General features: G+C 39.8%; 103 protein-coding genes, 2 tRNA genes and 1 pseudogene (2 of these 106 running past the window's edge). 35 read left to right on the top strand and 71 right to left on the bottom strand.

Going from position 1 to position 115,343, the window contains the following annotated elements; all coding sequences use genetic code 11:
- On the bottom strand, positions 1-208 hold the 5' portion of the coding sequence (locus BLU33_RS10445) for a winged helix-turn-helix transcriptional regulator (RefSeq protein WP_091380414.1). The gene continues 146 nt to the left of window position 1, outside the view; only the first 208 of its 354 coding nucleotides appear in the window; the start codon lies at positions 206-208; its stop codon lies beyond the left edge, outside the window.
- A gap of 101 nt (positions 209-309) precedes the next feature.
- Here BLU33_RS10445 and BLU33_RS10440 point away from each other — a divergent pair, with 101 nt between their 5' ends.
- From BLU33_RS10440 to BLU33_RS10430, 3 genes are read left to right on the top strand one after another with little or no spacing between them, the layout of a single operon-like run.
- Positions 310-699 (top strand): carboxymuconolactone decarboxylase family protein, encoded by a 390-nt coding sequence (locus BLU33_RS10440; RefSeq protein WP_091372085.1) that lies wholly within the window; start codon positions 310-312, stop codon positions 697-699.
- Positions 700-712: 13 nt separating this feature from the next.
- Positions 713-1,309, top strand: coding sequence for a short chain dehydrogenase (locus tag BLU33_RS10435; RefSeq protein WP_091372082.1), 597 nt, complete (start codon positions 713-715; stop codon positions 1,307-1,309).
- Between the two features lie 17 nt (positions 1,310-1,326).
- Complete coding sequence (locus tag BLU33_RS10430; protein WP_197684591.1) at positions 1,327-1,743, top strand: nuclear transport factor 2 family protein; 417 nt, start codon at positions 1,327-1,329, stop codon at positions 1,741-1,743.
- Positions 1,744-1,831: 88 nt separating this feature from the next.
- Here BLU33_RS10430 and BLU33_RS10425 read toward each other — a convergent pair whose 3' ends face one another.
- Genes BLU33_RS10425 through BLU33_RS10415 form a run of 3 tightly spaced genes read right to left on the bottom strand, consistent with a single transcriptional unit; the run spans position 1,832 to position 3,977 of the window.
- A complete protein-coding gene (locus tag BLU33_RS10425) occupies positions 1,832-3,070 on the bottom strand; it encodes an RNA polymerase sigma factor (RefSeq protein WP_091372079.1) in 1,239 nt (412 codons plus the stop codon).
- A 52-nt stretch (positions 3,071-3,122) separates the two neighbouring features.
- Entirely contained in the window at positions 3,123-3,461 is a 339-nt protein-coding gene (locus BLU33_RS10420) for a YciI family protein (RefSeq protein ID WP_091380407.1), read from the bottom strand.
- A 60-nt stretch (positions 3,462-3,521) separates the two neighbouring features.
- The gene (locus BLU33_RS10415; RefSeq protein ID WP_091372076.1) at positions 3,522-3,977 is read right to left on the bottom strand and encodes a carboxymuconolactone decarboxylase family protein; all 456 of its coding nucleotides are present in this window, start codon (positions 3,975-3,977) and stop codon (positions 3,522-3,524) included.
- Between the two features lie 411 nt (positions 3,978-4,388).
- Here BLU33_RS10415 and BLU33_RS10410 point away from each other — a divergent pair, with 411 nt between their 5' ends.
- Positions 4,389-5,393: a proline iminopeptidase-family hydrolase gene (locus BLU33_RS10410; RefSeq protein WP_091372073.1), complete on the top strand. Its 1,005-nt coding sequence runs from the start codon at positions 4,389-4,391 to the stop codon at positions 5,391-5,393.
- A 301-nt stretch (positions 5,394-5,694) separates the two neighbouring features.
- Here the strand turns inward: BLU33_RS10410 and BLU33_RS10405 are convergent, their stop codons facing one another.
- The 4 genes from BLU33_RS10405 to BLU33_RS10390 all read right to left on the bottom strand — a co-directional run bounded on the left by BLU33_RS10405 (position 5,695) and on the right by BLU33_RS10390 (position 11,888).
- A complete protein-coding gene (locus BLU33_RS10405) occupies positions 5,695-6,771 on the bottom strand; it encodes an SO2930 family diheme c-type cytochrome (protein ID WP_157682112.1) in 1,077 nt (358 codons plus the stop codon).
- 44 nt (positions 6,772-6,815) lie between these two features.
- The gene (locus BLU33_RS10400) at positions 6,816-8,102 is read right to left on the bottom strand and encodes a parallel beta-helix domain-containing protein (RefSeq protein WP_091372067.1); all 1,287 of its coding nucleotides are present in this window, start codon (positions 8,100-8,102) and stop codon (positions 6,816-6,818) included.
- Between the two features lie 29 nt (positions 8,103-8,131).
- On the bottom strand, positions 8,132-10,885 hold the full coding sequence (locus tag BLU33_RS10395; RefSeq protein ID WP_091372063.1) for a TonB-dependent receptor: 2,754 nt from the start codon (positions 10,883-10,885) through the stop codon (positions 8,132-8,134).
- Positions 10,886-10,982: 97 nt separating this feature from the next.
- Entirely contained in the window at positions 10,983-11,888 is a 906-nt protein-coding gene (locus tag BLU33_RS10390) for a LytR/AlgR family response regulator transcription factor (protein ID WP_091372061.1), read from the bottom strand.
- A 108-nt stretch (positions 11,889-11,996) separates the two neighbouring features.
- On the opposite strand from BLU33_RS10390, the gene BLU33_RS10385 reads away from it, so the two are divergent.
- Positions 11,997-13,397, top strand: coding sequence for an aldehyde dehydrogenase family protein (locus BLU33_RS10385; RefSeq protein ID WP_091372057.1), 1,401 nt, complete (start codon positions 11,997-11,999; stop codon positions 13,395-13,397).
- A gap of 221 nt (positions 13,398-13,618) precedes the next feature.
- On the opposite strand, the gene BLU33_RS10380 is transcribed toward BLU33_RS10385, so the two are convergent.
- The 6 genes from BLU33_RS10380 to BLU33_RS10355 form a co-directional block, all read right to left on the bottom strand.
- Complete coding sequence (locus BLU33_RS10380) at positions 13,619-16,570, bottom strand: glycoside hydrolase domain-containing protein (protein WP_197684590.1); 2,952 nt, start codon at positions 16,568-16,570, stop codon at positions 13,619-13,621.
- Positions 16,571-16,703: 133 nt separating this feature from the next.
- Positions 16,704-19,028 carry a glycosyl hydrolase family 95 catalytic domain-containing protein gene (locus BLU33_RS10375; RefSeq protein ID WP_091372052.1) on the bottom strand — a complete coding sequence of 775 codons (2,325 nt, stop codon included), beginning with the start codon at positions 19,026-19,028 and terminating at the stop codon, positions 16,704-16,706.
- A gap of 46 nt (positions 19,029-19,074) precedes the next feature.
- The gene (locus tag BLU33_RS10370; RefSeq protein ID WP_157682111.1) at positions 19,075-20,988 is read right to left on the bottom strand and encodes a right-handed parallel beta-helix repeat-containing protein; all 1,914 of its coding nucleotides are present in this window, start codon (positions 20,986-20,988) and stop codon (positions 19,075-19,077) included.
- A gap of 152 nt (positions 20,989-21,140) precedes the next feature.
- Positions 21,141-22,019: a DUF5018-related domain-containing protein gene (locus BLU33_RS10365; protein WP_091372046.1), complete on the bottom strand. Its 879-nt coding sequence runs from the start codon at positions 22,017-22,019 to the stop codon at positions 21,141-21,143.
- A gap of 83 nt (positions 22,020-22,102) precedes the next feature.
- Entirely contained in the window at positions 22,103-24,004 is a 1,902-nt protein-coding gene (locus BLU33_RS10360) for a RagB/SusD family nutrient uptake outer membrane protein (RefSeq protein WP_091372043.1), read from the bottom strand.
- A 31-nt stretch (positions 24,005-24,035) separates the two neighbouring features.
- A complete protein-coding gene (locus tag BLU33_RS10355; protein WP_157682110.1) occupies positions 24,036-27,350 on the bottom strand; it encodes a TonB-dependent receptor in 3,315 nt (1,104 codons plus the stop codon).
- A 110-nt stretch (positions 27,351-27,460) separates the two neighbouring features.
- Here BLU33_RS10355 and BLU33_RS25580 point away from each other — a divergent pair, with 110 nt between their 5' ends.
- Positions 27,461-27,592, top strand: coding sequence for a hypothetical protein (locus BLU33_RS25580; RefSeq protein ID WP_262493833.1), 132 nt, complete (start codon positions 27,461-27,463; stop codon positions 27,590-27,592).
- Positions 27,593-27,633: 41 nt separating this feature from the next.
- Here BLU33_RS25580 and BLU33_RS10350 read toward each other — a convergent pair whose 3' ends face one another.
- The 4 genes from BLU33_RS10350 to BLU33_RS10335 all read right to left on the bottom strand — a co-directional run bounded on the left by BLU33_RS10350 (position 27,634) and on the right by BLU33_RS10335 (position 31,881).
- Positions 27,634-28,809 carry a FecR family protein gene (locus tag BLU33_RS10350; RefSeq protein WP_091372037.1) on the bottom strand — a complete coding sequence of 392 codons (1,176 nt, stop codon included), beginning with the start codon at positions 28,807-28,809 and terminating at the stop codon, positions 27,634-27,636.
- Between the two features lie 149 nt (positions 28,810-28,958).
- A complete protein-coding gene (locus BLU33_RS10345) occupies positions 28,959-29,549 on the bottom strand; it encodes an RNA polymerase sigma factor (protein WP_157682109.1) in 591 nt (196 codons plus the stop codon).
- A 437-nt stretch (positions 29,550-29,986) separates the two neighbouring features.
- Positions 29,987-30,217, bottom strand: a complete 231-nt coding sequence (locus BLU33_RS10340) for an RNA polymerase sigma factor (RefSeq protein WP_091372031.1) — start codon at positions 30,215-30,217, stop codon at positions 29,987-29,989.
- Between the two features lie 638 nt (positions 30,218-30,855).
- Positions 30,856-31,881: an LLM class flavin-dependent oxidoreductase gene (locus BLU33_RS10335; protein ID WP_091372028.1), complete on the bottom strand. Its 1,026-nt coding sequence runs from the start codon at positions 31,879-31,881 to the stop codon at positions 30,856-30,858.
- Between the two features lie 520 nt (positions 31,882-32,401).
- On the opposite strand from BLU33_RS10335, the gene BLU33_RS10325 reads away from it, so the two are divergent.
- Complete coding sequence (locus BLU33_RS10325; RefSeq protein ID WP_091372022.1) at positions 32,402-33,187, top strand: glycoside hydrolase family 16 protein; 786 nt, start codon at positions 32,402-32,404, stop codon at positions 33,185-33,187.
- 67 nt (positions 33,188-33,254) lie between these two features.
- Positions 33,255-35,744 (top strand): SUMF1/EgtB/PvdO family nonheme iron enzyme, encoded by a 2,490-nt coding sequence (locus tag BLU33_RS10320; RefSeq protein WP_091372019.1) that lies wholly within the window; start codon positions 33,255-33,257, stop codon positions 35,742-35,744.
- A gap of 817 nt (positions 35,745-36,561) precedes the next feature.
- On the opposite strand, the gene BLU33_RS10315 is transcribed toward BLU33_RS10320, so the two are convergent.
- The 9 genes from BLU33_RS10315 to BLU33_RS10275 all read right to left on the bottom strand — a co-directional run bounded on the left by BLU33_RS10315 (position 36,562) and on the right by BLU33_RS10275 (position 47,481).
- On the bottom strand, positions 36,562-37,914 hold the full coding sequence (locus tag BLU33_RS10315) for a sigma-54-dependent transcriptional regulator (RefSeq protein ID WP_091372016.1): 1,353 nt from the start codon (positions 37,912-37,914) through the stop codon (positions 36,562-36,564).
- A gap of 9 nt (positions 37,915-37,923) precedes the next feature.
- Positions 37,924-39,621, bottom strand: a complete 1,698-nt coding sequence (locus BLU33_RS10310) for an ATP-binding protein (protein WP_091372013.1) — start codon at positions 39,619-39,621, stop codon at positions 37,924-37,926.
- A gap of 5 nt (positions 39,622-39,626) precedes the next feature.
- Positions 39,627-40,760, bottom strand: coding sequence for a sensor protein KdpD (locus BLU33_RS10305; protein WP_091372010.1), 1,134 nt, complete (start codon positions 40,758-40,760; stop codon positions 39,627-39,629).
- A 155-nt stretch (positions 40,761-40,915) separates the two neighbouring features.
- On the bottom strand, positions 40,916-41,974 hold the full coding sequence (locus BLU33_RS10300) for a porin (RefSeq protein WP_091372007.1): 1,059 nt from the start codon (positions 41,972-41,974) through the stop codon (positions 40,916-40,918).
- 89 nt (positions 41,975-42,063) lie between these two features.
- The gene (locus tag BLU33_RS10295) at positions 42,064-42,630 is read right to left on the bottom strand and encodes a K(+)-transporting ATPase subunit C (protein WP_091372005.1); all 567 of its coding nucleotides are present in this window, start codon (positions 42,628-42,630) and stop codon (positions 42,064-42,066) included.
- 40 nt (positions 42,631-42,670) lie between these two features.
- On the bottom strand, positions 42,671-44,698 hold the full coding sequence (gene kdpB / locus BLU33_RS10290) for a potassium-transporting ATPase subunit KdpB (RefSeq protein WP_091372001.1): 2,028 nt from the start codon (positions 44,696-44,698) through the stop codon (positions 42,671-42,673).
- A 2-nt stretch (positions 44,699-44,700) separates the two neighbouring features.
- Positions 44,701-46,416, bottom strand: coding sequence for a potassium-transporting ATPase subunit KdpA (gene kdpA / locus BLU33_RS10285; RefSeq protein WP_091371998.1), 1,716 nt, complete (start codon positions 46,414-46,416; stop codon positions 44,701-44,703).
- Positions 46,417-46,428: 12 nt separating this feature from the next.
- Entirely contained in the window at positions 46,429-46,506 is a 78-nt protein-coding gene (kdpF, locus tag BLU33_RS25685; protein ID WP_076377293.1) for a K(+)-transporting ATPase subunit F, read from the bottom strand.
- Positions 46,507-47,232: 726 nt separating this feature from the next.
- Positions 47,233-47,481 carry a helix-turn-helix domain-containing protein gene (locus BLU33_RS10275; protein ID WP_197684589.1) on the bottom strand — a complete coding sequence of 83 codons (249 nt, stop codon included), beginning with the start codon at positions 47,479-47,481 and terminating at the stop codon, positions 47,233-47,235.
- 104 nt (positions 47,482-47,585) lie between these two features.
- Between BLU33_RS10275 and BLU33_RS10270 the strand changes: the two genes are divergently transcribed.
- From BLU33_RS10270 to BLU33_RS25075, 4 genes are all read left to right on the top strand, one after another.
- Complete coding sequence (locus BLU33_RS10270) at positions 47,586-47,939, top strand: YciI family protein (RefSeq protein ID WP_091371995.1); 354 nt, start codon at positions 47,586-47,588, stop codon at positions 47,937-47,939.
- A gap of 47 nt (positions 47,940-47,986) precedes the next feature.
- The gene (locus BLU33_RS10265; protein ID WP_091371990.1) at positions 47,987-49,216 is read left to right on the top strand and encodes an RNA polymerase sigma factor; all 1,230 of its coding nucleotides are present in this window, start codon (positions 47,987-47,989) and stop codon (positions 49,214-49,216) included.
- 371 nt (positions 49,217-49,587) lie between these two features.
- Positions 49,588-51,243, top strand: a complete 1,656-nt coding sequence (locus BLU33_RS10260) for an FAD-binding dehydrogenase (protein ID WP_091380404.1) — start codon at positions 49,588-49,590, stop codon at positions 51,241-51,243.
- A gap of 257 nt (positions 51,244-51,500) precedes the next feature.
- Positions 51,501-51,653, top strand: coding sequence for a hypothetical protein (locus BLU33_RS25075; protein WP_157682108.1), 153 nt, complete (start codon positions 51,501-51,503; stop codon positions 51,651-51,653).
- A 623-nt stretch (positions 51,654-52,276) separates the two neighbouring features.
- On the opposite strand, the gene BLU33_RS10250 is transcribed toward BLU33_RS25075, so the two are convergent.
- Together BLU33_RS10250 and BLU33_RS10245 are read right to left on the bottom strand one after the other, a co-directional pair.
- A complete protein-coding gene (locus BLU33_RS10250) occupies positions 52,277-53,527 on the bottom strand; it encodes an aminotransferase class V-fold PLP-dependent enzyme (protein WP_091371985.1) in 1,251 nt (416 codons plus the stop codon).
- Positions 53,524-53,919 (bottom strand): Rid family detoxifying hydrolase, encoded by a 396-nt coding sequence (locus BLU33_RS10245; protein WP_091371982.1) that lies wholly within the window; start codon positions 53,917-53,919, stop codon positions 53,524-53,526. Before BLU33_RS10245 ends, BLU33_RS10250 begins: the two co-directional genes overlap by 4 nt.
- A gap of 114 nt (positions 53,920-54,033) precedes the next feature.
- Here BLU33_RS10245 and BLU33_RS10240 point away from each other — a divergent pair, with 114 nt between their 5' ends.
- Positions 54,034-54,495 carry an Lrp/AsnC family transcriptional regulator gene (locus BLU33_RS10240; protein WP_091371980.1) on the top strand — a complete coding sequence of 154 codons (462 nt, stop codon included), beginning with the start codon at positions 54,034-54,036 and terminating at the stop codon, positions 54,493-54,495.
- A 423-nt stretch (positions 54,496-54,918) separates the two neighbouring features.
- Here BLU33_RS10240 and BLU33_RS10235 read toward each other — a convergent pair.
- The 7 genes from BLU33_RS10235 to hscB all read right to left on the bottom strand — a co-directional run bounded on the left by BLU33_RS10235 (position 54,919) and on the right by hscB (position 60,092).
- Positions 54,919-55,000, bottom strand: a tRNA-Leu gene (locus BLU33_RS10235).
- A 133-nt stretch (positions 55,001-55,133) separates the two neighbouring features.
- On the bottom strand, positions 55,134-55,913 hold the full coding sequence (locus BLU33_RS10230) for a helical backbone metal receptor (RefSeq protein ID WP_091371978.1): 780 nt from the start codon (positions 55,911-55,913) through the stop codon (positions 55,134-55,136).
- A gap of 2 nt (positions 55,914-55,915) precedes the next feature.
- Positions 55,916-57,319: an undecaprenyl-phosphate glucose phosphotransferase gene (locus tag BLU33_RS10225; protein ID WP_091371975.1), complete on the bottom strand. Its 1,404-nt coding sequence runs from the start codon at positions 57,317-57,319 to the stop codon at positions 55,916-55,918.
- A 252-nt stretch (positions 57,320-57,571) separates the two neighbouring features.
- Positions 57,572-58,504: a KpsF/GutQ family sugar-phosphate isomerase gene (locus tag BLU33_RS10220; protein WP_091380400.1), complete on the bottom strand. Its 933-nt coding sequence runs from the start codon at positions 58,502-58,504 to the stop codon at positions 57,572-57,574.
- 52 nt (positions 58,505-58,556) lie between these two features.
- Positions 58,557-59,333, bottom strand: a complete 777-nt coding sequence (gene kdsA, locus BLU33_RS10215) for a 3-deoxy-8-phosphooctulonate synthase (protein WP_091371972.1) — start codon at positions 59,331-59,333, stop codon at positions 58,557-58,559.
- Between the two features lie 122 nt (positions 59,334-59,455).
- Positions 59,456-59,539, bottom strand: a tRNA-Leu gene (locus tag BLU33_RS10210).
- Between the two features lie 28 nt (positions 59,540-59,567).
- Positions 59,568-60,092, bottom strand: coding sequence for a Fe-S protein assembly co-chaperone HscB (gene hscB, locus BLU33_RS10205; protein ID WP_091371969.1), 525 nt, complete (start codon positions 60,090-60,092; stop codon positions 59,568-59,570).
- Between the two features lie 80 nt (positions 60,093-60,172).
- Between hscB and BLU33_RS10200 the strand changes: the two genes are divergently transcribed.
- Entirely contained in the window at positions 60,173-61,033 is an 861-nt protein-coding gene (locus BLU33_RS10200; RefSeq protein ID WP_172829239.1) for a helix-turn-helix domain-containing protein, read from the top strand.
- Between the two features lie 84 nt (positions 61,034-61,117).
- Entirely contained in the window at positions 61,118-61,660 is a 543-nt protein-coding gene (locus BLU33_RS10195) for a YbhB/YbcL family Raf kinase inhibitor-like protein (protein ID WP_091371962.1), read from the top strand.
- A gap of 93 nt (positions 61,661-61,753) precedes the next feature.
- On the opposite strand, the gene BLU33_RS10190 is transcribed toward BLU33_RS10195, so the two are convergent.
- Positions 61,754-62,170, bottom strand: coding sequence for a DUF983 domain-containing protein (locus BLU33_RS10190; protein WP_232009429.1), 417 nt, complete (start codon positions 62,168-62,170; stop codon positions 61,754-61,756).
- Entirely contained in the window at positions 62,167-63,051 is an 885-nt protein-coding gene (locus BLU33_RS10185) for a helix-turn-helix domain-containing protein (protein ID WP_232009428.1), read from the bottom strand. The genes BLU33_RS10190 and BLU33_RS10185 overlap by 4 nt, the downstream gene beginning before the upstream one ends.
- Positions 63,052-63,168: 117 nt before the next feature.
- Here BLU33_RS10185 and BLU33_RS10180 point away from each other — a divergent pair, with 117 nt between their 5' ends.
- Positions 63,169-63,690, top strand: coding sequence for a Crp/Fnr family transcriptional regulator (locus tag BLU33_RS10180; RefSeq protein WP_091371959.1), 522 nt, complete (start codon positions 63,169-63,171; stop codon positions 63,688-63,690).
- A gap of 68 nt (positions 63,691-63,758) precedes the next feature.
- Positions 63,759-64,148 carry a hypothetical protein gene (locus tag BLU33_RS10175; RefSeq protein WP_091371957.1) on the top strand — a complete coding sequence of 130 codons (390 nt, stop codon included), beginning with the start codon at positions 63,759-63,761 and terminating at the stop codon, positions 64,146-64,148.
- Here BLU33_RS10175 and BLU33_RS10170 read toward each other — a convergent pair.
- On the bottom strand, positions 64,145-64,642 hold the full coding sequence (locus tag BLU33_RS10170) for a cupin domain-containing protein (protein ID WP_091371954.1): 498 nt from the start codon (positions 64,640-64,642) through the stop codon (positions 64,145-64,147). The genes BLU33_RS10175 and BLU33_RS10170 overlap by 4 nt on opposite strands.
- 199 nt (positions 64,643-64,841) lie before the next feature.
- Between BLU33_RS10170 and BLU33_RS10165 the strand changes: the two genes are divergently transcribed.
- Positions 64,842-65,315, top strand: coding sequence for a VOC family protein (locus BLU33_RS10165; protein ID WP_091371951.1), 474 nt, complete (start codon positions 64,842-64,844; stop codon positions 65,313-65,315).
- Between the two features lie 13 nt (positions 65,316-65,328).
- Here the strand turns inward: BLU33_RS10165 and BLU33_RS10160 are convergent, their stop codons facing one another.
- The 9 genes from BLU33_RS10160 to BLU33_RS10120 form a co-directional block, all read right to left on the bottom strand.
- Positions 65,329-65,739: a DUF1801 domain-containing protein gene (locus BLU33_RS10160; RefSeq protein ID WP_091371950.1), complete on the bottom strand. Its 411-nt coding sequence runs from the start codon at positions 65,737-65,739 to the stop codon at positions 65,329-65,331.
- A gap of 36 nt (positions 65,740-65,775) precedes the next feature.
- Complete coding sequence (locus BLU33_RS10155) at positions 65,776-67,548, bottom strand: glycoside hydrolase family 9 protein (RefSeq protein WP_091371947.1); 1,773 nt, start codon at positions 67,546-67,548, stop codon at positions 65,776-65,778.
- A gap of 71 nt (positions 67,549-67,619) precedes the next feature.
- Positions 67,620-67,808, bottom strand: a complete 189-nt coding sequence (locus BLU33_RS10150) for a hypothetical protein (protein ID WP_091371944.1) — start codon at positions 67,806-67,808, stop codon at positions 67,620-67,622.
- Positions 67,809-67,815: 7 nt separating this feature from the next.
- Positions 67,816-69,039: a carboxypeptidase-like regulatory domain-containing protein gene (locus tag BLU33_RS10145; RefSeq protein WP_091371941.1), complete on the bottom strand. Its 1,224-nt coding sequence runs from the start codon at positions 69,037-69,039 to the stop codon at positions 67,816-67,818.
- A gap of 77 nt (positions 69,040-69,116) precedes the next feature.
- Positions 69,117-70,280 (bottom strand): putative sensor domain DACNV-containing protein, encoded by a 1,164-nt coding sequence (locus tag BLU33_RS10140; protein ID WP_091371938.1) that lies wholly within the window; start codon positions 70,278-70,280, stop codon positions 69,117-69,119.
- A gap of 191 nt (positions 70,281-70,471) precedes the next feature.
- Complete coding sequence (locus BLU33_RS10135) at positions 70,472-73,759, bottom strand: efflux RND transporter permease subunit (RefSeq protein WP_091371935.1); 3,288 nt, start codon at positions 73,757-73,759, stop codon at positions 70,472-70,474.
- Entirely contained in the window at positions 73,756-77,016 is a 3,261-nt protein-coding gene (locus tag BLU33_RS10130; protein WP_091371932.1) for an efflux RND transporter permease subunit, read from the bottom strand. Before BLU33_RS10130 ends, BLU33_RS10135 begins: the two co-directional genes overlap by 4 nt.
- A 38-nt stretch (positions 77,017-77,054) precedes the next feature.
- The gene (locus BLU33_RS10125; protein ID WP_091371928.1) at positions 77,055-78,236 is read right to left on the bottom strand and encodes an efflux RND transporter periplasmic adaptor subunit; all 1,182 of its coding nucleotides are present in this window, start codon (positions 78,234-78,236) and stop codon (positions 77,055-77,057) included.
- A 19-nt stretch (positions 78,237-78,255) separates the two neighbouring features.
- Positions 78,256-79,710: a TolC family protein gene (locus tag BLU33_RS10120; protein WP_091371925.1), complete on the bottom strand. Its 1,455-nt coding sequence runs from the start codon at positions 79,708-79,710 to the stop codon at positions 78,256-78,258.
- Between the two features lie 272 nt (positions 79,711-79,982).
- Between BLU33_RS10120 and BLU33_RS10115 the strand changes: the two genes are divergently transcribed.
- The 3 genes from BLU33_RS10115 (at position 79,983) to BLU33_RS10105 (ending at position 82,825) form a co-directional block, all read left to right on the top strand.
- Positions 79,983-80,630: a Pr6Pr family membrane protein gene (locus BLU33_RS10115; protein WP_091371921.1), complete on the top strand. Its 648-nt coding sequence runs from the start codon at positions 79,983-79,985 to the stop codon at positions 80,628-80,630.
- A gap of 189 nt (positions 80,631-80,819) precedes the next feature.
- Positions 80,820-81,716, top strand: coding sequence for a LysR family transcriptional regulator (locus BLU33_RS10110; RefSeq protein ID WP_091371918.1), 897 nt, complete (start codon positions 80,820-80,822; stop codon positions 81,714-81,716).
- A 134-nt stretch (positions 81,717-81,850) separates the two neighbouring features.
- Positions 81,851-82,825 (top strand): YeiH family protein, encoded by a 975-nt coding sequence (locus tag BLU33_RS10105; protein ID WP_091371915.1) that lies wholly within the window; start codon positions 81,851-81,853, stop codon positions 82,823-82,825.
- Positions 82,826-82,905: 80 nt separating this feature from the next.
- Here BLU33_RS10105 and BLU33_RS10100 read toward each other — a convergent pair whose 3' ends face one another.
- The 4 genes from BLU33_RS10100 to BLU33_RS10085 all read right to left on the bottom strand — a co-directional run bounded on the left by BLU33_RS10100 (position 82,906) and on the right by BLU33_RS10085 (position 87,062).
- On the bottom strand, positions 82,906-84,003 hold the full coding sequence (locus BLU33_RS10100) for a YXWGXW repeat-containing protein (protein WP_091371912.1): 1,098 nt from the start codon (positions 84,001-84,003) through the stop codon (positions 82,906-82,908).
- Between the two features lie 163 nt (positions 84,004-84,166).
- On the bottom strand, positions 84,167-84,676 hold the full coding sequence (locus tag BLU33_RS10095; RefSeq protein ID WP_091371909.1) for a molybdopterin-dependent oxidoreductase: 510 nt from the start codon (positions 84,674-84,676) through the stop codon (positions 84,167-84,169).
- A 53-nt stretch (positions 84,677-84,729) separates the two neighbouring features.
- A complete protein-coding gene (locus BLU33_RS10090; RefSeq protein WP_091371905.1) occupies positions 84,730-85,512 on the bottom strand; it encodes a carboxypeptidase-like regulatory domain-containing protein in 783 nt (260 codons plus the stop codon).
- A gap of 119 nt (positions 85,513-85,631) precedes the next feature.
- Positions 85,632-87,062: a DUF3943 domain-containing protein gene (locus BLU33_RS10085; RefSeq protein WP_091371902.1), complete on the bottom strand. Its 1,431-nt coding sequence runs from the start codon at positions 87,060-87,062 to the stop codon at positions 85,632-85,634.
- 278 nt (positions 87,063-87,340) lie between these two features.
- Here BLU33_RS10085 and BLU33_RS10080 point away from each other — a divergent pair, with 278 nt between their 5' ends.
- Positions 87,341-89,794, top strand: a complete 2,454-nt coding sequence (locus tag BLU33_RS10080) for a DUF5686 and carboxypeptidase regulatory-like domain-containing protein (protein WP_091371899.1) — start codon at positions 87,341-87,343, stop codon at positions 89,792-89,794.
- A gap of 168 nt (positions 89,795-89,962) precedes the next feature.
- On the opposite strand, the gene BLU33_RS10075 is transcribed toward BLU33_RS10080, so the two are convergent.
- The 4 genes from BLU33_RS10075 to BLU33_RS10060 all read right to left on the bottom strand — a co-directional run bounded on the left by BLU33_RS10075 (position 89,963) and on the right by BLU33_RS10060 (position 93,013).
- Positions 89,963-90,286 (bottom strand): hypothetical protein, encoded by a 324-nt coding sequence (locus BLU33_RS10075; RefSeq protein ID WP_091371895.1) that lies wholly within the window; start codon positions 90,284-90,286, stop codon positions 89,963-89,965.
- A gap of 68 nt (positions 90,287-90,354) precedes the next feature.
- Positions 90,355-91,587, bottom strand: a complete 1,233-nt coding sequence (locus tag BLU33_RS10070; protein WP_091371891.1) for an RNA polymerase sigma factor — start codon at positions 91,585-91,587, stop codon at positions 90,355-90,357.
- Positions 91,588-91,606: 19 nt separating this feature from the next.
- On the bottom strand, positions 91,607-91,972 hold the full coding sequence (locus BLU33_RS10065) for a YciI family protein (protein WP_091371888.1): 366 nt from the start codon (positions 91,970-91,972) through the stop codon (positions 91,607-91,609).
- A gap of 81 nt (positions 91,973-92,053) precedes the next feature.
- The gene (locus tag BLU33_RS10060) at positions 92,054-93,013 is read right to left on the bottom strand and encodes a GlxA family transcriptional regulator (RefSeq protein WP_091371885.1); all 960 of its coding nucleotides are present in this window, start codon (positions 93,011-93,013) and stop codon (positions 92,054-92,056) included.
- A gap of 125 nt (positions 93,014-93,138) precedes the next feature.
- On the opposite strand from BLU33_RS10060, the gene BLU33_RS10055 reads away from it, so the two are divergent.
- Genes BLU33_RS10055 through BLU33_RS10040 form a run of 4 tightly spaced genes read left to right on the top strand, consistent with a single transcriptional unit; the run spans position 93,139 to position 94,620 of the window.
- Positions 93,139-93,507 carry a VOC family protein gene (locus tag BLU33_RS10055; protein WP_091371882.1) on the top strand — a complete coding sequence of 123 codons (369 nt, stop codon included), beginning with the start codon at positions 93,139-93,141 and terminating at the stop codon, positions 93,505-93,507.
- An 8-nt stretch (positions 93,508-93,515) separates the two neighbouring features.
- The gene (locus tag BLU33_RS10050) at positions 93,516-94,028 is read left to right on the top strand and encodes a DinB family protein (protein WP_157682107.1); all 513 of its coding nucleotides are present in this window, start codon (positions 93,516-93,518) and stop codon (positions 94,026-94,028) included.
- A 13-nt stretch (positions 94,029-94,041) separates the two neighbouring features.
- The gene (locus BLU33_RS10045; protein WP_091371876.1) at positions 94,042-94,395 is read left to right on the top strand and encodes a VOC family protein; all 354 of its coding nucleotides are present in this window, start codon (positions 94,042-94,044) and stop codon (positions 94,393-94,395) included.
- 15 nt (positions 94,396-94,410) lie between these two features.
- Positions 94,411-94,620, top strand: coding sequence for a hypothetical protein (locus BLU33_RS10040; RefSeq protein ID WP_091371874.1), 210 nt, complete (start codon positions 94,411-94,413; stop codon positions 94,618-94,620).
- An 86-nt stretch (positions 94,621-94,706) separates the two neighbouring features.
- Here the strand turns inward: BLU33_RS10040 and BLU33_RS10035 are convergent, their stop codons facing one another.
- The 4 genes from BLU33_RS10035 to BLU33_RS10020 are packed head-to-tail and all read right to left on the bottom strand — an operon-like array spanning position 94,707 to position 98,096.
- Positions 94,707-95,636 carry a DUF5777 family beta-barrel protein gene (locus tag BLU33_RS10035; RefSeq protein ID WP_091371871.1) on the bottom strand — a complete coding sequence of 310 codons (930 nt, stop codon included), beginning with the start codon at positions 95,634-95,636 and terminating at the stop codon, positions 94,707-94,709.
- Between the two features lie 21 nt (positions 95,637-95,657).
- On the bottom strand, positions 95,658-96,203 hold the full coding sequence (locus BLU33_RS10030) for a YceI family protein (RefSeq protein WP_091371867.1): 546 nt from the start codon (positions 96,201-96,203) through the stop codon (positions 95,658-95,660).
- 4 nt (positions 96,204-96,207) lie between these two features.
- Positions 96,208-97,449, bottom strand: a complete 1,242-nt coding sequence (locus tag BLU33_RS10025; protein WP_157682106.1) for a hypothetical protein — start codon at positions 97,447-97,449, stop codon at positions 96,208-96,210.
- A 2-nt stretch (positions 97,450-97,451) separates the two neighbouring features.
- The gene (locus BLU33_RS10020) at positions 97,452-98,096 is read right to left on the bottom strand and encodes an RNA polymerase sigma factor (protein ID WP_091371862.1); all 645 of its coding nucleotides are present in this window, start codon (positions 98,094-98,096) and stop codon (positions 97,452-97,454) included.
- Positions 98,097-98,326: 230 nt separating this feature from the next.
- On the opposite strand from BLU33_RS10020, the gene BLU33_RS10015 reads away from it, so the two are divergent.
- Positions 98,327-99,136, top strand: coding sequence for a glycosyltransferase family 2 protein (locus tag BLU33_RS10015; RefSeq protein ID WP_091371859.1), 810 nt, complete (start codon positions 98,327-98,329; stop codon positions 99,134-99,136).
- On the opposite strand, the gene BLU33_RS10010 is transcribed toward BLU33_RS10015, so the two are convergent.
- The gene (locus BLU33_RS10010; RefSeq protein WP_091371856.1) at positions 99,137-99,493 is read right to left on the bottom strand and encodes an Hpt domain-containing protein; all 357 of its coding nucleotides are present in this window, start codon (positions 99,491-99,493) and stop codon (positions 99,137-99,139) included.
- Positions 99,494-99,725: 232 nt separating this feature from the next.
- On the opposite strand from BLU33_RS10010, the pseudogene BLU33_RS10005 reads away from it, so the two are divergent.
- Together BLU33_RS10005 and BLU33_RS10000 are read left to right on the top strand one after the other, a co-directional pair.
- Positions 99,726-100,109, top strand: a pseudogene (locus tag BLU33_RS10005) (response regulator transcription factor); the annotation flags it as partial.
- An 18-nt stretch (positions 100,110-100,127) separates the two neighbouring features.
- Entirely contained in the window at positions 100,128-101,336 is a 1,209-nt protein-coding gene (locus tag BLU33_RS10000) for a sugar transferase (RefSeq protein ID WP_091371849.1), read from the top strand.
- Here BLU33_RS10000 and BLU33_RS09995 read toward each other — a convergent pair.
- The 3 genes from BLU33_RS09995 to BLU33_RS09985 are packed head-to-tail and all read right to left on the bottom strand — an operon-like array spanning position 101,333 to position 104,057.
- Complete coding sequence (locus BLU33_RS09995) at positions 101,333-101,947, bottom strand: acyltransferase (RefSeq protein WP_091371846.1); 615 nt, start codon at positions 101,945-101,947, stop codon at positions 101,333-101,335. The genes BLU33_RS10000 and BLU33_RS09995 overlap by 4 nt on opposite strands.
- A 23-nt stretch (positions 101,948-101,970) precedes the next feature.
- Positions 101,971-103,140, bottom strand: coding sequence for a glycosyltransferase family 2 protein (locus tag BLU33_RS09990; protein ID WP_091371842.1), 1,170 nt, complete (start codon positions 103,138-103,140; stop codon positions 101,971-101,973).
- Positions 103,141-103,142: 2 nt separating this feature from the next.
- Positions 103,143-104,057, bottom strand: a complete 915-nt coding sequence (locus BLU33_RS09985; RefSeq protein ID WP_091371837.1) for a glycosyltransferase family 2 protein — start codon at positions 104,055-104,057, stop codon at positions 103,143-103,145.
- A 42-nt stretch (positions 104,058-104,099) separates the two neighbouring features.
- Between BLU33_RS09985 and BLU33_RS09980 the strand changes: the two genes are divergently transcribed.
- The 4 genes from BLU33_RS09980 to BLU33_RS09965 are packed head-to-tail and all read left to right on the top strand — an operon-like array spanning position 104,100 to position 106,652.
- Complete coding sequence (locus BLU33_RS09980; protein ID WP_091371834.1) at positions 104,100-104,642, top strand: hypothetical protein; 543 nt, start codon at positions 104,100-104,102, stop codon at positions 104,640-104,642.
- A gap of 16 nt (positions 104,643-104,658) precedes the next feature.
- Entirely contained in the window at positions 104,659-105,786 is a 1,128-nt protein-coding gene (locus BLU33_RS09975; RefSeq protein ID WP_172829238.1) for a fused response regulator/phosphatase, read from the top strand.
- Between the two features lies 1 nt (position 105,787).
- On the top strand, positions 105,788-106,123 hold the full coding sequence (locus BLU33_RS09970) for an STAS domain-containing protein (RefSeq protein WP_091371828.1): 336 nt from the start codon (positions 105,788-105,790) through the stop codon (positions 106,121-106,123).
- Positions 106,124-106,136: 13 nt separating this feature from the next.
- Complete coding sequence (locus tag BLU33_RS09965; RefSeq protein ID WP_091371825.1) at positions 106,137-106,652, top strand: hypothetical protein; 516 nt, start codon at positions 106,137-106,139, stop codon at positions 106,650-106,652.
- 3 nt (positions 106,653-106,655) lie between these two features.
- Here BLU33_RS09965 and BLU33_RS09960 read toward each other — a convergent pair whose 3' ends face one another.
- On the bottom strand, positions 106,656-108,014 hold the full coding sequence (locus BLU33_RS09960) for an oligosaccharide flippase family protein (protein ID WP_091371823.1): 1,359 nt from the start codon (positions 108,012-108,014) through the stop codon (positions 106,656-106,658).
- 82 nt (positions 108,015-108,096) lie between these two features.
- On the opposite strand from BLU33_RS09960, the gene BLU33_RS09955 reads away from it, so the two are divergent.
- The gene (locus tag BLU33_RS09955; protein WP_091371820.1) at positions 108,097-108,897 is read left to right on the top strand and encodes a glycosyltransferase family 2 protein; all 801 of its coding nucleotides are present in this window, start codon (positions 108,097-108,099) and stop codon (positions 108,895-108,897) included.
- 8 nt (positions 108,898-108,905) lie between these two features.
- Positions 108,906-109,688 carry a glycosyltransferase family 2 protein gene (locus tag BLU33_RS09950; protein WP_091371817.1) on the top strand — a complete coding sequence of 261 codons (783 nt, stop codon included), beginning with the start codon at positions 108,906-108,908 and terminating at the stop codon, positions 109,686-109,688.
- On the opposite strand, the gene BLU33_RS09945 is transcribed toward BLU33_RS09950, so the two are convergent.
- From BLU33_RS09945 to BLU33_RS09925, 6 genes are all read right to left on the bottom strand, one after another.
- Entirely contained in the window at positions 109,685-110,902 is a 1,218-nt protein-coding gene (locus tag BLU33_RS09945) for a glycosyltransferase (RefSeq protein ID WP_091371814.1), read from the bottom strand. The genes BLU33_RS09950 and BLU33_RS09945 overlap by 4 nt on opposite strands.
- Entirely contained in the window at positions 110,892-112,112 is a 1,221-nt protein-coding gene (locus BLU33_RS09940) for a glycosyltransferase (RefSeq protein ID WP_091371811.1), read from the bottom strand. Before BLU33_RS09940 ends, BLU33_RS09945 begins: the two co-directional genes overlap by 11 nt.
- Before the next feature lie 12 nt (positions 112,113-112,124).
- Positions 112,125-113,657, bottom strand: a complete 1,533-nt coding sequence (locus BLU33_RS09935) for an O-antigen ligase family protein (RefSeq protein WP_091371810.1) — start codon at positions 113,655-113,657, stop codon at positions 112,125-112,127.
- Positions 113,657-113,803 (bottom strand): hypothetical protein, encoded by a 147-nt coding sequence (locus BLU33_RS25310; RefSeq protein ID WP_172829237.1) that lies wholly within the window; start codon positions 113,801-113,803, stop codon positions 113,657-113,659. Before BLU33_RS25310 ends, BLU33_RS09935 begins: the two co-directional genes overlap by 1 nt.
- Positions 113,793-114,917 (bottom strand): glycosyltransferase, encoded by a 1,125-nt coding sequence (locus BLU33_RS09930; RefSeq protein ID WP_232009427.1) that lies wholly within the window; start codon positions 114,915-114,917, stop codon positions 113,793-113,795. Before BLU33_RS09930 ends, BLU33_RS25310 begins: the two co-directional genes overlap by 11 nt.
- A 105-nt stretch (positions 114,918-115,022) precedes the next feature.
- On the bottom strand, positions 115,023-115,343 hold the 3' portion of the coding sequence (locus tag BLU33_RS09925; protein ID WP_091371805.1) for a GumC family protein. The gene runs 1,854 nt beyond the window's last position; the window shows 321 of its 2,175 coding nt (coding positions 1,855-2,175); its start codon lies off the right edge, out of view — the gene reads right to left on this strand; it ends in the stop codon at positions 115,023-115,025.

Genomic DNA, 115,343 nt, shown 5'->3' with positions numbered 1-115,343 from the left:
CATCTGCCTCCAATTCCTTTAGCTGCCGGTTCATTACTTTTAAAGCAATACCGGGGATTGATCTATGCAGTTCCCCAAATCTTTTAACATCCTGTATCAGCAGCCAAATAATAATAGGTTTCCATTTACCACCGATCACATCAATAGTGGCTGCAATGGGGCAATCATTAGCTTTAATATATTTACCTTTATTTTCTAAATTTAACATGCTGATTTTCAATAATTATAACTTTTTTGTCGCTACCTGACACAAAGGTAACTACTTGACAAAAGTAAAATATAGACCTAGTTTTGACAAAAAAATAGCTTATGAAAAACACTAAACCCGAAACTTACCAAAAAGGCCTTGCACTATTAAATAAATTACATGGCGGCCAGGCAGGTGAACAAATAGTTGAAAACTTGAAGGATATATGTCCTGATTTTGTTGACATGACCATTGAATGGGCAATGCAGGGAATAATGGCAAGGCCAGGACTTGACTTATTAACGCGTGAATATTTGCTTATTGCGTCATGTACAACACTGGGTCATCCTGTGCCACAATTAAAAGCACATATTGATGCTGCTTTAAGGTTAGGTGGCAGCAAGGAGCAGATAGTTGAAGTAATATTACAAATGACCTTTTATGCGGGCGGCGCGGCAGTAAGCAATGCATTGAGCCATGCCAAAGAGGTATTTAATAACCACGTACAATAAAATATTATAGAAAATGAAGATCATTATAGTAGGTGCAACAGGTACGTTAGGCAAACACGTAACAAATGCTTTAGCAAAAGAACATGAAGTTATAAAAGCAGGCTCAAAAAGTGGGGATATCACGTTAGATATTACTTCACCAGCTTCAATTGAAAGTTTCTTTAAACAAACAGGCGTTTTTGATGCGTTGATCAGTATAACAGGAAAAGGCCACTTTGGGCCATTGGCTACAATGACGGATGCCGATTTCAGAATTGGAATAGACAGCAAATTAATGGGGCAAATTAATTTAGTATTGATAGGCCAGCATTACATTAATCCCAAAGGTTCATTTACGTTAACTTCAGGCATATTAAGTGAGGATCCGATTGTGCTGGGAGCTAATTTGAGTGCCGTTAATGGCGCTATAGAAGCATTTGTTAGAGCAGCAGCTATTGAGTTAAACAATAACGTGCGGATCAACGCGATAAGTCCGGGTGTGGTTGAGGATTCACCGGGCTTCTTCCCCTATTTCCAGGGACATATACCTGTAACTATGGAAAGAGTAACTCAGGCTTATATAAAAAGCGCTTTGGGGGCTTTGACTGGGCAGGTTATTAAAGTATTTTGATTGTTAGCAAATAAAACATGAACGGGAAAAGCAAGCGACTAGAGCAGTCCATTGAAGAAGAACAAATACGTGAAGTCCTGAATGCGCACTGGCACGCATCGGCAGTTGGCGATATAAATGCGGAACATGATATTTATGATGATGATGCCATCTGTGATTATCCACAGTCTGGGGAGCGCATCCTGGGGCGAAGCAATTTGCAGGCCTTGAGGAGCCATCATCCAGGCAAGCCGTCAGGCTTCAATGTTAAGCGAATTATCGGAAAGGGTGATCTCTGGATCACGGAATACACCATCAATTACCAGGGAAAACCGGTATACACAGTGAGCATTATGGAGTTTCGCAATGATAAGGTTGTACACGAGACACAGTATTTCGCAGATCCCTTCGAAGCTCCGGCCTGGCGAAGTCAATGGGTTCAGCAGACCACGTGATGGCCATTTGGACAAGATTGATGAAGGTCTGCTACCAGGCTAGGGATTGCTTCTTGTGGAGCAATTCTTTTCTAATTTTGGATAGATCTTATTGACCAAGCTGATCTATTTTTTCCTGTATTCCCTGTTTTTCGGTTTGTGTTTTAGCTAAGGCTTTGGCTTTTTCATAATTGATTTTGGCCTTTGCGTCATTAATAGTTTTATATAGTTCGCCCAGTAGCAGGTAATAAAAATGGTTATGCTCCAGATTCAATTTCTCCGCTTCAATTAAAGCTGCATACCGGCCATTGGCTTTGTACAAAGCATAAGTGCGGTTCAGTGCTACTGTGGGCGAATAATTAATCAGTAAAAGCCGGTTGTATAGCTGCAAAATATTTTCCCACTTTTCATGTGTATCCTCTTTCCGACTATGCCAATAGGCAATCTGTGCCTCCAGGTGGTATGATGTGATCTCGTTTCCCCGGGCAGAAAGGTTTAAGAAATGGATACCCTGATTGATTAAAGCCTGATCCCATAGCATCACATCTTGTTGCTCGTAAAGTATTGAAGCTTCCTGGCCTGTTTGCCGGGCATTAAATCGCGAAGAATGGAAACACATGAGGGCTATCAGGGCATTGGTTTTGGGCAGATCGGTTTTGGCATACTCAGTCAGCATTAATCCTAACCGCAGGGCCTCAATACACAAATCCTTACGCAGGATCTCATTTTGAGTTTTGGAATAATAGCCTTCGCTGAAAAGCAAGTAAATGATGTGCAGCACATTATCCAGTCGCCGCTGAATCTCATTTTCAGGCGGAAATTCTAATTGTATCTTTTCATTACGCAGTTTTTCTTTGGCGCGGAATAAGCGTTTGTTGATGGTTTCCTTATTAGATAAAAATGCCTCGGCAATTTCATCAATTCCAAAACCACAAAGGATGCGCAGGGCCAGACCAATCTGAGCCTCGCTGGCAATAGCCGGTGTGCAAACGGAAAAAAGCATCTGCAATTGGCTATCCTTAATGTTTTGGTGCGAGAAATTCAATTCGGCCATCTCTTCGTACTCCTGTTGCTGCAGGCTTAGCTGGGGTATTACCTTTTCGGCGTAAATTTTATTGCGCCTAAAATACTGCAGCGTTTTTTGTTTGGCCACTGTATACAGCCAGGCTGCGGGGTTAAGCGGAATGCCTTTATGTTCCCAGGTTTCGGTAGCCAATAAAAAAGTTTCGGTTACAACATCCTCCGCAATTTCAATGTATTGTAAGCCATATAGTTTACTAATTACGGCTACCATTTTAGTAAACTCCTGCTTAAATAAATGTTTTAATGCTACCTCGTGCTGATCCATTTTTGGTATTTACCCCCCGGCCGGTATTTGACCAGGGGATTATAAAGAGATTTTATGCAAATGCTGATCTGATTTCCACACTCCCGCCTTCATCAATGGCAGGACAGCCGTGAGCCAGGGTAATAGCTTCATCCATGCTATCAGCTTTAATTACTATAAAGCCTCCCAATATTTCCCTGATCTCTACAAAAGGGCCATCAGTAACTACACCACCGGTTTTTAATACACTACCTTCCGGTGTTAGGTGAAGACCGTTACTGGCTATTTTTCCCTGGGCAGCAATGCCACCAATCCAATCCATCCATTTTTTTTGGATTTCTTCTTGTTTTTCCGGATTTTGATTTAAAGCCGGCTGGCGGAATAAAAAAACGAATTCATTTACCTGATTCATGATCATATTTTTTAATTGATGTGTGAATTTAAATTAATCCCCGTTAAATCAAACCCGATACTAGGATTTAAATTGACCGGGTTGATAACTGCCTGCCGGAGTTTGGAAAGCAATGTTAATACGGTTATAACTGTTAATGGTTATAATAGCCATTGTTAGATCTATCAGCTCCTGTTCTGTAAACTCGGCAGCCGCAGTAGCATATACCTCGTCAGATACATGAGTTTTGGTAACACCTTCAGCAAAAGCCAGGGCAGCGCGCTCCCGGTTGGTATACACGGTACCTTCGCGCCAGGCATCCAGCATGTACAAGCGTTGCTCGGTTTCGCCTGCGGCGCGCAAATCTTTTGAGTGCATATCAAGGCAATAAGCGCAGCCATTAATTTGAGATACGCGGAAGTAAAGCAGATGCAATAATTTTTGTTCAACCGGCGACTTAGCCAGGTAAGCGCCTAAACCATACATAGCCTTCATTGCGTCTGCACCTTTTGCGAAAAAATTGATTCTTGATTCCATTTTCTGTTGATGTTTAATGTTATTTTTTATTTATACCTCAATAATGATTGAGATAGGACGAATTGGACATCGCACAAAAATATTTTTCATAAAGGATATCTAATGGAATTGGTATCTAATCTGATACAAACTATATCAGATTGTCTGAGATGCCGGATGAACAATAAAAACATCCTTTAGCTTGGCTAGTATATATTTATCCTAAGTGATGAAGTGACGCAAAAGTAAAAAACAATACACATACACTTAGAAGCAGTTTCGTGCACCACATGGCATCTTTATACCAATATCACTCTAAAATAGCACGTTTTAAGAAACTGGAGATATAAAAATACCGGAATCAACTTTCTGCAGAAAATATTCAGGGACTGTAACCTGCCTGACGTTTTATTGGTCATAATAAAAATTTACATGATGAAAGCCAAAATCTTAGTTTACATTTTGTTATTCAGCCTTTTTTCGACACCTCTAACTGGCAAATGCCAGCAAAAGGATAGCACTTATTATAAAAAAGAAAATGCACCGGGTGTTAAGAAAATTTTGATTGACGGTAAGTTTTGGGTGTGGACGCAAAAAATCGGTGACGGTAAAATTAACGTCTTATTGCTGCATGGCGGACCGGCTATCACGCACGAGAATTTTGAAATATTTGCAAAATACCTGCCCAAACATGGTATAACCATTTACTATTATGACCAGTTTGGATCCTACTTTTCGCAGGATCCAACAAAAGAACAATTGAATGATACTTCTATCTGGAAAGTTTCCCGCTATGTCAACGAAGTTGAACAGGTTCGAAAAGGATTGGGGCTTGATAGGTTTTTTATATACGGTCATTCGTATGGCGCATTGTTGGCGCTGGCTTATACTTATAGATACCAGGATAATGTTGAAGGAATGATATTTTCAGACATGAACCCATCTCAAAGGGATTTTGGTGAGCGATATACACTGGCAAGTAAACAAACCGATGATTTATTAGATGAATTGAAGCAATATCATGGTATAATTCAAAATAAGGTTAAAGGCATAAACTACGACACCAACCGCTATCAAAAGGCATTTGACAGCACATTTGAAAGAAATTTTGTAGTAAGATTAGATACGCTGCCGGACTATCTCATGAGGACAAAAGCGCATAAGAATTATGAAACAGCCCGAAAAATTGGGCCTTCAACCTTTTCGTTAGATTATATGGCAATGGTTCCACAGGTAAAAGTTCCGGTATTGCTTATTACAGGGCAATACGATTTTATTATAAGCAGCGAACAGGTAAAGGCTTTAAGTGTAAAATTTCCCAACGCACAATGGTATGTAGTACCAGATGCCGCACACATGTGTTTCTCTGATAACCCTGAAATGTATTTCCCAGGGATAATAAAATTTATAAAAAAAAATAACAGAAGCATTAAATAGTTAACCAATAAATATCGGCTGCTAATTGAAAAGAATTGTCGAATCAATTATATTCTTGTGCACCATGGGACTATACTTGAACACCTTGAAGATATTTTACCTATAATCAAGGCAATAAAAGAGCCAGCATTTAACCCCGAAAATATAATGCTTTGAGTATACAATAGGACTTACCTGAATAATTTTAGTTTATATCAGTTCCAGCAGGATCTCTCGAAGAGCCCCCCGCGGGAAAATCCGCAGCTTTATATAGATAAGAAAGATTAAGCTACGCCTTCAATAAAACACTGATAAATTAAGGTTATTTGCCTAACTTATTTATCCATTCCCTGATTAATTTTACGCCTTCCTTATGGATAACGGTACGAGCAAGTTCTGGCATTACAGTTCCCGGCTCTACACTGTTCATTCTGTAAACCAATATAGAATGTGCTGCATCACCCGGCACAATATCATAGTTAAGTCCGCCGGCCCCTCCCCCAGCCGAAACCGGCGACTTTTTTATCCCCAGGTGATTAGGATCTGTTTGCTGATATTCAAGAAAAAGCCCTGTATTATAAGCATCCCCTCCTTTAGTATGACAATGTGCACAGTTTACATCCAGATAAGCCCTTGCGCGCTGTTCCAGACTAAAATGCTTACTATCCGCCCAATTAGGCAATTGTTTTACCTTGCTAATCTCGGGCAGCCCACATAATATTCCTTTTTTTGCCCACTGCAGCAATTGGTTCACATTTTGCCCGGCAACGGTAAGATTTAAATTCCGGACTTTGGGGCCAATCGGCGTTAGCACATCATTATTAGCATGGCACCTTTTGCAGTCATTTGTATTTGGTACCTGGTAAAGGGTAGCTATTTTATTGTTGTCATTATCCAGTAGCGTGATCGGAATTTTTGCACCTATAATGTATTTAACGGCATCCGTTTGTTCCTTATTCCAAAGATAGTCCATCACCTTCCAGGTTTTATCTTTTGGGTTTTTTACCAATAACCGGGTCTCAATCATTACCTTTTTATGTTCAACATTTATGTAGGCGAAATTTTTAATGATGATGGTTGAATCAGGAAAATCGGGGACACCTTCAGAAATGTATTTCATAGCTGTCCCTTTAGGTAAAACAATAAACCGGTTTTTAACGGCATAGTCAGTAAATAGCGGCGTATTTAATTCATAAGGCAAAACACCCTCATTAGGGTCGAGTGCATTAAGTTTATTCTTAAAAAACCCGTACTCAGAAAGCTTGTCTTTAAATTGGAAATCTTCTTTTCCGGTTACCTGTGAATTTTTAGGTAATTTATTTTTACAACTCAGTTCACTTATTATCCACAATAAAGCAGTAAAAAGGAGTAAACTACCAACGAGATAAGTCTTACGCATTTGATACGGTATAATTAAAATGATTATTTCTAAATTAAAAATGATTACTTGCAGGTATATGCTGCCATGTTTGTATTTGGCTGCCATTTTTTCGGGTTCATAATATTAAAAAAGTCAGCATTCACAAATACATTATCCCCTGTTTGCTTTATACATATTGAATCAGGATTTGCAGTTGTATTCTTTGTTAATACGTTGCTTGAAATACCATCATACATAATAAATGGGATGCGCTTATTTTTTCTTGAGGGATCGATCACATTTAATTGCTTTTCCACTGCTATCAACAACTTTCCTATATGATGTTCATAAGCCGGCTCAGGAAAAACAGGACCCATTTTTATTTCATTATCATGAATGCTTATATTTTTTGAAATAGGAAAATAATTGGCATTTATTTTTTCTGCCGCTTTGGTATCAACAGCAAACCCCGAGGCAATGGTTATAGCTGATGAGTTGTTGTTTACGATGCTGTTGTTATAGATCTCGATGTTGGAAGCCGCCAGAATAATGACTCCTGTACCCGGAGAGGCATTACCTACGCCCCATGAAGTGCCGAAGCTCCCGGATTTCGCAAAATTCCTGCAGTTATTGTCATGAATATTATTATTATGAGCCTTTACATGTCCACCTCTTTTTGAGAGACCAGGCAAGTCAAAAACGAGAAACCCTGCGGTATTATCATGAAACTCATTACCATAAACTTGTGCGTTCGATGTGTTTTCAATTTCGCAGCCAGCCACATTTTTAGTAGCCTTACATGTCCGCACAATTGCGCTATCTGTTTGCCCCACATAAATACCTGCATCTGAAGATCCCTCTGCATAGCAGTTTTCTATTAAAACTTTTTTGCACATCACGGGATAAATGGCATATCCGCCACTGGTAGAATCGGCTTTACTCCACACGGCATGAAGGTTGGAAATGGTTACATCCCGGCTCCTGGCAATCTTAAGCAGATCGCCTTTTGAATCCCGGATGGTCATGCCATCAATTACAAAATGCTTTACATCGGTTACCCGTATTCCTTCTCCCCCCTCGCTTTGCTGTTTAAAATCAAGAATAGTTTTATCATATCCATCGCCTTGTATTTGAATATGGTTCACTTGAGCGATACTTAAATTATCGAATTTATAGACCCCCTGTTTTAGTAAAATACGAGTACTATCTTTTATCGATAAAAATGCTTCAATAATTTTACTCTCGTCGCCGGGCTTAAAACTCAGCGTTGTTTTATATTCGTCTTTATTATCAGATTGATTTTTGCAAGAGAATTGTAAAGTAGTTACAATTAGCATTATAAGAAAAATAGGTGAAAATAGATGTTTCATAAATTATCAGTGTTTATTAGGTTAAATTTTTATAGAATATTATAAGCGTAAGTAATGTAATACACCGCTCCGATATTGGGATTGGCTATCCCTGTTGAGTAGTACTTATTGGTAAGGTTAGTACTGCCCAATCTTATGGCTGAATGAGTTTTGATCAATTTATAACTTACCTGGGCGTCAATTACAGCAGAACTCGGAACGTTGCCAGCAGCTAAACCACCAGACACTACATAGAAATATCCGGGTTTGTAACGTAAATCAGTGCTAAACGACCATACTTGCTTTTTGCCGAAGCCACTGTTGCCAAACTCCATATTGACATGATAATGCGGCGTATTGAAATTATTGATCTGGGTGCTGTTTTTGTTATTTATAAAATCTGAATAGTAATTAATCTTGGCAAGGAAATTATGAGACAGATCAATGTTTACACTAGCCGCATAACCGTAAGTGTTTACCATTTGTGAGCCGTTAAAGGCAATATTATACTGAACATAGGTACTTTGATCCTTGAATGCTGTAACATCATTTGTACCTGGTGTATTGGCAACATTTGCATAACCTATAAAATTCTTCCACGTAGAATAGTATCCCAGCACATCCACTTCAAATGTTTTTGCTATAAGGGCAGCATATCCCAGCTCGAAGGCATTTACTGATTGTGGTTTAATGTCGGTATATTCAAACTTCTGTAGTACTGATGCATTGCCAGATTGCTGATATGCCTGTACACTTTCAAGGGTATAGGGAGCATATTTATTAAAATGATAAATACCATTTAGCAAGTAAGAAGAACCGCCTGAGGAATAACTATTATAGCCATTAAGTGTATTTTGCAAAGCCTGTATATTTGAGGGAAAACTATAGGCATTCTGATAAGAAAACCTGATAAAATTATCGCTGAATACCTCATAAACTGCAGAGGCCCTGGATGTAATTTTAGGAGAAGCAAACAGCGTGTTTTTATCTTCCCTGAATGATGTAGTGAGGCTTAATTTATCATGTGCCACTTTCTTCGACATTTGAATATAAGCACTGTATTCTTTTACATTAATGGGCCCGCTTGTATCCGGAAAGAGTGTGTTTTTACTGTTTAAGCTGTATAAGCGCCAGTTAACACCGGCTATTACATCCATAAATTTAACGATATCTGAAAAATTGTACTGAGCTTCCGCATTATACAGTTTGCTTCGATCTAAAAACAAGGTACCCCCTTCAGAAATAGGTTTATTGCTAATGGTGTTTTTTAATTGATTAAACAAGGCACTTCCTAACGCTGGCCTACCCTGATCTGCAGCTGCCCTTGCTGAAAGATTGGCAGCATTAAAATTTTCTCCGCCAGCCAGCGCTGTAAGCAAGGCGGAAGTGTAATCCGGATACCAGCCAGTGCCGTTATTGGCATCGTAACTTGGTTTCCAGGCTTCATTAATTAACTGAGCCGTAGGCCCCGCAATAAGGGTTTGGCCAGAGTTCTCCTGGGTGGTATACGCCCGTATAAACCATTTTTTACTCTTTAGTTCTGCCCGATATTGCCCAACTTTAAAGTCTTTGATCTGGTACCTGGTATCATTGGTATAAACTACGCTGCCTGTACCATAAGTGCCTGATACAATTGCCTCCAGTTCCGGGGTGATTTTATACCTGAATTCAGCATTTACTTTCAATAAACTGGCGGTATTATCCAGATAACCATATTCGGGATAGCCGGTTCGTGCTACATAGTATGGTTTTGCCAGCAAAGGGTTTATTATAGGCGCCAATGCGGGATTAGCTGCTAAGGCCCCCTGCAGAAAAGGAGTAATATCAACAGATGTTGCGCCACCATAATAATTTGCTCCGTTATAATTTGGATCGGTATATTTTGTCCCCGGGCCATTTTTATTGGTAGAATCAGTAGCCACCCAATCATTTGCCCGCGTATATTGGGCGTTAATTTTGAAAGCCATCTTTTCATTTATTTTCTTGGCATATCGAAGAGTCCAGTCGTAATACGGCGATGGGCCTACCGGGTCATCACTTGAGGAATTTCTGACATGGTTTACACCTTGCGTTATCAGCACACTTAAGCCCTGATATTTGAAAGGATCTTTCCCTGTTGTAACCATAGTGCCGCTTAGCCCCCTTGAGCCATATAATGCAGATGATGCGCCGGCAAGAACTTCTATATTATCTACATCCAACTGCGTTAAACTAATAGCTGATCCAAGGGGAAAGTTGAGCCCGGGGGCCTGATTATCCATCCCATCTGTTATTTGAGTAAAATTCGTATTCCCGCTGGTATTAAATCCCCGGGTAGTTATGCTTGTAAACCCAATACTTGATACGGTTACGTCTACTCCTTTTAACCCCTGAATCATATCCATATAGTTTAACTGGGGTGAATTTTTGATCTCGGCACTGCTGAGTTGTTCAATGGTAACAGGAGATGATAATTTCTTTTGTACTCTACGGCTTGCAGATACCACTACCTCTTGCCCCAGCATAGTGGCAGGATCGATGGTGATAGCTATTGGAGAAGAAAAACTTTGTACCAGTACTTCTTTAGCTTCAAAACCAATAGAAGAAACAACCAGCGTTATGGGCAATTTCTTGTTTGTGGTTAGTTGAAATCTGCCGCGGTCATCCGAAAAAGTCCCTTCAGTAGAGTTTTTTATCTGGATGGATACAGCAGATACCGGTTCTTGAGTAGCATTATTTTTAATGGTTCCATTCATAACTTGTGCCTGTAAATTGCCAATGAGGAAAAGACAACAAAAAAGCCAGCCCAATACTATTTTTTTCATGCTCAAATAATTTAGGTATACATTTGGTTAGAATGCAATGATAAATCACATGAACTTCAATACAATATGTTCGGGCCGGTTTTGGGATGAAATCCCGCTATAATGGGGTGAAGGGGGAAATAATATCCGTATTTACCAGGTACTGCTCAAATTGATTTTGATGTGAAGCTGATACGGGAATCTGCAAGTCCGGTAAAAGGTCGAATTGAAGTATATAACCCTTAGTTGTTTTGCGGGATGAGGAAACATTTTCTATGTTTATGGTGTATGACCGATGCACCCTGATCAAACATGAACAACTACATTTCGATTCAATTCTTTTTAACGTAGTGCGTATGAGTTCTTTTTTTACTTTGCCTCCAAGTAAGTAATGCACATCTACATAATTATCTTCCGATTTGAAGAAAAGGATATTCTTAAGCTGGAGGCTCAGTATGACCTTCCCATTTTCATCTTCAATTGATAAATACGCTGAAAGCGGCTTTGTCATATTCATTTTAGAAAGATTTCGGGCCAATTGAGATTTCTGCCTGGCAAACAGGATCAACAAGGAAACGACGTAGGGAACAATAGCGATAAGTAAAGTGTATTTAAAGGTAAGCAGATAATAATTTACAGATATTACAGGATGCTTATTCAGCAACCAGTCAATAGCTAACATCACTATTGATAAAAGCATAACCTCGCCAATTGCCCAAAAAAAATACTGCATATAACTAAACCGGTTCATATGCAGCCATTTCCGAAGTCCGAATTGAGTAAACAGAAGCGTTAAAGCTCCGCAAAAGGAAAAGGCACTGATTATATTAAATAATGAAACCCTGCTTAAGTCGTACCAACTATTTATATTAAAAGGGATGAAAACATCCATGAAAAGCAAACTAAAACCCGAAGTTATTATGACAAATAGAATTTTATCATGACGGGTAGTCAGTAAAGAGAAACGATGAGTTAATACATTTTTTAAAATGGAGTTAACTGTAAAAAATCTGATCGTTGCCATAACAAACGCTTAAAACACAGAGGATGAATTTATGTATTTTTTCACACATTTAAACATACCTGCAATATTAATATTATTTTGAGCAACCAATTTAAACACCTAAATGAAATGATGCAGACAATCGTGCAGGTTTTTGATGCCCAGCAAAAAAACAAATACAAACTCAGGTTGAGTTCAGCTAAAGATCGTATCAAAAAATTAAATAAGCTAAAATCTACTATAAAAGAACTTGAGGAAGATATTTACGCTGCACTACAAGCTGATCTAAGAAAAAGCAGGTTTGAATCAGCATTAACAGAACTCATCTTTACGTATGGTGAAATAGATTTTGCTATAAAAAATTTGAATAGTTGGATGAAACCCCGTCGTGCAGGTAAGAGTATCGTCAATCTTTTAGCCAGGAACAGAATTTACTATGAGCCAAAGGGTGTTTGCCTGATCATTTCACCATGGAATTATCCTTTTCAGCTAACAATGAGCCCCCTGGTTTCGGCTATTGCTGCTGGTAACTGCGCCATTTTAAAACCTTCTGAATATAGCATTGCAACAGGCGCTGTTATTGCCAAAATAGTGGAAAAAGCTTTCGATAAAAATGAAATAGCTTGTTTTGAAGGCGATGAATCTGTATCCAAAGCTCTCCTAAAACTTCCGTTTAACCATATCTTTTTTACCGGAAGTACTGCCGTAGGCAAAGTGGTTATGGAAGCCGCCGCTCAGCACCTCAGTTCGGTTACGCTGGAACTGGGGGGGAAGTCACCCGTCATTATTGACGAAACTGCGAATATTAAAAAAGCAGCAGAAAAGATTGCGTGGGGTAAGCTCATGAATGCGGGGCAAACCTGTATCGCTCCCGATTATATATTCATTCATCAATCTAAACTAGAAGAATTTATAACGCTTTATAAATCTGCAGCAATAAGTATGTTCTTTGACGAACATAAAAGAATTAATTATTCAGCTTACGCTAAGATAATCAATCAGCGGCATTATGACAGACTAATGGGTTTAATTGCTGATGCCCTGCAAAAAGGAGCAGATATGCCCTGGGGCGGAGCATCAGTTTTGTCGGATCAAACGATTCATCCAACAGTATTGACTAACCTGGCACACGACTGTAAAATTATGCAGGAAGAGATATTTGGCCCTATATTACCTGTTATTCCCTATAATGATCTGGAAGCTACGATAGCGGCTATCAACGGAAAAAGCAAACCGCTGGCCATGTACATTTTTAGCGAAAGCAAATCCAATGTAAAGCGCCTGCTGAAAAGCACCAGCTCGGGTGGTGCCTGCATAAATGATGTACTCATTCATATTTCTAATCCTAATCTGCCTTTTGGCGGAGTAAATGAAAGTGGAGTAGGTAGTTGTCACGGTTTTTTCGGATTCAAAGCATTTTCGCATGAAAGAGCCGTCCTGTTTCAGTCGCCCATAAACATGTCCAACATGGTATATCCTCCTTATGATAATAAAGGATGGGTGTTAAAAATGCTGAAGAAATTGATGTAGGGGGTGCTAAGGAATGGATATTCCAGGGCAATTGACCCCCTCGTTCCGGAATAACAAGCCGTTAATTCCATAACACTTTGATCATATCAATTTATTGATTATTAATTCCGATTTTCCAAACGACCTACACAACTCAGTGCTCCAAAGCGCACGTAACAACGTGGTCAAACCTCCTGGAATGTCCACTAAGTCTTCAAAACTGCCCGAAACAGGGTATTTTATTATTTTTTCTCCTGGATATAAAACAGCCACCCTTTCTTAGGTTCTATCGGAATTGGATCGCCTGGATTGAAAGTAGCATAATGCTGAAAATTCTTGATCTCGGGAGCTACCAGGATCGCTTTCTCAGGATCAACGCCCAGCGATTTCCAATCAAATTGGAATAAAAAATTAGTTGGGCCATCAGCCCAGCTTGCAACAGAGATTAGGGATCTCCCCTCTTTTTTATAGATAGTAACAAGAACCTTTGGATTACTTGTCTTAACCGGGCAATCCTTTTCCCAGTATCCAATCATTTTGGCGGAACTAATGCCAAATTCGTCCCATATTTTCCAGACATCACGTGGGTCGCAGGTAACACCTTCTGTGCTCCAGGGAAGACGAGCCGTCATGCCATATACCATTCCCCTCCAGGGATTACCGCCGCCCTGCAGCATATCACCCATTAAGCCAAAAGGAATACCGGAAGTTTCTACCATCCAGTTATCAGGCGGCATTGTGTCATATTGAAAACTCTCGCCAAACCACAATTTGTTGATATAGGGGAAATATTCCGTGTACTGATTAGCCGGGCCTTTGGAGAACCCTGTATTTGAATGCAGATCAATTAAACATCCCGGCTTTACCTCATCCATTACTTTTCGCATCCGTTTCAGCATATCCCGGTCAAATGAAACATCATCAAGGTATAAGCCATCTATATCAACATTCTTTACCAGCCAGCGCAAGCCTTCAATATAGTAATTGTTCCATCTCGATTGTCCGCTCATAAGTACAGCCGCATCACATGATTCATAACCATTAATGGGGTTAAACCACTGAACATCATAATTGTCGACATAATGCTCCCGAAGCCAGGGATAGCCGCCGCCTGATCCAGGACTTAAAACTTCTGTTCCCAAACTGCGTAACGCCCATATTTCGGGCACCTGGTTGGTTAATTCGCGAATGGTATAGTAAATTTTCACTTTAAAGCCCTTTTTACGCCATTTGTCGACAAAGTTTTTCATGCTATCAACGGCCACAAACGGATAATTGATATAAGGATTGATCGGGTTGCCCTGGTGTACATTGATTATCTTTATACCGGAAGATAAATCGTCAGGTGCAGGAGCCGGTTTATTTCCATTATGATAATAACGGTTGGTAAACTGATCCTCGGTATTCAACTTTTTTACAGGAGTGATCAGTAGTCTGAACTGAAAATTAATTTCATCTCCGGCATTCAATTTTCTTTCCCCAGAATAGGTAGTGGTAAGCACCTCATTGGTGGATGACTGAATGGTGAAGCCGCCTTTATTATCATTATACCAACTGGGTGGCGGGGCAGGATGATACAAATTAAGCATAGGGCCCGAATAAGTAGCTCCCCTTAGTTCGCAATGCAAGCCAGCTTCAACCGAACCTATCCAATACGAATCCTGGGGGCCTTTCCACTTCCAGTTATATAATGAAGGACAATACGTCCCCGGTAGGCCCATACCCATAAAATATTGCGCCGTTTGTTTTGCTATCGGTATTTCAAGGCGTATATCTTTGATCTGTACACCTGTTTGGGCTTTTACCTTTATATCGTAATCCATTGTGCCGTCAAATTCCATTGCTCCATTACTTGTTAATGAAATGCTATTATTTGCCGCTTCTGCCACCCATGAAACTTTTCCCCCGGTTTGCTTTGTATACCTAAAGGATGAAGGCTTAAACACTTCAACACCTTTATCCGTTTCAACCAAAAATTGAATAGCTGCACTCAGCACGGATTTTTTATTAGCTTCGATGGCCTGTGGCAAACCCTTCTCATTAAGCTTTACCTCCCGCATCAAACAACTAATGGATCTGTCTTTTACCTGCAATGGTGTATATGGAGCAACAACTTTATCATCGATGCCTAATGTTGAGTTTAACCACCGCAACCTTGAGTGACGCCAAGGTTCGCTGTCCCCTCGGTCCTCTGAAATTCTATCTTCAATATAAAGCGTAACTTTTACTGTTTGAGGCAGATCGTTTTTTGGAGAAATGGTAACGGTGAACGAATAAGGGCCGGGTTGTTGGTCTTTACTAATATCTACGCCAAACCATAAAGCCTGTACTTTCCCCTTTTGTACATCTACCTTTTTAGTGAACGGCTTCCCTTCGTAGTCAATTCCGCCAGTGTTAAAGCAGGTAATTTTATTGCTACCTTTATACGAAACAGTTACATCTTCCAAATCTTTCTTAGCCGCATACACCCCCACCTGGAATGCATAATATTCATTGCGCATAGCTTGCCCTTTAAATGCTTTGGTATGTTTATTCTCTATCCACCTATATGGCAGATCTGTTGTCATTCGTATAGGATATTTCCTATCTTCCGGAAAAAGGAGGTAATTTTCCGTTGTTTGGATATTTAGTTCTTTTATCTCTGCCGCAGTAGCGCAAACCTCCATTGGGTAAAAACTATCAAAAGCAGTACGCGATTCAATTTTAATCACCGTGGCTTTCGCTAAATTATGCTGCACACCCGCAGATGCAGAAAGTGCATGTTTCTTCACCCAGTCATTATCCGGACCATTTTCCACTTTCAGGTAATCCCCATCCCACCAGCCACTATTTTTTTTGCCTTTATAAGGCATGTAATACACATAGTATTTACCTGCACCATTATTGGGTTGAAACACAAAATCGCCCTGCTCTCTATTGATATCTATTCTGAAAATATTATCAACCAATTTGCCGTTTTCATCTGTAATAATGATAGCTTTTTTATCTGCATCGTTATCCCTTCTGCGCCATTCAATCTTTACTTCAACAGCATCAGTATTTTTATCTACCTGGATTATTGCCCGGTGATTTCCTAAACTGTCAGCCCATGCTTGTACCGGGACGCCATATGGGATCTCCTGCGCAAATAATGAACAGCTTTTTACAACAAGCATTACTGTAAAGAAGCTTATAAACCATCTTCTGAAAATCATACTATTTATTTAATGAGGTGAAAATTATATTATTATTTTATTCTCGCACAAAACTTGCAAGTGCATATGCGCTAAAACGGGGGATTATACTTGCAAGCTTTAACACTTTATTTAACCAATCAAGTAGCACTGATTAAAATGTGGCTTCTACCTTTTGCCCCTTAGCCAAATTAACTTCATAAACATTGCTATCCTTCTGAACGTTGGGAAGACTCCATCTTGGCTTTTGCCTATCAAAATCATCTTTAATCTTTACAATTCCTGCTTTGCTTGCTACGATGCTGAACCAGGTAGTTTTGTTGTTTTTCCGGATAGCCGAAACCTTGTACCCGCCCTCTGCTCTTAAATTATTAAACGAAGCGTTTGCCCACTTTTTAGGTATTGAAGGAAAAATACGAATAATGCCGGTGTTGATCTTCCCGGGTGTAGGACTCCAGCTTTGTAGCAGCATTTCCTGTACTGCCTGCGAGGCTAAAAAATTTCCCTCAAGTGTGAATGGGCGATAAGTAAAGTCTGAATAGCCACTTCTGGTTTGATCACCGTTGGCATGAAACCCATTGCGCAATAGGAAGGCTTTTACAAAAACATCTAAATTTTTTACAGCAGCTTCGGAATTGCCCACCCTTGCCTGTAAACAACTCATCCAGGCAAAAGTGTAACCACACCATTGACTGGTACCCAGACTATCCCATTTTTTAAGGCTTGCGTTAATGATTTGTCCATCTTTTTCTCCCCCCTCTGCTGTAACCAGATTGAATGGGTACAACCCTATGATATTGGACAAATGACGGTGGCTATATGGCAGTTCTGTAACGGCGTCAACCAACAGTGTACCATCAGCCTTTGTATGAAAATCACCTAATGCGGAGGCTGCATCCGACCATTTTTTTGCTTCGGCAAACTTGTTGCTTGCTGTCGCCATTGCTTTCAAAGAAAGAAATAACATTTTTAAGCACATCAAATCAAAATTACTATTGGGTTTTAGCCAGGCTTGGGGGCTATCATCAAAAATTTCTGGTGAAGATGAAAGTGGTAATCTCAAAATGCCCTTTTCATCTGGCTTTAACAGTCCCAACATACACTCGCCTACTCCGGAACACCAGGGATAAGCTTTTTCTTTCAGGAATTTTTTATCTGCTGTATATAACCAATGCAGATAAAAAAGGTGGGCACTCCAGGCGCTCATCGTAGGCGACATGCTATATTGCCCCCATCCGCCCAGAGGTTGGCCCGAATAAGACATTACACCCGGGCATGCCAATCCGCCTGTTCCATAAAAATCTCTTGCAAAATCCTGAAAAACTTTCCGCCTGTCCCATAAAAAATTAAGATACGAAGCGCCTTCGTCAAATCTTCCTGCTTCCTGGTAAGCCATGTAGGTCATTTGCGTGTTAAGGTCGTTGTGATAATCACCTTTCCAGGGAGGTAAGGTTCCATTATCAGCAGTCCACACCCCTTGCAACGGCATGGGAGGGGTATCAGAACGGGATGCCGCACCGTAAAAATATTGCACCAGGTCATATTCTTTTTGTGTGACCGTATCGGGAATGCTAACACTTGATTGCTCCCAGAATTTCTTCCACCATTGTACATGTGTTTTCTGTATATTATCATACCCCTTTTGTAAGGCAGTGGCACATCGTTTACTTGCTAACGATAAAAAATCACTTGCATCATTGGTTGATGTGATGGTTATTGCCAATAGCGTTTCATTATTTATTTGTTTTGATTGAAGGTATACACAGTATTTCAGTCCATTTGCAGCTTGCTGAATATACCATTGTGCTGTTCCTGACTTTCCTTTTTCAGCTTCCGGGTAACCCAGGTTATTTATTGACCCGCCACTGCTTGGGCTATTTTCGCCCAAATGTTTACGGCGATACACATCCATAGTGCTTAACAGGTTAATTGAGTCGGGAAGAGTTCCCTTTATGGATACCAAAATAATTGGTTGGGTAGCGCTATACATTACTTTAATTGCCGCATCTGAATTAAAACTGGAAATACCTTCGGCGGTAGCCAGGTTTAATTCAAACTTTTTAACAATTTCAGAAACAGGTAGTTTAATTTCTATCCGGCCTGCGGGTAATTTAGTCGGTGTAACTCCGTCGTAAGGGCTGTTCCACCATTCATTCACCACCTCATATTTCTTTTGTGCGATTAAATCAGCACCTTTCTGATAGGTATGTTCTTTCCACCATTCTGCGGGTCCGTTAGTTCGGTCATCCCACAAGTCGCCCCTGTCCAACGACAAACGGATAGTGTTGTTTTCGCCCCACAAAAGGCCACCCATTAAACCATTACCTAATGGAATTGCTTCATCCCAGGTATTTATGGGCGCCTGTAATACGAGGTTGTAACAAGGTTTCGGCAATTCAGGCATTTCGCTTTTTTGAGCAAAAACCCAAAATGTATTAATCAGGAAAAGGGGAAGAAGTAAATATTTTGTTTTACGCATCACATGGGATCTTTTTAAATTGTTTATCGAACTGATAGCACATATCTCATTTCTTTTTACCAGTTCCAATCATTTTTACATTAGTAATATCAGTTGAAAGGTCCTTTTTGTCCATACGCTCGAGTTGTGCTGATGCATCATTAAATCCTTCAACCGAATTATCGCTGATTTCTACTTTCTTACAAGCCTGCAGATTAAACTGAGGGCGCTTCACCCCTTGTTTCATAAAATCTGTACGGATAATTTTATTGTTTTTAAAGATGAGGCCTTCGGTATTGTGGGCGGTTAAAATGGGATAATCATACACCTTAAAAACATTGTTTTCGATGCGAATATTACGGTGTACTATATTTACAAAGCCATGAGTCTCTGGTGCAATGGCAATTGCATAGTTATCCGGAGCTGAGTTATAACCACAATCTTCAAAAATGTTGTTCCGTATGGTTACATCTTTTACTGCTCCTGATTCATACCAGCTTGAAGCGTCATTGGCTATGAGTATGGCATTCATACCTACTTTAATAAACTCATTATTTTCTATCAAAACTTTTTCCCTGGTTGTAACAAGAATACCACGGGTAAGAATTCTTTCGAACCGGCAGTTTCGTATGGTAACCGAGGGTGTCCATGTAAGATTTTCCAGGCAATCATTAACAACCAGGTCGGGGGGCACTGGGCTTGCAAATTCAACCTCTATCTCCTTTTCGGAAATGAGTTTTGCAGAAGTTAATACCCCCTGAGCAAAAATTTGGAGTTTTAACGAATGCACAAATGCAATAGTGTCTCCGGCAAAAAAAGCCTCAAAACCGTACGTTTGAGGATGCATAAACCGGATTATAAGCTTCGTTGGTGAAATAATTTTTGTAACTTCGAGATGCGTACCATGCACATTGATCGGGTCGTCGTGTGTGCCTTTGAACCGGCAATTTTCAATCGTTATCTGACCTTTGCAGCCCGAAAAATGCATACAATCGGCAAAAGAAGAAATCATTCGCCCACTTTCAGGTCGCGGCATAACAAAAACACTGTCGTAATGCAGGTTTTCCGAAAATTGATTAACAATACCCAGCCCGTGCATATAATGCATGGAAACATTTTTAAGCGTAATGTTTTTCGAAAGATCAATAAAACCGCCAACCTGGTCGCGAATGGGATCGCGAATGGTGAGCACTTGGCCGGGTTGAAAACTATATTTTTTAAATTCACCTGTAAATCGAACCTGGTTGGGAGATATTGAAACAGCAGTTGCTTTTTCAAAGGGTGCCCATGAGCTATAAAATTCTGTCCCTTTGTCGGGGTTTACCAATATTGCATGAAAATTTTTCAGACCCCAACCTTCGCCATACCATTTCAACTGACCATTAACAATTGTATATTTCGAATCGGGGTGAATATCGCTAACAATAACACTGTCTGAAACCATCCGAAAAGTCATTTCAGACATGGTCGGCCGTTCAAAATCCATTTTAATATTCTGCAAACATATGTTTTCGCAATGCACCAACGCAAACGTGGTCATTTTGCCATGAAATACAAATATTGATCCATTACCTTCAATGGTCAGATTTTTCATTTGTTCGAAAAAAAGTCCGATGGTTTCCAGCTTTAAAGGGCATTCTGCTGCTGAGGAAGTGTTCGAAATGAAATAATTTCGTTTTTCTGCCTTGTCCGGCCAAAAATCATAACGACCTTTAGGGAATATCAGTGTAGCCGATGCGTTGCCTTTACAGGCCCCGATCGCCATTTTTATCGCAGGCACCGCGTCTTCAAAACTTCCTGGTTTTGCGCCGTAGTCAGTTACATTAATTAAATTATTGTGTGATGGCGTATCTCTACTTCTTGTAGCCAAATCAGTAAAAAATATTCGCTGTTTGCCTTGTTTAAGATTTACTTCACCTGCGTATCCAAAAACAGAAGAAGTGAGTACCGATATATAAAAAATAATAATTAACCTTTTCACGTATATAATATTGACAATTGATATAAATTGGAGCCAATTGATAAAAAATTGATAGTTGCTGCTTAAAAGAATCATTTGACGATTCTTTTAAGCAGCAACTATCAATGGAATCATTTGCCAGTTAAATAACAAATGAATAATGAACTTGCAATTTAATTCATTGTTATAGCTTCTTCCGTTACACGCCAGCCTGTGCTACCCAGATAGCCATAGCGGACATGAAAAGTTTTAGTAGCAGGATCATATGTATTGTTGCATGCTGCGGAACCAGCCCATTGTGGTGTGTAACCAGGATTAGTTGTAGGCAAACCTGAAGTAAACATGGTATAAGGAGCTCCTCCCGCGCCTGGCGCCGCCGTAATGGTTACATTATTTGTAGCCGGATCAATAGTAAATACGGCTTGGTAACCACTGGATCCCAGATCTCCTAAATCAACGATTACACTGTTAGGCCCCGATGTTAAAACAGACTTAACTAAATTAGTAATAGCCCTTGGATCAGAAGGATGATAGAAATAACCATTTGATGTATAGGGTCCTTCGTATTTATTAATGGCTGGTAATGGCGCCACAGTTACTGTCCATGTTCTTTTTTTACCATTCGCCGCAGTAACTACATAGGTTAATGGTTTAGAGATATCACCAACGTAGCCCGGCTTTGGCGTATTACCAGCCGCCGCCATAGAAGCTGCAGTAGAGATATCAAAAGACATAATAAGATGACTCAGGTTAACATTCGCTCTTACAGCAGCAGTAAAAGTACCATTAGCTGCCGGTACTGCCAATGAAATATTAACAGTATTATTTACAGTATCTATAACTTGAGCAACTATCAGATTTTGAATAGCAACAACTGAGTCGCCGCCTGCAACATTTGGACTACTATTATAACGATATTGTACATATACATTTGTAATTGCATTTCCACCAAACAAAGGATATTTGGGCAGCCCTTCTTTAAGGCAAGATGAAAATAGCGTTGAGATAAATAATATCCCAAGTATCAGTTTCAAATTTATTTTATTTTTCATTACATTTTTTTTAAGATGATGATGATGAATCCAATAATTACTAATTCTATTACTGGATCCATCGAAAATTATTTATATAAATATTACCATCCTGGGTTTTGAGGCCCGAATTTTGGGTTCTGAATTAAATAGGTTTGGGCTATAGGCATTAGATACCGCCTTTGGTTATTGAAAACACGAACATTGTTAGATGAAAAGAATGGCCCTTGCACCACAGAAAAAGCTAGTCGGTTTTTACTGATATCCATAACCCTCGGAACCTCTGTTAATTCAGGAATGGTACCGCCTGGTGCATTTCCATGATTGGCAGCACCGCCATATCTACCCCATCGCAATAAGCTCCAGTAGTAATCATTTTCTAAAACCAGGTCAACTCTTCTTTCACGTTTGTAATCTGTCCATGCGTCTGTTAATGTTGCAGCAGTTGAGGCCGGTAGTTGGCCATGAACAGTACGGGTTTGGTTCAGCGCCGCTACCGCGTCAGGCACATCACCCTTAAGCAAATAAGCTTCGGCTAAATTCAGGTAAACCCTACCCAAACGAGTAATAACATAATGATAATCAGTAGGTACACCAACATATATCCTTGGGCTTACATTATTATAAACTCCTTTTCTCCAATACATGTTACTTAAACTCACATAATAAGCAAACCCGTTGATCTTTAACCACCGTGTCGCGTTACCCTGAATGCCTGTTGTTAAAATCTCGCCATAAAACCTTGAAGAAGAATCGCTCAGGATAGAAGCGTTAAAGCGTACATCCCTGTTTTGATTAGTAAGCGTCCAAACCGTTTCGGTGCTTCCTGGTTTTATCATACCATGTTGCACAGAGGTCTCTCCGGTGGCTTGAGGGATCAAACTTGTTGGTATTACAGCGTTTTCATTAACAGCAGCCTTGTACTGTGATGTTTGGTTCCAGGGCAATGCTATGGCTGGGTTATTTTTATCTATAGACAGGTAATCATCTGCCATATTTTGAGGGGGCCCATGTTGTACCCATGCTTCAAAAACGTTGAACGCTGCGGTAAACAACGGGGTTCCCCCGCCACGAAGAAGCGTACCATTATTCACATTGGCAACCATCAATTGCATTGGCGTACCATCACAGGTAGTATTAAGGGCTGTTTGGTAAATACCAAATATAATTTCATTTGATGTAGGGTTTATATCATTAAACATAGAACCGTAATTAGATTCTAAGGCATATCCACCCTGACTAATAACCAATTGGGCATTTGTTATAGCTTCCGTAAGCAAAGGGTCCGTAGCACCTATTGTTGGTGCGGCAGGATAATTTTCATAAGCCATTGCTTGTAAACATACTTCTGAAAGTATTGCAGCGGCAGTATATTTATTGGCCCGGCCAGCTACTTTTGTTGTTGGCAAACCCGCTACCGCATCTTCCAGATCTTTAATAATGTATTGATATGTTTCAGTAGGATTAGCGGTACTTGGCAATAAAAAATTGTCGGTTGGTGTTAGTACTTTGTCTATCCATACAATCCTACCTATACTTTTAACTACATTATAATATGACATGGCACGCAGGAATTTCCCTTCAGCAATAAGTTGTACTTTATCAGAAGCGGATATACCGGCAGACGCCCCTACCTGTGTGATGATTTGATTACAACGGCGAACTTCAGCCCAGTTATTAAATCCAAAATCAGAGAACTGGTTTGTAGTTTCGGTAAAAACCTGGGAGCTTGCTCCGTATATACCATCAAAACCTAATGTATTATTAGTACGGGAATCAGTTGCCGGGCCTTCGTCATTATCATTCGCCGCACCTCCTCCGGCATAATCATTCATTATTGAATTATACGTAGAGTAAATGAAAGTTTCGGCATTGGCCGTGTTGGCCCAAACCACATCTTCACTAACTATATTATAAGGCTGCGTCTCCAAAACCTTCTTACATGAACCGGTTACTAACACAGTTGCAATTAGTACCGTTGCAGTTAATATTATATTCTTTTTCACTTTATTTAAATTTTAGTAATTCATAAAATAATTAAAAACTTGCTTTTACACCTAAAGCAATGGTACGTTGAATAGGGTAACCATAATTATTAGAATCAGACTCAGGGTCAATAAAATATTTTAGACTATTTGAACTGGTTAAAAGGTTGGTGCCCGAAACAAAAACTCTCAACTCTTTGAAAGCCGTGTTTTTCACTAAACTTCTTTTTAGGTCATAACCTAACTGCAAGTATTTCAACCGAACGTACCTGGATTTTAATATCCAAAAATCGGAAGTAGCGACATTATTACCACCGTTTACTCCTGAATTGGAAACGGCCCTTGGGTATAGCGCATTTGGATTAGCTGGCGTCCAATAATTTTCTTGAAACCCGTAGATCAATATACCTTGTGTTCCACTACCTTGTACTGCATCACCAATGTACCGGTCCCTGTTGCCAGAACCCATGATGACAGCACTAAAGGATATCCCTTTATAGCCTAGATCTATAGTTGTACCAAAGTTGATGGTAGGAAAAGTACTGGCACCTATATTTCTAAAATCAGATGCGTCAATTTTCCCGTCACCATTAGTGTCCTGGTATTGAAGATCGCCAGGCATTAAATTAATGGAACTTGGCCTAATCGGGCCGCTTAGCAATTGGCTGTTATTGGTGTAAAAACCTATAGCATGGTAACCTTGTGTTAAGGTGTATAGACTTGAGCCGGAGATCCTTGTATATGGATTTTCTAAAGAGACAAAATTTTCGCCAGGGTTTAGCTCCCAAAGTTGATTTGCATAAGTAAAGTTTAAGCCTACTTTATAGGTAAATTGGTCGACACGGGAGTTCCATGTTAAATTAAACTCAGCACCTTCCCTGCGAAGGGCTCCCGGCGAGTTTGTGGGTGGTAAACCAATACCAAGCGTGGCGGAATATATTGGGTTACTTTGAACAAACCCTGTAGTACGCGAATAGAAATAGTCTATTGAACCGCTCAGACGATTGTTTAATGAGGCAAAGTCTAAGCCCATATTCCGGCTTCTGATACTATACCAGGAAAAATTGGTACTTGGCAATGTACCAGGCTCCGAAGTACCCTGTACCGGCTGCCCTGCTACAACCCAGGCATTGGCATCAACGCTATAACCGGAAACGTATTCAAATCTGCTAATACCATTCTCAATACCGGTAAGGCCATATGAGCCACGCAGTTTAAAGAAATCTAAAATATGCTTAGCTTTTAACGACTGCATAAATTTCTCGTCGGATAATATCCAACCACCTGAAAGGGCGTAAAAAGTACCCCATTGTTTACCCGGAGGGAATAGGTCACTGCCATCATAGCGCAAAGTTCCCTCTAAAAAATATTTAGATTTGTAATTGTACCCCAGGCGCCCAATATATCCGGCCCTTCCATCTTCTGCTTCTGAGCCGCCAGCCAATTGATTTACAGTTGGCCCGGCAACAAACTGATCTAATAAGATCTGATATTGCTGCCTTGTAGCATAAATATTGGTGCTTTTATCCTGAGTTTGCTCATAACCACCTGTAAAATCTATATGATTGTCGCCAAATGTTTTGTTGTAAGTAACAAACCCCTGTAATATTAGGGTCGTTGATTCTGCGGCGCCTGCAGTAAGGGTTGGCGGGTTACCATAAATTGGCGTTGAACTGTTATCGGCATAAGCTGGTGCACTAACATCCCATGCTTTTGATTGAGAATTTTCCATATTATAATTCCCCGTCACCTTAAAATGCAAACCCTCCAAAAACGGGGCTGCATAATCAAAGCCCAAAATGCTGTTGAAAACCCGGTTTGTTCCTTTACTATACCCCGCTAAAGGAGATAACTCAAGCGCAGGACTACCTGCTGCTGAATTAACAGAAGGTAACCCAAGCTGATTATAAGCGAGAAGCGTTGGGGAAGCGTTTTCTATATGACTGAATATAGCATCATAGCTATTTGCTGTGGATGAATTAGGGACTTCATTAGTTTCCACATACCCATCTATGCTTGTTGTTACCTTTAAATGTATTTTATCAAAACTACTCACTGTATTTAAACGATAAGTAGTACGGTCATTATAATTATGATCGGTTTTTAAAATTGACCCCTGATCATAATTGGATAAGGAAGCATAATAAGTAAGCTCTTTAGTACCTGACGAGATGGAGAAATCATGGCGCTGCTCAAGAGCCCATGTTTTTAGTGCAATTTCTTGCCAGTTTGTATTCGGGTAAAGGAAAGGTTTTGACTGAGTTTTGTAATAATTCAAAATAGAGTCAGGCGTAGGCGGCTGTAATCCTTCGGAACGATAAAGCTGGTTTACGGCATTCAAATGGTCATACGAACTTAATTTTTGAGGAAGTACAGTTGGTTGTGAAAGTATGGCGTTGTATGAATAGTTGATATTCAACTCGCCCGCTTTACCTCTTTTTGTAGTAACCACTATTACACCATTACCACCCAATGGCCCATATAAAGAAGTGGCTGCGGCATCTTTTAAAACAGAATAATTTTCAATATCATTTGGATTAAGGTTCTCAAAATCGCTTTGAAAGCGGATGACACCATCAATAACAAATAAAGGTGTACCATTTCCCCGTATGGAGATCTGGCTCTTTGTACCCGGAGCACCATCGGTTGTGGTAACAATTACTCCAGGGATCCTTCCGGCTACCGCATCATTAATAGATTGCACAGGCAAAGGAGCAACATTACCCATAGCCAATGTGCTTACAGCACTGTTTATAGCTCTCTTTGTAGTAGTACCATAAGCTACAACAATTACTTCACTCAATGAGGCTGTCCCTTGTTTTAAAATTACGTTAATGTCCAGCCGATTTTGAACAGGTATTTCAACAGGTTTATAGCCCACAAAAGAAAACACCAGGATCGCATTAGCATCGGCCTTTATGGTATACTCACCTTTAAGGTCTGTAACAACACCCCTGGGAGTGCCTTTTATAGATACGTTTACACCTGGTAACGCCAAACCTGCAGTATCAGTTACTGTTCCATGAATGTTGATAGGAGCCTGTTGTTGATCATTGGACGCTTTTGGAGTTTCTTGTTTATCCTTCACAATAACCATATTGTTTAAAATGGCATAACTCAACGGCAGCTTTTCAAAACATGCTTTAAGTGCATCTTCAACTGAAGCGTTCTCTATATGTACACTTATCTTATCGGTTTTATTTAGTTCGCTTTCAGTATAGACAAAGGTGTAATTAGTTTGCTTTTTGATTTTTCTAAATATAGTCTTGAGGGAAGCGTTGTTTTCATTTAAATTAACTTTTTGAGCGAGCACGTTTGCGTAACTGCTCAACGTTAAACTTAAAAATATAATTAAAGTAAGCTTCATTATCAGAAGTTTTTTGAGAAGGCGACCTCGACTGAAAAGCAGGAGGTTACATTTCGAAATTAATTCCATAAATTTGTTTTGTTTGGGTTTAAGAATAAAGTGTGTGCAACATGTCAATATTGTATAGCCTGAACATTACCGGAGGTGATACCAACACTTCCGGTTTTATTTTTAAGGCTAATATTGAAAAAGAGCTGATCGTGGTCAGCAAAAGTGGGTTTTATATATCTTTCATCATATAATAGTTTTTTAGGTTTACAAATTGTTAATTGGTTAGTACTATTTAAGGGTTTATTATAATTTTCCTGCCCTGGATGTCAAAATTTACTTTTCCGGTTAGCTCTAATGCCTTTAATACTTCGGATAATTTAGATGTAGTTGGAATTTCTGCAAAAAAGCGTTCGTCAACCTTTTTATTGTAGACCACATCAACATCGTACCATCTGGATAACTGCCGCATAACATCATCTATGTCAGCATCTTCAAAATAAAATAAATTATTTTTCCATGCAATAGCATTATCAACATCTACATTTGCGACAACTTTAACCTGTCCACTCTTATTTAATTCCGACTGTTCGCCGGGCTTAAGCATACAACTTGACGAGCCATTACTAAACTGTACAGAACCTTCTAATAAGGTTGTTTTAACAAGTGCCTCATCATTGTAAGCCATTACATTAAAATGAGTACCAAAAACTCTTACTTCAGAATTATTAATTTTTACAACAAATGGTGAGTTCTTATTCTTTGCAACCTCAAAATAAGCTTCACCAGTGATTTCTACCTTTCGCTCTTTACCGGTGAAAGCTGTAGGGAAACGGATGGACGACGCAGCATTGAGCCAAACCTTGCTACCATCCGGCAAAACAACCTGATAGTGCCCACCTCTCGGCGTTGATAAGGTGTTATAAACACTAGCTATTAAACCATTGTTGTTTGCGCGGTAAGCCAGCTTTCCACTTGTTTTGATCACCTTGGTATTGCCCTGTTTTGATAACGTACCATTTTTCACATCATCCAATATTACCTTGGCCCCATTGGCTAATGTAAGTGTCGCTTTCTCCCCCCCTGCATTTATATCATTTGAAAATGTTTTTGATTTACTATGATTGGCAGCAATGTTGACTGTGTTTCTTTTTATGAGATAAAGTATCCCTGTGGTCATTACACCGATAAAACATGCTGCTACGGCCACACGCCTTATCCACAAATGGAAAACGTTTGATGTTTTTTTTGGCAAATGTATTTTTTGGTGGATGTCGGTCAGTATCTTAATACTTCTTTCTGAACTTATTGGCTGTGGATCATTTAAGTTATTTATAAATTGATCTTCAAGTAGCTTCATCAATACATCCTGATCCGTATGCTCAATATAATTTAAAAGCCAGCTTTTTTCCAAAAAAGTCAACTCTTTCTTATCAAGCAATTCCAAAAGATATTTTTTATCGTCGTTCATGGGTTGATTTTTTTAGTATTAAAAAACATCTGAATACACTATTCAGGTGATTCAAAAACACTAAAAAATAATTTATAATGGTTTATATGTACTAAATACTCCGTAAAGGAGAAAAAGGGGGGATGGTTTGGAGTTTTTTTAATAATAAATTACCTTATTATTTTTAAAGCCACTATTATATAAATGAATACCAAATCATTAACAGGGTGCTGTTCAGCATATTCTTTAACAGCTTTAACTGCAGCAGATAAATATTCCTTAACGGTATGTTTGGAAATATTTAACTCATGGGCGCATTCTTCGTAAGATTTACCCTGGAGTTTACATAAATCAAATACTTTTCGTTTTTGTGGAGATAGTTTAACAAGAGCTTCTTCAAGTATTTTTAGCTTAGCTTCTTTAAAATATATATCTTTTTCATCTACTAACATCATATCGCCTTCAATACATTTAAAAGCTAAAGATTGCTTTAATTTTTTTTTCAGTTGTGTTATGGACTTATTATAACTCACCTGGAAAAGCCAATTTGCTACTGGCTTTTGAGGGTCAATAGAAGCACGTTTTTCCCAAAGGGTCACAAATAGATCCTGCAGGATATTTTCTGATTCATCGGCATCTTTCAGTAGTTTGAGAATATTATTGTAGACTGGAGCGTGATATTTTTTGTAAAGCAGATCAAACGCTTTTACATTGTCGTTTTGCAATAACGCGACAAGTTCTGATTCACTAAACTCTTCCATTCCCATTTAATCTATACATCTGTAGAGTCTATTTAACCAAGAGGCTTAGTTGGTAATGGTAAACATAATCAACAATATGAGATGCAATATTGGATAAAAGTACAGCTACATGTGAAGATTTGCGCAACTGCAATTTCGCAGGTACAGCATAAAAATTTTGCTTATTTGATAGATTAGAAATCATATAATTTATTATAATGTATATACATATGAATTATTAAATAACAACCTACAAGTCAGGATATTTTGCATAATTAAAAAAGATTATTAGGTTTTAATATAATTATGTACAAACATATTATTTAAATATTTAATTCTAATTTTTTTTTTTAAAAAAATGTCTGTTAATCAAATAATTATACAACATTTATCTACAAACAAATCAACTTATTTTACAATGATTATTTTATTATAAATACTTAAACAAATAAAATATTCTATGTCCCAAAATTTTCAATACTTACCAGGTTTTCCCGATTGATCCAGATCTTTAAGAAAACTTCCTGCAATATTTCTTCTGCCAAACCATTTGACCGGGTAAGTTTTAAAGCGAAAGGAAATATAATTTTTGAATAATGTGCGAAAATAATAGCAAATGATTTTTGATTGCCCGCAGCTATTTGCCCCAAAAGTGCTTTTTCATTATCCGTTTGGCCATTTTGCAGCATACTGTAAAAGCAATATTAAATTTGGTATTTATTTAAAAAATTGAAATTATTACAAAATAGATGTACTTGTAACCTTTATGATTACACAAACGATTGTTTTAAATTCATTTGCGCTTTACCTGCTATATGCTTAAGTATTTCTGATGTATTAGAGGAAAATTGCTTTTTAAAAATAAAAAACACCGGCAATGGGTACATGCAAATATCCCCTCCCCTTTAAAGTGCTGATTTTTAATTAAATATTAAGATGTCGGCCATCCATTTTTACGCAAACGTTTGTTTGCCTGTAGCACAGGAGACCATTGATCACTCATGCCGAAAAATCAACCAATGTATTCTGCAGTATTGTGATCATCCCTGCTACCTGGCACTCAAGTCCATTTTGAAAGTTAAATTACAAGATGAAAAGAACGTAGGGCACGGCATTGTATGGTCACTGCCTGCGGACTCTCCACCCAGGTATCTTTCTTAGAATTTTCCATGTTGGTGTATTTAACAGCACAAAGATTAGGCTAAAATTAACGGCAAGTTTTGTTGAAAGATCCAATTTTTGTCAGCGCATGGCCGGAATCAACGGACTTCCAAAATTACCTGATCATGGAAGTGATTTATGGATTCGCAATTCGTTAAGGGCCACTTCAGTTTGTTTGAACGTTGACCAGCGGTATCACCCGTTCACCGATCAACTCAATAGATTTTAAGAGTTGCTTATGAGAGAGACCTGCATTATCCATTTGGAAAGTGAACCGGTCAACGCCGCCTAGCGCTTCGCTATGGCGCAATAGTTTTTCAGCAACCTGCTCCGGTCCGCCAACAACCAGCACACCTTTGGGAGCGGTCAGGCTGTCAAACTGGGGCCTGGTTACCGGGGGCCATCCTCTTTCTCTACCTAATTTCGTCCAAAGCTCCGCATAGCCCGGATAATAATCGCTGATAGCTTGTTCATTAGTCGTTGCCACATAGCCGGGAGAATGTAAGCCGACTTTCAATTGTTCGGGCGTGAACCCGGCTCGTTTCCCGGCTTCGCGATATAGGTCGACCAGCGGCCTGAAACGATGCGTTTCGCCACCGATGACAGCAACCATCAGGGGTAAACCTAAAGTTCCAGCCCTGGCAAATGATTCGGGCGTACCACCTACGCCTAACCAAATGGGTAATTTTTCCTGTAAGGGCCTGGGATAAACCGGCAGGTTGTCTAAAGGCGCACGGAATCTGCCCTGCCACGTAATAAATTCATTGTCGCGTATTTTCAATAACAGGTCCAGCTTCTCTTTAAAAAGCGCATCATAATCATTCAGGTTAAAACCGAAAAGCGGGTAAGCCTCAATAGATGAGCCACGGCCAACCACCAATTCGGCCCGGCCTTTGGAGATCAGGTCGAGTGTGGCAAAGCTTTGATAGACCCTCACCGGGTCGGCGGCGCTTAAAACGGTAACGGCGCTGGTCAGGCGGATCCGTTTGGTGCGTGCTGCAGCGGCGGCCAGGATAACAGCTGTCGCAGAATCCAGGAACTCTTTTTTATGGTGTTCGCCTATGCCGAAAACGTCCAACCCGGCATGGTCAGCCGCTTCAATTCTATCCAGCAATTGTTCCATCGCGTCTACGCTGCTCAGTTCCTTACTGCCGTACATGGCCGAGGCGAAGCTGTCAATCCCTACTTCCATATTAATTGTTTAAACATCTAAATATAGCAGTTTTACGAGGTAGACGCACACTAAATTTTACCAATTTTATTACTTTCAAAAATAACCGCAATACTATTGTCGATTTAAACCTCTTTTAGACGCTTCAATTCTGCACTTAAACGACAGGTTTTGCAGTCCGGCTCTTGTGGTTTCCCTTCACTGTATACTATTTTTTGTTAGTTGATTTTTTTACTGTATACTTTGCATCAGATTTCCCGGTAGTGGAGGCTGACTTTGCATCAGTTTTAGCTGTAGTCGTAGCTGACTTTGCAGTAGTCGTAGCCTTAGTAGTTGCGGCTGATTTGTTGGCACTAAATTTTTTAATGCTTGTTTTATGCGAGTTCTAATTAGAAGTGCCGATAATGAATAATCAAAATCATATCTTTTTATCATCATTAAAGACTCAGTTTTTATTATCTCCATAAAATTTCTTATTTCTAAACCTTATTAGCCAAAATCTGTCATACAATATATTAATAAAGAGACCATTAGTTGTATTATGAAAAGAGCTGTCACCTTGTTTTTTATCACGTTATGTTTTAATGCCGCGATATGGGCGCAAAGCACTTCGCCTGTTAACAAGCCGGTTACTTTACTAGGCGCGGCAACCTGGGACAATCCCGACCAACCCTTTGGCCGGCGGCGACCCGTAGCCGCAGCTGATAAAGTCTCCATTACTTTATACCGTTCAGGAAAAATCCCTGCGTTTTTTTTCGCCAACTTTGGCGGTCCGACTGAATTGGCTTCGGACTGGGCGATTCAATCAGATGATAATTCGACACTGAAATCATGTCGCATACCTGCAAGTGTAACCTTAAATGGTAACGGGCTTATACTGGAAACATTAGCAGTAACAGGGCACAAAGCAGCCTGGTCAACGGGCTATGTTTACAGTAACTTCAAGCAGCACTATGGTTATTTTGAATGCCGGATGAAGGCAGCGCACGGTGCAGGCATAAATAACGCATTTTGGCTTACTACCGACGATTCGTTTGAAATTGATATTACAGAAGTAAAATATCCCAACTATTCGCACATGACCTTGCACCACCGGAAACCCGTTCACCAGGCGGTTGGTTTTGGCCAGTTGTTTACCGATAACTTATCTTACGGCTATCATGATTATGCAGTCTTATGGACGCAGCAATCACTGGTGTTTGCTGTCGACGGAGAGGCGGTGGCAGTAATGGATATTGTGGATTCCATTAAGGGAGATGCAACTATACGTCTCTCAACTGCTTTGGCGGATTTTGCAGGCAAGATTCCGACTAATCCGGTTGGGTAAAATATGTGCACGTATATCCGTTGAAATAGCAGGAACAATTAATAGCTTCATCAGTTCATAACATAATATGCAGTTACATAAAATATTTACACTTGCGGCACTCATATTCTCTTCCGGGGCTGTTTCGGGCCAGGCTACCTATACAAATGCTATGGGTATCAAATTTCATCAAATACAAGGCGGTATTAGTTTTAACATGGGTAAGGCAACAGCCTATCCAAACGGTGTTTTTTGGGATAGCGCACCGCAGCACAAGGTTACCATTAGCCAGAACTATTATATGGCAACTGCCGAAGTAACTAATGCACAATTCGAACGCTTTCAACCCTCACACATCCGCAGTACTAATAAAGCTGTTAGTGGCGATAACGAGCCTGCCGTCAATATTTCATGGGAGCAGGCGGAGAAGTTTATAGCATGGCTGAATAAAAACTATCCACCTGCGCAGCCAGGTATGGTTTACCGGCTGCCAACTGAAGCCGAATGGGAATATGCGGCAGATAACGCTGGAAAACTTGCTCTTGATATGATGCAATCCGGGGCAGAGGAATGGACCAGCGATTGGTATGGGCCATACACGGGCAACGCACAAACTGATCCTGTCGGAAGTGCCAAAGGTGTATTCAGGGTGAGCCGCGGCAACGATTATAATGCGTACCCCGGTTACTCAGATCCGACTGTGCGCATGGGCAGCCTGCCCTGGGATATTAACCCTTGCATTGGCTTTCGCCTGATTATCGGGCAAAAGTTAAAAACGCCTTATATGACCTCTGCTGACGAAAAACCTGAATGGGCCAAGAACGTATCCCAAACGGAGGCTGATTTTCAGCTGCAGGTACCATCAACTATGCCGTATTTTTCAACGCCTCAACAATATTTTACACTACCATCACCACTTAGAGGTCCGTTTTACAGCCATGATCATGAGCCGGCGATTACTTATTGCCCCAATGGCGATCTACTGGCTATCTTTTTCTCCTGCGTAAGCGAAACAGGCCGCGAAATGACGGTGCTGTCATGTCGCCTGCGCAAAGGTGCAAAAACATGGGACAAGCCTGCGCTTTTTTATGATACCCCATCCCGCAATGAAACCGGTGCGGGACTTTTTAATGATAATGGTACCCTCTATCATTTTCAGAGCTTTGGGGCCGACGGAAACTATGATAACCTGGCAAATTGTTTCCAAACCAGCACCGATAACGGTGTTAACTGGAGCACCCCCCGGCCTATTAATACCACGCATGGTTTCCGTAATCAGGTTATCAGTGGCTTTCGCACCGCAAGCGGTCGGCTGATCGTAGCTTGCGACGCTACCCCAGCAAATGGCGGCGGGACAGCCATTCACTATAGCGATGACAATGGCCTAACTTGGACCGACCGCGGCGCAAATTTACCAACACCTGCTTTTGTACAGGGTGGTACCGGACACATGATAGCCGGAATACACGCTGCTGTAATTGAAACAATACGTAATGGGGTTCATATTATCATAGCCTATGGGAGGCAGGATAATATTAATGGCATGATGCCCCAAAGTCTTTCCACCGATAATGGGATAACCTGGAGGTATTCGGCTTCACCATTTCCGGCAATCAGCGGAGGGCAGCGGGCTATATGCAAACAACTCAGCTCCGGCGCGCTTTTATTGGTATCGTTTGCGACTAATGGCATGGCATTCAGCAATAAGGGTGGCAAAAGTTATAATGGCAGTGGTATGTTTGCCGCCTTAAGTTACGATGGCGGCCAAACCTGGCCGATAATGAAGTTATTGACCGACGGCGCTACCAGATCATTGAAAGGTTATGGCAATACCGGGGATTTTACTACCGGGCCTTATAATGCCGAACCGGCAGGATATCTTGCAGGCGTACAAACACCCGATGGTATTATACATGTTGTTTCGAGCGGGGTTTATTATAGCTTTAACCAGGCATGGCTGCAAACGCCGTATGAGTTACCGAAAGCCGCAAGTACAGTAACTGTGAAAAACGGCAAGTTCGAGTCGCCTGTTGTAACAGCCAGCCCGTCACAAATAATAGCACCTTCCGGATGGATCATAGCTAATACCGCGGGCGTAATGAATCCGGCCAAAAATACAGACGGCCCTATCTCAGGGAGTACAGGTGCCGGATCATCGGCACAATGCGCTTTCCTTTCAACAATTAATGCCGGAACTATCGTAAATGTTATTTCACAGCCCTTAAGCGATGATAAATTACAGCCAGTTGATCTGGCAGCCGGTCAGTGTTACGTGTTGCAATTTTACATAGCACGCAGAAACCTGCCAACAACTGCTACAAATATTACGACAGGCAGCGGTGCCGTACTTAGCTATGGGATACGTGATGTGGTCACTCGTAAAGTTATTGCTTCGGGCAGTTTTGACACCGGCACGATCGCTAAAGCTGCCTGGATTAAAGTAAATGCGGTTCTAAATACGGGGAATACCCCCATCAGTGGCAACCAGGCCGAATTATTTTTCAGTAAAAACATTGGTGGTCAGGTCCTGATTTCTAATATTAGTATCGAACCGGACTTTTCGGAATGTGTTCATTAGTTTATTTGATGTCCCACTATTACGCTACTCAATGACAGAGGTGTCAGGACTTCGAACCAATAATTTACTGATCTACAGAGGTTAATATTTGAGAAAAATGGCCTAAAAAACAAAAACTGCCTTTAAAGAGATTTAAGGGCGGTTTTTGTTTCGTGCGTCGCTCTGACTGTACAAATTTCGAACCTTTTCCTCCATGATTTGAGGTTATTGGCTAACTTAGTATTGTGATATTAGCCTTGAATACGTTATATAAGGCATTTTTCATTAATCAATATTACTTACATCAAAGGAAAAAACCATGTAGGATGACTTGGTTTACAATTATAATAGCGTCTTAAATCCATTAAATTCTTGTGGAACCCTTTTCAATTTCTAAAAATCAGGGCTCATTAACGGTTTTTCTTGCTTAAAACGTTTATCCGATTTTTACTTTGAATCACAATTTATTTATCCATTTACAATGTTTTGGCATCATTTTCAGTTTAAATTTTTTAATGCTTGTTTGATGCGATTTCTTATTGGAAGTGCATAAAACTAGGCTCTAACCAGGTACTAAAAGATTATAAGGCTTTGGAAAATATAAAACATTGCATTGAAATTCAAATATTAAATACGGCAATCTTTGATCATCCCGAATTGATTGAAATTGAATAGACAGGCATAGGTTCGAGGTAGCTTCTCGAACCATTTTTTTAAAGGATTTAAAGATACTATCCTAACTATGGCGATTGCTATTTAATTTTATTGTTGGTGTTTCACGCAGTCAGCTTTGTAAGCATTTTTAGTTTAATTACTCGATTTAATTAGATTTTATTCTTTATTCCTCTATCTTATATTCCTCAATTTTTCTATAAAGTGTAGCTGAACTGATGTTTAATAATTTGGCAGCTTGAGTTTTATTCCATTTTGTATATTGCAATACACGATGTATATGTAAGCGTTCAACACTCGAAAGGTCAAATGCAGATAATGTGTTTGATTTTAACGATGTATGATACTGTAATTCAACCGGCAAATTATCTACACTTAATTCACTACTCTGGCAAACTATCAACGACCGTTCAATTACATTTCTTAGCTCACGGATATTTCCCCGCCATTCATTTTTTTGTAACCGTTCTACAAAAGCATTTGTCATGCCCTTTACCTGCTGATAAGCATCCTGTGTGAGTTTTTTTAAGAAATATTCGGCCAATAAGGGAATATCATCCTGCCGTTCTCTTAACGGTGGCAGGCTTATAGTGACTAGGTTCAACCGGTAAAACAAGTCTTCCCTGAATTTTCCGTTACTGATTTCCTGCTGAATATCGCGGTTTGTTGCTGCGATGATCCTGATATTGACCTTAACCTGCTTGGTATCTCCAACTTTGATAAATTCACTGGTTTCCAATACCCGCAACAGCTTCGCCTGTAAATCCAAAGGCATCTCACCAATTTCATCTAAAAATAAAGTACCTTCATTGGCTTCCTCAATCAATCCTTTTTTGTCTTTATTGGCTCCGGTAAAAGCACCAGCCTTATGGCCGAAAAGCTCACTTTCCAAAATATCCTTCCCAAATGCACTGCAATTTAATCCAAGAAAGGTTTTGGTATTTCTTTTACTTGCCGAGTGGATTGCCTGGGCAAAGACTTCTTTTCCAGTGCCCGTTTCACCCAAAAGTAATACCGGCGCATCTGTTGGCGCTGCCAATTCAGCAAGCGTTTTAGCTTGTGTAATACCCAACGAATTCCCTATGATAGAATCGAAATTGGCATAGCGTTCTGCAGCTTGCTTCTCCAGTTGGGCCACCCTTTTTTCCAATTTTACTTTTTCCAGGGCCCGGTATAGCAAGGGCAGAATACGCTGGTTATCATTGGCTTTGGTAATATAGTCAAAAGCACCATTTTTGATTGCCTGTACACTGTCGGGTATATTTCCATAAGCGGTCAACACAATTATCTCAATATAAGGATGAGTTGCTTTAATCTTACTGATAAATTCCACCCCATTACCATCGGGCAATTTAACATCACATAATACCACGTCTATACTTTCATGGTTCAATTGTTTCGATGCTTCTTTTATGCTTTCGGCCTCAAAAACTACAAAGCCCTCCAGGGAAAGCACCCGCTTTAACAGCAGCCTAACATCATGCTCATCTTCAACCAATAATATATTTGCTATCGTCATACACTTATTTTATGTTAGCGGGTTAACTAAAATGTTAAAGCCAAAGGTACTGCCTTCGCCGTAATTGCTGTTTACCCATATTTTCCCGCCTTGTGCTTCAATAAATTCTTTGGATATCGATAATCCCAATCCTGTACCCGATCTTTCCGTTGTTCCCGGAACCTGAAAATATTTATCGAATACACGATCCACATACTGCTCTTCAATTCCTTTACCGTGATCAGCTACCCAAAATTGTATGATTTCCTTTTCTCTCTTTACACATACTTCAACCGTTCCATTTTCTGAAGAATATTTAATGGCATTATTTAAGAAATTAATCAGCACCCAAACCGTCTTTTCTTCATCTAGATCAACAAGTGGTAAATCCTTTTCTATATTTTCCTGCAATGACACACCAAACTGAGCCGCTTGTTGCTGAACGGCCTGCATAGCTCGTAATACCATTACTTCGGGCATTACAGGTTCTATCTTTAACTGTATCCGCCCTGTTTCTATTTGCGACATATTCAACAGTTCACCGGTAATTTTTAATAAACGTTCCGCGTTGGCTTTTATCGCTCCCAATACCTCCGTTTGATCTTTGTTCATCTCTCCCATTCGCTTATCTTCCAATAATTGGGTACTCATGTTGATGGCGAATAAAGGAATTTTCAACTCATGCGATATAGTGGCAATAAAATTGGTTTTAGCGGCATCCAGCTCTTTAAACGGTGTGATGTTCCGTAAGATGATCACCCGCCCGCCAACAACATTATCGGCCTGTATCAGGATAGATTCCTGCACAAAAAAGCTTTCCTTATTATCTAAAAATATTTTGAGCTGCTTGCTGGTTTCATTTTGCAGAACTGTACGGAGCAAATCATTCTGAATCGCAATATCGGCCGCGTAAAACCCTATAATATCCTTTTCCTTTAGCCCAAAAAGACTTTCTGCAGCGGAATTAAAAAACAGGATCTCGTTTTTATCATTCAGCCCGATGATGCCGTCATTCATTTTATTGATGATCGCCTCGATCCTGCCCTTTTCAGCCTTGATCTCCGCCAGGTTGCTGTGTTCGTATTCATCCAGTTTCCCGGCCATTGTATTAAATGTATCAGCAAGCGTACCAAATTCATCTTTTTGTTCCAGATGTATTCGTTTACTGTAATTTTTGTTGGCGATTTCTTTGATCCCTTCTGTTAGCTCCCGGATAGGCTTTGCAATTACCGAAGGAAAGTTAATTACAAAAGTAAAAGCTACTAAACTTAAAACAGTTACAATACCGGTAAGCCACAGCGTAGCCTGTGTGGCATAATGAGAAGCACGTGCATTTTTATGAATAATAGCGATTTCATTAACATCATCAATCTTAAAAATGGCTTTGTGCATCTCCCGGATTTTATCGAAGCCAGCGGGATCTTTTTTTAACTGCTCAAATAGGTACCGCACTTCTGCTGTTGCCTCGAATTCACCCGGCTCAGTGATGTTGTTTTCTTCCAGTTTAAGGTTTTTTTCAAAAATAGCAATCTTTGAGGAATCCCCGGGTATTTCATCAAGTGCTTTAAGCATCTGGCTGCAATACTCCACACTGATCTGGTTGTCTTTTAATATCTTACTGGCATCGTTGCTCAAGCGGTTAACGTAGTAGATACCCAATACCCCAAAGCAGATAATTACGACAAACAGGAAAAGCAGGCCAAACGTAAGTTTGGTTTTAATATTCATTCTCATCATGATAATATTACTAAATCTACATCTAATTTGCTCAGCGTTTTCAACAGCTCATTAAAAGTGGCTGTCTTTAAAATAATACTGAGCAAAGATAAGTGAGGTTTACCCATACAAAGCGTAGTGATCTTTTTATCAACAACCGCTTTGAGCATGCCACTGGCCACTACCTTACTTTTAACGCGCACCACGTCGGCACCCATTTGGGTAGCCAGCTTAAAATTGTTGATGAGATGCCGCTGATCGGCCAACCCAATGCGGTCTGCGCTTTCTTTAGGCGTCTGGATATAAACCACAAACCATTTGGCATTGTAATAAGTAGCAAGGCGGCCTGTTTTCCGGATGATGAGCTTAGCCGTTTCATTATTAGTACTGATACTGCACATCAATCTTTCACGCCTAGCCTGCAATAAACCAGGCACTTCAGTTTGAATCTTTCTTTCCAACTGTGTGGCCACCTCTTTTAACGCCAGTTCACGCAATTGCAGGATCTTTTCACTCTGGAAGAAGTTTTGCAACGCAAAGGCTATCTTATCGTTGGTATATATCTTTCCATCCCTTAAACGTGCGACCAGTTCATCAGCCGTCAGATCGATATTAACTACTTCGTCGGCCTGCCGCAATACATTATCCGGCACCCGTTCGCTCACCTCAATACCGGTAATGCATTTTACGTCTTCATACAGGCTCTCAATATGCTGGATATTCATGGCGCTGATCACGTTAATCCCGGCATCCAGAATCTCCACCACATCCTGCCAGCGTTTTTCATTTTTACTGCCCTCTATATTGGTATGAGCCAATTCATCCACAATAACAATCTCGGGGCGTAATGATAAAATAGCTTGTAAGTCCATTTCCTGTAACTGCTTTCCTTTATAAAACAGATCACGGCGCGGTATAACCGGAAGCCCCTCTATCAGGTCTTGTGTTTCCTTACGCATATGGGTTTCAATATAACCGATCTTCACATCTATACCATTGCGCATTAAAGCATGTGCTTCCTGTAGCATACGATAGGTTTTCCCCACACCTGCACTCATGCCGATATAGATCTTAAACTTGCCGCGCCTGGAGCGTTTGATCAGTTCCATAAAATGCTCAACCGACTGCTCTTTCTTTTCTTCCTCTATCATTTAATTGCTGTAATGCCTTATTAAACTCATTTTTTTAAAAACCTATAAAAGGGGACGCTTTTACATCCCCTTTTGCATGAACTTTAACCGGCTTGACTAACTCACCAACCAACAAACCTATAGTGTAAGCACATGCTTATCATTCAATACTTATGTTAGAAAGCATAAACAGCCGCTAATACAAATTGCGATGCAGATTTAATAGCCGCGGCATTGCTATCCATAAACATATCTTTTGATCCATTATCCAGTCTCACTTCCGGAATTAAAGTTAAAGGGCCAGCCTTAATATTGGCCGTTAATGTTAACCCAGTTACTGATTCACCGGCAGCTGGCCCAGCCGACTGGTAAGTACCTGCCTTGTTTTTGAAATACTCACACCTTAATCCTAAAGTAACCATTTTTGATACTGCTAATTGCGGATATAAGGCTACTCCTTCAAAGCCACCTGTTCCGGCCCCATCGGTTGCTGAGTAGTCTGCTGCGTTCAATCCCAATTTAAAAGCATTTGTAATTTGGTAAGCGGTTGTTAAATCAATTTCTGTACCTGATGTTGGTGTACTGTTATTGGCTGTAAGCAGGTTAATATAGGCCGTCCACCCTTTTGCAGGCGCCAGAAATAATTGTGCGCCAAAGGCATCTACATTATGAGCCGACTGGTAAACATTCCATTCATCATTAAAAATACCTGCCATCAAACTTACCTTATCAGAAAAAGCATAAGTTGCCTTAACACCCGCATTCTGGAACGGGCCGTTAGTGAACAGATAGGATGTGGAGTAATTAAAGTTACCAGCCGGGCTGATGACTTCATACCCAATAAAGGTTGCCATATAGCCACCTGTCAGGTTCAATTTATCTGTTACATCATATGAAACATATAAATTCTGGATGTGATAATTTGTATTCGCGGTTGGGAGTGATTGATCACTGCGGGGGCCGAACGATACTTCGCCTACAAAGGAGACGTTGCCAACTTTTTTCTTTAAACCCAGGTCTATCATACCGATAGAAATAGAGTTTTGGTTATTGGCAAAGCTGGTAGGTATATTCTTATGACCCGAAAAATCATATTTATAGTAGGCATCTACAGAACCCGATATGGTCAAAGGCGGATCTCCGGCCATTTTAGTAGTATCCAAATTATTTACAGCAGCTTTAGCGGTACATGCGGCAGCAGCAAAAAAGGCAAGCAATATTAATTTTTTATTCATTATACGATTATATTATAGTTGTTTTTGGGATTGAATTTCTCTAATGATCACTCCGTCAATAAAATTTTTTGCCGGAGTGATTTGGTGGTTTATTTTTTCAATTCATCAAGTGCCACATTTAGTTTCAGCACGTTTACTTCGGCCGGGCCAAACATGCCCAATAAAGGTTGTTCGGTTGTAGCTTCAATAATAGCATTGATCTTCTCGGCTGGAATACCGCGTATACGAGCTATGCGTGCAACCTGAATTTTTGCACCGGCGGGTGATAGGTCAGGATCAAGACCACTGCCCGAAGCGGTAACCAGTTCGGCAGGTATCTGTGCACGGGTTATACCTGGGTTGTGCTTTAAAAATGTATCGATTTTGGCATTCACATCCTTTAGATAGTCAGGATTTGTAGGCCCTTTGTTTGATCCGCCGGAACCGTCGGCATGATAATCAACAGCTGAGGGGCGTGACCAGAAGTATTCGTCCTTAGTGAACTTTTGACCGATGTTCGCATAGCCCACTACGTGTCCCTTATAACTGATGGTTTCTCCATCACCATGCCCAGGTGAGAACCTTCCTACAGCGGCAATAGCCAGTGGATAGATCCCTCCCAGGATCACCAACAGGATGACGGTTAATTTTATAGATGGCAATAAATAAGTTTTCATGATTTCTATTTTTTTAATTTTTATTTGATGGATAGTTCCATTATATGAACAGAGCTACCATCAGATCAATGAATTTAATACCGATAAAAGGGATCAGGACGCCCCCTAAACCATAGATCAATAGATTGCGACGCAATAATGCGCTCGCTCCTATTGGTTTATAGGCTACCCCTCTTAAAGCCAATGGTATTAATAATGGAATAATGATGGCGTTGAAAATAACCGCAGATAGTATAGCCGACTCCGGGCTGTGCAGGTCCATGATATTCAAGGCCTTTAATGCCGGTATGGATACCATAAATAAAGCCGGTACAATAGCGAAGTATTTAGCCACATCATTAGCGATAGAGAATGTGGTTAAAGTACCACGGGTCATCAATAATTGCTTACCAATCTCCACAATCTCGATCAGCTTGGTAGGGTCATTATCCAGGTCGACCATGTTACCGGCTTCCTTGGCAGCTTGTGTACCGCTGTTCATGGCTACACCAACATCAGCCTGGGCAAGCGCAGGGGCGTCATTTGTACCGTCGCCCATCATGGCTACCAGTTTACCACCTTGTTGCTCGGCTTTTATATAGTTCATTTTATCCTCAGGCTTGGCTTCAGCAATAAAATCATCCACACCGGCTTTCTCTGCAATAAATTTGGCAGTAAGCGGATTATCACCGGTAACCATTACGGTTTTTACGCCCATTTTACGTAAACGCTCAAAACGTTCAGCTATGCCTGGTTTAATGATATCCTGCAATTCAATTACACCAAGTATTTGCTCATTTTGCGACACCACCAGTGGCGTTCCGCCGTTTGATGAGATCTTCTTTACATTGTCCTCTACCTCAATTGGGAATTGATGACCGGCCTTAATGGCCATATTCCTGATGGAATCAAAAGCCCCTTTACGAACGCGGAGGCCATCCGGTGTATCCAAACCGCTTGAGCGGGTTTCGGCAGTAAATTTGATGAATATGGAGTTTTTAGGCGCTATGATTGAGGGAGCCGTTTTTCTTTGGCTTGCTAATTCAACAATCGACTTACCCTCGGGTGTTTCATCGGCAAGTGAGCTCAGCACACAGGCAATTACAAAGCTTTCTTCGCTGATGCCTTTTGCAGGATAAAAGTTGGTTGCCTTACGGTTGCCTATGGTGATGGTACCTGTTTTATCCAGTAATAAAACATCAAGGTCACCGGCAGTTTCAACTGCCTTGCCTGATTTGGTGATCACATTGGCACGCAATGCCCTGTCCATACCGGCGATACCGATGGCCGACAAAAGGCCACCGATAGTCGTCGGAATCAAACAAACAAAAAGTGAGATAAAGGCTGCTATGGTTATAGGGGTATTAGCATAGTCCGCAAAAGGTTTAAGCGTAACGCATACGATTACAAAGATCAATGTAAAACCCGCCAATAAAATAGTTAAGGCAATTTCGTTTGGCGTTTTCTGGCGTGATGCACCTTCAACTAAGGCAATCATTTTATCCAAAAAGCTTTCGCCGGGCTGGGTGGTTACCATCACTTTTATTTTGTCGGATAATACTTTGGTGCCACCTGTTACAGATGATTTATCACCACCTGATTCACGGATAACCGGGGCAGATTCACCTGTAATAGCCGATTCATCAATGGTAGCAATACCTTCGATGATCTCGCCATCGGTAGGGATGGTATCATTGGTTTCGCAGATGAATATATCGCCCTTTTTCAGTAATGATGACATGATCATTTGTTCCTTGCCATCAACCAGTAAACGGGCTGGTGTTTCTGAACGGGTTTTGCGCAGGCTTTCAGCTTGTGCCTTGCCGCGTGCTTCGGCAATAGCTTCAGCAAAATTGGCAAACAGCACGGTAAGCAGCAGTACAATAAAGACAGTGAAGTTGTAGCCAAAGCTGCCCTGTCCTTTATTTGTCAAAGAATAGATGCTGACGATCAGCATAACAAAGGTGCCAATCTCCACGGTAAACATAACTGGGTTACGGATCAACTGGCGAGGATCGAGCTTGATAAATGATTGCTTTAAAGCCATACTTACCTGCTCGCCCTGGAATAATGTATTTTGAGTTCTCATAATTATTTTAAAGAAAAGTGTTCAGCAATAGGGCCTAATGCCAGGGCTGGAAAAAACGATAATGCGGCAACTATCATAATTACAGCAAATACCATAATGCCAAAGGTTGAAGTATCACTTTTTAATGTGCCGGCAGATTCCGGTATAAATTTTTTATTGGCTAAAATACCGGCAATGGCAACAGGGCCGATGATGGGTAAAAAACGGCCAAGCAGCAGTACAAAACCCGCGCTTACGTTCCAGAAGATATTGTTATCTCCCAGCCCTTCAAAACCAGACCCGTTGTTGGCGGCAGAAGAGGTGTATTGATACAGCATTTCTGAAAAACCATGGAAGCTTGGATTATTGAGCCATGCGGATGGCTTTACCGCCCAATTGGCATTTGGCATATGTACCAGCACGTAAGATGATACTGCTGTACCCACCAATATAACAAAAGGGTGCAGCAAAGCTATAATGGATGCGATTTTCATTTCACGAGCTTCAATTTTCCGCCCGAAAAATTCAGGTGTTCGCCCAACCATCAGCCCGGATATGAATACCGCGATAATAATGAAGATATAGAAGTTCAATATCCCCACACCGCAGCCGCCATAAAAGCAGTTGGTCATCATGGCCATCATCATCATAAAGCCGGATACCGGCATGGCGCTGTCATGCATGGAGTTGACTGACCCCGTAGAAATGATGGTGGTTATAATATTCCAGTAAGCGGTATTAGCCGGGCCAAAGCGGACCTCCTTACCCTCCATTGCCCCAGTTGGCTGGATGATCCCCATCCTGGCAATGGCTGGGCTGCCATTTATCTCAGCATTCATGGTAGGGATAAGCAGCATCAGCATACCAATGGTCATCACACCAAACATAACGTAGGCAAATTTTCTCTTTTTAAGGTAAAAGCCTAAAGCAAATACCAAAGCTATCGGAATAATGGTTTGCGCTACCAATTCAACAGTATTGGTGAGGTAATTTGGGTTTTCGAGCGGGTGAGCCGAGTTTGCACCAAACCAGCCGCCGCCATTGGTACCCAAATGTTTTATGGCGATCATGGCAGCTGCCGGGCCTCTTGATACATGTGCAGTATCGCCCTGCAGGGTAATAAATGTATCTTTACCCTTGTAGCTTGTGGGCGTACCGTTAAAGGCCAGGATTATGGCCATTACTACAGATAATGGCAATAATACGCGGGTAATGCTTTTCACAAAAAAGTCCCAAAAGTTGCCCAGCTTATTGGTTACCTTATCCCGGAATGCCTTGAATAAGACAAACAGGGCAGCAATACCTGTAGCTGCTGAAACGAATTGCAGAAACATGATCACAAAATGCTGGGTGAAATAAGTGACACCACTCTCACCTGAGTAATCCTGTAAGTTACAGTTCACTAAAAAGCTGATGGCTGTATTAAATGCCAGATCGGGGGGTTGATTTGGATTACCATCAGGATTCATAGGCAAATGCGCCTGGTACAGTAAGCAGAAAAAAGCATAAATGAGCCATACACTGTTAATGGTGAGCAGCGCAAGCATATGCTGCTTCCAGTTCATTTCTTTTTTAGTATCGATACCGCTGAAGCGGAAAATGAAACGTTCAAGAGGAGCCATAAAATCCAGCCAGGTTTTTTGACCGCCAAACATGCGGGCGATGTAAATACCAAGCGGAATAGCGATGGCCAAAGTAAGCAGGTAAGTAAAAATTACGCCTGAGATTTCGGTGTTCATAGTTTTTAGTAATTAGAATTTTTCAGGTTTTAGCAGCACATATACCATGTAGACAAACACGGCTATAGCGACGATGAATAATGCGATCATAGGGAATTAGATTTTTTCGAAATAGTTTACGGATTTAAAAAAGAGCCAGAAGAAAGCCAGGCCGAGCAGTACATAAATTACGGTTATCATTTTTTGTTATTTATTTAGTGGTGCAGGAAAAACTTAAATTTTAAGTAGCAGATATAAACCATAGACAGTGCCACTAGCCAGGCAACAACAATGACGAGAATGTCCTTGAAAGTGTATTTGTCCTTTTCTTCCGGGCTTTCGGCCGTTTCCTTATCAGAGTGGTAAATTCGTTTTTGCATAATTACTATTTTTTCATTGCAGCAGGGGAACCAAACCTGGAGCCAGAATAATGAAAGAATCGCAATAAATAGTTAATACATTAAAAAACAGATGATTGAATTTAATTCAATCGCCTATCACCGGGAAAAGCAAAGACTAAAAGTCCCTTGTTTTGAGAGAGTATATCAGAAATGAACGGTTAATTAAGCGATAGCTGTGTGGTAGAAAATTTAACACCAACATAAAATGCAGCATAAATCGGGTTATATTATATGTAAAAAAGTGCTCAATAGGATAATTTATAGTCACCTTATATAAGTTTAGTCGATAGTTTTTCTAGTTGATAACCCTGATTTAGCCTCGTCGAACTTTTTTCCTTACACGTATAAGAATGTTACTGCTATTAAAAAAAAATGGCCCGAAATTTATTGGCGAGTTCAATGTGAATTAGGTTTAATAAAGAGGTATAAACTATGTTTAGCTATCTTTCAAAATATATCCCATTCCAATTACGGTATGTATGAGTTGCTTTGAATAGCCTTTGTCAATTTTGCTTCTTAAATAGTTAATGTAAACGTCTATTAAATTTGTGCCTCTGTTGAAATTTATTCTCCATACAACCTCGGCTATATAAATCCTGGATATAACACGGTTTTTATTATACAAAAGAACCTCCAATAATGCAAACTCTTTTACTGACGCAGCTGACTGATTGCAGTTTTCCATGTTTCGTATGTGAGGGAAAAGTTTTTGCCCTATGTCCAATTCCGGCAGTTTCGTTTGTTATCTGTGTAATTCATATATTTATTAACAGTTAAAATCGAAACAAAATGGACGAATTTATTTTGATCTTCAGACATGAGGATGGCGCAAAGGTTGCTTCACCCGAACAAATCCAAATCTGGATGAAGCAAACTATGGACTGGATTGGCGGTATCGCTTCACAAAACAAATTTAGTGGCGGTAATGGCTTGCCTTTTGATGATGCAAGGGTTGTACATCATAATAATGTGGTTACCAATGGGCCATTTGGTGAAATTAAGGAAACCATAGGGGGCTACATTATTGTTAAAGCAAGTTCTGTTGATGAAGCGGTGGAATTTGCAAAAGGCTGCCCGGTTTTACAGGGAGAGGGTAATAGCGTAGAAGTGCGTAAAGTTGTTAATGGAGATGGTGTTCATTAATGCAATAAAGCTGCTGTAAGTATAATGTTTGTAGAGACCTCATATTTATGGAACAGCAGGAATTAATACCTCATTTATTCAGATCAGAGTACCGGAAAATAGTTTCGGTACTCTGTAAGCGTTTTGGCTTCGACCAGATTGAAACTGCTGAAGATATAACCAGTGATACCTTTGTTACAGCTGCCCAAACCTGGGCGCTTAAGGGCATTCCACAAAAACCTTCGGCATGGTTATATAACGTTGCAAAAAATAAAGCAAAAAATTTCTTACAACGAAGGTCAACTTTTGAAAACAAGGTTACAGTCGAAGTAAAAGGAAACTCTTCAGAACTGCATCAATTTGAAATTGATTTATCACCACAAAACATTAATGATAGCCAGCTGCAAATGATGTTTGCAATTTGTCATCCTTCAATTTCACCTGAGGCACAAATAGGTTTGTCGCTTCGGATTTTATGCGGTTTTGGAATTGATGAGATTGCAGAAGCTTTCCTGGTAAACAAAGAAGCAATAAATAAGCGGCTATACAGGGCAAAGGAGAGGTTAAGAGAGGAGAAAATAAAGATTGAACTTCCTGCCAAATCAGAGATTAATGAAAGGCTGGAGACTGTATTAACGACTATTTACCTGCTATTTAGTGAAGGGTATTACTCTGCAAGTAAAGATCAGACCGTTCGCAAAGAATTATGTCTTGAAGCTATTCGCTTGTGCTATATGCTCATCGAAAATAAAAACACGAATAAGCCTCACGTAAATGCTTTGCTTGCACTCATGTGCTTTCATGCTTCACGGCTGGATGCCCGGGTTAGCGAAAATGGTGAGCTTATTTTGTACGATGACCAGGATCAAACCCTTTGGAATACAGATTTAATAGGCAGGGGCGGATATTTTTTAAATTGCGCAACAACCGGTGACAGGCTTTCTAAGTATCACCTGGAAGCCACCATAGCCTATTGGAATACACGGCCTGCTGATACCAAAGAGAAATGGGGAAATATTTTGCAGCTATATAACCGGTTGCTGCAAATAGAGTATTCACCAATAGCAGCGCTAAACAGAACCTATGCGCTTTCAAAAGCAAATGGAAAACAGGAAGCTATTATTGCAGCTGAAAAGTTGAATCTGTCAGATAATCACTTTTATTATACATTGCTTGGTGAGCTTTATACTGATATTGATAACAAAAAAGCAAAGGTGAATTTTCAAAAGGCACTTTCCATTGCAAAAACACACCCTGACAAACAATCCATTCAAAGGAAAATTGACAAATTAGGATGAATTGCTTAATACAAGTAAGGTTTTCTTGTCTTACAGGTGCAGTTGACCTCCCGGTCTGCGGAGAATATCGTTTTGAAAAAGCAACTGCGTATACAACCACGCTTAGCAAAGGAACTATTCGATGTGAAAAATAAAAATCGAATATACAGGGAATTAATTTTCAATGTACTTGAAAAAAACTGCCGTACATTCTTAATCCATTGATAATTAAGAGCATTTTAGCTAAATTTAGGCCATATCACTTTACAATTTGAAAATTATCATGTGAACTAGATCTTTCTCATAAGGGCTATCTACAATAATATTGTAGATTTTATACGACGCAGGAATTGCAGCGTATTAAGGTATTAATATTTAATAATGAAAAACATATGTATTTTAAAAGTGATATTATAATAATTGGCGGCGGCTTAGCAGGTCTGGCTGCTGCCAACGAACTTACCGAAAAGGGCGTAAAATGCATAGTCCTTGATCAGGAGGGCGAACAAAACTTGGGTGGACAGGCTTTTTGGTCGTTCGGTGGTTTATTTATGGTTGATACCCCCCTACAAAGACGTTTAGGAATAAAAGACAGCATCGAACTGGCCATGCAGGATTGGATGGGAACCGCAGGGTTTGACCGGGCCGAAGATCACTGGCCCCGAAAATGGGCTGAAGCTTATGTGCATTTTGCAGCAACAGAAAAATATGATTGGCTGCACCAGAAAGGTATTCGTTTTTTTCCGGTTGTGGGCTGGGCAGAGCGCGGCGGCTATGGTGCTATTGGACATGGCAATTCGGTGCCACGGTTCCATGTAACATGGGGCACTGGGCCCGGTGTAATTGAACCATTTGTTAAAAACGCGAAAATAGCGGAAACCAAAGGGTTGATAGAATTTAAATTTAGGCACAGGGTCACTGAACTTGAGGTGGTGAACGGAAAGATTACTGGAGTAAGGGGGAATATTTTACAGCCGTCAGATGTAAAGCGGGGTGAAAAAAGCCCTGACGTTGTTGTGGGAGATTTTCATTATGATGCACATGCGATTATTATTGCTTCAGGTGGCATAGGTGCAAATCATGAGCTGGTACGCAAAAACTGGCCCCATAGACTGGGAAATATTCCTTTACATCTGATATCAGGCGTCCCCGAACATGTGGATGGCCGTATGCTGGCTATCGCTCAAAAAAGCGGAGCGAACCTTATTAATCCTGACCGCATGTGGCATTATACGGAAGGTATAAAAAATTGGGCGCCTATTTGGAAAAATCATGGCATAAGGATATTACCCGGGCCATCATCAATGTGGTTTGATGCTACAGGAGAAAGGCTGCCTGTACCACTTTTTCCAGGATTTGATACATTGGGCACACTTACCCACCTTGGAAAAACGGGTTACGATTACTCATGGTTTATATTAAACCAAAAGATAATTAAAAAGGAATTTGCACTTTCCGGTTCGGAGCAAAATCCTGACTTGACAGATAAAAGCTGGTTGGACGTTATAAAACGCGCTTTTGGCAAAAAGGCCACCGTGCCGGTTGAAGCGTTTAAAGCAAATGGTGAAGATTTTGTGATCGCCAATAATTTGAAAGAACTGGTTGAGGGTATGAATAAGCTTACCGCTGAGCCTTTGCTTAATTTTGAAAACATTGAAAGACAAATAAAAGCGAGAGATAGCCAATTAGAAAATTCATTTTGCAAGGACATGCAAATTGAAGCTATTAGAAATGCGCGCAACTATATTGGTGATAAGCTGATAAGAACTGCGCCCCTGCATAAAATACTTGATGCTGAAGCAGGGCCGATGATTGCAGTAAAACTCCATATTATTACGCGTAAAACACTTGGTGGGCTCGAAACCAATTTAAATGCTCAGGTATTAGGTACCGATGGGAATCCAATTGACGGATTATATGCTGCAGGTGAAGCTGCAGGGTTTGGCGGCGGCGGTATGCATGGTTACCGTTCTTTGGAAGGATCCTTTTTGGGGGGATGTATGTTTTCCGGGAGAATAGCCGGGAGATTCGTCGCCGGTGTTCATTGATAACTTTGAGTTTTTTTCAGCAAACCCGCAGGCCCCGGTCTTGATGTCAAAGGGCTTGTTCAGAAATTTGCTAACCAAAAAGCCTGGGGGAATTTTAAAGCGGTGATGGAAAACACCTATCAGGAAATATAAAGTGGCGGCAAAAGTCCGTGCAGTTTGGGCGAGCGCAGGCGATGCCCAAATTGCGCGGTCTTTTACAATGCAGGGAAGCGGCTAGAGCGAGGAACGAGTGAAGCGGCTGTACCTTGCTAACCTTAATGCGGTTAACGGACCCAGCTGATGCGGCAGGTGGTTTCACCAGCGCGCCGGAAAAAATGAACCCCAATGAGCGCATTGTGTACCCGTTCCAGCAGGCTGATCAGCAAAATTTCATTGAGTTTGATGGGGCTTGCCGCGAAATAAACCAATAAATCTCTGGTAAGCTTAATCAATTCCGGCCGGCTGACCAAGCCTCGGGGTCGCTGGCATAGCCGATGCACAGCGGCACCCGAGCCTCCGTATGATGCAGGCGTGGGTCTGCCAGTGCAGGAGCCGGGCCAACAGTTTAACCTCCTCATCGCTCCATTCATACGCCGGCCATAGCCCGAAATTCAGGAACCGCCAGTGCAGCAGCGAAGCCTCCAGGATACGAAAAGTGTCCGCCAGCTCCAAAATATCCAGGGAAACTGTATCCATCGTAGCTACTTTCATCCTTTTACCGCTTTCAGCCATTTGCCCGTTCGACCAAATCAACCATTAATCCAAAAGCACTCTTTATTAAGTGGGGTGTTCAAACATGGTTTGAGTTATAGTGAGGGTGCATTTAGAACACCCTACATCAACCTGGCATTCAGACATAACTTGCAGATAATCAACAAGAAATGGTTGCTCTTTTTGGAGTAACTCTCTTCGGATTTTACTAGAATCCCATGTTGTGCACCACATGGTACTGTATTTGAACACCTTGAAGATATTTTATTGATGATCAAGGCAATAAAAGAGGGTGAAAATATCGAAAACTAGCCTTAAAATATTTTAATGGTACCCAATTTACCTAAGCACCTATAATTTCCTTCACACTTTCAACAAAAGTTTCCATTTCATCCATGGTATTATAATAGTGCGGGGAAGCTCTTACCGCCCATTGCACCCCCTTTTCATCGAAATCAATTAGGCCAAATGCCCTGTAGCTGGGCACTACGTTGATCTTCCTTTTCAATAAGCCATTAACAATAGACAACGGGTCAGAATCCTCAACCGTAAAAGTAACCAGGCCACCTAACTCCGGCCCTGTGTCTAATACGCGTATTTTATTGGTAACTGCCAATTTTGTTCGCAGGATGCCGGAAAGCAATTTGACCTGCTGTTCTATTTTATCTTCTCCGACTTTCCGACAATATTCGATCGCCACTTTAGTACCGATCACGGTGGAATAAGCGAACTCCCAGTCTTCGTACCTTTTTGAATCCGGCTGTTGCTGATATGTATCTTTTTCAGTCCATATAGCGCCGCGCATATCGATAAACAGGGGTTCAAGACCCGCATCCAGCGCCCTGTCGGAAATATATAACGCACCCGTGCCGCGAGGACCCCTCAAAAACTTCCGGTTGGTAACACTCAGGAAATCGCATTTCAATTGCTGTACATCCAGTTTCATTTGTCCTACAGATTGACAAGCATCCAGGATATACCAGGTGTTGTCCGGATATTTTTGTGAATAGCTGGCGTAGATCTGTGCAATTTGCTCAACAGGTTGCACTAACCCTGAATTAGTTGGAATATGCGTGATCGCCAGCAACTTTGGCCGGTATTTTTTTAGTTTTTCTTCAAGGTCATTCAAGTTAACTCCGCCGACCGCCGCATTTTTGATATGGATTATTTCGATTCCCAATCGTTTCCGGAGCGACATGAATTGGATCTGGTTAGAAACAAAATCATCATGATCCGTCAAAATGATATCTCCTTGTGTAAAAGGGATAGAAGACAAAGCCCTGGTATAGGAATCCGTTGCACTTGCGGTAAAGGCGATATTCGACGGCTTGCAATTAAATAAAAGCGCCGCCTGGTTATAAAACGCGCTGATCACATCCACACGCAATGCCGATGCCTCGTAGCCTCCTATTTCAGCTTCCAGTTGAATATGGTCCAGTTGTGCCTGCGTTACGATATCAGGCATTAAGCCTGCCCCTGCATTGTTTAGATGAATTACATTTTTACAGCCTAAAGTGTCATTCCTGAATTGCAGTACCTCTTCCGTCGTAAATATACTATTGGAAGGAAGGATTATTTTTTGCTCCGTATTCATAAGCTATCATTGGCTTCATTAAATTCAGCAATACATTCTATTTCAATCAGCGCCTGGAAGGGCAATCCTTTTACGGCCACTGTACTTCTTGCCGGGTTATGTTCAACGAAATAAGCTGCATATACAATGTTCATTTTCGGAAATAGCTCCATATCGGCCAGAAACACATTTGTTTTTACCACGCTGGCAAAGGTCAGTCCCGCTGCTGCTAATACCAGTTTCAAGTTGTCTAATACCCTTTTCGTCTGCCCTTCGATATCCAGTTCCGCCACCTTCATAGTAGCCGGATCTAAGGGAGTCTGGCCGGAGCAGTATAAGAGGTTGCCAGTCCGGATAGCATGTGAATAGGGCCCGATCGATTTTGGCGCATCTGCTGCAAATAATATTTTCATTTTTATATTTTTTATATGTAAATCAAAATTAGGAACTGAGCGGTGCTTAATTTCTGCGTTTATGCCCCAGCACCGATTAAAATAATTTATTATTGTGCCACAAACAGGAAAATTATGCAGGCACTGGACAACTATGATAAAAAGCTGTTGCGGTTATTACAAGAGAATAATCGGTTAACGTCGGAAGAATTAAGCCAATTGGTGAACCTTAGTCAAAGCGCCATTCAACGTAGAATCAGCCGTTTAAGAAATGATAAAATAATTGAAGCAGATGTTTCCATTATTTCACCGGCTGCCGCAGGAATCGGCATCACTTGTATTGTTGACCTGGTATTACACGAAGGCAGCTCAAAATCAATTGAAAAATTCAAAGACAGCCTTGCAAAATGTACCGAAGTTGCGCAGTGCTATTATGTAACCGGAATTTATGATTTTGTATTAATCGTCAATACCCGCGACATGCCGCATTTCGAAGCGTTTTCTAAAAAGCACCTGATGGACAATCCTAACCTCAAACACTTCTACACCCATGTGGTCATGGATAAAGTAAAAGTTGGATTCGGTGTGACGATTTGAACCCATTGCCAGGCGACTATTTATATAACCACCTTCGATGACAATCACCGAAGACCCGCTAACGGTAATACCCTTGATGAATCCAAAGAAAAACTAAATTTTCATGAACTACAATATTTTTCTCTGATTTGAGCTGCATTCGCGGTATTGCCTCCACCAGCCCTTCAATTTGGTGGAATAAGCGCTCGCATTCAATGATTAAATATCCGAACTTATAACAGAAATAATTATTAAAGAAACAACATATAAACCTTATGAAACTCTTTTTAAATGCGTTGAGAAGTCGGTCTTGGGTGTTCGAGTCCCATTAATTCTTTATATAAAATGCAATTTGTTTGCATCATTTCAAAAAGCGATAAAAAATAAACAGTTGATTACCAATATATAACAAAAATGGGAATGGTGTTCAAACCATTCCCATTGTGCGGAAGAAGGGACTCGAACCCCCACGCCTCGCGGCGCCAGATCCTAAGTCTGGTGCGGCTACCAATTACGCCACTTCCGCATTAGGATTTTGTGAGGTGCAAAGATAGCTTAAAATGGTAAAGAATAAAATTTATTTAACATAATTACGTAAGCCATTAATCACCAGGGTATTTAATTTTTGCTGCCTTAATAATTAGAGCAAATTTTAGTGTTTATAATGCACCTATTACCCCCGACATATACTCAGGCGCCAATAACAACCTGCTTCCATACCACGAAAACATCTCACCATCTACCAAAATAATCTTAGCATTGGGTACTATTACTTTAAATTCAGTAATATGTTTTTCTGCAAATGGATATGGTTCTGATGATAGGAATATTACATCGGGACGAGCATTGATGAGCATATCGCTATTTACTTCGGGGTACCTGCTCAAATCAAATGCATTTGTTAACCCACTTTGCCCCAGCATGCTATTGATAAAAGTATCACTGCCAGCAACCATATAGGGCTTGCGCCATATTAAGTAAGCAACACGCAGTTTTAAAGGAGATGGTTTAAGCTGATCGAACTGATGAATGATTGAGCTGGTAAGAGTTTCAGCTTTGTCTTTACAATCAAGCATCTCCCCTATGCTATTGATCATTTCAACTGCGCCTTGCAGGTTGTTGATGTCACTTATCCAAACCGGAAAATAATTCATTAGCTCTTCAATCTGCACGCGGTCGTTTTCCTCTTTATTGGCGATGATGAGATCGGGATTAAGCGTCTTTATCAGATCAATGTCCAGCTTTTTAGTGCCGCCAACTGTAGTTTTTGATCTGGTTTTATTAGCAGGATGAGTACAGAAATTAGTAATACCGGTTATCTTGTCATCAAGGCCTAAATCGAATAGTAATTCAGTCTGTGATGGTACTACGGAAATGATTCTTTTCGGTATATCCGGAAGATCTACTGCCCTGTTCAGTTGGTCGTAGAAAACGGGCATTTTTAAAATGCGTTTTCGTCGCCTTTAATAGTACCCCAGAAAGTTAAGAAAATGATCTTCAAGTCAAGCAGGAACGACCAGTTCTCCAGGTACCAAACATCAGCCTCAACACGTTTAAGCATGCTTTCGGTGTCTTTGGTTTCCCCTCTAAGACCCTTTATCTGAGCCCAGCCAGTGATGCCCGGCTTAAGGAAATGCCTTACCATAAACTTATCGATCAATTGAGAATATTGCTCGGTGTGGCTTATCATATGCGGCCTTGGCCCTACTACTGACATATTACCCATCAGTACATTAAAAAACTGTGGTAATTCATCCAAACTGGTTTTACGCATAAAAGCGCCAATTTTGGTTATGCGGGAATCATTACGGCTGGCCTGTTTTTTATCCGAATCTGAATTCACCCGCATACTCCTGAATTTGTAGCATTTAAACGGGTTGTTATCGCGCCCTGAACGGAGCTGAACAAAGAAAACAGGGCCGGGCGATTGGATCTTTATAATGATAGCCAGTATAGGAAACAACCAGCTAAAAATAAACAGTATAACAAATATGGAGAAAACACAGTCGAACAGGCGTTTTATAGCCCTGTTCAATATATTTTCAAGCGGCTCGGGCCTTACTGATATAACCGGAATATGACCAAAACTTTGTATGTATGTAGGCTTTTTAGCGTAATCGTAATATTCAGGTATAAACTTAAAGCGGATAAGGTTTTTATCGGCATCAAGCATTAGTTTTTCTATTTTATCGGCTTTTGAGTTAGGTAATGTGCAAAAGATCTCATCAACCTTATTTGCTATCACATAACTGATACACTCATCAGTATTACCCAGGTATAAATGTTTATCCTTTACTTTTTCGGAATGATCATCAAAAAAACCAATCAGGTTATAGCCACGTTCCTTATTCTGATCAAAGAAATGATAAAGATCATAACCTATGCGCCCACCGCCTACAATTACCACATTACGGTTATCAATTAAGGAAGTACGGTCGCTTTTGCGTATACCGAGAAATATAAGCTTCCATAAGCCCAGCAAAAAACCAAATAACGCTAATGAATAAAACAGGTATTCGCGGGTTATAAAATATGGTTTAGTGCCGATCAGGATAATTATGGTGAAGCATATAAAACTTACGAATATAAAGTAGGTTTTAATAACCCCCCTGTATGTTTTAATTGAATCCTTATTTAACACGTGTTCATAGAGCCCGGTTATATTAGCTGCAAGCAGCCATATAAGATTAAACACTAAAACAATGGGTAAATAATTTTTATTGTTGATCCAAAAAAAGTTGGATTTATCAACTATAAAATATGAAAGCACCATACTTATATTTAGTATAATATAATCGGTGGTAAGATTTACGGCCTTAATAAAAGTTGCGTACCTGTGAATCATGTATTCTTTCTGTTACGAAACATATAAAATTGGTTAAACAAAATGCTTCTAAAAGTTTGCAATATGAAAATCTTATATGCTTTACCTCGTATCCAACAAATTTAGAAAATTATAGCTAATTTTTTAGTAAAATCATAAATTTCTAAAAATAGAAATCTACCAATTATTAAGGCTACATCACTTTTACAGAAGTATTGCCAAACAGGCATATTACATACCCTATTTGAATTTGACGTACCTTTTATAAGCTTGTTAATTATAAATTTGATAAACGCCAGTAATCGTTCTTTGTCCTGTATCACCTACAAGTATTGTAGTTATTTTTTTTGTCATCATTAATTTTTCTGCCTGACCAACAAACTCATCAGCATCGATGATCACCGGATTTTGCGACATCATATCGGTTATATTTAATTTAGAGGTATCGGCATTACGTAATAATGCCCGCCTAAGGTCACCGTCAGTAATTACACCTTCTACATATTCAGAGGTTCCTACTATTACCATACCCAGGCGTCCTTCAGACATGCGAAGCAGCAGTTCAGTAAACGAAGCATCCTTTGCTATATAAGGCAGGTTATCGGTACGCATCAGGTCCTTTACTCTTGAGAGTAGTTTATGCCCCAATCTCCCCCCCGGATGAAAGCGGGCAAAATCCTCCTGCTGAAACTGTCGCAATTCCATTAATGCTACCGCCAGGGCATCGCCCATAACTAATGCAGCGGTGGTTGATGAGGTTGGGGCAAGTGCCAGCGGACATGCCTCACGGGTGATATTTATATTAAGATGGTAATCGCTATTTTTTGCAATGGTTGATTCCGTGTTCCCGGTAATGCCTATAATAATATTCTTATTCCATTTTAAAAATGGGATGAGTTTTAGCACCTCATCCGTTTCGCCCGAGTAAGACACCAATAGTATCTGATCATTTTCACCTACCATGCCCAGGTCGCCATGAAAAGCCTCGCCCGGATGCAGAAAAAAGCTGGGAGTACCAGTGCTTGATAAGGTAGCTGCTATTTTTTTGCCAATAAGGCCCGACTTGCCTATGCCGATAACAATAAGTTTGCCGCTGGCCTTTAATATAACCTGAACTGCTTTTGTAAATTCATCATCAATTAAGCCTGCAACATGCTGCAGGGCTTCAATTTCAATATCAAAAACCCTTTTGGCAATATCTTTCATAGCGTTATATAAATCCCCTTCAACAGAACGGTTTTTAGTTTCAAACAATAAATTATCCAAGCAGCGGTACAATCACGTTTTCAAGATCATGTAATTTAACCATATTTGGGCCATCGCTCAGGGCATTGTCCGGGTCGGGATGAGTTTCCATAAAGTAACCATCAGCGCCAAAGGCTTTTGCAGCAAGGGCCATCATGGGTACAAATGTACGGTCGCCACCGGTTTTGCCGCCTGCCGCGCCGGGGCGTTGTACAGAGTGCGTACAATCCATACATACCGGATGACCGAAGGTTTTTAGGTCATGAATATTCCTGAAATCAACAACAAGGTTATTATAACCATACATATTACCACGTTCGGTTAGGATTACCTGATCATTACCGGCTTCAATTACTTTTTGAGCTGGATAAAACATATCCTGACCAGACAGGAATTGCGCTTTTTTAATATTTACAATCTTACCAGTTTTTGCTGCCGCGACTAAAAGATCGGTTTGGCGGCATAAGAAAGCCGGGATCTGTAATACATCAACTACCTCGCCTACAATAGCGGCCTGGTAGCTTTCGTGTATATCAGTTAGTATCGGCAAGCCGAAACGTTCTTTTACTTTCAACAGCATTTCAAGGCCTTTTTCAATGCCCGGCCCACGATATGAGTGTATCGAGGTACGGTTAGCTTTATCAAATGATGATTTAAATACTACCGGGATGTTGTACTTCTGCCCTATTTCGGCAACTTTTTCAGCAACAGTATATAATAGTTCCTGGTTTTCCATTACGCATGGACCCAGTATAAAGAACGGCTTTTGCCGCATTTTTTCAAAAAGCATAGTTTATAAGTATGTGGGTATACAATGCAAAGATGATAATTTTTATGAGAAGTGAGAAAAGCCTTTATAATGATAAACTCGTGGTAAAATAACAAAGCCCGATACTTTCGTATCAGGCTTTGTACCCAGAGCCGGGGTCGAACCGGCACAACCGTGAAGTTATTGGTGTTTGAGACCAACGCGTCTACCGATTCCGCCATCTGGGCCTACGTTAAGAACGGTGGATTAATTCGTTCAAAATCGGGATGCAAATGTATCTAAACTCTCCTTAATTCGCAATAAATATTTTTGTCTAAAGTAAATATCTGCAATTTCATTCAACCGGCTTTCTTTTGCAGTATCATCTAAAGTTGCATAATCAGCAGTCAGGCTTTCCAGTTTTTCATTCATATCGCCCTCAATAGCAAGAACTTCACCTGTTATTGATCCCAGTTCAGTTGCATCATCCACCTCCATTATGCGCTCATTTATATCCATCATTTCCATTAAAAAATCTGATGGTAATTGTGGTTTTGCCCCTTCTGAAACCAGTTCATGCAGCCTTAAAATATATTCCAAACGCTTTGCAGGGTTTGAAAGTGTTTGATATGCCTTATTATTCAGCGTTGATAATTCAAGGATTTCCTGCTGCTTTTCCTCACTTTCATTGGCATAAAAATCGGGATGATAAAGCTTGCTCAGTTCATAAAACTTCTTTTTAACCGCTCCCTCATTAAGCTGGAATGCTTCAGGTATCCCGTAGAAATCAAAATAATTCATATCGCAAAGATAAGGGTTATGGCGTAAGTTCAGGATCACGGGAGTTTGAAAGTCGGTTTTATTCGATAATTTTACAGGCTATGGATATTATTTCGGTACCCAATGCTGTTAGACACCAGGCACAGATAAAAGCAGGTGAAATATCATTCGTGCATTACCACGACCAAGGCAGCCTGTTTAAAAACCAAGTTGTATTTGATCAGTATGCCATCAGCTTTGTATTAAACGGCCAAAAAGAGATTTACCGGGCAACTGAAAATACGGTTTTAAGAGCGGGACAAGCTATGTTGATACCACAGGGTAACTCCATCATTGCTGAACACAGCCTTAATAAAGACCCTTATAGCAGCTTCATCGTGTTCTTCCCCGGTAATTTGGTAACTGATTTTCTGGCTAAATATCCGCAAACTGCAAACCGGGTTAGTTTCCCCGAGCATGTACCGCCTTATATTCATTTTGCCAGTACCCCCTATCTTAATGAATATGTAAAAAGTATACAAGCGCTCATTAATGGAGCTCATGAACTATCATACACTATAGCATTGCATAAACTGGAAGAGCTTTTATTGGTAATTTATGAGTTATTCCCGGCTCAATTGACGACACTTTTTAGTAAGCACCAAGATTTAGGCCAATTATCCTTAAAAAACATTGTAGAGAGCAATCTTTTCAGCAATCTTACCTTAGATGGACTGGCGTTCTTAGCTAACCGGAGCCGCTCTACCTTTAAACGCGATTTTGAAAAAGCCTACAGCATATCGCCACAAAAGTATATCCGTGAAAGAAAGCTCGAAGCGGCTTGTAACGAGTTGTTGAAGGGAAAGCAAGCCAGTGAGATCTATGATACCTATGGATATGAAAACCTCTCCAACTTTAACACGGCTTTTAAAAAGCAATTTGGTGTCACTCCTGCTGCGTATCGGCAAAATATAGCCGTTTGATCTTATTGCAATAGTTTTTGAACCGTTTTCAATATCGGTTCAAGGCATATTTCATCACTTTTGGATAAATAAATATTCAAAATCATGAAATCAATTTTCACACTTTTCATCAGCTTGTTTTTTGTACAGGCTGCATTTTCACAAACTTTTACCATTAAAAGTAATGACCTTGGCGGCCAGTTCACCAACGAGTTTACCGCCAACTCTTTTGGCTGCAATGGCGGCAACAAATCGCCTGAACTAAACTGGACAGGCGCTCCCGAGAGCACGCAAAGCTTTGCCATCACCATGTATGACCCTGACGCGCCTACCGGCAGCGGTTTCTGGCATTGGGTGGTAGTTGATATCCCCGCAACAATTCATGAACTTAAAGCAGGTGCTGGCGATATTAAAAGCAATATTGCCCCACAAGGCAGTCTGCAAAGTATGAATGACACTGGTGCTCCCGGGTACCAGGGCCCATGCCCGGGTGCGGGCGAGGCTGCACATCGCTACATTATTACGGTGTACGCTTTAGGAACAGTCAAATTGGGTACCACAGCTTCAACTACTGCCGCTATAACCGGTTTTCTGTTAGGCAAGCAGGTATTGGCTAAAGCATCGCTGATCGTATATTGTAAAAGATAGAATGGTAACAACTCGAAGTGTGCCGCGGAACACATGAAACAGGTGAAACACGCGGCACACTCAATATTAGATAATCAATTCACAATAAACATGTTACTCGTGCGCTTTAGCCCTTTCAGGATCAAAATGCAAGCCCGGCGTTAACCAGTACAATAAAATAACCCTCGAATACCTGAAATGGAACGGTGAAAGTAAAAAGGCAACGCCCAAAAGTATGGCACAATATAACCATGGCGATGTGCTGCCGGTTAATATATACGTACCTACAGCCAGCGTAACCATTTCGGCCACATTCATGGCGTAGCTAACAAACATGGCCACATAGAAATACCCGGGTTCCCTTTCAAATATCAGACCGCAATGCGAACATTTTTCGTTCATTTTTTGAGAACCGAAACTATACATAGGGCCGGCAAACATATTACCTGTGCGGCATCTTGGGCATTTGGCATGTAAGGCGGCTTTAAATTGTGAAGGTTCCTTTTCCATAACTAAGTTTAATGTTTTCATGATCTTTTTGTAATAAATTGTTTCCTAAATTCTTCCGGTGTTGATCCGGTCTGTTTTTTAAAAAACTTGGTAAAATAAGAGTTATCGCTAAAATTTAGCTGACCAGCAATCTCTGTTATGCCAAGTTCAGGGTTCACCAATAATCGTTTTGCCTCTAGTACTACCCTGTTACGGATCACCTCGCCTGCTGAAATATCAAGCAGGTCGTTACACAATGCATTCAGATGATTGGGTGTGATGTAAAGCAGCTCCGCATATTCTTTAGGCAGTTTTAAGCTCCGGAAGTTTGTTTCTATTAAATTCCTGAAGCTTTTTAGTAAGGTTAAATTATACGGGCTAACTTGTTTTTGTTCATTCGGGGCGGATAAGCGGCCTATTGAAATGAACAATTCTACCAGCAATAGCCTAACCATATCCAGTGCCCCACGTTGCTTGTCTTCGCTTTCGCGTAATAGCTTTTCAAACAGGTTTATCATATCAGCCTGCATAGCAACCGGCACTTCAATTACCGCTTCATTCGCATTCCCACTGAAAAAACTGAATTGCTCAAAATAATCAGCCTTCAATAAAAACGATTGAAAAAAGTTGCCCGAAAAATTAACCACGTAACCATCAACATGTCCCTCAAAAGCCCAGTGATGTACCTGGCCAGGGATCATAAAATAAAACTGGAAAGGCTTTACCTCAAATCGTTCAAAATCTATGGTTTGACTTCCAGCTCCATCCGTAAAAAATACCAGGTGATAAAAATCATGCTTATGTGCCTGCTGCAGGTTTTTATGTACAGCCAGGTATGGGGCAAACCGGCTAATAAGTATATCCTCCTGTTTAAACTCATCTAACTGGCCGATATTTATAACAGGGAACTGATCCTTTATCATAATACAAATTTACAATGATTATTAATGCAACCATGGTATTATTTAATGCATAAATGGTACTATTTACTGATTGTATCTTTTACATCACCCAATATTTAATATAACTATCTTTACATTATGGTAAATTTTATTGATACCCAATTCTCTTATGAGCTTAATATTGACGCTAAAACCCAACTTTTAAAAGAGGGTGACACCGCACAGAAGATGTTTTTTATTAAAAAAGGGAGCCTGCGGGTTTGGTTCAATAATAATGGCACTGATGTTACCGCGCAATTCTTCTTTGAAGGCGATGCCGCTACCTCGCTGGATAGTTTTATAAATAATGAGCCGAGCCTTTTTACCATCGAGGCTATGGAACCATGCGAAATCGCAGTATTTAATAAAAGTGATTTTGATCGATTATTGGCAAATGATCAGGCATTTAAAGATTGGTTTTACCAAACAGCTATACAAAAATTGTTATCTCACTCAAAACGACTTTTATCCTTCATCAAAAATAAACCAATGGAGCGTTATCAGGAGTTGATTGCTCAGCATCCTGCCATCTTTCAGCGGGTGCCACAGCGTTATATTGCCTCTTATCTGGGCATCACCCCTGTTTCACTAAGCCGTATACGCAACCGTAAAGTATTTTAATTAGTTAACAATTGTTATCGCTAAAGGCTTAGCTATTCAGGAATTTTGTATTAACAAAAACATACAAAATGAAACTCTCTATATTTCTTATCATATCAGCTATTGGCTCATTCGCTTTTGGGGCGATGATGTTTTTTATACCTGGCTTTGCAGCGCAATTATTAGGTCTTGATTTTACACAGCAAAGCGGCTCATTATTGCAAGGCATGGGCGGACTTATTATCGGCCTTGGCACTATAAATTTCTTTGCCCGTAATTTTACCGATTACAATATGTTAAGGGCCGTGTTGTTAACTAATATCATCACAAACGTACTAGGCTTATCAGTAGATTTGCTGGGCATATTTAACGGCACTTTACTAACAAGCAAAATGGCACCGGTTGAAATCACACACCTTTTTATCAGTATCGGCTCGCTAATCTATTTATTAGGATTGAAACGCACTCAACCTGCTTAATCCAGATAATCGGGCGGAAATAGTTTTTGGCCATATTTTTCGGCTATCGCAAGCAGCTTTTTCAGGGATTCTTCATCCAATTCAGGCGGAGGCAAGAAAGTGCCGGGAGCAACAGGTACGCCTACCTCCTCAAAAAATTCTTCCAAACCCGATGGTACAACGGTGCAAAGGATATGCGCCATCTCTTTGGATTCATTTTTAAAGCAATGTACCAGTCCTCCCACTGGAATGCTTACAAATGCGCCTTTCTTTGCTGTATAGCGATGTCCTTTAGTTTTAACCTCAATTTCTCCGTCAATCACATAAAATGATTCCTGGAAACCGGCATGTGCATGCGGACCGGGGCCGCCACCAGGAGGTATCAGCATATCAATAACGGCAAAAGTGCCATTGGTTTGTTTACCGCTTACCAATATCCGGTAGGTATCACCTACAACAGATAGGTTTTTTCCGCCCTGCGCGCCTAGTGTGATGGCATTATTTGTGTTTTCCATGTTTTTTAAATTGATAGATGTTACTCAAATCTACCTGATATTCTGTACATAACAATTCAAAAAAGGCAATTAATTAATATTAATATAAGCTATTGAAATTGATACAATTTATGTCCTGAATAACCCCACATCTTGTCTTTATTTGCCTGTTAAACGTAACTTACACTTAGTACCTTTGCTATTATAACCAATTAAAGCCATGCAAAAAATAACCACATTCATAGGTTACGATAACCAGGCCGAGGAAGCAGTTAATTTGTACACTTCCATTTTTAAAAACTCAAAGATCATCAGCACGTCATACTATGGCGAAGCTGGCCCTGCTCCTGCCGGCACTTTCATGAGCGCTATTTTTGAGCTTGAAGGACAAACATTTTACGCGCTGAATGGCGGCCCAATGTTTACCTTTTCATATGGTATCTCGTTATTTGTAAATTGTACTACGCAGGATGAAATTGATGATTATTGGGAGAAGTTATCTGCAGGTGGTGAAAAAGGCCAGTGCGGCTGGCTTAAAGATAAGTTTGGTGTATCATGGCAGATAGTTCCGCAGGCATTGGGAGAAATGCTGGGCGATAAGGATGCCGAAAAATCAAATCGTGTAATGCAGGCTATGTGTAAAATGCATAAGCTGGAAATACAAGCATTAAAAAATGCCTATGATGGCGTTTAAATTTATAAAGCGGTTACCTGCTTTTGGTGTGCACAATTGAAGCCGCTATCATTTCATTAAGCACATCCAAATTAATATCGCTTAGTCTTTTCAGGTAGATGCATCCCTTGCCGGTATCATGTTTGCCGAATTTTTCAAGCAATTTCTCCTTTGCCGGGAAATCTATGGAAAGATATAAAGTTATAGCTGCTTTTCTTGGCGAAAAGGCTATCATTGGCATGTCGCCCTCACGCCCGCTTTCATATTTATAATGACAACTTCCAAAGCCAATAATAGCCGGTCCCCACATTTTTGCCGGATAGCCGCTTTGTTGCTCCATTATCTCAGCAATACGGAAACTATCAGCCCGCTTTGTTTCATCGGCAATCGAATTAATGAAATCGATAACGCTGCCTTCTGTTTCAAAAGTTTTGTTTTTTGCCATTGTTAAAGTCACTTATTAGTAATACTAATATACTTATTACTTTTCATCAGCCATAGCAGCAACAGCCTGTAAATACCAGGCAGCATGTGGTATCCATTGTTCGGTCCAGCGCCATTCATTGCCGTTATCCTCTGTTTTATAGTCGATGCCACTTCCGTCTGGGTTACCCTCCTTGCCGGTTATCCCGTTTGATACACCTCCCCGCTCCGAGCCATGCCCAAAGTTGGAGTGCATGTAGGGCACATTATTCCTGCCAAAATTATACATAAAGCAAACCTGGTAAGGGTTGCAACCTAATATCCAGTTTACCTGGTTATAAGCAAAGGTAGCTAAAGCTTGTTTTTTCTTGATATCTTTTGGTGAATTATACACCAGTCTTGACCCAATAATGGCAGCTGTTGCCAATGAACTCAAACGAGCATTTTCGCCCTGCCACCACCAGCCGGTTTCGTTTTCATGCGGGATAAAGAAGCCATTTTTAATCGAATCCCTATACCTGAAAGTTTGCCTTGCATAGCCAAATGGGTTGCTTACATCATTAGTTACCTTAAGTTCATAATCCAATGCACCTTTTATAGTTTGTAATGCTACTGACCGATAAGCCGGGTCGGTTTCCTTCTTTAAATATCTTGCTAACGCGATAATTGGTAAACCGGCATCTGATGCATGCCAATACGGACGGGTGCCGTCATCAGCTATAAAATAACCGTCTTTTGATAGCCGTGCCGAAAGGTTATGTGCATGCTTACGTGCCTCATTCTTATAAAGCTCATCATTGGTGCTAATCCAAAGCTCTGTAGCTGCCATTAATGCGCAATAATCATCAATGATATTCTCCTTATGATCGTCATCATATTTAGTATTATTGATCAGTAGATGAGCAAAAGCGCGTTTTGCGCCATCCAGGTATTGTGCAGAGGTAAAAACGCCATGCTTTTTCCAGCGTGAGATCCGGGCCAGTGCCGCTATTGCCATTCCTCCGCCCTCACGGAAAGCACATTGGTAATCATTAGTAGTTACGCTGTTCGCCAGCAAGCCTACCACCCTGCGCGCATTCGGATCCTTATTAAAATAGCTGAACACGATCATATAAAAATAATCGTCTTTTGATAAAGCGCGCATCATATAATCAGCACCCCATAAAGCTTCATTGTCCAATGAATCTTTTACACCCAATTTATTTAACAAAGCGGGTATAGCTTCATCTGTATTAATAAGCGACCATGTTACCAGCGGTGTTTGCTGCGGCGACATAAAATTAGCATAAGCCAAGTGCGAAAAGTATTTGCTCACATCGCCCGAGGCATCACACCAGCCGCCATGCATATCCACCGTATTATCACTCCCAAAAAGTTTCAGGTGTGAGTCTACTGCCAATTCTGTTGGCGTATTTGCCCGCTGCTTATGATAATAATGAATAACCGATGGAATAGTTAACTCCGCCAAAGCATTATGAGCTATTTTAAACGCATCTGAAGTATAGTTTTTACCGGAGATAGTAATACTTAACTTATACTTACCACTCTTCACTAATGACGAGAAATCGGCCTTATAAAAGTATTTACCCGGCGCCCAGTCCTCAATCTGTTGTTTATCCTCAAGTGTTCCGGTATAAACATTTTTTAAAGTAATGGCGTCGATAATATTAAAGCTTACTTTACCAGTATATTGCTGATCATCGCCTATCAATGCGGACTTTGGGGCATTGCTGTCAAATGCTACCTCATTAATGTAGATAAGTGGTGTGGCGTTTGCTGAGTTGTAGAATGCAGCAAGCAGTATTAAATATATAAAAACCAGTTTTTTCATAAGATGATCTTATTGCTTATTTAATGCTAATATATCACCTCGTTTCCTAATTTAAGCCACTACAAATTCCCTCATATAGGTAAAGTAATGGCGTCGATAATATTAAAGCTTATTTTACCAATATACTGTTGATCATCACCTATCAATGCGGACTTTGGGGCATTACTGTCGAATGTGACCTCATTAATGTAAATAATAGGTTTAGCATAAGAGTAAGATAACCAGGTAAATAATATGAGTATAAATAATAGTTTTTTCATAATATCTCTATTGTGACAGCGATTTAATAGCAACACTGTCTTTTGCAGAAGGCACAATGATGGTATAATTTTTAAGCAACTCATCGTTAATAGCTATGCCATTGTTACAAATATTGCCTTTTTTATAAGTATCCTGTTTATTAAATGCCGACACGTTGTTTGATTGATTAATTCCATTCACAATAAACTCGCTCTTATTTATGGATATCTCGTCCACTTTCGCACCTAATAATTTGCCCCAAAAATGCTCCCCCTCTTCTATATTATAATAAGAAGGGTAAATGTGATCAAAAAACGATGTATATTTCACTTCAATAACTAAATTAAGATCCTTTTCATGGATCCACAGCAAACTCATTTCATCAGTTTTATCCAATAAATTATCAGGAATTTCTAATCTGTAAGATCTTAAGAGGAAATCATTGCTCAGAATAAAGGTTAGCCGATAAAAAGCCTTACTGCCTTTTTTGGGGTAAATGGTGATCTTAAGATCATCCGAACCTTTATCACCAAACCGTTCTAATATGTACTTATAATCAGCCAAAACCTTGTCGGGGAAATAATCGGCTATCATGGCAGACAGCAACGCATACCTGAAAGCCTGGTTTGGATCGATATCAGACTTGAAATTCTTCTTCACGTCATGTCTGTCTTTATTGACATTTTCCTCAAACCTACATCTTGATGCGTTGATTTTCAACTGTATCTCTTTAGGCGAAGCACGATCAAAAAAATAACTGCAGATGGCATCTGAATATTCAGTGCATTTAGTATTAGTAAAAACAAGTTCACGATAATAGCCATCCAATTTCATGGGTGAAACAAAAGCTACGGTATTATGGCGGTTAATACTATCCAGCAATTGTTTTAAAGTAAGCGGCCTTACCACAACCTCTTTTAAATCCTGAATTACTGTTTCAAGCTTGATCGTATTTTTAATACCTATTACACTATTTATGGCAACTTTTCGAGATTTATAGCCAACGCATGAAAACAACAGAGAATCCTGCTGATTATATGGCGGGGTTAATACGATAACGAATTTGCCGTCGGAGTTAGTGATTGAACCAATCCCTTTATTACTCCATGCTATAGTAACTCCGTCAATTGGTTCACCATTATCCTCTGAAATAACAATGCCCGAAACAGGCTCCTTAACCTGAGCAGATACATAAAGAGAAAGAAAAAGGAGATAGATAAGGAAGCCGAATCTGACGGAATATTTTAACATGGGGTATTATTATATATAGAAAATACTTCCTAAATATAATTTTTATTTTTAGTTATTCCGTCTTTTTGAGCGGATGTCTATATCAGCAACGTGTCAACCCTATGCGCAAGCACTATCTGATCGCATGGCGACCATGAGAAGATGGTAAATCTGCCATCCTGAGAAGCTACCAATGCAAATGCGTCCCGCTGATCAAATACAAACTGCGCTGCCGAGAAATGCCTCGTACCACCGTTGCTTGATGGCGGTATGATCCGTGCAGGCGAATCAATAATAGGCTCTGTAATCATAATCTGCTTAACAGACTCGCGGCCCGGCGATCTGGTTATCTTGGCACCAAAAGCCAATAATTCATGGTTGTCATTTATTATTGTAGCACCGTCAACGGCTGTAAGGCCCGCTACAGATGCTATTTCATCGTTTAGTTCCTCCTGCCAGGTAACAAGGTTTTGTTCGCTAACATGCCGGCTCATCAATACTGAAAGTCTGTTGAAAGCCGGAAAAACAGGATATGATATAGGCTGAATAATAGAATCACGCCATCTATCATGGGCAGAGGGCACTACCAATAAAGTTCCGCCACGCCCATGTGCACGCATGGACACAGCCAGTTGCACATGCAGGTTAACCGCAGTATTCCATGATGAAGTGTCAGAAAAACCGAGTAATGAATTTACTATCGCGGGGCAATCAGGCAGGCTGATGCTTTGCTCGTCAACAATTTTCACGTTATCGCCCTGTAGTACCGCAACATTCACAAATTTACCAAAGCCATCTACCCTGCGGTGTTTAACTACTAATAAGCCCGGTTCAACAACTTCTAAAACAAAGCAAAAGCCGGGGATGATTTGCGTGGTTCCCCATATGTATAGTTCGCCTTCCTGTTCCCAAACGCCCAAATGTATCCCAGGCCGCTCAACTGCCGGGGCAAGTTTAATGAGTATATCAGCGGTTAGCGCTAAAGGAAATTCAAATATTAAAGGCTGACTGGTTTTATCCGGAGGTAAAAACGCCAATGATATTTTAGGTGAATGGCCCTCCTCCTTTCTAAGGCTTGCCCAAAACGCGGTATCAATAATTGCCTCAATTGATTGCTTTCCGGGTTCAGGAGCAAGATTTTTTTCGCCGCGTAAAAATGCTTCCGACAATTGGTGGGCAAAATGCCGTTCAATAGCCGACGAAGCCTTAAGAGCCGCTTTATAAGTAGGGTTTGATGATAAATATTGCGCTGGGATATTCATTTATTAATATGGGCAGGTAGTTAAACGTCCTAAAATTAAAACCTGATTTTCGCTAATGCAAATTACCAATAAAATATGACGTTGCTATGCCTTATTAAAATCGATGGACTATACCGCACAAAAAAGTCCTTTGGTTTTTACCAAAGGACTATAATTTGAGCTAAATGCGAAACTCTTATAGTGTTATATGCTTACTTTTCCTTTTCACCATCAAGACCATGCGCTTCGCGTTCAGCTTTATTACGTGCGTTTGATTCGGCGATCTCGTATTCCAGTTCAGGGTCGATGTTTGACTCTTCTACTTTCTTAGCCTTTTCCATCAGTTCTTCATGATGAGCCTGTAACCAGGCCAATTGCTTTTTACCGTATGAAACACGGGTAAATATCACAAAGAGAACTGGCACTATAAAAATAGATATGGTTGATGATGCGATCATCCCACCCAAAACCGTCCAGCCTATGGTATTTCTTGAAGCACCACCTGCACCTGTTGCCAGCGCCAATGGTAACACGCCTAATATAAATGCCAGTGAGGTCATGATAATAGGCCTTAAACGTAACCGTACAGCCTCCAGCGTTGATTGGATAAGTTCCTCACCCCTGTCGACCCTTATTTTAGCAAATTCAACAATAAGGATGGCATTTTTAGCCGATAAACCTATTAACGTTATCAAACCTATTTGCGCGTAAACGTTATTTGTAAGCGGCGGCAAGCAGGTAAGTGCCACAATGGCCCCAAAAGCGCTTATCGGCACAGCCAATAATACAGAGAATGGCACCGACCAGCTTTCATATAACGCCGCCAGAAACAGGAATACAAACATTATGGAAAACATAAAGATGTAAATGGTAATAGAACCAGCTTTTATCTCCTCGTAGCTTAGCCCCGAAAACTCATAGGTGTAACCACGGGGCAATGTTTTCGCTGCTATTGCTTTTAGTGCATCCAATGATTGACCGCTGCTATAACCATCAGGTATAGCGCCATCAACCTCAGCCGAACGGAAGATATTGAAGTGAGAAATAAGCGGTGGTGCAACTGTAGGTTTGTAGCTTATTAAAGTACTTAGCGGAACCATTGTACCAGCCTGGTTGCGGACATAATATTTATTAATATCAGACACCAAAGCCCTGTATGAAGTATCTGCCTGTACAACAACGTGATATGTTCTATTATATAAAGTAAAATTATTTACAAATAAGCTACCCATATAAGCCTGCATGGTTGAAAACACATCGGTAATATTAACACCCATTTTTTCACATTTCTCCCTGTCGACAGTAAGATCATAACTTGGTGTATGTGCCGAAAAATAACAGAATGCGGTTGATGTTGCCGGTACTTTTTTGGCAGCAGCAACAAACTTGTTTACAGCCTTTTCAAAGGCATGTATATCATCCGTTGAACTACCCTCTTCAATCTGCATGCTGAAACCTGCTGCAATACCAATACCACGAATTGGCGGCGGCGGTATTACTACAATATTGGCATTTTTAATACCTGCTTTGGCTATCCTGTTTTTTAGAACAGTTAATAGCCCCGGCATCATGGTTTGTTTGGTGGTACGCTGATCCCACGGTGTAAGCATAATGAACATGGAGCCACTATTTGAGGTAGCACCGCCATTTAGTATATTAAAACCGGATGAAGCTGTATAGTGCAATATACCTTTTGTGGAGCCCACTACCTTCATCAGTTTCTCCATCACTTCTACCGATTGGGCAGTTGAGGATGCATCGGGTAATGAATAAGTGATATATAAACGTCCGCCATCTTCAGTAGGCACAAAACCGGATGGCTTATTTTTGAATAATATAACAGTGGCAATACATATACAAACCAATATAATTACAACAAACTTTGAATGCTTAATACCCCTTTTTACACCATTTGAATATTTATAGGTTATTCTCTCAAACCAGTTATTAAACCAATCGAAAAATTTATCGAGCCAGTTTCTTTTTTGATGGTGCGACGGTCTTAATAACAAAGTACACAGCGCAGGGGTTAATGATAAAGCTATAAAGGCCGATAGTATAACAGATATAGCAATAGTGATGGCAAATTGCTGGTATAAACGGCCAACAATACCCGGTATAAAGCCTACCGGCACAAATACCGAAGCCAGGATAAGGGCGATCGCAATTACCGGGGCCGATATTTCTTTCATGGCATGATAAGTAGCCTCCTTGGGCGACATATGCTGCTCATCAATATAATGCTGCACGGCTTCCACCACAATAATGGCATCATCAACCACAATACCTATAGCCAGCACAAAGCCAAACATAGTCAGGGTATTTATGGTGAAGCCAAGCGGTATAAAGAATATAAAAGTTGATAATATGGAAACGGGGATAGCCACAATAGGAATGATAGTTGACCGCCAGTTTTGCAGGAACAGGAATACCACTATGGCAACAAGCCCAAGCGCTTTTAACAACGTACCCACCACTTCTTCCATCGATACCCTAATGATGGTTATAGATTCAAACGGAACTATATAATTTACATCGGCAGGGAAAGATTTTTTTAGCAGATTCAGCTCATTGTAAACATTATCTGCCGTTTGCAGCGCATTGCTTCCGGGTGATTGATATACCTGGATGATAGAACACCGGTTACCATCAACAAACGAGTTACTGGCAAATGTAAATTTGCCAAGTTCTACCCTTGCAACATCTTTCAGGTACACTAATGCGCCTGTAGATGGTATTGTTTTTACAACTATATTTTTGTAATCAGATGCTTTGTTAAGCATCCCGTTAACCAATATACCGGTTTCAAAAGCCTGTGATGAATTTTGCGGTGGCGAACCTACAGAACCGGCTGCTACATACACGTTTTGAGCATTTAATGCAGCTGTAACATCGGCAGGGGTTAAACTATAGGATGCCATTTTATCAGGGTTCATCCATATACGCATACTGAACTGATCGGCACGGGCACTAACATCACCCACACCCGGTACGCGCAATATCGCATCCTGAATAAATGTATTGGTGTAATTATCAAGAAAAGTAATATTATGCGTTTTTTTAGGTGAATAGATCGCTATCAGCATCAGCATATCCGGATTGCTGGCACGTACAGTTAAGCCCAGTTTACTTACTACCGCAGGCAGCGATGGTTGAGCTATCCCCAACCTGTTTTGTACGTTCAGCGCGGCTATTTGCACATTGGTACCGATGTTAAAAGTAACCCTTATGCCTATACCACCACTATTGGTACTGGTACTTTGCATGTATTCCATGCCGGGGGTACCGTTCACCTGCTCCTCAATTGGCGTGGCCACGGTTTGCTCTACGGTTTGGGCATCAGCACCCGTATATGAACCGTTAATAGATACGCTTGGTGGTGAAATATTAGGGTACTGATCTACTGCCAGATTGTTAATGCATATCACACCCGCAATCATTAATACAACAGATATAACGATAGCAGTTACCGGTCTTTTAATAAAGGTATTTGCAATCATGCGTGATCAGATTTACTCAATTCACGGGATTTATTTATTTCGTACTCCAATTCAGGATCTATATTCTGCGATTCAACCTTTTTCGCTTTTTCCATTAATTCAAGATGATGCGACTTCAGGTAATCCAACTTTTCTTTACCGTATGAGAAACGTGTTATTAATACATACAACACCGGTACAATAAATATTGCCAGGGTTGAGGCCGCAAACATACCGCCCAATACTGTATAACCTATTGTTCTACGAGCAACAGCACCTGCGCCTGTTGCCAATACCAATGGCAATACACCCAATATAAATGCCAGGGATGTCATGATGATTGGCCTTAAACGAAGGCTTACCGCGTCGAGCGTTGATTTTAGCAGGTCTTCACCCCTGTCAACTCGTACTTTGGCAAACTCTACAATCAGGATGGCGTTCTTGGCCGCCAAACCTATCAATGTAATCAGACCTATCTGGGCGTAAACGTTATCCGTTAAGCTTGGCACACAGTAAAGGGCTAATATCGCGCCAAATGCACCTATCGGTACAGCCAGCAATACCGAGAACGGCACCGACCAGCTTTCATACAAGGCTGCAAGGAATAAGAACACAAATGTTATAGAGAACATGAAAATATAAATGGTGGTTGAACCCGCCTTTATTTCCTCATAACTTAAGCCAGAGAATTCATAGGTATAACCTTCAGGTAATGTTTTTGCGGCGAGGTCCTGCATGGCAGCAAGCGCCTGTGAACTGCTGTAACCCGGGGCCGATGAACCATCAACCTCAGCTGTGCGGAATATATTAAAGTGCGATATCAGCGGAGCAGCATCTGTAGGCTGGTAGCTGATCACTGTACCCAGTGGCACCATAGTACCTGCCTGGTTACGTACATAATATTTGTTCATGTCCGATATCATGGTACGGTAAGCTGTATCAGCCTGCACCACAACGTGGAATGTACGGTTATACGTAGTAAAGTCATTGATATACAAACTACCCATAAAGGCTTGTATGGTAGTAAATACATCGCCTACGCTAACACCCAGCTTTTCGCACTTTTCACGATCAACAGTAAGATTATAGTTAGGGGTATGTGCCGTATAATAAGTATAAGCCTTAGTTATAGCCGGATTTTGATTAGCCGCGGCAACAAACTTATCAACCACCTTTTGGAAATCCTGTAAATTATCATTGGTGCTGCGTTGCTCAATCTGTATGCTAAAACCAACTGTAGTACCCACACCCGGTAAAGGCGAAGGTTGTATTACCTGTACGTTGGCACTCTTTATTCCTGCCTCTCTTATGCGCTTCTGCATTACAGCAACAATACCCGGAACCTGCTCACTGGTTTTGCTACGTTCATCCCATGGGGCAAGCTGGCAATAGATAGTACCGTTATTAGAGTTACTGGCATTGGTTACTACGTTTAATCCAGATAGTGCTGCATAATGCGCCACGCCCGGCGTTGAACCAACTACCTGCATTAACTTACTCATTAAGTTAACTGATGCCGCTGTTGATGAAGCCGGAGGTAACTGGAACGTCACATATAAGTTGCCATCATCTTCGGATGGGATAAACCCTGTAGGCTTAGACTGGAACAGGAAGTAAGCACCTGCGCAAAGACAAACCAATAGAATAACAATGTACTTTGATCCTTCAATACTTTTCTTTACACCTTTGGTGTAGCTGGCTGTTATACGCTCAAACCATGCGTTAAACTTAAAGAACAGTTTATTAATGCCTTTCGCATCCTTAGTTATACTGGTTGGCTTTAGCAACAACGTACAAAGCGCGGGGGTTAATGATAACGCGATGAAGGCCGATATAATTACTGATATAGCAATAGTGATAGCGAACTGTTGATATAAACGACCAACAATGCCCGGTATAAAGCCTACCGGTACGAACACCGCGGCAAGTATTAACGCGATAGCTACAACCGGTGCCGATATATCTTTCATGGCCTGGTAGGTACCTTCTTTGGCTGTCATACCCTCTTCATCAATATAATGCTGCACCGCCTCGACGACAATGATCGCGTCATCCACCACAATACCTATCGCCAATACAAAACCAAACATGGTTAAGGTATTTATAGTGAAGCCTAAAGGGATGAAAAAGCAGAATGTACCAAATATAGATACCGGGATAGCCAGCACAGGTATAAGCGTTGAACGCCAGTTTTGTAAGAACAGGTAAACCACAATAGCAACCAATCCGAGTGTTTTTAGCAATGTACCAACCACATCTTCCATGGAAACCTTTACAACGGTAACCGATTCAAACGGAACGCTGTACTGCACATCAGACGGAAATGTTTGCTTTAATTTAGCCAGCTCATCATATACACCCTGAGCAGTTTGCAAAGCATTACTACCAGGTGCCTGGTAAATTTGCAGGTATGATGCCCGGTGGCCATCAACAAATGAGTTACTTGAGAAAGTGAATTTACCCAGTTCAACCCTTGCAACATCCTTTAAGTAAACCAGCTCGCCGGTGGCAGGATTAGTCTTTACAATGATATTTTCAAACTCCGACACCTTGCTTAAACGGCCGTTCACCAATATACCAAGCTCATAAGTTTGGGTTGATGCCTGTGGCGGCACACCGGCGGTACCAGCAGCTACCTGAACGTTTTGTGCGTTTAGGGCATTAATTATGTCGGTAGGTGTTAAACTGTAGTTTGCCAGTTTCTCTGGGTTCATCCAGATACGCATACTGAAATCATCAGTAAAGCGGTTTATGCTGCCTACACCCGGCACACGCAATAAGGCGTCCTGAATAAATATATTGGTGTAGTTATCTAAAAAAGTAATGTTATGCGTGTTTTTGGGTGCATATATAGCAACCATCATCAGCATGCTTGGGTTTACCGCACGTACAGTTAAGCCCAAACGACTTACCACTGCCGGCAGCAACGGAGTTGCAATGCTCACACGGTTTTGCACATCAAGTGCGGCAACATCAATGTCGGTACCTATTTTAAAGGTAACGTTCATTTGCATCAAGCCATTGTTGGTGCTGTTGCTTTGCATGTATTCCATGCCGGGGGTACCATTCACCTGCTCCTCTATAGGAGTCGCAACCGTTTGCTCAACAGTTTGCGCGTCGGCACCTGTAAACTGGCCGTTCACCTGTACAACAGGTGGTGTAATATCCGGGTATTGGTCAATCGGTAAAACAAGTATACTTACAATACCAGTGATCACCAATACGATAGATATAACTATAGCAGTTACCGGTCTTTTAATAAAAGTATTAGCAATCATATATTATTTTATATCTATAGACAGTAGCCTGTATATTATCATTTCCCGCCTTTGCCGCCTGCTGAAGGGCCTATCTTATTAGCAGTTGTTATCTGCACATTATCGTGAAGCGTCTGCACGCCGTCAACTACTACTCTTTCACCCTCATCTATACCACTTTTTATCACAACGTTAGCACCTATTGTTTGCCCAACCTGTACTTTTTTCTCACTCGCTCTAAGCTGTTTTAGTTGATTCTTAGCTGAATCGGCACCTGCTTTAGGGTTATTAACCAATGTATCTTTAGCAACATATACAAAGTATTCGCCCATTTGCTCAACAACGGCTTTACTTGGTATAACCAGTTGTGGCTCTGTATCCTGATTATGTACCTTAACTACGCAGCTCATGCCCGTCCTTAAAACACCTTTTGGATTACTAAACACCAACCTGATTGTAATAGAACCTGTTTGTGAATCAACCGCACGGTCAATTACTGACATTTTGCCTGTAGCAGGATAAAGAGAGCCATCGGGCAATAAAATAGTAAATAATGAGTCGATAGTTTTCTTTGCAAACTGAAGTTTCTCAAATTTTGGTAATTGTTTTTCATTGATGACAAAATCAACCGCCATTGGATTATCCGTTGAGATCGTATTCAGCACAGTAGTACCAACTGTAACCACATTCCCTAGCTTTACCTGACTAAGGCCAATAGTACCGTCGAACGGAGCATAAATAGTAGAATAGCTCAAATTTGTTTTGGCTGATTTTACTGCTTGTTCAGATGATTTTACCGAGTTTTTAGCGTTTTGCAGGGTAATAACCGCGTGATCATACAATTGCTTGGCAACGGCGTTGTATTTATTTAAATAATCATACCTATCGGCATCCTGTTGCGATTGTACAAGCGTACCTTGTGAAACCTGCAGGTTAGCAACTGCCGCATCGTAAGCATCCTTATACAGGCGTTCATCAATAGTATACAGTTTCTGCCCTTTTTTAACATGGGTACCTTCGGTAAAAAATATGCCGGTAACAGCTCCCTGCACCTGCGGAAGCAAACTAACCTGGCTTAATGCTGCCGTTGTTGCCGGATATTTATCATAATACAAAACTGTTTTTTTGGTAACTTTTAATAAATTAACAGGTACCTCCGTATTTGCGGGTGGCTGTTTTTTTGCACAAGCAGCCAAAAGCAGGGAGCTTGCAAAAACGGTAGTTAAAATTGCTTTATTCATTTAGGGCTGTTGTTATGCGTTAGTAAGTTATGTTTCCCATTGCCTTCTGCAGATCGATCTTGCTCGACAATGTTTGGAACAGTGCGTTTAAGTAACTGATTTCTGATGATATAAGATTTGATTCGGCTGTTATCACATTTAAGTAGGCCACTATACCTTGCTTGTATTGTAAGGTCACCACAAAATAAGTGCGCTTGGCAAGGGTTACATTTTGTTGTAACAACTTTAAGTTATACAGGTTGCTTTTGTAACTACCCAACGCTGAGGTATATTCTGAATAGATCTGCGATTTTAGATCAACCTCACTCCAGTTCAGCACTTCCTCCTGTAATTTGGCCCTGTGCAAGCTGTGTATGCGCGATAGTCCGGTAAAAATAGGTATGCTGATGGATACACCAATTAATTGACTTGGATATGAGTTTGAAAACAGGTTTGACACCCGGCTATTCTCATAAGCCAGGTCATAATTATAAAAGGCAGATACAGTTGGCAGGAAGGATGTTCTATAATATTTAATCTGCTCGTTCTGAATATCCTTTTGCGTTTTTAGCTGTTGATACTCAATACGTTTTTCATAGGCTAACTGCTGGGTGGTATCCACGTTAATACTTTGTGCCATTTGCAGGGTATCAAAATTAACATTGAATTGCTTTTCAGGCGGATAGCCCATTAAGCGTTTTAACACAGCATATTGCGGTACTACAGTTTCATTGGCTTGCTTTAATGAAGCTTTTGAATTATTTAATGATATCGCAGCCTCTTCATAATCTGTTTCATCAACAATACCACCTTTATATTGGTGATAAGCATCGCGGAGATTTTTACCCAGGCGTGCAGTATCCTCTTTTAATACATTGATCTGCTCTAAAGTAAGCAACACGTTATAAAAAGACTTACTTACCGCCGATACCAGGTATATTTTGGTGCTGTCTGTAATTTGTTTAGACTGTGTAATCAACAATGGCGCACTTTTAGCTGCAAATAATAAACTGGGACTAAATATGGCCTGCGAAACAGCAAGCTCAGGTATAAAGCTATTGGCAGCGCTTGATTTTGTTGCAGTACTGCTTGAACTGGTGCCTGTACCAGTTGTTGCACTTGAATAGTTGGATTGTTGTATGTAATGTACACCACTACCGGTAGCGTTAACTTGTGGTAACCATGATGATAATGCTATTGCATTGGTTTCCCTTGTAATGCTTTGATTTATTAAGGTTTGGTTTAATCCGGGTTGATGTACCAATGCATAATCAATACATTGCTGTATGGTTAAAAACTCGCCGCCATTTCTGCTGATATCATTAATCGTAGCAAGCATCTTACTGGTATCAGGTGTTGGATCCTGCGCATAGCCAGCAAGTGACAGGCAGGAAAAAGTAACGATCAATAAAAACAACCGGATTTTGTCTGTATAAAAAAAGAAATCGGCTAATTTATAACAGTATGGTTTGCGGTTTGATAAATGATATTTCATAAACAGATGCTGATCCGGTATATGTAAGGTTTACCCTGTTATATACAGTTACTAATAATATGTGTTTGCAAAAATGGTAATTTGATGCATTATTACAGGTAACAATATTGTTAACTAGGTATTAGTGAATTAAACCACCCCATATTGTTGCTTATTTATCAATATTGTTACTTAATATTATAGTTTGAAACCGATATTAATTTGTGAGTACTTGGGCTTATAAATTATTGGGAGAGCTAAATTTAAACACTAAACAACTTAATTTCAGGCTAATGTATCAAAAAACTTCTGTCAAAATAGCTTTCATGGCTTTAACCGCTTTGGTGGCCTGGTTTGCTATCGTTTTACAGTTTTCAATATCGTTTTCAGTATATGTTACCGAGGGTAGAACATTTGGCGGTATACTGGTGCAGTTATTAAGCTATTTTACCATCCTGAGCAATATATTGGTTGCGAAAAGTTTAACACTACCGTTGTTGAACCCCACCGGCAGATGGGGAAAATACTTTTCATCAGCATCGGCAACTGGTGCAATTACGGTTTACATAGCAACCGTAGGCATAACTTATAATATAATATTGCGCAACCTGATTGTTTTGGAAGGCTTCTCCATACTTGCCAATGAGCTATTGCATGTAGTTGTTCCGGTACTGTACGTTATTTATTGGTTTCTTTTTGCAGCCAAGGCCAGGTTAAAATGGAGCGAAATATATTACTGGCTCATCTATCCACTGGTTTATTTGGTTTATATTTTGATAAGAGGCGCTATTAGTGGTTATTACCCCTATCCTTTTGTAGATGTTGGCAAACTGGGTTATGCAAGTGTAGCCATGAATTCATTGGGAATGATTATAGGTTTTGCAATACTTAGTGTACTACTTATTTTGGCAGGAAGGGCAATGTATAAATCCAATAATTAAGTTGTTGCATACTGCATTTTAATTATAGACACCTTAATATAAGTATTTAAAAATACCATATACGTTCAATCAGCCCCGGGCGGGCTATTTTCTTTATGGCTATCAGGACATTACACATAACATTTTGTTATCAAATATACTATTTTATTAAAACGCAAATAGTTATTTTTGAGGCCTTAAGATCTGATTATGTTTGACTTCCGCCTGCAAGTGTTTTATACCGTAGCTAAACGACTTAATTTTACTAAGGCGGCAGATGAGCTATTTATAAGTCAGCCTGCCGTAACTAAACATATAAAGGAACTGGAGAGCGAATTCAAGGTTTCTTTGTTTGAAAGAAGCGGAAATAAAAAGATCAGCCTCACTCCTGCCGGCGAAACACTTTTACAATACACAGGCAAACTTTTCACTACCTACCGCGAACTGGAATACGACATGAATATGCTGGTTGATCAGCACAATGGCGTGTTACATATTGGCGCCAGCACCACGGTTGCACAATACATTATACCACCAATACTGGCACAATTCCATAAAAAATTTAAGGATATAAAAGTGCTGCTGATAACCGGCAATACTGAAGATATGGAGCAGGCATTACTCGACAGGAATATTGAGATCGGTATAATTGAGGGTATATCACGCAACCCGCAAATTAAATACGAAGAGTATTTGCAGGATGAACTGGTACTGGTAAGCGCAGCAAATAATAATCTGATAAAAAAGGTAACCATAAAGCCTGATGAGCTAAAAAACTATCCCTTGCTCTTACGTGAACCGGGGTCAGGTACATTGGATGTAATTGCCCATGCTTTAAAACCTCATCATATAAAACTATCAGACCTACATATTGAGATGCAACTTGGAGGTAGTGAGAGTATAAAATCATACGTGTTACATAGTAATTGCCTTGCATTTTTATCGATCCATTCTATTTTAAAAGAATTACGAAATAATGAATGCCGCATAATTGATATTAAAGGTCTCACTGTTGAACGTCCTTTTCATTTCATACAGCTGCATGGCCAGTCATCGCCCCTGGCTGAATTATTTATCCGCTTTGCCCGTAATTATAAAGTAGGTTAGGGTAAAGAGCAAATTTCCTTTAAACCTAAATCCCTATTCGACAAATACCATAACTAAATGTTATCAATAATTACATTTAATGATAAAAACCTCTTTATAAATTGGCCGACCTTTGATCTATTAAAACAAAGGTCATGTACACACAAAATACATCAATTAAAAATAACGGCTTATTACTGCATGTAAATGATAATGCCAGTAAGGCAATATTTATTGGTTGCGTTATACTTTGCTTAAGCCCATTTGTAAGTCCGGCTATTGCATTGCTGATGGGACTTATTGTAGCGCAACTTACAGGCCACCCTTATATGCAGCTGAACCACAAAGCCACACATTTACTACTCCAGGTATCAGTTGTTGGCTTAGGCTTCGGTATGAATGTTCACAGTGCCCTGCAAGCTGGCAAAGAAGGCATATTATTTACCATAGCTTCTATCACATCAACATTAGTTTTTGGTTATTTTTTAGGCAGATGGTTAAAAATTGAGAAAAAGACCTCATACCTCATCTCAACAGGTACGGCCATTTGTGGCGGCAGCGCCATAGCAGCAATTTCCCCGGTAATAAAAGCCGAAGAAAAGCAAATATCTATAGCGCTTGGCTGTGTTTTTATATTCAACTCAATAGCACTGTTTATCTTCCCTGGTATAGGGCATCATTTTAACCTTTCACAAACCCAGTTTGGCTTATGGTGCGCTATTGCCATACATGATACAAGTTCAGTAGTTGGAGCCGCAAGCAAATATGGCGTCCATGCACTTGAAGTAGCCACTACTGTAAAACTGGCAAGAGCACTATGGATCATCCCGGTTGCCTTTATGTCGACCTTTATCTTCAAAAACAAATCAAAAAAAATCAGTATCCCCTACTTTATAGGCTTGTTTATATTGGCCATGGTGGCAAATACCTATATTCCGACAGTATCAATTGTTAGTCCCTACATTATATTAATTGCCAAAGCAGGCTTAACACTTACTTTGTTTTTAATAGGTGCGGGATTATCAAGGCAGGTTTTAGTATCAGTTGGTTTTAAACCATTATTCCAGGGTCTTGTGCTTTGGATTGCTATATCATCCACTGCATTATATGCGGTAATGCATCTCGCATAATCACTAAAAAACCCTTTTAAAAGTAAAACCCGGTGTTATTAATACCGGGTTTTACTTTTTATATAAGAATAAATGATTAATTATCTGCGATGTTCACCACCCGGTGCAGCCTGATGCTGCGGTTGCGGGCGTGGCTGACTATGCTGTTGTGGTTGACTATGCTGCTGCGGTTGACTATGCTGCTGCGGTTGCCCCATAGGCCTTTGAGCAGGAGCACGATTAACCTGGTGTTGTTGCATGCTTATTCTTTGAGGAGCATTGTGTTGAGCACTTGGCTGCCTGCTGGTGTTAGCACGTTGAGCATTCATATTCGACCGAGCAACAGAACGCTGTGCATTAGCTTGATGATTAGTTGCTCTAGCCTGATTATTGGTAGCTCTAGCCACAGAACGCTGCGCATTTGCAGAATGGTTTGTTGCCCTTGCAACTGAATGTTGAGCATTAGCCTGATGATTGGTTGCTCTTGCCGTAACACGTTGTGCATTAGCCTGACGGTTTACTGCTCTCGTATTAGCACGTTCTGCAGCTACAGCCGGACGACCGTGGTTAACAGATGCAAACTGACTACGGTTTGTACTTGCTGTACGCTGGTGAGCCATTTGGTTTGATGTAGCCGGAATGTGCCTGTCGCGGGCAGCCATTTGATCATTTCGTGTTGGCCTTGCTGTTACACCACCGCGGCCATTAAAACTAGCCCGGCTATTATTGTGCACATAATTATTGTTTATATAAGTATTATGAATAATGGTTCTGTTAACACGAGTTACAGATGTGTTGTAAGCAAAGTGGCCACCACTCCATCTACCACCGTAATAACCAGAGCCACCATAACCAAAGCCATAGTTAATACCACCATAGAAACCTACGTGCGGGCCCCAATAACCTGAATGGAACGCGTAAATGCCGCCATCAAAACCCCACCATGCCGGTGTCCATAATACGCCAATGCTTGGTGGTGCCACCCAAACACCCGGTACCCAATAATAACCATTATCGCCATATGCCCAGTAACCTGGTGTCCATATGTAACCATCTGCAGGGCAAATTGGCTGTTCATATACCGGTATAGCCGGTGGCCCTATACGCACCGATAAGCCTACACTTACCTGTGCATGTAACTGGGGTGCTGCAATTGCAAGGCCCGCAATTAATATGACACTTTTTATTATCTTTTTCATTGTAGTATGTTTCTTATTATAACAAAATATTTGAGAAATAGTTTATAAATTATTTTTTTAATATTTATAAATTACTTAAAATCAATATATTATTCAGATTATTAAATAACAAAAGGTCCCTGTGCGTAATGCACAGGGACCTTTTGTTAAAAGTATATCTTATTTATTTGGCCGATATAATTTTTATTGCTGTAATCATTTTTATACACCTTGCAGGCTTTTTTTCATCCTGAACAATTATACGAAATGGCCCTTCGCCCGCCGGAAGTGGTTTGCCATCAACCATATCTGCTACAATAACAAGCCTATCAGTAAAATCTTTATCCAGCTCAGCTAAGGCAAACACAACCTGGTAGCCATCACCAGCATCTATCAATACATATTTTGTAAGATTCTTGCCTCTTAAATCTTTACCTGAGGAGACACCTGCTTTTTGGAGAATATCAGACAAAACCACGCCCGAATAAGTATGATCCTTGCCATCCTTGTCTTTACGTATAACTTCGGTTTGTTTAAATTTATTTAAGGAATCCAGGTTAATATCAAATGGCGCTTTTACTTCGCCTGTAATTTTAACCGAAACTTGATTAATGGTTGTTTGCGCCTCGCTTAAATACGGTGTTATAAATAAACCCAACAGGATTGTAAAAGCAATCAACGTAATTCTTTTCATGTTTTTAGTTGTAGGTGTGAAATTAAAGATATTCTACGAGCCAATAAATAAAATCAATGAGCGAAAGGGGATTTTTCATCCTGCTTATAGTTCTTGATAAATTCGGCGTAACTTTTCTTTATGTAAAGCACCATTTCATAATCCGTCATTTTTTTTGCCTCGGCTATGGTTGGGCGGTAATCATCCATAAAGTTGAGTAATGAATCCCCTTTTAAATTAGTGAGGGCGGTTATTTTTTGTTTGGAGAATGATCGGTCAACATAAGTATTTTCTTCATCCAGTAGCAGTGTCTTTTGCAGCTTGGTTTCGGGCGCCTTGTTTTTAGAGAGCAGATTAGCAACAGCTAATAAATTCACGCTGAGTATTGTTGTAGCGTTATTGGGCGCATCAATATAATTGTAAGGAATGTAAACGTAAGGATCAGTAGTTATAAACATATCTTTTAATCCCGGCGCCTTATAATCAAAAACAGAGGAAAATTGCCTGCGCACATTAATCGAATCCTGCCTGTAATTATGTCGGGCCCTTACATTAACATCCTTTAATAAAATGGAGCTTTGTTGCAGATATATGAGAAGTGTATCCGCTTTGGTTTTTCTATATATTCGTTTGTAAGGCTTGTAGCCCACACAGGTGATTTTTATAGTATCACCGGGAATAACGTTAGTCAAGCTAAACTGGCCCGAATACGAGGTAACTGTTACTTCTGATCTGGCCGCAATGGTTGCAAAAACTACGGGTAATTCGTCGCTCCTGTCAATAACAGTTCCGGTTAAATGCTGCGCAAAAATTGATAAGGGTAAAAGCATTAAAAGTAATATACCTGTAAGCCTCATTTTGTTGTGATGTTTTGGTTTGAATTATTGAATCTAATTTAACGTTTAACAGGCTATCTGGTAAAACTTTAACATACCTTAACAAATTCAACCGGCAATTTTTCAGCTTCAACTTGTTTTCAGAAATCGACGTTATATCGTACTGCTGCTTTAAAGTACGGGTATTTTCTGTCGATATCAGCAAAATTACTATAGTTCCCGTTCAGCCTGATGTAACCGGCTTCGGCAACAAGGGCTATATCCTTTATTATAAAATAGCTTAGTTCATTGGTGATGTTATGTAACAGGTATGATGATTTATTGCCATTAATAGTCCACATCCATCCACCACGGTAATTAATGCTGTAATATAGTTTATGATCAACGGCAATGGTGCCACCCGCATTAAATGCAAGTCCTGATTCATAATCATAATTTCTACCCTTATAAGTATAAGGATCGGGCACACCAGCTAAAAGTATGCCGCCTGCGCCAAAAGCGGTGTTTATAAACATCCCATTATCAATCTTAAACTTTGAGAACAGGTTAAACTTAACACTTTGCCCACCATAAAAGAATGCCGAATTATGGATATAATCATAATTGGCCGATAGTATCAGCAGATGTTGAACAACATCCGTTGATTTAAGTTCCCAACCGGTTAATGAGCCGTAAATACTAACCATGTTAAGCGCGGTACTATCGTCCTTACCAATTTCAGCATTTACAACAAAATTGCTGAAAGGTTTCTCATAACCCTCATCCGGGTCGCCGTATATAAGTTTTGCATGGGCGTACCAACCCTTACTGCCATTTTGAAACGGGTTATTATTACCCACATTATATTCCCTGAAACCAAAATCAAGCTGAGCAGATATCTTACTGGAATCGCGCAATGCTGGATTGGTATTTACTTTACCCCACCTGCCATCTGTTATCCGGGTCAAGCCGTTCATCGGGTTTATCAGGAAAGCCAGCACTTCATCAGCCTGGCGTTTAAAGCCTGTGGCGGTATTGTCAATGATCTTGTTTGATAAACGGTAAGTCATCTCGCCTATAACTGCACCACCAAAGGTTGTGTTTATAAAATCATTAGGCGATGGCGGTTGCTTCTCGGCAAATGTTTCCCACAGGTAGCTACCTGTGGCTGTAGCCGGCACAGATTGCCAAAAGCTGTAGCCATTGGCCCTGAAAGCGCTATAAAACAGGCTTCCATGATATGGATGGCCAAATTGGTTAGTAGTAAACTCATCATCATCAAACTCCCAACTGCTGGGCTTTAAATTATGCCATGTTGACCTCCAGGAGATCATGGCAAAATCAGCTTGTACAATATACCGGTCATAAATAAATGGGGTTAATTCAGCTATCCCCAAAAAGAGTGCTGCACGGCCAAAATGTTTTTTCCTTATCGTATCAGGGAATGGATCTTTCTTAAAAGTATTAATTGATGGCGGTTCTGGGAAAGAGACCAATTGAGCTTGCGCGAAATTTGCAAAGCAAAGCGAGATTATGGTAAAAAAGAAAGGGATAGATATTTTCTTCTTTAAATAAGTCCGGTTTAATGGCATACGCAGATAGGTTGAATACCTAAAAATACCAAAACTGAATGATATGTTTTAACGAATTGTTAATATATCATGAAGATGTTAAAATTTATGACTTTGCTTTTGTTCAAACTAAACTAAAGCAAACTGCTTAAAACGATGGGTAAAGTGCTTGTTATGAAACAATATCCAATCGTCAAACCGAACGAAAACAAATTATACAATCATCTTTAACAATAATTAACTAAAAGCATCCAATAGCTGTAATAAATAACATTGATATTAGCATAAACAACCTGTAAATGAAATTCTACCTAACCTGTATTCTGATTCTCTTAATAAATCTGTCCGCATTTTCACAACAAGTTACAGTTAACGGTAAGGTAACCGATGAAAATAATAAGCCCATTCCCTTTGCCAGCATATATATTAAAAACACAACTAAAGGGACTTCGGCAAACAGTGAGGGCGAATATATTTTACAATTAACACCAGGCACATACAATGTGCAATATAAAGCTGTCGGCTATAAACAGGAAAGTCGTGAGGTTGAGCTAAAAACCAGTAAAACATTAAATGTGAGTTTAAAAACAGAGGCTTACCTGTTGAATGCTGTGGTAATCCGTGCGGGTGGAGAAGATCCGGCTTACGCCATTATCCGCAAGGCGATCAAAAAACGCAAGGCGCATTTAAAGGAAGTAAATGCTTATACCTGTACAGTTTACATAAAGGGATTGCAAAAAATGCTGGATGCCCCTAAAAAATTCATGGGATTTGATGTGCAAAAGGCAACCCGCGAGGCTGGGCTCGACTCTAACCGCAGGGGAATAATTTACCTGTCGGAATCACAATCGAAATATAGCTTTCAACAACCTGATAATGTGCATGAGGAAATGATATCATCAAAGGTATCGGGCAGTAATAAAGCCTTTAGCTATAACCGTGCATCGGATGTAAAAGTTGATTTTTATGAGAATATCCAGAACTGGGAAGGCCTGAGCAACAGGCCCGTAATATCACCAATTGCTGATAATGCACTATTTTACTACAACTATAAATGGATGGGTGAAAGCATCGAGAATGGTGAAACAGTAGATAAAATAAAAGTTACACCTAAACGCTTGTATGACGCTTGCTTCCAGGGTTATATATACATTTTAGAAAACGACTGGCGTATATACGGACTGGATCTGTTCATCACAAAAAAACAGAATATAAATTTTGTAGATACCCTGAAATTCAGCGAACAGTTTTTTCCTGTAAGCCCGAAAGTTTGGATGCCATCATCAGTTAAATTTGAATTTACTGCAGGCTTGCTTGGCTTTAAGATAGGTGGGTATTATATATCTGTTTATAAGGACTATGATCTTAACCCTACCTTCACCAAAAAAGAATTCAATGAAGTGCTGCTGATTAAACCGGGTGTAAATAAAAAAGATTCTGTGTTCTGGGAAAACGAGCGACCAATACCGCTAACCGATGAGGAAAAGACCGATTATCAGAAAAAAGCGATACTGGCTAAAAAGCGTGAATCAAAACCTTACCTCGATTCGCTGGATAAGGTGAATAATAAATTTAGTCCGGGTGAATTTCTGCTTGGCGGATATCATTATCGCAACCGTTATGAGCATGAATATTACAATTTCGACCCATTGCTGACCGCGATAAAATTTAACACCGTACAGGGTTTTGCTATAAACTATGGTGCTTCCTTCAGTAAACGGATTGATAGTATCAATAATCGTTACTTGATTATCACGGCTAAGGCCGGTTATGGTTTTTCTGATCATAGATTTACAGGTACCATAAATACCAGCATCCCCGTTGGTAGTTTCACGCTTGGCATAAATGGCGGTTCGGAAATTACTGATCTGAACAATACTCAACCAATTTCCTCATTCCTGAACTCAATGTATAGTCTGTTTGAGCGGGAAAACTATGAAAAGCTGTATCAAAAGCAATATGTATCAGCATCGCTGCATAAACGTATAATTGGCGGCTGGCAGGCCACCGCGAGCGCGGAATATGCTGATAGAAAATGGTTGCCAAATGCATCCTCTTATAGTTTTTATAATCCCGGTAATAAAGATTATACATCAAACAACCCGCTATTACCCAATCAGGATGTTCCTTTATTCCCGGAAAACCAATCGTTTAAAGTTACCATACGTACCACTTATGATTTCAGCGATAAGTATGAAACCTATCCCGATGGCAGGCATTACCTACCGTCAGATTATCCAACTATTGGCCTAACGTATACCAAGGGGATTAAAAACCTACTGGGTTCGGATGTGGATTATGATCTGCTGTCTGCCGATATATCAAAATCTAATATCAGCATGGGGGTATTTGGAAAAACATCGTTTTACGTAGGTGCCGGTAAGTTCTTAAACAGTAACAGTATTTTTTATCCCGATTATAAACAGTTCTCAGGCAATCAGATCTTATTTTCAAACGGCGGTATCAATACATTTTTACTGTTGAACTATTACACATTCAGCACCTATACAGAGTATGTTGAGGCACACCTGGAGCATAATTTTTCAGGTTTTATCCTGAATAAGATCCCGCTGATAAGAAAATTAAAGTTGCAGGAAATAGTGGATGTAAATTATTTAAGCACGCCAACATTAAAGAACTATACCGAGCTGGGTTTCGGCCTGCAATACTTGAATTTCCGTATCATGTACGGCACTTCATTCAATAGCGGCAGTAATACAAATTCGGCAATAAGGTTGGGGATAAGTTTTTAAACTATGAATTGAAAAACATGTCATGCCGAACTTATTTCAGCAATAAACCTAATTGTCATTTCGAACGAGGTACGAAGAGAAAACTTCTTCAACTTGTATAGTTCGTATTGCAGATCGAAGAAGATTTCTCTCTATCGTTCGAAATGACATAGGTAATAGATGATTATTCTATTCACCAATATACTTCAACACCTGCATTTGCTCATCATCACCCAGCAGATCACCATCATATTTCCATTTATCATCTTCTGTAATAATGATCTTGCCTAAATAATCAGGATTATCTTTATCCGACAGTTCATCATTTATGTCATTAATCTCAAGCGGCTCTGTAAACAATGCGGACTCATCATCAAAAGCATCCTTATAAATCTTATAAACACCGGTATTTTGTAAGCTACCATTGTCATCTTCTTCTAAAACAGGTTCAATAATAACTTTTCTTGGCGAGCCATCAGATTGGGTTAAACTTAATTGTACCGGAGTCTTCATGTTGATGTGGTTAATGATATGTATACATGAAGATAACAATTATTGTTTGAAACCAATTTAAATGTAGGCTATCCATTTTTCATATCTCTTATATATTGCCGTATTTTGGCCTTATCAGCCTGCGCTTTGGTGAGTTTTAGCGCGGTTTCAAAATTGGCTATGGCACATGTATTTTCTATTCCGGAATACAGGTAGCCCATTAAACAATGGTATAGATAATTGCCGTTTAGCCCTAATTTCTCGGCTTCAATAATTGCGGCCTCCTTCCCTATTGTTTTTGATAACGCATAAGTACGGTTAAGCGCAGCTATAGGCGAATATTCCAGTATCAGCAAGGTGTTATAAAGCTGCAAAATATGCTCCCATTTATCCGCAGTTCTGGTAGTGTGCCAATAAGCTATAGCAGCTTCTACATGATATTTTGAGATGGTATTTCCAACGGAGGCTTTGTTTAAATAATGCTGCCCCCTTGCAATCAATTCATCATCCCAAAGTGAGGTATCCTGCTCTTCGTACAAAACTGATTCGCCGTGTTGCCCCAGCCTGGCCTCAAATCTTGATGAGTGAAAACACATCAGTGCCAGCAAAGCATTTACAGTTGGCTGGCTTGTTGCTTCATTTCCTATGAGCAGATAGGTTAGCCGCATCGCTTCAAGGCAAAGATTCTTTCGGAGTGATGTATTTTGCGACAATGAATAATAACCCTCGTTAAACAACAGGTACAGCGTTGTGAGCACCGTATTAAGCCTGGAGGCCACTTCTTCTTTATTCGGAAACTCTATTTTAACCTTTTCGGCCCTTAATTTTTCCTTCGCCCTAAAAAGACGTTTATTAATGGTTTCTTTATTAGTTAAAAAGGCATCAGCAATTTCTTCAATACCGAACCTGCAGAGTATCCGTAATGATAAGCCTATCTGCGCCTCAGCAGGTATAACAGGGTTGCAAATAGCAAACATCATTTGCAACTGACTGTCAGTTATGTTCTTGCCTGACAGGTCTATTTCTATTTCATAAGTTTCGGGGGAATTGTACGCTACTGCGCCGACTATCTTATCAGAGAACAGCTGGTTACGTTTTAAATAGTCTTTGGCTTTATTTTTTGATACTGCATATAGCCAGGCCACAGGATTATCGGGCAAACCCTTTTGGCCCCAGGTTTCGGCGGCCTGCATAAAGGTATCACTTACTATATCTTCGGCAACCTCAATATGATCAAAGCCGAAAAATTTACCGAGTACAGCTGTTATTTTGCTGTACTCGGTACGGAACAGGTTTGGTATAAGCTCTTTGTCTTTTTCCATAAAAGAAGTTGCTTATACGCTAAACGGCTGTACCTTCACATACAACTGTAGGTATAATACTCCTTACCTCAACACAGCCCCCGGCGTTAAATACCGGGCAGCCTTTGGCCAGTTCAATGGCTTCTTCAAGTGTTTCAGTTTTTACAATAATGTAGCCGCTTATCATTTCCTTAATTTCGGCATAAGGACCGTCGGTTACCATATTGTTTTTTCTAACCACTGCACCCTCGAACCCAAGCCTGTTGCCAGGGTTTGATAATTTGTTTTGTGCCGCCATGCCGCCCATCCAATCGCGCCATTGCTTTAAAATATCCTGCATTTGTTCAGGTGAGAACTGTACATCAGGATTCTGTTCATTTCTGAAGATCAAACTAAATTCATTCATGGTTTTAAGTTTTTAATTTATATACCTCAATGACGATCGGCTGTTTGATAATTGGACAGCCCACTGAAAATTATTTTTAAATTAACTTACCTGGAACTTCTCCCTGTATTCAGTGGGTGTCATACCTACCGATTTTCTGAAAATCTTTCGGAACGCTTTAGGGTCATTGTAACCTGAGGTATAGATAACCTCGGTCATTTGCTTATCGGTTTGCTCCAGCAGCTTTTTAGCTGCTGCAATGCGGGTATGCTGTAAGTATTCAATAGGTGTAATGCCGGTAACCTGTTTAAATCGGCGTACAATATTGCGGCGACTGGCGGGTATATCCTTTATGATCTCTTCAATGGTACAGGAATCACCATAATTACTTTCAATTTTTTGTTGTGCCGATGCCACCAGTTCATCATGATGGTTATGAAATGGCTGGAAAGTACTGAAATAAGATTGGCTATCCCTGTCCATATCAATGGCGAAGAATTTGGCCGTACGTACAGCCTTATCCGCGCCACAATATTTTTGTATCAGGTGCAATAATAAATGAAAGGTTGATGTTGCACCTCCGCTGGTATATAGCCGACCATCTTCAGTAACGGTTTTATCAGCCTTAAGCTTTATAGCCGGAAATGCTGATGCAAAACCGTTACAGGCATCAACGTGAGTAGTAGCAACTTTGCCATTAAGCAAACCTGTAGCACCTAGCAAAAATGCACCGGTACAAAAGGTAGCTATCTCCGCCCCTGTTTTATATTGATTGATTATCCAGGGTAAAAACTCATGGTTCTCATATATGGCCTGTTGTATATTATCGGTATTAAATGCGGGTATCAGCACCAGGTCTTTCGGCGCGGTATCATCAATGCATTCACATTCGTATCCCATTAGCGAATACTCATCATCCCGGGTATTTAACAAGGTAATGTTAAAAGGATTTTCCTGCCCCGCATTGGTATAAAACTTGTTTACAGTTTCAAAAACATCCAATATGGCTGCTATGCTCAATAGCCGGTTTTGTTTGGTTATTAAAAGGCCTGTCTCAATCATAATTGGTTAAGTATTAAATGTAAACATAATAATTTTGTCTTAAATGCCCCCTAATATTGACTTTTTTCGCCATTAAATATTAATTCCCTATTGATACATTTGATTTGTAAACCAAAATAACAATTATGAGTAACAGGGTAATGCATTTTGAAATACCATCAGATAACCCGGAAGCCAACATGAAATTCTTCAGCGAAGCTTTCGGCTGGACATTTAAACAACTTGGCGATCGTCCCTACTGGCTGGCAGTTTCTGGCGATGGCAACACGCCGGGTATAAATGGAGCTATAATGAAAAAACGTGCTGTTGGTCAGCCATTGGTAAATTCTATTTTAGTTGATGATATTGACGATGCAGTAAAAAATATTGAGAAAGCAGGTGGCAGGATCCATATTCCTAAAATGTACGCTCCGGGTTATGGCTGCATAGCCTTTTTTGCCGATCCTGACGGCAACATGCATGGCATTATGCAACCTGATGAAAACATAAAATGAATATAAATATGATAGATAACAATAAAACACTCTCAGAAATCAACAAAACCTTTGAGGAATTTATACTGATACTTTCCTCATTTTATGATGAACAGATCAATAAAATTCCTTTTGAGGGCAGCTGGACACCCGGACAAGTCACACAGCATATTATCCTGTCGGTTTCAGGATTTGTTGACCTGATGAATGGCCCCGACGAGGAAACTACAAGGCAACCTAATGTGTATGTAGCTAATATCAGGGAGGCATTTTTAAATTTCGACATAAGAATGCAGTCGCCTGATTTTGTAATTCCTCCTGCTAAAAATTATAATAAAGAAGAATTGTTGCTTACATTAGATCAACTAAAAACCCAATTAAACCAGATCATACCTGTAAAGGATATGACCAAAACATGCACTGGCTTTGAATTACCTGTGTTTGGTCACCTAACAAGAACCGAATTAGCAAACTTTATTGAAGTGCATACAAAAAGGCATCTTCATCAATTAAAAAACATCTATAACAAAATCAATTACTAAAATTAAAATCACTATGAAATTTATCGAAGTAGTCTCTATCCCGGTAAGCGACCAGCAAGTTGCTAAGGAATTTTACCTTAAAATTGGCTTTGAACTTATAATTGAGGCCCCTATGGGCGATGGCAGCACATGGTTACAATTAGGTTTAGCCGGACAAGCAACATCTATATCATTAGTAACCTGGTTTAAAAATATAGCTCCCGGCTCATCGCAGGGCCTGGTATTGTACACCGATGATATTGAAAAGGAAGTGGCTGAATTAAGAGCAAAGGGCATAACCATGAAAGATATTGACCCTACCCCGTGGGGCAAATTTTCAGAGTTTTCTGATCCCGATGGTAACAGCATGGTTTTGCGCCAGCCATAATATATCCATTTAATTATGGTAGAGGTTTTCAAAACAAATATTGCTAAAGTTGGTCAGTCAAAATTACTGGTCAAAAAGCTATTGCAGCATTTTCCCTCAAGCTACATTAATTTCGATCTGGATGATTGCGATAATGTATTGCGGGTTGAGGGTGATAATATTTGTCCTGAAAAAATAATCACACTGGTAACTGAGCACGGTTACCAGTGTGAAGCTTTAGCCTGAGTAATTGTCTTCGTTCCTTACAGCAATGACGCATGGTTAGAGACTTACGAAGTTTTTAAAACTTCGTAAGTCTTTTTCTAAGCCGACTACCTATACGTCTCCTTGTGATTAAAATCAAATATCCTTGAAATAGTGAACCCTATACGGTATTGCCCTTTTGAAAAGTTTTCCCGTGTATTACTTAAATAATTGATAGGATCAATCGCGTTAGCATTGGTTATGTTAAGAGTAAACACGTGACCGCCGGTTTCAATCTCAATACCAAATCCAAGCGGATCATGGAAACCATTGGCTGATGTGCGGAAAGATGAGAAAGGATGCGCATAATCAACCAATACACTCATATGATTGGTTACTTTTAGCTTAGCCGCGCCAGCCAGGTTAAAAAAATGTGTTTCAATTCCGAGAACGTTAGGATCAGCAGTATTGGTGCTCAAATAACCCGGGGATACCTGTAAGGTAAATATTGAGGTTATCTCTCTTGAGATGATCGCCTGCCCGAACCACGACAAACGGTCGCTGAAGGTATCATACGATCCGTAAGTATTTACACCCGATTCGCCAAGCAATGTTAGTGACACCGGTATGCTGCTATCGCTGGTTTCATGCAATACAGCATATTTAAGGTCGAGATTAACTAACTTGCCGAAAGTGCTTCTACCAAAATCAACATTCAGGTTATCGGTTAAACCGTATTCCAAGCCGATGTATACATCATTAATATCATCCAGTCCATAAAAAACCTGTCCGCCGCCATTCTTTCCAGCCAGATCACCAAAACGGTGGATGATCTGAAAATTAAGGTTGTTCTTTTTTACCGTTTGTGTGCTTTGCGATAAAATAAGCCTTGTTGATTTAAAGGCAACAACAGGATGTTTTTTATCATCAGTGCTCATCGAGTTCAATAATGAATCAGCCGATGAGGTTGAACTTTTACTTTTAGTTGTATCGGTTTGCTGTGCTATTAAGCCCTTGCTGATGATGAGCAGGCTAAATAAAATGAGGTACTTTTTCATGTGATATAGTATTGTGGTGTGTTATTTATTAAGTGTATAAGTTGCCGAAACATTCATTTTTATGGTTTCAGCTATGTTATGGAATACCAGCCGGGGTATTTCAATATGATGGTCGGCGCATTTTACCATAAACTCTGAGGTCATGGTTATCATCCCATTCTTTACTGTCACATTGCCGGGTATGGTTCTTTTTTGGGTGACACCATGCACGGTAAGCTCGCCGGTTACCGTTACCGCTGTGCTCCCGTCTTTTGTGATATCAACTTTCTCATTGATCTTTCCCTTAAAGGTTGCCCGAGGGTATTTATCACTCTCCATATAATCGGAGTTAAAATGCTCCTGCATTAATTCCTTATCAAACTTGAATGAACTGATAGCTACGCTGAAGGCTAATTCGCCGGTGGCAACATTGTAAACAGATGCTGCTGTGGATGTTGTGGCTTTAATATCTTCTATTGGAGCTGATGAAAAAAGACTGATAGTTGCATTTTTACAGGCATAGAGGGTCTGCCCCGCCTGGTTTGAGATGCTCATCCAGGCGAGTAAAATAAATGTTATGTGTTTCATATTTCTAGGGTTTTGATAGCGGGTTTATGTTCCAGGTGAGCCCTACCGCAACACCCGTTGTTTGCAGCCTCACCTGGCTGGCACCTACATTTGATAAAGGAAGTTTTAAATATGGTTGCACGCTTACACCGAATTTTGAATTTACCTGCCGGGTGTAAGTGGCCTGCAGGTTGAGTATGCTGAAGAAGTATTTATTGGGATTAGGTACATTAAAATAACCTGGCCCGCTTGAACCTGCCGCATAGTTAAAATCATAGCTTTCATGCAGCATTAAATAGGATGATATACCTGTGCCTACTGAAAACTTATTACGGTGTTTGGCATATAACTGGTAATCAACATTAAGCGGGATATCAAGCATACGGCAATCAGCCTGCACACTTACCGGGTTGGTAGGGAACTGGTAAGCAGTGTGGTAATTGTTAAAACCTGTCATATATGGTTTTGATGTATAGGTAACGCCTGTGCTGATAGTTAATTTTTTAAATACACCTGCTGAAAATAACAAACCAATATTTGTACCCACTTTAGAATCCTGTAATGAATTAACCCCATTCAGATCCGAAGCCGCAAGTACAGTTAATGCGTAGCGTGGATGTTGCGTAAATGATTTTTTTATAGTGACTTTATTTTGTGCTATTGCTTTTGTACTTGCCTTAGGCGATACATCAATTGTATCAATGTTTTGACCCGCTATTGTTGCATTATCATATACAGGCTGATTATTAAAGGCCAGCAATTCATCACCTGTTTGCCGGTTTTGTGCGCCAGGCAATTGTGTTACCCCGGTAGTATCGCGACGGACTCCATCAGCGGATGAGTTAATTGACGACTTATTTATAAAATTATGCCTGGTATAAGGTGAATTGTTATTAGTAAAATTGGCAGGTGTTAAATTCTTTTGTTGCCCAACAGCTTGTTGCTGAGTGGATCCGCCACTTTTACCGGGATTCTTTTGCTCATGGTTCGCAATATCATCTTTCATTTTCTGATCGTTAACAACAGTTTGCTGTGGTTTTTGCTGATGCATAACAACAGGTTTTAAAAACCATATGCCAAAAAGTATTAATAGCAAAGCAGCAACACCACTTAAAATTGGCAGCCAATAAATAATAGCAGGGCGTTTTTTATTGTCATCCAACATTTTTTCCATAGCGGCCCAATCATCATCCAGATGTGCTGAATGATCATCGGGATTTTCCAATCCGCTTTTAAAAATGTTATCTAACTCTTTATCCTTATCCATTTTCATCCCCTGATGTTATTGTTGAAGAAAAATGACCTCAAATTGTCTGTCCCATTTATTGCTACTATTGAATTAAAATCCATCCCCCTGTTATAATTAGTTTTATTAGCCATTGCATCGGCCTCAAAAACCATTTGTTTTAGCTTTTGCCTTGCTTTATGCAGGTTTGATTTAGATGTACCGGCATTTATATTCAGCATTTCGCCTATCTCCTCATGCGAGTAACCTTCAATTGCAAAAAGATTAAATACCGTTCTATACGCTTGCGGAAGCCGTTGCACCATATCCAAAAGATCATTATATCTCAGGTTTTTATCGGCCATATCGCCATCGCTCATATGCTCGGCCTTTTCAAGATCATCAGCATAAGCCATTTTAAGATTCGAGCGGTAGTAATCTATTGAAGTATTGATCATTATTTTACCCAGCCATGCCTTAAAAGGCTTGGCGCTATCATAGCTGTCAATGCGTGTAAATATCTTGAAAAAACCCTGATTCATCACTTCTGCAGCCTCATCCCTGTTGCCGGCGTAGCGCAAGCATATCCCCATAGCAAAGCCATAGAACGCTTTATAAAGCATCTTCTGGCTTTTCCTATCCTGCTTTTTACAGCCCCCGATCAGTTGATGTAGCTCTTCTTCGCCCATATGGGTTCTAAACTTTGCTTATGTAAATATCGTTTAATCTTTTCCTATCACGCAACACGATCCATAAAGGTTGCCTGCTGTCAGAAAAAAAAATAAAAAAATATTAAGGCGGATAAATACTGTGCAATTCAACTAAAAAAAACAGACTAATATTTAACTATTTTCTATTCATTTAAAAAGATTATAACTTACAGGTAAATTCTATTGTATTTATTTGGTATTATTGTTTTATGAGACCGCTGTCTATCCCTCATTACATCAATACTTACTTAAACGGTGAAAACTTTACAATTGATAAGCTCCCGGTTGTTAATGCTGCCTATCAAAAATTATTGAAAGGTGAACCCGAAGTTTCTATAGTGATGCCCGCCTATAATGAGGAAGCCACCATAGCACCTACCCTGGCCTCGTTGTGTAATAATATTACCAATAGATCGGTTGAGATTATTGTGGTTAACAACAATTCAAAAGATAACACAGAAAATCTTGTAAAAGCATGTGGCGTTACCTGTATACTTGAAACCACACAAGGTATCACACCTGCACGTAATGCAGGACTAGCTAAAGCTAAGGGAAAATACATCTTAAATGCTGATGCAGATACGATTTACCCTAAAGATTGGATAGAGGAAATGATTAAGCCCCTGGCTGATAATGATGATGTGGCTATAACTTATGGCCGTTTCTCATTTATCCCGGTTGGCAGCACAGGGCGTTTTACTTATTTTTTTTATGAGCATTTCTCTGATCTGAGCAAGCTATACAACAAGCACTTTAAGGCCGAAGCCGTGAACGTTTATGGCTTTAATTCCGGCTTCAGGCGTGAGCAGGGCTTGCAGGTTGATGGCTTTAATCACCCTCCCGGTACTAATGAGGATGGTTACCTGGCGCTCAAACTAAATAAAAAGGGATTTGGAAAACTCTTCAGGGTAACAAGCCCAAAAGCTATAGTATGGACAACTGATCGCCGTATTCAAATAGACGGAGGTATGTCAAAAGGATTAGTAATTCGGATAAAACGGTTATTTAACATCAAGTAACTACTGGTTAAATATCTCGGGGAATTCCGCTTTTAAGTTTACTAACACATCATTAATTACACGGTCAAGTTCCCGTACATGCGCATTCAGTTCATCGGGGCTGCTATTCTGGTAGTGTTCCAGTTGTAATATGGTATCCTTTAATACATCTACCTGGAAATGCCCTATCGATGATTTCATCTTGTGGGCCAACTGTCCTACCTCGCGCCAGTCGCCTTTTACTGCGGTTTCTTTAAGTAATTCATTGTCTTTACTTATAGTATCAGCAAATACGGAGATCAATTGTTCAAAAAACTCCTGGTTATTATCACTAATGGCATAAATCATAGCCAGATTGTATGGTTTACTATAACTCATATAATGGTTTATATAATGGAGGTATTAAGATAGTTAAATTCATCCATTAGTTTTATTAAATTATTAAGAAACAATAACAATGAATATTTCGTAAAAATAGTTGTTTTATAAACAACAGTTATTATACTTATTAAAGCATTAACAATTGTTTAACAAAACATCTACATTTCAATAAAACTTCTCTTTACAATAAAATTTTAATTATTTTAGCTACATCGTTTTTAATTTCCCTATGAGTTTACCCCCAGCTAATAAAATCAAAATCCTGATAGTTGAAGATGATGTATATATGCAGCTTATTTTAAAGCAATTCCTAAGCCATGTATATGAAACGGAAGTATGCGTTAATGGTATGGATGCGCTTACATCCATACAAAATGGCAACATTCCCGATCTGATCATTTCCGACCTTAATATCTCAAAATTAAACGGTCTTGAACTGATCAGCCAGCTGCAGGCGAGCGATTTCTTTAAAACTATACCGGTTATTATAGTATCGGGCGAGGATAGCTCTGAAAAAAGGATCATGTGTTTAAACAGTGGTGCCGACGATTACATCGTTAAGCCATTTAACCCCGCCGAACTTGAGGCGCGTGTGAGAGTAATATTACGAAGGATTAATAGATAGCCCACTATGACTGATTCTACCTCATCAAAAAGCGATCAAATAATTTCATTACTCCGTTTCGATGCTGAATTATATGCTGAATTAATTAACTCTTGCAATTTTGAAGGAAGGCAAATTATCAACTTTGAAACTGATGATGATCTGATTAATGAATGGCAGTCGAAAAATTTAAATATAGTCGCTATTATCTCGAAAAGCGACATATTGGGTAAATACGGTGTAAACCTTATTGAAAGTCTTCATAAAAAAAACCTGCCTGCTGTGCCTGTAATATTAATAGGCAAACACATGGATAAAAACTTGCGTAAAATTGCTTTGAGCGCCGGTATTACAGATTTTTTTACCCGGCCTGTTAATTTTGAGCATATTGAAAAACGTGTTAATTTTTTAATTAACAATTGGGCTGATCTTAAAACCAATTTAAAAACAAAACCTATTACCACTTATAAAACCCCATTTGGTAAACGCGCATTTGATATCTTTTTCTCGGGTTTGGCTTTATTGGGTTTATCACCTGTGTTTTTGGTCGTTTATTTGTGGATTAAGCTGGAATCAAAGGGCCCGGCATTTTATTATTCATTTAGGGTTGGTACCGGTTACCGGGTTTTTAAGTTTTACAAATTTCGCTCCATGTATGTAAATGCTGATCAAAGACTAAAAGACCTCAAGCATTTAAACCAATATAATATTGATGCGGCTGCGAATGATAAACAAACAACAGTTGCGGCAGATGCAGATAGTTTATGTAATGACTGCCTTTCATACGGCAAGTGCCAATTCCCACTATATGCTGATAAAGTAAGATGGTGCGAAAAACAATATATCGATTCACGGAAAACGATGGTTGGATCGGCATTCATTAAAATAAAGGACGATCCGCGTATTACCAAAATTGGCAACGTGATCAGGAATTTAAGTATTGATGAATTGCCGCAGCTGTGGAACGTATTTATCGGCAACATGAGTATTGTTGGCAACCGTCCGTTGCCATTGTATGAAGCTGAAAAACTAACCACTGATAAATATGCACTGCGTTTTGCAGCACCGGCAGGTATTACAGGCTTATGGCAGGTTGAAAAACGTGGTAAGGGCGATATGAGCGAAGAAGAAAGATTGATGCTGGATAATACTTATGCCCAAAATCATAGTCTTGCTACAGATTTGAAACTGATATTCAAAACCATACCGGCACTATTGCAAAAGGAAAACGTTTAAACACGTACCCACTCCTGCTTAGTAAAATCATATTGCTTAATAACTTTTGCCGGGTTACCGGCTGCAACTGAATATGGTGGTATACTTTTAGTTACTACTGAGCCACCGGCTACAACACTATGCTTGCCAACAGTTACACCCGAGGTTATCACCGAGTTGGCTGCGATCCAGCAATCATCCTCAATAATAATGGGCGCTACCAGGATCTTTTGCTGAGAGATGGGCATATTTACATCTGTATACTCATGGTTTAAGCCACTGGCAACTATATTTTGGGCGAATATTACGTTGTTGCCAATATTAACAGGGCCTATAATCACATTGCTCATGCCTATCAGGGTATTATCGCCAATGATCACATCACCCACTCCATTGTTGATAGTTGAGAAAGATTCAATGGTTGATTTTTTGCCTAGCTCAAATTTATTAAAAGGCAACACATCAACCCGTGTGCGCCATTTTATGCTTGATCCGCTCCCCCGTTTATGAACGAACGGGTTTACAAACCATTTCACCCACAGTCGTGGCCTTGCTTCACCGGTGGGTATAAGCATCCAATGTATGAACTTTTTTAGCCCTGGGTTACTTTTTATATTATCTTTTATCGACATAAACTGCTGTTAATTTAATAAGGCTATTGTCTTTTTGCCTTTTCCCAAATGGCGCTTTGCCTGCCTAATGAATAGCGCCTTATACCCATCAATACTGCATAATTCATCATACAAAAATAGTAGGGAATAAAAAATATCTTCACTTTTACATTCCGTTCTTCCATTATCCAGCCCAATATGGCCATCAGGTAAAATGCCACCTGGGCAATTAATAGCAGCTGATATATAAAGGAGCCATCCCCACTAAATACAATAATAAAATTAAGTATCAGCGCCAGTATCATCAGGAATGGCACAATAGTCCACCGTAATACCCGGTGACTAACATATTGAAACGAAAGCACAGGTATAGGAAATGGATTAAGCAATGATTTCAGCCAGATGATAGATTGTATACCACCCGCTGCTATCCTGATCTTGCGCTTCAATTCCTCAGTTACATTTTGCGATGCTGATTCTGTAGCATATGCTTCCGGCTCATATATAACACGATAACCTTTTTCGGCCACCAGTAATGATATCATAAAGTCATCCAATATGGTATCTGGCGATACAGGCACATAAAGTGATGTGCGAATACTAAACAGTTCGCCTGCAGCACCAACAACCGAATACAGTTCCGAATCCCATGTTTTTAGTTTGGATTCGTATTTCCAGTAGAAGCCCTCACCTGCTGTTGCATTATCAGCATCAGCATAAACCCTTTTTTCACCTGCTACCGCGCCAACCTTAGCATCACTATAGTGGCGGCATATGTTTACCAATGCTTCCGTATTTAAAAATGTGTTGGCATCGGTAAATATCACAATTTCAGTATTTACGGTATCCATTGCACGGTGTACGGCAGCAATTTTCCCTTTGCGCTCATTACTATGCATGTGCCTTATCTGCGGATATAGTTCAACTATTGCCGCTGTGCCATCTGTAGAGCCATCGGTAATAAAAACAAACTCCAGCTTGCTGGCAGGATAAGTTAATGAAAGACTATTCTTTATTTTCTCTTCCATCACCCCATCCTCGTTATAAGCAGCAACCACTAAGGTGCAGGTGGGCAAATTATCCATATCAACAATAGGTAATACAGGTTTTCCCTTTATTAGTCGCTTTATTTTTATTAAAACAAACAGTAATATACCATAACCAAAAAAGGCATAGAACGTAATGAACAGACTGATCCAGAATAATATTTTCATTTTTATTTAATGGGATATCCCAATTTTGTACTGTTAACGCCTTGTGTAATATTCCACCATATGGCATTAAACAACTGTTTTGTAAAGCCGTGATATCCTTTCTTTTTGTAGGCTATTATGTTACGCGGCACTACCAGGCATATAAAGTAAATATAAAAAAATAAGCGCGCCTGTATGGGCGCATTACGTCGAATGAACAGAATCCTGTTCCTGTTCATAAAATATTCCTTTAAGGCACTGGCCCTGCCTACCGATACGGATTCTTTATGAAAGATCAATGCTTTGGTTTCCACCCATATCTGGTAACCTTCCTTCTTAATATGATCGCACCAATCCATTTCTTCATAGTACAGGAAAAAATTTTCGGCCATTAAGCCAGCTTTATTAATCGCCTCTTTTCTTGCCATCATTGCTGCACCATGTGCGTATGCCGTGAGGCCTGTGCTATTGTCATACTGGCCTTTATCTATCTCAAACTGCCCCACACAATAATTACGGCAGGTATAATAATTCATTGAGGTAAAACCTGCATATTGCAGTGTATCAGGCTGATCAAAATAGCGAATCTTTGGTGACACCATACCAACTTCCGGATGTATATCCAGTATGCTGACTAACCTTCCTACCAGGCCTTCGGTAAATTCGGTATCGTTATTTACAAAAAAAAGATACTCGCCAGTGGCTTCTTTCACCCCTAAATTGTTCCCACCGGCAAAACCAAGGTTAACATCCGAACGTATAAATTTGAATGTGGGATATTTAGACTGCCACTTCGGTACATCATTAACTTTACTCCCATTATCAACTACAATTATCTCTATATTAGGATACGTGTTTGTTAAACTTATTGACGATAACAGTTGTTCAGTAATAAGCGGCTGATTATAGTTTACCGTAATAATGGAAACAGTGTTCATTTGGTGTTTATACGTAGATTAGCTGTAAATTAAATATTATAATTGAGCCGAGAAAATAATATTAAAAAGAAAGATGAGGATTTTCAACGCATTGCTGAAAATGAGGCCACTATTGACAAAAAACTCAGCGAACTGATCGATCTGATTTCAACAAAAGATATCAATATTGAGACCGCCAAAGAATTTCAACAGCGATTTCATAGCGCGATAAAGAAATCGGGAATCAAAAGTGATCAGATCGAGGCATTTAAAAGTTTAGATGACAAGGAGGCATCGCGCGAGGAATTGCTTGATGAATTCAGCATATTATTATCGGCCAATCAGTTCGGCAGTAAATTACCAAAGAAGCAGGAACGCGGCGAACGTCTTTCAAAAATTGTACTCGTAATTATCAGCCTGACCATGATAACGCTTGGTTTTGGTATGATCATTATGCCGGCCCCGCCCTATTTTGAAATGTTCACCATCTTTTATTTCAACGAAAATGACGGCATTACTATAATGGACCTTATCTCGCTATTAATTATATTAGCAGGGGTATATTTCCTCATTAAAGCTGTGGTTCGTGATCCCCTGAAGAAATGATATGATGAGCATTAATTTGAAAAAAATATTGTTGGTTGATGATAATCAATTGTTTCTAAAAATGTTATCAAAGGCATTTAAAAAATCCGGCATTGAATGTATTACAGCCGAATCGGGCTTTGACGCGCTTGAAATATTGAAAACCATTACCCCTGATGCCATATTATCAGACTATGAAATGCCAAATATGAATGGCATTGAATTCAGGGAGCAATTGATGGATGATAATGCATTAAATAATATCCCCTTTGTTTTTCTAACCTATATTACTGATAAGGAATTAATGGTGAAAGGCCTTAACCTTGAAGCCGTTGATTATGTAACAAAGGATACTCCTGTTAATGTTATCGTTTCAAAGCTCAACAACCTGATATATACCGTACACAAACAACAGGAGCTATCAAAACAGGAGCTTAAAAAAGCGGCTGAGGCACTGAATGTAAGATCAATACCTAACAAAACACCTGTGGTTGATGGATTTGAAATCAACTTCTGGCATCAGCCCTATCAGGACATTCCCGGTGGGGATTTCATTGATTTTATACAGGTTGATAATCGCTATACATTTATTGTTTTGGGTGATATTATGGGCAAAAAGTGGATGGCCTGGTTTTTTACCTTTAGTTTTTTAAGCTATGTAAGAGCAGCAATACGTTTCGGCATACTTAACCATGATTATTCCGTTGCCAGCATACTACAAAAGGTTAACGATGTGATATGTTATGATGATGTGTTAAAGGATATTCTTTCAAGCTTGTCGTTATTAATGATAGATAATGACACCCAACAAATAAGCTACTCAGGCGCGGGCGATCTGCCCCTATTGCATTATGAAGCAGAAACAGGGCAGCTTAAAAAAGTTTGTGCCGACGGTATATTACTTGGTATGCTTGCCAATAGTGTTTATACTGAGCAGCATATTAGCTTAGCCAATAACGACCAGCTATTCATCTTCACAGATGGAATGATCGATTTTTCGACTGATAAAGGTAAAAAGAGCGATTACGATGGTTTTATGAATAATCTTAAGCCATTCTTAAACAAAAGCAATAATTTTAAAGAGTTAGAGACAGATCTGTTTGAATCCGCACCGGCCACACGGGTTGATGACTGTAGTATTATAAATATTTATAGAACCGCTTAATATGATCAAATTAATTAAAGATGAAACTAATCATCTGTTAATAGAAATAACCGTTTCTGAAGCAAACCTTGAAAATGCTGATGCGTTTAAATCACAGGTTATACAATTGCTGGATGCCCATGCCAAAAGCTTGGTAATTGATTTTAATAAGGTTGAATACATTGATAGTTCATTTCTTGGCGCATTAGTTGCTGTTTTAAAACATGCTATAGCCATGAAGAAAGAGGTTATATTAATCGGCCTTAAAAAAGATGTACATGAGCTGTTATTATTGATCCGTTTGGATAAGGTTTTTAAAATTTATAGCAATTACAAAGAAGCATTAACACATTTATAATTATACTAACTGAATGGCCGGAAAGAGATTTGATTTTTTGAATAACGATGAAACCATTACTCCTGTTTTAAAGCAAATACTGGAATACATAAAAAGTGCGCTGCCTGCAAAAGTTAATGCTGACAACACACTATTTAAAGCAAAGATTATTATAACTGAATTACTTACAAACGCGTTAAAGCATTCCCATAGCAAAAACACTATAATTGATGTTAAGATCACCAATAAAATCCTAACCATAACAAAAACAAATTATAGCGATCCGCTTGCTTTAATAGCTAAAACTAATGCCAGCCGGCATACAGTTGCCATTACAAAAGATATGCTGCATACGCTATATGCTAAATTTACAGCTAAAGACCAGTTGCAGTTTATTTATGAGGAGAATAATATAGATGATACATCTTCAATAAATGATATTATAGAGCATTTTGGACTGCTCATTATAACCAAGGCTGCAGATATATTTGTTTATACCTATGACCATCATCTACGATCAAATACTTTTGTGGTAACTATAGAATATTAACTACTACACTTCCTCTGCGGCTCTTTTAGGCCTGAACTTTTGCCGTACTGCTGTTAGTACGGTTTTGCTTTCGTTCCAACCAACAGTATATACATGCCAGAAAGAGAATTTATGCCACTTGTTAAGTGCCCAGTAACCTATTATTACACCTACCAGTATAGGCATTACAGTAGTGATGGCAATACCGTAAATATTGCCGAATATCTTGACACCCAATATATCAAAGGTGATATTAGTAGCCAGCATTACCAGCACTTTATAAAAGTTGACTTTAGGTTTATGTATCACATCCAATGTAAGTGCAAAAAACCTGTCGGCCGGGTATAACAACGCAAATGTCAGAAATAGCCTGAACACATTTGCTGCTATAGTACTTGATGGCGTATGTCCCGCTATAATATAAATAGGAATATTTGCCAGCAGCCAACCTAATACCGCAATTGGTATCAGCAACAGTGTAAGCATACCAACGTATTTTTTCATCACATATATCACACTATCCTTATCGCCCAGGTTAAATGCTTTTGATAACGAAGGCATAGCGGTAGCCGCAAAACTGCGCAATATAATTTCAACCGCCTGCATCAATGTTTGGCCCAAGTTGTATATAGCCAATGCGCTATTACCCAACAGCATTTTTATGATCTGGGTATCTGAAAAACCAAACATATTAGCGCTCAAGGTAGTACCAACGCTAAATTTGCCAAAATCAAACAGATCTTTTATTCCTTTTTTTGTGCGTTTACTAAATGTGTTTATCCGCGACCAGCCAGTGCTGAGTGCAAATATACTGGTGACAAAATGTGAAAATACATAAGTCATTATTACCCATTCAAGGTTCATTCTTTTGAAGATCAACAGCAATACCATGTATACAGTAAAACCTCCCTGATTTACCAGGCGAACATATAATAACCTGTCGAACCGTTGCTCACCCTGTATAACACAGGTAGTTATAAACCATGGTAGCATACATATAAAGCATGGGGAGAACCACCGCAATAGCAAAACATAATCCTGATCGTGTATTTGATTTATAAAAAATAGAAAAGGAATGTTTATTACCACAAGTATACCAGTAATACACATACCAATAAACCATGCCGAGCCGGCAATTTCAGCAGCACGTTCAGGGCTTGAACCCGCGTAAAACTTAATAAAGGCTGTTGTTAATAAGCCGGAACGAAAAGTATCAATAAATACTACTGTGGCACTAAAATAAACCCATATCCCAGCCTCGCTCATAGGTAATGAACGGTAAATAATTGCCATTGTTAGCATGCCGAGACCCGACATGATGACATTACCGGATAGTGATAGGAAGAATTTATTTTTAATAACAGCAGCTACTTTTGATGGCATATATTTACAAAGTTATCCGACCTGATTAATATAGCAACAAAATTGTGTTTATAAACTAAATTTTTGGCATATTAGCTTAATTATGAACGCAAATGAAAGTCATTTCCCTGAAATTACTTTATTAATAACCCACTACAATCGCAGTAGTTCGCTGGAAAGATTACTGCAAACATTTATTAATCAACACATAACGTTTGGCGACATAGTAGTTTCTGATGATGGCAGTAAACCAGAACATCTCGACAAGCTTACAGCCCTGAGTAGTAAATTTAATTATAGGTTGATAACCACGCCAAAAAATAAAGGCTTGGGCAACAATATCAATAAGGGTCAGGACGCGGTTAATACACCCTATACTTTATATATCCAGGAGGATTTTGAGCCTAAGGAAGCTTTTCTTGAACATTTTAAAGATGCACTTGACCTGATGAATGAAGATGCCGGCCTGGATATTGTGCGTTTTTACGCCTATTTCCAGTACCCTTATTTAAAATCTTATGCCAAAGGATATGGCGAAATGATGTTTAGTCCCAGCTTTTTCGCCAATAATCACCTCAAGTTTTATGTTTATAGTGATCACCCGCATTTAAAACGCAGTAATTTCTTACAAAAATTCGGGCGTTATCCCGAGGGAATTAAAGGTGATCTGACCGAATACCGCATGGCGCTTTCGTTCGTTCAAAATAAAGGCCGGGGATTGTTCTATGAAAACTTTAATGATCTGTTCTACCAAAAAAATTCAGCAGATGAACCAAGTACTATGGGTCGCAGCAGCTGGCGCGAAAGTAAAAATCCTGCGGCTTTAGCCGCACGGACTGTTTACCTGCAATTTAAATTGATGAGATGGACTTACGATTATTTTTTCAGGCACTATAATAAGTAATAGCTTTTATGAAGCAGTTTAATACCATAACTTTATTAATTACTCATTATAACAGGAGTCAATCACTTGAAAGGCTTTTGAAAACATTTAATGATCAGCAAATTGCATTTGGTGATATTGTAGTATCTGATGATGGCAGCAAGCCTGAGCATCAGGATTACCTGAAACAAATACAAAACATCTATAATTTCCGCTTGATTACCACGCCCAAAAACAAAGGGCTTGGCAATAATATTAATAAGGGTCAGGATGCCGTAACTACACCATATACCTTATACGTACAGGAGGATTTCGACCCGTTCCCTGGTTATAGCGAACATTTAGAAGATGCTTTAAGCATTATGGATGAACGGCCTGATGTTGATATAGCTCGTTTTTACGCTTATTTTAAGTATCCGTACCTAAAGCCTTATCGCAATGGCTTTTCGGAGATGATATTTAATGTATTATATCCCGGCTATCGTAAGTTTCATTGTTATAGCGACCACCCCCATTTAAGGCGCAGCACTTTCTTTAATAAGTTTGGCCGGTATGCCGAAGGCATAAAAGGCGACCGTACAGAATTTTTAATGGCGATATCTTTCCTGAAAAATAAAGGGAAAGCTATGTTTTATGAAGATTACAAAGGATTATTTGATCAGATAAACTCCTCAGATGAGCCAAGTACCATGAAACGCAGTGATCTGAGGCAAAGCTCGAATTTTGTCATCTCGTTTGTGAGGGCTATCTATCGTAACCTGAAACACAATTACGATTATATGTCGGCTAAAAAGATTGATAATAAGGACTAATTATTAATACTTTTAGTCGCAATGCCTTTTTCAATCAGATCAGCTATTTCTTTTGAGCGTATTTCCCAAGTGTTTTCCATGGCAATTGTTACGCGTCTAGCCTGTTCTTCTGAAGTATCATTTTCAAGAATACTATTTATTGAATTGTTAAAGCTTGCAGCATCAGCGCAAACCTCTACCATTCCGTGAGTATATTCTTTTAGATCAGGATTAAAATTAGTAATAATCACAGGTTTACCCGCACCCAGGTATTCAAATAGTTTTAAAGGAAAAATAGTTGCGCTTACATCATCTTTTTTAAAAGGGATAATAGCTATGTCAAACCCTTTAAGCATACTTGGCATATCATCATAAGGGACTTGGCCTAGTAAATAGATATTTGGTGTATTGAAAAACCATGCAGGAATGTGTTCATTAATAAAAGGACCGGCAAATACAAAGCTTTTATCGGGATTTTCCTTAACAACATCTTTTATAATATCATAATCTAAGCGGCGCTCAATACTGCCAAAGTAGCCAATAATAGGTTTAGGTATCTTTTTTAGTAAGGAATGCACATCCGTATCCTTATCCAATGCTTTTGAGCTATGCGACAGATCAGCCGCGTTCGGTACAAAAAAGGTATTTGGATTTATTTTTAATTTCTCATTATATAATGCCTTACTTGTGCAAATAACCATATCACTTTCCTTAACCAGCTGCAATTCGGATACAAGGCCATGCCGCATATCATAAGGCGTTATCATCGGGTCAATACACTGATATACCTTTATTGCAGGTTTCAACCCGTTACCAACACCAGGATAATAAAAGTTAAATGAATTTAAGAATATAAAGTCTTGTATGCCGTTTTTCTTAAGTACCTCTTGTATACGTTTTACAATAAGCCGTTCATTGAATTTCAATACCCATCTGAATATTTTCCCTTCGGGTATAAAATTTATTGAGGCTACCAGCGGCAAAACAAGCTTTTTCAAATTAGGAATATCGGTATCAAGCAATGCATCATCAACATTAAAAAAACTCTTTCTTAGTTTTAAAAATGTATCGCTGTTTTTATTGTTGATATAGTCTTTTACGGTATAAGGATAACCAATATAATAAACCAATCTGTCTTCGGCTAAATTACGGGCAATAAATAAGGATGTAGCTTCGATAGGGCTATCATAGCGCATATTACTGAAAATAATAACCGGAGTTTTTTTAATTGCCATGTAAGTTATAACCTGCTGATTTGATGGCCTTATACAATTCCTTAACACTATTTTCCCATGTGTGTGCTGCTGCGAAGCTGAGGCGATTATTTTGCACTTCAGCAGAATTATCATTCAGTGCTTTTTCTATATTCATTAAATAATCGTCGTGACTATCACACAGATAGGTATGATCTTTAAAAACGCTCATCCCCTCAGTTAAGGTTGCAACCACCGGTTTCCCCATTGCCAGGTACTCATCAATTTTACGGGGGTAATTACCAATGGTAACCTGGTTAACAATTTGCGGGTTTAAGCAAACATCAAAGCCTTTAATATAGGCAGGCATGGTATCGGCAGGTTTAGCCCCCAGGAAATGTATATTTTTAATCCCGTGCAGATCACTGGCCTTAAACTCATTGTCTTCGGGCCCTACCAAAACAATATTATACTCAGGTTTTTGCAGAGCAATATATTTTAACAGTTCGATATCTAATCGTATACTTTGTAAAGCACCAACATAACCTATCACCGGTTTCTTTATTTGAGCCAGTTCATCAGGAACATCACCTTTAAAATTGGCGAAATCATCAATATCACAGCCCTGCCCTATATAGTATGATTGAGGGTTGTATTGCTTACAGTAATTCGCAAGATATACGGAGTTGGCTACACACAGATTGCTTTTGGTAATCAGCTGCGGCTCCATCTTGGTACCATGTAATTTCCAGTAATCAACTGTCAGCAAAAAGTCTCTTGAATAGTATATGCTTATTTGGGGCTTAAGCAATTCCTTCAAATAAAAACACCTGAATATATCGTCATCGTTAAACAATATAAAACCCTTAAAATCAAGCTTATTTACAGCTTTTTTAATGGAGTTGGCAAAACGCTTGTTATTAATTTTATTTAGGGAGGTATAAATAAACTGAACCTTTATCCAATTGATCGATTCAATCATTTTGTCGGGGTAATATGTCCAAAGATTAGGCTGAATCTGGATAAGGCCTTCTGCTCTTTTCTTTATTATATCTATTCTTTTCTGTACACCCGTTTCCGATTTATGTTTTAAGACTGTAACCCTGTCCAACGGTGAATTAACATACAATACACGATTGTATTTACTCAGCTCAAGGGCAATATTTTTACAATTGCTGCCAATTTCAACATCCCAGGGTTGCTGCCCAACAATAATAATATCCTGATTTTTTATGGTATCGGTTATGCCCATTATTTAAAGCAATTATATGGTTTGTTGAAGCTGTAAAGCTTTAGCAGCTTTTTCTTTTAACGAAATATCCAACCTTAGAGTTATGTTGATCAATGCCGCTTCCAGGTAAAATAAGATATTAGATGGAAACTGTACCAGCGCCTCCTGTGGAAAGTTAGCCAAATTATATGCAAATATGATCAGCGTCATGGCCAGGCAATAGGTTTTCAGCTCTTCATTTTCAATCAGGTAATAATTATTTATACCCGTTTTTAATATCACGAACATGAATGTACAAAAGAGTATCAGTCCAATCCAGCCTTGCTCAACGGCCACCCTTATATACCCGCTATCGGGCGGAAAGCTGGCCAGGTATGAACCGGGGGCAAAACGCTTGCCCCACTCCCCTGTTGCGCCTAATCCGCCCCCTAATGGGTGCGTAAGTATATAGGGCTGTATCCGCTTCTGATTCATCTTCCGTAAGTTATATGAATCATCGTTATTAGGCTTAAACGCTGTTTGAAAACGCCTTAAATTGGGGTTTGATGTAGGCACGTTAATCAAAAACAAGATAAACAGCGCTGCTATACCTGTGCCAATCAATATTTTCCGGTTATACTTTAATATCGCGAAAAGAAACAATGCTCCCGGTATTAAAACATTGGCGCCACGGGTACCTGAGAAAAGCATCGCATCCAAAAAAAACAGGGCCAATACGCCTAAGGCTATTTTTTGCCACAATTTTATGTGCATAGTTAACATGCATATAATAAATATGCTGGGCATAACCATATTATACGCAAAAGCAACAGGATCTGAAAATATAGAGAACTTACGCCAGTGCCCGTCAATAAATAGCAATGAGGCTATGTCTGGTGAATTAAGATAATCCTGTTCGTGCTGATTAAAGCCAATATATTCCTGCTTAAAACCATAGGCAGCACCAATAAAGCTAAGCACTCCCAACAATATAAATAACACCCTGATGTACTTAACAGATCGGATATTATACATAAAAACAAAATAACTCAACGCTACTATTGCTACCGAGCGGATGGTATAAATCCAGGCTAATCTTGACGATGCTGCCGGGTTGCCAAATTCAAGCAGGTTATAGCCAAGCCATATAAATATTACCGTGGTTATAGGGCTTTTGAAGATTGACCAGTCGTTATTATCTTTCTTTACATTGATGAGTACTCCTAATACCAATAGTACCTGTAAAGCATCCATTAATGTACCAATTGGGCCATCAATACCTAATTGTGCTATTACAAATAGCAGATAGGCCATTACCAACAGCGTTATTATCCCAAATTTTGGATAAACTACTATACAATATACTACAGGCGGTATGGTAATCAATAATATGAGCATTATGCCAAACGAGACACCATAAAAAGCTATACCAACCGCCATTATTATACCAACAATCGCCAACAGGGCAATCCCCGTAGTATTGTACAATTTTTCAATAAAAACGAGCCTTTTAAGCGTTTGTAAAAAACCCTTATTCTCCTTGCTTACTGAAGGACGCCCTATTTTATAATGAAAAATGTTATTCATTAAAAAAATAATATCTTGAAGAAAAATAAAAACGTACTAATGAAAGCCACAACAATTGCCACTATTCTGGTGATCCTTTCAACCTTTTTACTGGGATCAGGTACAGCATTCTGGCGTAATGATTTTTCAGTAGGTTCAACTCTCATCGCTTTTTATTTTATCATTTTCGGCAGTTTCACTATTATAATAATGCGTTGTAGCCACAGAATGTTTATTGGCGTTACGAACTTTTAATAATGATAATACCTGGTAAAAAATAAACTTCGGAATATTAATTAATGACTGGTAGATGCGCTTGTCGGTATCTGACTTGGCAAGTGATATATAAAAACCTGTTACAAATAATATTAAGCCTAAAAGCCAGATAAATACAGCAGTTGTACTTACAAAAAAGTTTATCAGCATAAATACAACTGATAGTATTAAAAAGATAAACAAAGGTGGCCTTAGCAGTATCAAGCCAAAAAGAAACTGGTTACAGCTAAAATTTGTAATGCCTTTAAATACCAATGTAAAACCAAACTTAAAGTACTTAAACCAGGTATTTATCCACCGTGAACGCTGTTTAACCAACTGATCGGCATGGGTAGTTTTTTCGTCGTATACGATAGCTTTATCAGCAAATGCAATCCGCAGATCATTACCAACAATTATGGATTGTAACACCTTATCAAATCCTGCACCGGTTATATCAGTATTCTCCAGGCTATCACGATATAACTGTGTAGTAAATGCCATGCCCGAGCCCGCAAGCGTAGCAGATGAGCCTATTCCGAATAATATTTTCCCATCATAAAAATGATAGTAGATATCACGCGCGGCATCAAGGCGGGCATACGTTGAATTCAGATTTTTGGCATCCCTTACACCCTGAACTGCTAAAAACCCCTTATCAAAATATTTATCCAGCTCATGCAGGTATTCAGGTGCAACCAGGTTGTCGCTATCAATAATGGTTAAGCGTGCATGCGGGCGTTTAAAATTGCGGATAGCATAAAAATGCGAGCGTGTATTACTGGCCAGGGTTTCTTCAGGGCGAAGCAAAATCACACGTTCATCGTTAAAATCCAAGCCTGTTATATCGCATTTATCAGCAACTATGTAAACCAGGTAATTGGTATAATTAAGCTTTAATATGGATGTTACCACAGCCGGCAATGAATCCGTTTGCTCATAAGCAGTTACTATTATACCGTAGTCGCTCTCATATACAACAGGCAACTCCTCTTTTGATTTTCGATAGAAAACAAAAAGCAGCATTGGCAAATAAAGATTATAGCCAATTAATACCTGTAACAGAATCCAAATTATCCAGATGATCACCATTGTATTGTTGCTACTATATTAATTATTGTACCTGCTTTATTACTTTACAGCTTCCTTTTCTTCGGGATTAAACTTATGAACTACGTTTAATACCCAGCCTATGAACTTTTCGTCAAGGCTTTTTAAATATTTAATATCAGCATGCTGACTGTTGCTTATTTTTTTATCAGATTCAAATACAGTCATAATTTTATCTGCAAATGTGTTCCACTCTTTTGATTTGTTCAATGTATTTAATGCTGATGTTTCAATTATAATTACATCAAAATCAGCCTTGAGCTCGTTCAATTTGCTGGTGATGTTCTCTTCGTTGCTCACTTCAAATAATGAAACATCGCCGCCTTTGTTGCTGAGCACTGT

The organism is Mucilaginibacter mallensis, assembly GCF_900105165.1.
GTDB lineage: Bacteria > Bacteroidota > Bacteroidia > Sphingobacteriales > Sphingobacteriaceae > Mucilaginibacter > Mucilaginibacter mallensis.
The sequence above is the reverse complement of the archived record's forward strand: the minus strand, read 5'-3'. Positions and strand labels throughout refer to the sequence as shown.

Bases quoted from the DNA above. Each gene is read 5' to 3' on its own strand.
- BLU33_RS10440 (WP_091372085.1), top strand. From the start codon at position 310: ATGAAAAACACTAAACCCGAAACTTACCAAAAAGGCCTTGCACTATTA.
- BLU33_RS10435 (WP_091372082.1), top strand. From the start codon at position 713: ATGAAGATCATTATAGTAGGTGCAACAGGTACGTTAGGCAAACACGTA.
- BLU33_RS10430 (WP_197684591.1), top strand. From the start codon at position 1,327: ATGAACGGGAAAAGCAAGCGACTAGAGCAGTCCATTGAAGAAGAACAA.
- BLU33_RS10425 (WP_091372079.1), bottom strand. From the start codon at position 3,070: ATGGATCAGCACGAGGTAGCATTAAAACATTTATTTAAGCAGGAGTTT.
- BLU33_RS10420 (WP_091380407.1), bottom strand. From the start codon at position 3,461: ATGAATCAGGTAAATGAATTCGTTTTTTTATTCCGCCAGCCGGCTTTA.
- BLU33_RS10415 (WP_091372076.1), bottom strand. From the start codon at position 3,977: ATGGAATCAAGAATCAATTTTTTCGCAAAAGGTGCAGACGCAATGAAG.
- BLU33_RS10410 (WP_091372073.1), top strand. From the start codon at position 4,389: ATGATGAAAGCCAAAATCTTAGTTTACATTTTGTTATTCAGCCTTTTT.
- BLU33_RS10405 (WP_157682112.1), bottom strand. From the start codon at position 6,771: ATGCGTAAGACTTATCTCGTTGGTAGTTTACTCCTTTTTACTGCTTTA.
- BLU33_RS10400 (WP_091372067.1), bottom strand. From the start codon at position 8,102: ATGAAACATCTATTTTCACCTATTTTTCTTATAATGCTAATTGTAACT.
- BLU33_RS10395 (WP_091372063.1), bottom strand. From the start codon at position 10,885: ATGAAAAAAATAGTATTGGGCTGGCTTTTTTGTTGTCTTTTCCTCATT.
- BLU33_RS10390 (WP_091372061.1), bottom strand. From the start codon at position 11,888: ATGGCAACGATCAGATTTTTTACAGTTAACTCCATTTTAAAAAATGTA.
- BLU33_RS10385 (WP_091372057.1), top strand. From the start codon at position 11,997: ATGATGCAGACAATCGTGCAGGTTTTTGATGCCCAGCAAAAAAACAAA.
- BLU33_RS10380 (WP_197684590.1), bottom strand. From the start codon at position 16,570: ATGATTTTCAGAAGATGGTTTATAAGCTTCTTTACAGTAATGCTTGTT.
- BLU33_RS10375 (WP_091372052.1), bottom strand. From the start codon at position 19,028: ATGCGTAAAACAAAATATTTACTTCTTCCCCTTTTCCTGATTAATACA.
- BLU33_RS10365 (WP_091372046.1), bottom strand. From the start codon at position 22,019: ATGAAAAATAAAATAAATTTGAAACTGATACTTGGGATATTATTTATC.
- BLU33_RS10355 (WP_157682110.1), bottom strand. From the start codon at position 27,350: ATGAAGCTTACTTTAATTATATTTTTAAGTTTAACGTTGAGCAGTTAC.
- BLU33_RS25580 (WP_262493833.1), top strand. From the start codon at position 27,461: ATGTCAATATTGTATAGCCTGAACATTACCGGAGGTGATACCAACACT.
- BLU33_RS10350 (WP_091372037.1), bottom strand. From the start codon at position 28,809: ATGAACGACGATAAAAAATATCTTTTGGAATTGCTTGATAAGAAAGAG.
- BLU33_RS10345 (WP_157682109.1), bottom strand. From the start codon at position 29,549: ATGGAAGAGTTTAGTGAATCAGAACTTGTCGCGTTATTGCAAAACGAC.
- BLU33_RS10340 (WP_091372031.1), bottom strand. From the start codon at position 30,217: ATGCTGCAAAATGGCCAAACGGATAATGAAAAAGCACTTTTGGGGCAA.
- BLU33_RS10335 (WP_091372028.1), bottom strand. From the start codon at position 31,881: ATGGAAGTAGGGATTGACAGCTTCGCCTCGGCCATGTACGGCAGTAAG.
- BLU33_RS10325 (WP_091372022.1), top strand. From the start codon at position 32,402: ATGAAAAGAGCTGTCACCTTGTTTTTTATCACGTTATGTTTTAATGCC.
- BLU33_RS10320 (WP_091372019.1), top strand. From the start codon at position 33,255: ATGCAGTTACATAAAATATTTACACTTGCGGCACTCATATTCTCTTCC.
- BLU33_RS10315 (WP_091372016.1), bottom strand. From the start codon at position 37,914: ATGACGATAGCAAATATATTATTGGTTGAAGATGAGCATGATGTTAGG.
- BLU33_RS10310 (WP_091372013.1), bottom strand. From the start codon at position 39,621: ATGAATATTAAAACCAAACTTACGTTTGGCCTGCTTTTCCTGTTTGTC.
- BLU33_RS10305 (WP_091372010.1), bottom strand. From the start codon at position 40,760: ATGATAGAGGAAGAAAAGAAAGAGCAGTCGGTTGAGCATTTTATGGAA.
- BLU33_RS10300 (WP_091372007.1), bottom strand. From the start codon at position 41,974: ATGAATAAAAAATTAATATTGCTTGCCTTTTTTGCTGCTGCCGCATGT.
- BLU33_RS10295 (WP_091372005.1), bottom strand. From the start codon at position 42,630: ATGAAAACTTATTTATTGCCATCTATAAAATTAACCGTCATCCTGTTG.
- kdpB (WP_091372001.1), bottom strand. From the start codon at position 44,698: ATGAGAACTCAAAATACATTATTCCAGGGCGAGCAGGTAAGTATGGCT.
- kdpA (WP_091371998.1), bottom strand. From the start codon at position 46,416: ATGAACACCGAAATCTCAGGCGTAATTTTTACTTACCTGCTTACTTTG.
- kdpF (WP_076377293.1), bottom strand. From the start codon at position 46,506: ATGATCGCATTATTCATCGTCGCTATAGCCGTGTTTGTCTACATGGTA.
- BLU33_RS10275 (WP_197684589.1), bottom strand. From the start codon at position 47,481: ATGGAAAACTGCAATCAGTCAGCTGCGTCAGTAAAAGAGTTTGCATTA.
- BLU33_RS10270 (WP_091371995.1), top strand. From the start codon at position 47,586: ATGGACGAATTTATTTTGATCTTCAGACATGAGGATGGCGCAAAGGTT.
- BLU33_RS10265 (WP_091371990.1), top strand. From the start codon at position 47,987: ATGGAACAGCAGGAATTAATACCTCATTTATTCAGATCAGAGTACCGG.
- BLU33_RS10260 (WP_091380404.1), top strand. From the start codon at position 49,588: ATGTATTTTAAAAGTGATATTATAATAATTGGCGGCGGCTTAGCAGGT.
- BLU33_RS25075 (WP_157682108.1), top strand. From the start codon at position 51,501: ATGCGGTTAACGGACCCAGCTGATGCGGCAGGTGGTTTCACCAGCGCG.
- BLU33_RS10250 (WP_091371985.1), bottom strand. From the start codon at position 53,527: ATGAATACGGAGCAAAAAATAATCCTTCCTTCCAATAGTATATTTACG.
- BLU33_RS10245 (WP_091371982.1), bottom strand. From the start codon at position 53,919: ATGAAAATATTATTTGCAGCAGATGCGCCAAAATCGATCGGGCCCTAT.
- BLU33_RS10240 (WP_091371980.1), top strand. From the start codon at position 54,034: ATGCAGGCACTGGACAACTATGATAAAAAGCTGTTGCGGTTATTACAA.
- BLU33_RS10230 (WP_091371978.1), bottom strand. From the start codon at position 55,913: ATGCCCGTTTTCTACGACCAACTGAACAGGGCAGTAGATCTTCCGGAT.
- BLU33_RS10225 (WP_091371975.1), bottom strand. From the start codon at position 57,319: ATGATTCACAGGTACGCAACTTTTATTAAGGCCGTAAATCTTACCACC.
- BLU33_RS10220 (WP_091380400.1), bottom strand. From the start codon at position 58,504: ATGAAAGATATTGCCAAAAGGGTTTTTGATATTGAAATTGAAGCCCTG.
- kdsA (WP_091371972.1), bottom strand. From the start codon at position 59,333: ATGCTTTTTGAAAAAATGCGGCAAAAGCCGTTCTTTATACTGGGTCCA.
- hscB (WP_091371969.1), bottom strand. From the start codon at position 60,092: ATGAATTATTTTGATTTCTACGGGATACCTGAAGCATTCCAGCTTAAT.
- BLU33_RS10200 (WP_172829239.1), top strand. From the start codon at position 60,173: ATGGATATTATTTCGGTACCCAATGCTGTTAGACACCAGGCACAGATA.
- BLU33_RS10195 (WP_091371962.1), top strand. From the start codon at position 61,118: ATGAAATCAATTTTCACACTTTTCATCAGCTTGTTTTTTGTACAGGCT.
- BLU33_RS10190 (WP_232009429.1), bottom strand. From the start codon at position 62,170: ATGAAAACATTAAACTTAGTTATGGAAAAGGAACCTTCACAATTTAAA.
- BLU33_RS10185 (WP_232009428.1), bottom strand. From the start codon at position 63,051: ATGATAAAGGATCAGTTCCCTGTTATAAATATCGGCCAGTTAGATGAG.
- BLU33_RS10180 (WP_091371959.1), top strand. From the start codon at position 63,169: ATGGTAAATTTTATTGATACCCAATTCTCTTATGAGCTTAATATTGAC.
- BLU33_RS10175 (WP_091371957.1), top strand. From the start codon at position 63,759: ATGAAACTCTCTATATTTCTTATCATATCAGCTATTGGCTCATTCGCT.
- BLU33_RS10170 (WP_091371954.1), bottom strand. From the start codon at position 64,642: ATGGAAAACACAAATAATGCCATCACACTAGGCGCGCAGGGCGGAAAA.
- BLU33_RS10165 (WP_091371951.1), top strand. From the start codon at position 64,842: ATGCAAAAAATAACCACATTCATAGGTTACGATAACCAGGCCGAGGAA.
- BLU33_RS10160 (WP_091371950.1), bottom strand. From the start codon at position 65,739: ATGGCAAAAAACAAAACTTTTGAAACAGAAGGCAGCGTTATCGATTTC.
- BLU33_RS10155 (WP_091371947.1), bottom strand. From the start codon at position 67,548: ATGAAAAAACTGGTTTTTATATATTTAATACTGCTTGCTGCATTCTAC.
- BLU33_RS10150 (WP_091371944.1), bottom strand. From the start codon at position 67,808: ATGAAAAAACTATTATTTATACTCATATTATTTACCTGGTTATCTTAC.
- BLU33_RS10145 (WP_091371941.1), bottom strand. From the start codon at position 69,039: ATGTTAAAATATTCCGTCAGATTCGGCTTCCTTATCTATCTCCTTTTT.
- BLU33_RS10140 (WP_091371938.1), bottom strand. From the start codon at position 70,280: ATGAATATCCCAGCGCAATATTTATCATCAAACCCTACTTATAAAGCG.
- BLU33_RS10135 (WP_091371935.1), bottom strand. From the start codon at position 73,759: ATGATTGCAAATACCTTTATTAAAAGACCGGTAACTGCTATCGTTATA.
- BLU33_RS10130 (WP_091371932.1), bottom strand. From the start codon at position 77,016: ATGATTGCTAATACTTTTATTAAAAGACCGGTAACTGCTATAGTTATA.
- BLU33_RS10125 (WP_091371928.1), bottom strand. From the start codon at position 78,236: ATGAATAAAGCAATTTTAACTACCGTTTTTGCAAGCTCCCTGCTTTTG.
- BLU33_RS10120 (WP_091371925.1), bottom strand. From the start codon at position 79,710: ATGAAATATCATTTATCAAACCGCAAACCATACTGTTATAAATTAGCC.
- BLU33_RS10115 (WP_091371921.1), top strand. From the start codon at position 79,983: ATGTATCAAAAAACTTCTGTCAAAATAGCTTTCATGGCTTTAACCGCT.
- BLU33_RS10110 (WP_091371918.1), top strand. From the start codon at position 80,820: ATGTTTGACTTCCGCCTGCAAGTGTTTTATACCGTAGCTAAACGACTT.
- BLU33_RS10105 (WP_091371915.1), top strand. From the start codon at position 81,851: ATGTACACACAAAATACATCAATTAAAAATAACGGCTTATTACTGCAT.
- BLU33_RS10100 (WP_091371912.1), bottom strand. From the start codon at position 84,003: ATGAAAAAGATAATAAAAAGTGTCATATTAATTGCGGGCCTTGCAATT.
- BLU33_RS10095 (WP_091371909.1), bottom strand. From the start codon at position 84,676: ATGAAAAGAATTACGTTGATTGCTTTTACAATCCTGTTGGGTTTATTT.
- BLU33_RS10090 (WP_091371905.1), bottom strand. From the start codon at position 85,512: ATGAGGCTTACAGGTATATTACTTTTAATGCTTTTACCCTTATCAATT.
- BLU33_RS10085 (WP_091371902.1), bottom strand. From the start codon at position 87,062: ATGCCATTAAACCGGACTTATTTAAAGAAGAAAATATCTATCCCTTTC.
- BLU33_RS10080 (WP_091371899.1), top strand. From the start codon at position 87,341: ATGAAATTCTACCTAACCTGTATTCTGATTCTCTTAATAAATCTGTCC.
- BLU33_RS10075 (WP_091371895.1), bottom strand. From the start codon at position 90,286: ATGAAGACTCCGGTACAATTAAGTTTAACCCAATCTGATGGCTCGCCA.
- BLU33_RS10070 (WP_091371891.1), bottom strand. From the start codon at position 91,587: ATGGAAAAAGACAAAGAGCTTATACCAAACCTGTTCCGTACCGAGTAC.
- BLU33_RS10065 (WP_091371888.1), bottom strand. From the start codon at position 91,972: ATGAATGAATTTAGTTTGATCTTCAGAAATGAACAGAATCCTGATGTA.
- BLU33_RS10060 (WP_091371885.1), bottom strand. From the start codon at position 93,013: ATGATTGAGACAGGCCTTTTAATAACCAAACAAAACCGGCTATTGAGC.
- BLU33_RS10055 (WP_091371882.1), top strand. From the start codon at position 93,139: ATGAGTAACAGGGTAATGCATTTTGAAATACCATCAGATAACCCGGAA.
- BLU33_RS10050 (WP_157682107.1), top strand. From the start codon at position 93,516: ATGATAGATAACAATAAAACACTCTCAGAAATCAACAAAACCTTTGAG.
- BLU33_RS10045 (WP_091371876.1), top strand. From the start codon at position 94,042: ATGAAATTTATCGAAGTAGTCTCTATCCCGGTAAGCGACCAGCAAGTT.
- BLU33_RS10040 (WP_091371874.1), top strand. From the start codon at position 94,411: ATGGTAGAGGTTTTCAAAACAAATATTGCTAAAGTTGGTCAGTCAAAA.
- BLU33_RS10035 (WP_091371871.1), bottom strand. From the start codon at position 95,636: ATGAAAAAGTACCTCATTTTATTTAGCCTGCTCATCATCAGCAAGGGC.
- BLU33_RS10030 (WP_091371867.1), bottom strand. From the start codon at position 96,203: ATGAAACACATAACATTTATTTTACTCGCCTGGATGAGCATCTCAAAC.
- BLU33_RS10025 (WP_157682106.1), bottom strand. From the start codon at position 97,449: ATGGATAAGGATAAAGAGTTAGATAACATTTTTAAAAGCGGATTGGAA.
- BLU33_RS10020 (WP_091371862.1), bottom strand. From the start codon at position 98,096: ATGGGCGAAGAAGAGCTACATCAACTGATCGGGGGCTGTAAAAAGCAG.
- BLU33_RS10015 (WP_091371859.1), top strand. From the start codon at position 98,327: ATGAGACCGCTGTCTATCCCTCATTACATCAATACTTACTTAAACGGT.
- BLU33_RS10010 (WP_091371856.1), bottom strand. From the start codon at position 99,493: ATGAGTTATAGTAAACCATACAATCTGGCTATGATTTATGCCATTAGT.
- BLU33_RS10000 (WP_091371849.1), top strand. From the start codon at position 100,128: ATGACTGATTCTACCTCATCAAAAAGCGATCAAATAATTTCATTACTC.
- BLU33_RS09995 (WP_091371846.1), bottom strand. From the start codon at position 101,947: ATGTCGATAAAAGATAATATAAAAAGTAACCCAGGGCTAAAAAAGTTC.
- BLU33_RS09990 (WP_091371842.1), bottom strand. From the start codon at position 103,140: ATGAAAATATTATTCTGGATCAGTCTGTTCATTACGTTCTATGCCTTT.
- BLU33_RS09985 (WP_091371837.1), bottom strand. From the start codon at position 104,057: ATGAACACTGTTTCCATTATTACGGTAAACTATAATCAGCCGCTTATT.
- BLU33_RS09970 (WP_091371828.1), top strand. From the start codon at position 105,788: ATGATCAAATTAATTAAAGATGAAACTAATCATCTGTTAATAGAAATA.
- BLU33_RS09965 (WP_091371825.1), top strand. From the start codon at position 106,137: ATGGCCGGAAAGAGATTTGATTTTTTGAATAACGATGAAACCATTACT.
- BLU33_RS09960 (WP_091371823.1), bottom strand. From the start codon at position 108,014: ATGCCATCAAAAGTAGCTGCTGTTATTAAAAATAAATTCTTCCTATCA.
- BLU33_RS09955 (WP_091371820.1), top strand. From the start codon at position 108,097: ATGAACGCAAATGAAAGTCATTTCCCTGAAATTACTTTATTAATAACC.
- BLU33_RS09950 (WP_091371817.1), top strand. From the start codon at position 108,906: ATGAAGCAGTTTAATACCATAACTTTATTAATTACTCATTATAACAGG.
- BLU33_RS09945 (WP_091371814.1), bottom strand. From the start codon at position 110,902: ATGGCAATTAAAAAAACTCCGGTTATTATTTTCAGTAATATGCGCTAT.
- BLU33_RS09940 (WP_091371811.1), bottom strand. From the start codon at position 112,112: ATGGGCATAACCGATACCATAAAAAATCAGGATATTATTATTGTTGGG.
- BLU33_RS09935 (WP_091371810.1), bottom strand. From the start codon at position 113,657: ATGAATAACATTTTTCATTATAAAATAGGGCGTCCTTCAGTAAGCAAG.
- BLU33_RS25310 (WP_172829237.1), bottom strand. From the start codon at position 113,803: ATGAGAGTTGAACCTACTGAAAAATCATTACGCCAGAATGCTGTACCT.
- BLU33_RS09930 (WP_232009427.1), bottom strand. From the start codon at position 114,917: ATGCTGCTTTTTGTTTTCTATCGAAAATCAAAAGAGGAGTTGCCTGTT.